At 42.8% G+C, this 105,224-nt stretch carries 81 protein-coding genes and 2 pseudogenes; 44 read left to right on the top strand and 39 right to left on the bottom strand.

Translation table 11 applies throughout. The features are described 5' to 3' along the window. Window positions 1-550: 550 nt before the first annotated feature. Together C7Y69_RS10160 and C7Y69_RS10155 are read right to left on the bottom strand one after the other, a co-directional pair. On the bottom strand, window positions 551-1,150 hold the full coding sequence (locus C7Y69_RS10160) for an EF-hand domain-containing protein (RefSeq protein WP_126872628.1): 600 nt from the start codon (window positions 1,148-1,150) through the stop codon (window positions 551-553). A gap of 240 nt (window positions 1,151-1,390) precedes the next feature. Continuing rightward, complete coding sequence (locus C7Y69_RS10155) at window positions 1,391-3,760, bottom strand: DNA polymerase II (RefSeq protein WP_126872627.1); 2,370 nt, start codon at window positions 3,758-3,760, stop codon at window positions 1,391-1,393. Window positions 3,761-3,991: 231 nt separating this feature from the next. Between C7Y69_RS10155 and C7Y69_RS10150 the strand changes: the two genes are divergently transcribed. Then, window positions 3,992-5,002: an MBL fold metallo-hydrolase gene (locus C7Y69_RS10150; protein ID WP_013782666.1), complete on the top strand. Its 1,011-nt coding sequence runs from the start codon at window positions 3,992-3,994 to the stop codon at window positions 5,000-5,002. Between the two features lie 3 nt (window positions 5,003-5,005). Here C7Y69_RS10150 and C7Y69_RS10145 read toward each other — a convergent pair whose 3' ends face one another. The 6 genes from C7Y69_RS10145 to C7Y69_RS10120 form a co-directional block, all read right to left on the bottom strand. Next, window positions 5,006-6,289, bottom strand: a complete 1,284-nt coding sequence (locus C7Y69_RS10145) for a sensor histidine kinase (protein ID WP_126872626.1) — start codon at window positions 6,287-6,289, stop codon at window positions 5,006-5,008. Continuing rightward, window positions 6,289-6,873: a chemotaxis protein CheX gene (locus C7Y69_RS10140; RefSeq protein WP_126872625.1), complete on the bottom strand. Its 585-nt coding sequence runs from the start codon at window positions 6,871-6,873 to the stop codon at window positions 6,289-6,291. The genes C7Y69_RS10145 and C7Y69_RS10140 overlap by 1 nt, the downstream gene beginning before the upstream one ends. Then, window positions 6,870-7,238 carry a response regulator gene (locus tag C7Y69_RS10135; RefSeq protein WP_126872624.1) on the bottom strand — a complete coding sequence of 123 codons (369 nt, stop codon included), beginning with the start codon at window positions 7,236-7,238 and terminating at the stop codon, window positions 6,870-6,872. Before C7Y69_RS10135 ends, C7Y69_RS10140 begins: the two co-directional genes overlap by 4 nt. A 251-nt stretch (window positions 7,239-7,489) precedes the next feature. Next, a complete protein-coding gene (locus C7Y69_RS10130) occupies window positions 7,490-8,659 on the bottom strand; it encodes a pyridoxal phosphate-dependent aminotransferase (RefSeq protein ID WP_126872623.1) in 1,170 nt (389 codons plus the stop codon). Window positions 8,660-8,691: 32 nt separating this feature from the next. Then, window positions 8,692-9,513 (bottom strand): sulfite exporter TauE/SafE family protein, encoded by an 822-nt coding sequence (locus C7Y69_RS10125; protein ID WP_013782671.1) that lies wholly within the window; start codon window positions 9,511-9,513, stop codon window positions 8,692-8,694. A gap of 118 nt (window positions 9,514-9,631) precedes the next feature. Further along, window positions 9,632-12,232: a TonB-dependent receptor plug domain-containing protein gene (locus C7Y69_RS10120; protein WP_126872622.1), complete on the bottom strand. Its 2,601-nt coding sequence runs from the start codon at window positions 12,230-12,232 to the stop codon at window positions 9,632-9,634. A gap of 421 nt (window positions 12,233-12,653) precedes the next feature. Here C7Y69_RS10120 and C7Y69_RS10115 point away from each other — a divergent pair, with 421 nt between their 5' ends. Then, window positions 12,654-13,658: a LysR family transcriptional regulator gene (locus tag C7Y69_RS10115; RefSeq protein ID WP_126872621.1), complete on the top strand. Its 1,005-nt coding sequence runs from the start codon at window positions 12,654-12,656 to the stop codon at window positions 13,656-13,658. On the opposite strand, the gene C7Y69_RS10110 is transcribed toward C7Y69_RS10115, so the two are convergent. The 5 genes from C7Y69_RS10110 to C7Y69_RS10090 all read right to left on the bottom strand — a co-directional run bounded on the left by C7Y69_RS10110 (window position 13,607) and on the right by C7Y69_RS10090 (window position 20,683). Continuing rightward, window positions 13,607-14,335 (bottom strand): endonuclease/exonuclease/phosphatase family protein, encoded by a 729-nt coding sequence (locus C7Y69_RS10110; protein ID WP_013782674.1) that lies wholly within the window; start codon window positions 14,333-14,335, stop codon window positions 13,607-13,609. The two genes, C7Y69_RS10115 and C7Y69_RS10110, sit on opposite strands and share 52 nt — an antisense overlap. Then, window positions 14,323-16,509 (bottom strand): VTT domain-containing protein, encoded by a 2,187-nt coding sequence (locus C7Y69_RS10105; protein ID WP_126872620.1) that lies wholly within the window; start codon window positions 16,507-16,509, stop codon window positions 14,323-14,325. The genes C7Y69_RS10110 and C7Y69_RS10105 overlap by 13 nt, the downstream gene beginning before the upstream one ends. 242 nt (window positions 16,510-16,751) lie before the next feature. Then, window positions 16,752-17,912 (bottom strand): GGDEF domain-containing protein, encoded by a 1,161-nt coding sequence (locus C7Y69_RS10100; RefSeq protein ID WP_126872619.1) that lies wholly within the window; start codon window positions 17,910-17,912, stop codon window positions 16,752-16,754. A gap of 157 nt (window positions 17,913-18,069) precedes the next feature. Further along, window positions 18,070-19,929, bottom strand: coding sequence for a monovalent cation:proton antiporter-2 (CPA2) family protein (locus C7Y69_RS10095; RefSeq protein ID WP_126872618.1), 1,860 nt, complete (start codon window positions 19,927-19,929; stop codon window positions 18,070-18,072). Between the two features lie 175 nt (window positions 19,930-20,104). Beyond that, on the bottom strand, window positions 20,105-20,683 hold the full coding sequence (locus C7Y69_RS10090; protein ID WP_126872617.1) for a porin family protein: 579 nt from the start codon (window positions 20,681-20,683) through the stop codon (window positions 20,105-20,107). Between the two features lie 500 nt (window positions 20,684-21,183). On the opposite strand from C7Y69_RS10090, the gene katG reads away from it, so the two are divergent. Then, window positions 21,184-23,484, top strand: coding sequence for a catalase/peroxidase HPI (gene katG, locus C7Y69_RS10085; RefSeq protein WP_126872616.1), 2,301 nt, complete (start codon window positions 21,184-21,186; stop codon window positions 23,482-23,484). 397 nt (window positions 23,485-23,881) lie between these two features. Further along, on the top strand, window positions 23,882-24,367 hold the full coding sequence (locus C7Y69_RS10080) for a hypothetical protein (RefSeq protein ID WP_126872615.1): 486 nt from the start codon (window positions 23,882-23,884) through the stop codon (window positions 24,365-24,367). Here C7Y69_RS10080 and C7Y69_RS10075 read toward each other — a convergent pair. After that, window positions 24,364-25,689, bottom strand: a complete 1,326-nt coding sequence (locus C7Y69_RS10075; RefSeq protein WP_126872614.1) for a mechanosensitive ion channel family protein — start codon at window positions 25,687-25,689, stop codon at window positions 24,364-24,366. The genes C7Y69_RS10080 and C7Y69_RS10075 overlap by 4 nt on opposite strands. Before the next feature lie 437 nt (window positions 25,690-26,126). Then, a complete protein-coding gene (locus tag C7Y69_RS10070) occupies window positions 26,127-26,858 on the bottom strand; it encodes a FadR/GntR family transcriptional regulator (protein WP_126872613.1) in 732 nt (243 codons plus the stop codon). Window positions 26,859-27,314: 456 nt separating this feature from the next. Here C7Y69_RS10070 and C7Y69_RS10065 point away from each other — a divergent pair, with 456 nt between their 5' ends. From C7Y69_RS10065 to C7Y69_RS10040, 6 genes are all read left to right on the top strand, one after another. Beyond that, the gene (locus tag C7Y69_RS10065) at window positions 27,315-28,244 is read left to right on the top strand and encodes a sugar kinase (RefSeq protein ID WP_126872612.1); all 930 of its coding nucleotides are present in this window, start codon (window positions 27,315-27,317) and stop codon (window positions 28,242-28,244) included. Between the two features lie 29 nt (window positions 28,245-28,273). Next, a complete protein-coding gene (eda, locus tag C7Y69_RS10060) occupies window positions 28,274-28,888 on the top strand; it encodes a bifunctional 4-hydroxy-2-oxoglutarate aldolase/2-dehydro-3-deoxy-phosphogluconate aldolase (protein WP_013782684.1) in 615 nt (204 codons plus the stop codon). Between the two features lie 195 nt (window positions 28,889-29,083). Then, a complete protein-coding gene (locus C7Y69_RS10055) occupies window positions 29,084-30,280 on the top strand; it encodes a hypothetical protein (RefSeq protein WP_126872611.1) in 1,197 nt (398 codons plus the stop codon). Then, entirely contained in the window at window positions 30,280-30,699 is a 420-nt protein-coding gene (locus C7Y69_RS10050; RefSeq protein WP_013782686.1) for a hypothetical protein, read from the top strand. Before C7Y69_RS10055 ends, C7Y69_RS10050 begins: the two co-directional genes overlap by 1 nt. A gap of 156 nt (window positions 30,700-30,855) precedes the next feature. Further along, the gene (locus C7Y69_RS10045; RefSeq protein ID WP_260563496.1) at window positions 30,856-32,064 is read left to right on the top strand and encodes a hypothetical protein; all 1,209 of its coding nucleotides are present in this window, start codon (window positions 30,856-30,858) and stop codon (window positions 32,062-32,064) included. 11 nt (window positions 32,065-32,075) lie between these two features. Then, window positions 32,076-32,480 carry a hypothetical protein gene (locus C7Y69_RS10040; protein ID WP_260563495.1) on the top strand — a complete coding sequence of 135 codons (405 nt, stop codon included), beginning with the start codon at window positions 32,076-32,078 and terminating at the stop codon, window positions 32,478-32,480. Here C7Y69_RS10040 and C7Y69_RS10035 read toward each other — a convergent pair. After that, window positions 32,477-34,483, bottom strand: coding sequence for an EAL domain-containing protein (locus C7Y69_RS10035; protein ID WP_126872609.1), 2,007 nt, complete (start codon window positions 34,481-34,483; stop codon window positions 32,477-32,479). The genes C7Y69_RS10040 and C7Y69_RS10035 overlap by 4 nt on opposite strands. A 671-nt stretch (window positions 34,484-35,154) precedes the next feature. On the opposite strand from C7Y69_RS10035, the gene C7Y69_RS10030 reads away from it, so the two are divergent. Beyond that, a complete protein-coding gene (locus C7Y69_RS10030) occupies window positions 35,155-36,528 on the top strand; it encodes a DEAD/DEAH box helicase (protein ID WP_126872608.1) in 1,374 nt (457 codons plus the stop codon). A gap of 56 nt (window positions 36,529-36,584) precedes the next feature. On the opposite strand, the gene C7Y69_RS10025 is transcribed toward C7Y69_RS10030, so the two are convergent. The 3 genes from C7Y69_RS10025 to C7Y69_RS10015 are packed head-to-tail and all read right to left on the bottom strand — an operon-like array spanning window position 36,585 to window position 43,168. Continuing rightward, entirely contained in the window at window positions 36,585-39,029 is a 2,445-nt protein-coding gene (locus C7Y69_RS10025) for an ATP-binding cassette domain-containing protein (RefSeq protein WP_126872607.1), read from the bottom strand. 43 nt (window positions 39,030-39,072) lie between these two features. After that, window positions 39,073-41,370 carry a M4 family metallopeptidase gene (locus C7Y69_RS10020; protein WP_185864162.1) on the bottom strand — a complete coding sequence of 766 codons (2,298 nt, stop codon included), beginning with the start codon at window positions 41,368-41,370 and terminating at the stop codon, window positions 39,073-39,075. A 43-nt stretch (window positions 41,371-41,413) separates the two neighbouring features. Beyond that, entirely contained in the window at window positions 41,414-43,168 is a 1,755-nt protein-coding gene (locus tag C7Y69_RS10015) for a PP2C family protein-serine/threonine phosphatase (RefSeq protein WP_126872605.1), read from the bottom strand. A gap of 544 nt (window positions 43,169-43,712) precedes the next feature. On the opposite strand from C7Y69_RS10015, the gene C7Y69_RS10010 reads away from it, so the two are divergent. The 10 genes from C7Y69_RS10010 (at window position 43,713) to C7Y69_RS09965 (ending at window position 53,147) form a co-directional block, all read left to right on the top strand. Continuing rightward, window positions 43,713-45,452, top strand: coding sequence for a serine/threonine protein kinase (locus C7Y69_RS10010; protein ID WP_126872604.1), 1,740 nt, complete (start codon window positions 43,713-43,715; stop codon window positions 45,450-45,452). A 57-nt stretch (window positions 45,453-45,509) separates the two neighbouring features. Beyond that, window positions 45,510-46,319, top strand: coding sequence for a hypothetical protein (locus C7Y69_RS10005; RefSeq protein ID WP_126872603.1), 810 nt, complete (start codon window positions 45,510-45,512; stop codon window positions 46,317-46,319). Window positions 46,320-46,330: 11 nt separating this feature from the next. Further along, window positions 46,331-46,858, top strand: coding sequence for a hypothetical protein (locus C7Y69_RS10000; RefSeq protein WP_126872602.1), 528 nt, complete (start codon window positions 46,331-46,333; stop codon window positions 46,856-46,858). A 1-nt stretch (window position 46,859) separates the two neighbouring features. Beyond that, complete coding sequence (locus tag C7Y69_RS09995; protein WP_013782697.1) at window positions 46,860-47,228, top strand: FHA domain-containing protein; 369 nt, start codon at window positions 46,860-46,862, stop codon at window positions 47,226-47,228. A gap of 33 nt (window positions 47,229-47,261) precedes the next feature. Beyond that, a complete protein-coding gene (locus tag C7Y69_RS09990; protein ID WP_126872601.1) occupies window positions 47,262-48,071 on the top strand; it encodes a MotA/TolQ/ExbB proton channel family protein in 810 nt (269 codons plus the stop codon). A gap of 9 nt (window positions 48,072-48,080) precedes the next feature. After that, window positions 48,081-48,878 (top strand): FHA domain-containing protein, encoded by a 798-nt coding sequence (locus C7Y69_RS21715; protein WP_221885330.1) that lies wholly within the window; start codon window positions 48,081-48,083, stop codon window positions 48,876-48,878. Window positions 48,879-48,880: 2 nt separating this feature from the next. Beyond that, window positions 48,881-49,699 (top strand): PP2C family protein-serine/threonine phosphatase, encoded by an 819-nt coding sequence (locus C7Y69_RS09980; protein ID WP_126872600.1) that lies wholly within the window; start codon window positions 48,881-48,883, stop codon window positions 49,697-49,699. A gap of 51 nt (window positions 49,700-49,750) precedes the next feature. After that, the gene (locus C7Y69_RS09975; protein WP_126872599.1) at window positions 49,751-51,247 is read left to right on the top strand and encodes an FHA domain-containing protein; all 1,497 of its coding nucleotides are present in this window, start codon (window positions 49,751-49,753) and stop codon (window positions 51,245-51,247) included. Window positions 51,248-51,269: 22 nt separating this feature from the next. Then, window positions 51,270-52,127, top strand: coding sequence for a VWA domain-containing protein (locus tag C7Y69_RS09970; RefSeq protein ID WP_126872598.1), 858 nt, complete (start codon window positions 51,270-51,272; stop codon window positions 52,125-52,127). Between the two features lie 90 nt (window positions 52,128-52,217). After that, window positions 52,218-53,147, top strand: coding sequence for a vWA domain-containing protein (locus tag C7Y69_RS09965; protein ID WP_185864161.1), 930 nt, complete (start codon window positions 52,218-52,220; stop codon window positions 53,145-53,147). 72 nt (window positions 53,148-53,219) lie between these two features. Here C7Y69_RS09965 and C7Y69_RS09960 read toward each other — a convergent pair whose 3' ends face one another. Beyond that, window positions 53,220-56,504 carry a DUF748 domain-containing protein gene (locus tag C7Y69_RS09960; protein ID WP_126872596.1) on the bottom strand — a complete coding sequence of 1,095 codons (3,285 nt, stop codon included), beginning with the start codon at window positions 56,502-56,504 and terminating at the stop codon, window positions 53,220-53,222. 90 nt (window positions 56,505-56,594) lie between these two features. Continuing rightward, window positions 56,595-57,152 (bottom strand): DUF2780 domain-containing protein, encoded by a 558-nt coding sequence (locus tag C7Y69_RS09955; protein ID WP_126872595.1) that lies wholly within the window; start codon window positions 57,150-57,152, stop codon window positions 56,595-56,597. Window positions 57,153-57,686: 534 nt separating this feature from the next. On the opposite strand from C7Y69_RS09955, the gene C7Y69_RS21560 reads away from it, so the two are divergent. Continuing rightward, entirely contained in the window at window positions 57,687-57,845 is a 159-nt protein-coding gene (locus tag C7Y69_RS21560; RefSeq protein ID WP_185864160.1) for a hypothetical protein, read from the top strand. A gap of 201 nt (window positions 57,846-58,046) precedes the next feature. Here C7Y69_RS21560 and C7Y69_RS09950 read toward each other — a convergent pair whose 3' ends face one another. Together C7Y69_RS09950 and C7Y69_RS09945 are read right to left on the bottom strand one after the other, a co-directional pair. Then, window positions 58,047-58,649: a hypothetical protein gene (locus tag C7Y69_RS09950; protein ID WP_126872594.1), complete on the bottom strand. Its 603-nt coding sequence runs from the start codon at window positions 58,647-58,649 to the stop codon at window positions 58,047-58,049. A gap of 582 nt (window positions 58,650-59,231) precedes the next feature. After that, window positions 59,232-60,119, bottom strand: a complete 888-nt coding sequence (locus C7Y69_RS09945) for a LysR family transcriptional regulator (RefSeq protein ID WP_013782708.1) — start codon at window positions 60,117-60,119, stop codon at window positions 59,232-59,234. A gap of 115 nt (window positions 60,120-60,234) precedes the next feature. On the opposite strand from C7Y69_RS09945, the gene C7Y69_RS09940 reads away from it, so the two are divergent. The 4 genes and pseudogenes from C7Y69_RS09940 (at window position 60,235) to C7Y69_RS09925 (ending at window position 64,335) form a co-directional block, all read left to right on the top strand. Continuing rightward, a complete protein-coding gene (locus tag C7Y69_RS09940; protein ID WP_013782709.1) occupies window positions 60,235-61,413 on the top strand; it encodes a sterol desaturase family protein in 1,179 nt (392 codons plus the stop codon). A gap of 21 nt (window positions 61,414-61,434) precedes the next feature. Continuing rightward, the gene (locus C7Y69_RS09935; RefSeq protein WP_041452458.1) at window positions 61,435-62,577 is read left to right on the top strand and encodes a carbohydrate porin; all 1,143 of its coding nucleotides are present in this window, start codon (window positions 61,435-61,437) and stop codon (window positions 62,575-62,577) included. A 22-nt stretch (window positions 62,578-62,599) separates the two neighbouring features. Next, window positions 62,600-63,091 (top strand): DUF1993 family protein, encoded by a 492-nt coding sequence (locus C7Y69_RS09930; protein WP_013782711.1) that lies wholly within the window; start codon window positions 62,600-62,602, stop codon window positions 63,089-63,091. A 73-nt stretch (window positions 63,092-63,164) separates the two neighbouring features. After that, window positions 63,165-64,335, top strand: a pseudogene (locus C7Y69_RS09925) (IS3 family transposase). A gap of 261 nt (window positions 64,336-64,596) precedes the next feature. Here C7Y69_RS09925 and C7Y69_RS09920 read toward each other — a convergent pair. Then, the gene (locus C7Y69_RS09920) at window positions 64,597-65,328 is read right to left on the bottom strand and encodes a FadR/GntR family transcriptional regulator (protein ID WP_013782715.1); all 732 of its coding nucleotides are present in this window, start codon (window positions 65,326-65,328) and stop codon (window positions 64,597-64,599) included. A gap of 502 nt (window positions 65,329-65,830) precedes the next feature. Here C7Y69_RS09920 and C7Y69_RS09915 point away from each other — a divergent pair. The 7 genes from C7Y69_RS09915 (at window position 65,831) to C7Y69_RS09885 (ending at window position 75,780) form a co-directional block, all read left to right on the top strand. Continuing rightward, window positions 65,831-66,202, top strand: coding sequence for an alpha/beta fold hydrolase (locus C7Y69_RS09915; protein WP_013782716.1), 372 nt, complete (start codon window positions 65,831-65,833; stop codon window positions 66,200-66,202). Between the two features lie 174 nt (window positions 66,203-66,376). After that, window positions 66,377-67,618 carry a sensor histidine kinase gene (locus C7Y69_RS09910; protein WP_126872593.1) on the top strand — a complete coding sequence of 414 codons (1,242 nt, stop codon included), beginning with the start codon at window positions 66,377-66,379 and terminating at the stop codon, window positions 67,616-67,618. Next, complete coding sequence (locus C7Y69_RS09905; protein WP_126872592.1) at window positions 67,615-68,244, top strand: response regulator transcription factor; 630 nt, start codon at window positions 67,615-67,617, stop codon at window positions 68,242-68,244. Before C7Y69_RS09910 ends, C7Y69_RS09905 begins: the two co-directional genes overlap by 4 nt. Before the next feature lie 143 nt (window positions 68,245-68,387). Further along, entirely contained in the window at window positions 68,388-69,905 is a 1,518-nt protein-coding gene (locus C7Y69_RS09900; protein ID WP_126872591.1) for an aldehyde dehydrogenase family protein, read from the top strand. A 41-nt stretch (window positions 69,906-69,946) separates the two neighbouring features. Next, window positions 69,947-72,049, top strand: coding sequence for a 4Fe-4S binding protein (locus C7Y69_RS09895; protein WP_126872634.1), 2,103 nt, complete (start codon window positions 69,947-69,949; stop codon window positions 72,047-72,049). Then, complete coding sequence (gene nosP, locus C7Y69_RS09890; RefSeq protein ID WP_126872590.1) at window positions 72,015-73,190, top strand: nitric oxide-sensing protein NosP; 1,176 nt, start codon at window positions 72,015-72,017, stop codon at window positions 73,188-73,190. The genes C7Y69_RS09895 and nosP overlap by 35 nt, the downstream gene beginning before the upstream one ends. Further along, on the top strand, window positions 73,177-75,780 hold the full coding sequence (locus C7Y69_RS09885; RefSeq protein WP_260563493.1) for a hybrid sensor histidine kinase/response regulator: 2,604 nt from the start codon (window positions 73,177-73,179) through the stop codon (window positions 75,778-75,780). Before nosP ends, C7Y69_RS09885 begins: the two co-directional genes overlap by 14 nt. A 64-nt stretch (window positions 75,781-75,844) precedes the next feature. On the opposite strand, the gene C7Y69_RS09880 is transcribed toward C7Y69_RS09885, so the two are convergent. The 15 genes from C7Y69_RS09880 to C7Y69_RS09810 all read right to left on the bottom strand — a co-directional run bounded on the left by C7Y69_RS09880 (window position 75,845) and on the right by C7Y69_RS09810 (window position 92,326). Next, window positions 75,845-76,504 carry a response regulator gene (locus C7Y69_RS09880; protein ID WP_126872589.1) on the bottom strand — a complete coding sequence of 220 codons (660 nt, stop codon included), beginning with the start codon at window positions 76,502-76,504 and terminating at the stop codon, window positions 75,845-75,847. A gap of 152 nt (window positions 76,505-76,656) precedes the next feature. Then, window positions 76,657-77,475 (bottom strand): SHOCT domain-containing protein, encoded by an 819-nt coding sequence (locus tag C7Y69_RS09875; RefSeq protein WP_185864159.1) that lies wholly within the window; start codon window positions 77,473-77,475, stop codon window positions 76,657-76,659. 109 nt (window positions 77,476-77,584) lie between these two features. Then, complete coding sequence (locus tag C7Y69_RS09870; RefSeq protein WP_126872587.1) at window positions 77,585-78,814, bottom strand: porin; 1,230 nt, start codon at window positions 78,812-78,814, stop codon at window positions 77,585-77,587. Window positions 78,815-79,040: 226 nt separating this feature from the next. Beyond that, a complete protein-coding gene (locus tag C7Y69_RS09865) occupies window positions 79,041-81,488 on the bottom strand; it encodes a TonB-dependent receptor (RefSeq protein ID WP_126872586.1) in 2,448 nt (815 codons plus the stop codon). Window positions 81,489-81,617: 129 nt separating this feature from the next. Then, entirely contained in the window at window positions 81,618-83,378 is a 1,761-nt protein-coding gene (locus tag C7Y69_RS09860) for an insulinase family protein (RefSeq protein ID WP_126872585.1), read from the bottom strand. A 10-nt stretch (window positions 83,379-83,388) separates the two neighbouring features. Beyond that, window positions 83,389-84,552, bottom strand: coding sequence for a pyrroloquinoline quinone biosynthesis protein PqqE (gene pqqE / locus C7Y69_RS09855; protein WP_221885329.1), 1,164 nt, complete (start codon window positions 84,550-84,552; stop codon window positions 83,389-83,391). Next, window positions 84,545-84,820: a pyrroloquinoline quinone biosynthesis peptide chaperone PqqD gene (gene pqqD / locus C7Y69_RS09850; protein WP_126872584.1), complete on the bottom strand. Its 276-nt coding sequence runs from the start codon at window positions 84,818-84,820 to the stop codon at window positions 84,545-84,547. The genes pqqE and pqqD overlap by 8 nt, the downstream gene beginning before the upstream one ends. Beyond that, complete coding sequence (pqqC, locus tag C7Y69_RS09845) at window positions 84,820-85,575, bottom strand: pyrroloquinoline-quinone synthase PqqC (RefSeq protein WP_013782729.1); 756 nt, start codon at window positions 85,573-85,575, stop codon at window positions 84,820-84,822. Before pqqC ends, pqqD begins: the two co-directional genes overlap by 1 nt. 1 nt (window position 85,576) lies before the next feature. Then, on the bottom strand, window positions 85,577-86,497 hold the full coding sequence (pqqB, locus tag C7Y69_RS09840) for a pyrroloquinoline quinone biosynthesis protein PqqB (protein WP_013782730.1): 921 nt from the start codon (window positions 86,495-86,497) through the stop codon (window positions 85,577-85,579). Window positions 86,498-86,567: 70 nt separating this feature from the next. Then, window positions 86,568-86,639, bottom strand: coding sequence for a pyrroloquinoline quinone precursor peptide PqqA (gene pqqA / locus C7Y69_RS09835; protein ID WP_073324441.1), 72 nt, complete (start codon window positions 86,637-86,639; stop codon window positions 86,568-86,570). A 95-nt stretch (window positions 86,640-86,734) separates the two neighbouring features. Beyond that, window positions 86,735-88,429, bottom strand: coding sequence for a leucyl aminopeptidase (locus C7Y69_RS09830; protein WP_126872583.1), 1,695 nt, complete (start codon window positions 88,427-88,429; stop codon window positions 86,735-86,737). 11 nt (window positions 88,430-88,440) lie between these two features. Beyond that, window positions 88,441-89,289: an ABC transporter permease gene (locus tag C7Y69_RS09825; RefSeq protein ID WP_126872631.1), complete on the bottom strand. Its 849-nt coding sequence runs from the start codon at window positions 89,287-89,289 to the stop codon at window positions 88,441-88,443. Between the two features lie 54 nt (window positions 89,290-89,343). Beyond that, entirely contained in the window at window positions 89,344-90,063 is a 720-nt protein-coding gene (locus C7Y69_RS09820; protein WP_013782733.1) for an ATP-binding cassette domain-containing protein, read from the bottom strand. Next, a complete protein-coding gene (locus tag C7Y69_RS09815) occupies window positions 90,054-90,998 on the bottom strand; it encodes a PQQ-dependent catabolism-associated beta-propeller protein (protein WP_260563497.1) in 945 nt (314 codons plus the stop codon). The genes C7Y69_RS09820 and C7Y69_RS09815 overlap by 10 nt, the downstream gene beginning before the upstream one ends. 47 nt (window positions 90,999-91,045) lie before the next feature. Then, the gene (locus tag C7Y69_RS09810; protein ID WP_260563491.1) at window positions 91,046-92,326 is read right to left on the bottom strand and encodes a hypothetical protein; all 1,281 of its coding nucleotides are present in this window, start codon (window positions 92,324-92,326) and stop codon (window positions 91,046-91,048) included. Between the two features lie 176 nt (window positions 92,327-92,502). Between C7Y69_RS09810 and C7Y69_RS09805 the strand changes: the two genes are divergently transcribed. The 11 genes and pseudogenes from C7Y69_RS09805 to C7Y69_RS09760 form a co-directional block, all read left to right on the top strand. Then, window positions 92,503-93,402 carry a substrate-binding periplasmic protein gene (locus tag C7Y69_RS09805; protein WP_126872582.1) on the top strand — a complete coding sequence of 300 codons (900 nt, stop codon included), beginning with the start codon at window positions 92,503-92,505 and terminating at the stop codon, window positions 93,400-93,402. Window positions 93,403-93,605: 203 nt separating this feature from the next. Then, complete coding sequence (locus C7Y69_RS09800) at window positions 93,606-95,393, top strand: PQQ-dependent methanol/ethanol family dehydrogenase (RefSeq protein ID WP_126872581.1); 1,788 nt, start codon at window positions 93,606-93,608, stop codon at window positions 95,391-95,393. 164 nt (window positions 95,394-95,557) lie between these two features. Beyond that, a complete protein-coding gene (pedF, locus tag C7Y69_RS09795; protein WP_013782738.1) occupies window positions 95,558-96,058 on the top strand; it encodes a cytochrome c-550 PedF in 501 nt (166 codons plus the stop codon). A gap of 207 nt (window positions 96,059-96,265) precedes the next feature. After that, window positions 96,266-96,694, top strand: a complete 429-nt coding sequence (locus C7Y69_RS09790; RefSeq protein WP_013782739.1) for a hypothetical protein — start codon at window positions 96,266-96,268, stop codon at window positions 96,692-96,694. Window positions 96,695-96,748: 54 nt separating this feature from the next. Next, window positions 96,749-98,392: a GGDEF domain-containing protein gene (locus tag C7Y69_RS09785; protein ID WP_126872580.1), complete on the top strand. Its 1,644-nt coding sequence runs from the start codon at window positions 96,749-96,751 to the stop codon at window positions 98,390-98,392. Between the two features lie 231 nt (window positions 98,393-98,623). Next, window positions 98,624-100,372, top strand: a complete 1,749-nt coding sequence (locus tag C7Y69_RS09780; protein ID WP_126872579.1) for a diguanylate cyclase — start codon at window positions 98,624-98,626, stop codon at window positions 100,370-100,372. Window positions 100,373-100,962: 590 nt separating this feature from the next. Continuing rightward, entirely contained in the window at window positions 100,963-101,100 is a 138-nt protein-coding gene (locus C7Y69_RS21555; RefSeq protein WP_013782742.1) for a hypothetical protein, read from the top strand. Window positions 101,101-101,103: 3 nt separating this feature from the next. Continuing rightward, complete coding sequence (locus C7Y69_RS09775; protein WP_126872578.1) at window positions 101,104-102,378, top strand: hypothetical protein; 1,275 nt, start codon at window positions 101,104-101,106, stop codon at window positions 102,376-102,378. Window positions 102,379-102,538: 160 nt separating this feature from the next. After that, a complete protein-coding gene (locus tag C7Y69_RS09770) occupies window positions 102,539-103,846 on the top strand; it encodes an ABC transporter substrate-binding protein (protein ID WP_013782744.1) in 1,308 nt (435 codons plus the stop codon). A gap of 68 nt (window positions 103,847-103,914) precedes the next feature. Next, window positions 103,915-104,787, top strand: coding sequence for a carbohydrate ABC transporter permease (locus C7Y69_RS09765; RefSeq protein ID WP_013782745.1), 873 nt, complete (start codon window positions 103,915-103,917; stop codon window positions 104,785-104,787). Window positions 104,788-104,790: 3 nt separating this feature from the next. Next, a pseudogene (locus C7Y69_RS09760) lies at window positions 104,791-105,204 on the top strand (carbohydrate ABC transporter permease); the annotation flags it as partial. Window positions 105,205-105,224 lie beyond the last annotated feature (20 nt).

The following is a 105,224-nucleotide window of genomic DNA, read 5'->3' as shown; positions in this document are numbered from 1 at the left end:
GGATAGTGTGGGGTTCCGGTGACCGGCCCAGCCAGTGTGGCCCAGCCCCATGTGAGAGTAGCACACTGCCAGGTCCCATTCGAAGAAATTGCTTCACAACGAAGACTATCCTAACGGATAGCCCTTTTTTTATGCGTGATAGAAAGTGAAACGTATTAGCGCATGCCGAGACTCGGCGACCAGTAACTGGCGTGGGGATAGTGTGGGGTTCCGGTGACCGGCCCAGCCAGTGTGGCCCAGCCCCATGTGAGAGTAGCACACTGCCAGGTCCCATTCGAAGAAATTGCTTCACAACGAAGACTATCCTAACGGATAGCCCTTTTTTTATGCGTGATAGAAAGTGAAACGTATTAGCGCATGCCGCAAGCCAAGTCCCATTCGAAGAAATTGCTTCACAACGATTACTTCACAACGATAACTAGCCTAACGGATAGCCCTTTTTTTATGCTTGTAAGAAAGTGAACAGGCAGTAAAAAACCCCGCGAAGACGGGGTTTTTGTTATCTCATACACTAATGTACAAAATAGCTAATTAACCTATTGAGTAACAGCTACTGCGTTAAATGCTGACGAAATTCCATCTTGGTTAGTAACTGGTTGTCGTCTTTATCCATTTCACTAAAATCGCCATCAATGCCAGCCTTTTCAACTTCCTTCATTGAGAGCTTACCGTCATCATTACGATCTGCTTTATTGAATTTCGCAGTAACTTCAGACTTCATTTCACTGGACATCTCTTTTCCCATCATCTCTTCGCCTTTCATCATGGTTGAGCCGCTACTGGTGATCATAGGCTCATTCATGGATTGAGATGTTGATGACGTCATTCTACGAGTTAGCACTGCATCGGTAGTGCCATTTGATTTAACCCGCGTTACGATATCTTCAGAAAACATGCTAGGGTTATTTTTTACATATTTATCAAACTCTAACTGGGACACTTTTTCATTACCGTCTGTGTCCATCTTCTTAAAAAATTTACTAGAGTTTGCTTCTTTTAATTCTGTTTTAGTGATGTGTCCATTTCCATCATGATCCAATGTAGAAAAATCAGCGCTAACCTTAGATTTGTGACCACCTTGGATATCTCCAGCGATTGCGGTCGTTGACATTACTGCGCCTATAACAAGTGATAGTGTAAGCTTTTTCATCACATTCTCCTTTTGTAGTGATAACACTTTGCTCGGTTAGAGCAAGGAATAAAATACTCACTTAATCACATTCATTGTTTATGCCACTGAAATAAGCTACTGATTTTTATTTATTAATTGAATAAACCTAAAAGTTAGATGTTTATCAACCTTGTTAACTTGCAACAGGGGTTTGAAAAATATTCAGGCAAATTACATCTGAGGTGACATTCATGATATGAATGCTCCAACATCATCACCTTAGTTAGAAAACAAGGATAATTGTTCGTTGGTTAATTCAGAAAAAGAAAGATTGATGAGCGGAAGTATACTGTCTGCAATGGGCATTATCTGCTTTTCGATGTAATGGTCGTAATCAAGCGGTGCCATTTGATGTTCAGTAGTTTGTGGGCCTTGTACTGTCATGACATAGCGTATGGTTGTATTGTGTTGGTAACGTAATCGTTGACCTGTTTTACGATTAATATCATCTGCAAGGCGCGCGGCTTTTACATGAGGAGGCAAAGATTTGATGTAGTCGTTTAATGGCTTTCTTAGTCGCTTAGCATATACGAGTCTGGTGTCTTCTTTCCCTTGGCGAATATTATCAACAGTTTGTTTAATAAAATCAGATACAGGTGCTTTTTCGAAAACCCGTCGATACAACTCATACTGAAAGTATTTAGCTAATTCAGTCCAGTCTGAACGTACGTTTTCTAACCCTTTAAAAACCAGCTCTTTTTTATCACCAATTTGCTTTAAACCTGCATACCTTTTCTTGCTGCCTAACGCAGAACCTCTAATTGTGGGCATAAAAAAAGTTTCAAAGTGGGTTTCAAATTCAATATCCAAATGGCAGTCTATATCATAATCTTCACGAAGCTTGCTTTGCCACTTTTGATTGATGGTGTTTGCTAGCGACTGTCCCGTTTCATTAGGCGTGCCCAACGATGTGTTGTTATTTACATGTACAAAGGTAGAGTCTGTATCGCCATAGATAACTGAGAACCCTGCTTCTTCTATCCACTTTGCGGTAGTTTGCATTATTTCATGCCCACGCAGAGTAATAGAGCTTGCTAGTCTTGGGTCGTAAAAAGGGCATCCGCCACTGCCTAATACGCCATAAAATGAATTCATTAAAATCTTTATTGCTTGCGAGCGGGGAGCATCGTTTTGCTTTTTAGCCTCGTCTCTTTGGCGCCATAGATTGTCAATAATATCGGGCAAAAAATGATTGTCACGACTAAACATCGCCCCTTTGAAGCCCTCAATGGCGCGTTCTGGGTATTTAAGGCCCTCAGCAAGTCCCATTGGGTCAATCTTAAACGTGCGAATAATTGACGGGTATAGGCTCTTAAAGTCGAGCACAAGTACATCAGAGTACAGGCCTGGCTGTGAATTCATCACGTAGCCACCAGGGCTAGCTAACCCGCCGTGTTCGGGGCGTACACCACTTACATAACGTTGTCTGTGCAACTTTGGTAAATATACATTTAGAAATGCCGCTACCGACCCACCGGGTCTTCCCAAATCGAGCCCAGTTAAGGTGCCTCTCAAGATAAGAAACTCTATAAATCGAGTTTTTGTAGCAATCTCATTTACCAATACACAGTCTTTGTGGTTATAGCTCGCAAGCGAAGAGGGGTCTTCGTAATACAAGGCCTTTATTGCCCCAAGCTTGTCTTCACTCGGTATGAGCTTTTTATCACCCAGTAACTGCTGTGCAACATTGTCTAAAGAGAAAGAATCAAATTGATAGGTCATCGTCTTTAGTGCTTCAATCCCATCTACAATACTGCGGCCAGGTATATCCACAATAGTTTGACCATCCCAATCCCTTACGAAGGCTTCTCGTTTGTCTCGGCCTATTGTAAATTTCACGCCTTGTTTTTTGGCTCGCCTAGCAAGCACGGCCATATCGAACTGTTTGACATTCCAGCCTAAGATAACGTCTGGATCGATTTCACATATACGCGTTATAAACGCAGTGAGCAGTGCTGATTCAGTAGAAAACTGGCTAAGTGAAAATGTGTCTGGAACATCTAACGTCTTGGGATGAGTGGAAGCAGAAACTAACATCACTTCATTAACGTCGTTAGACGCTAGCGCTATACTGAATAGATTTTCATTTTCATCGCACTCAATATCTATACTAATCGAGTAAAGGCTTGGCGTGTAGATTGCGGGTCTAATTCGCGCCTCAGGTATTAATGTGGCGGTTTCGTCAGCCGCAATAAACTCCAATGAGCCGTAAATAAACCGCTCCATCAAATACCTATCAGCAAGCCGTATATCAGCTTCATACAAAGTGATATGTAAGCTTTTAGCAAGCTGCCTTAATTGATGCATGTGGGAATCAGACGTGGTTTTAAGGGTGTCTACTTCCACTTGCTCTAGGGTAAAGAAGCTGTCAGAGGAAACTTCAACCTCAATACCTTCCCGCTTGGCTTTTTCTATTATGCTTTTTGTGTTTTCAGTAGCAACAAAACATGAGGGTTTCTGCAAAGCGCTTTGAAGACACACAGGACCATCGTCGGTAGATACCCACACTTCAACGCAAGCGCCTTTATGCTTACTGCGCGCTTGTTTAGCAATAGTGTGTTTACTGAGAATGTAACCTTTTCTAATCACGGCAAGTTAATTTTCGTTGGTGAGATAATGAAGGACTCATAGTACAGGGCAATCGATTTTCTTTACTCGAAATGAGAGAGGTCAATGGTTTACCAATGCTCGCTAGGTCTTAATAACTCTCGGTATAGCAGTGCTATTACTTAACGCTATAGTTGATTATCAAACAGATACGTTTGTTTTTGCCTACCTATCGTTATAGAAGTAAGTATACCAGCGAAAAGGTGAAGATGTATGCATTACCCAGCAATTGAGCAACCGTCTCCAGGTCAATGGACAGAGATAGCGAAAGGCGTACTTTGGCTTCGTATGCCACTGCCTTTCGAACTTGACCACATTAATCTTTATCTTGTTGAAGATGATGATGGCTGGGTGGTTATTGATACTGGGCTTGGTACGAATACAACTAAAGCCTTGTGGAATGAAATTTTTGCCGCATTGGATAAACCCGTTTCAGCGGTTTTAGTTACTCATTTGCATCCTGATCACGTTGGTTTAGCCGGATGGATAGCCGACCAATTCAAAGTGCCACTGTACATGTCGCAGGTTGAGTATTTTACTGCGCGCGCGTTCACTGGGGGGAAAAGCGACACCTCTGCTTGGCGGGATGAGCAATACTATCACCGTGCAGGTTTACAATCCGATGACGTGATGTCGCTCATGTCTGGGAATAAAGGTTACAGCAACGTTGTATCGCCAATTCCAATCAGTTATCGACGATTAAAGCAAAGTGATGTGCTTACGTTAAAAGGTAACTCATGGGAAGTGATGATAGGGAGGGGGCATTCACCAGAGCACGTATGTTTATATTCTAAAGAGCTTGGAATACTGCTAGCGGGCGATCATATTTTACCGCAGATCACGCCCAATATAGGGGTATATTCAACGGAGCCTGAGGGCAATACGCTACAAGATTATTTGTCTACGCTACTGCCTTTCACTGACTTACCGGAAAAAACCTTGGTGTTACCCGCACACAGACAACCTTTTATTGGGGTAAAAGACCGAGTGAATGAGCTTATTGAACATCACCATCGCCATTTAAATGCACTCGTAGAGGCTTGTAATAAGCCTCAGACCGTTGTCGAGTTGTTACCTGTTTTATTTAAACGGGAACTGAGTGGTAGAAATATCGTATTTGCCGTAGCCGAGTGTGTGTCCCATTTAAACTACCTCTTGTCTCATGGAAAGATAACACGCCATTTATCTGATGAAGGACTTTATCTGTATGGGGTGCAACAATAGATGTTACTCAGGGGCTGTAGTTGACTCGGCTTCTGAGATGATAGGTAGCGCTATTGTAACCACTGTACCTTTACCCACTTTGCTATTGACTGAAATTTTTCCTTTGTGCTTTTCTACAATGGTATAGGCGGTGGACAAGCCTAACCCTTGGCCTTGACCTTCAGGGCGGGTAGTAAAAAAAGGTTCGAAGACTCTTTTCATATTTTTTTGCTCAATACCTTCACCGCTGTCGAGTACCTTAATTGTGACGTTCTCGTTATTTTTTAATAGTGTTAACTTAACGTAGCCTTTGTCTGGAATAGCCTGGGCGGCATTGAGTAATATGTTCATTAAGGCTTGTTTTATCATCCCTGGGTTTGCCGTTATTTCTATCTTTTCGTCGGGAGATTCCACCTTATAGTGGTGAGAAGCATATTGGGTAGATACCAACTTGATGGTTTGCGTGGCGACGTCGTTTAAATCTACAACCTGACTGCCTTGTGTGCTGTCGAGGGAAAATTGTTTTAGATTATCGACAATATCTTTAACTCGATTTAAGCCAGCTTTTGATTCTTCAAGCAACTCTTCAATGTCGTCTTTTATCAAATCATAGTGTTGTGCTTCGAAAAGGTTTTTGATTTGTTCTTTTAGTTCATCGTTGAAATCAGCAACGTGATTTTCTACCCCATCGCAGATGGATATTAAGTTATTGGCATATTGTGACAAGGTGTATAGGTTTGCGTTGATAAAACCAATAGGGTTATTTATTTCATGCGCAATGCCCGCCGCTAATTGACCCGTTGATGCCATCTTTTCCGCTTGAATGAGTTGAGATTGGGCGGTATCAAGTTTACGAATTAGTTTACGTTGAGCTTCGTGCTCTTCTTTTAGTGCGGCAGATAGCTTTTGTTGGGTACGAAAATAACTGGCCTGCGCGGTAACATCTTGTAAAAAAATGCACGCATATTTTTTCCCAGTACTTTTGTCCTTTACCGGCAATATCTCCATGTTTTGATACATCTGTGTTTCTTCGCCAGTAATCGGCCTACTGCTTTTAAACGGAAATATATGAGGGCGCTGCTCCCAGTAGCTGAAGCTTGGATGCTGCAGAACAAAAACCGATTTTAGTCTTCGCTTTAGAAACTTACCTTGGTCGCTAAAAATTTCGGTAACCGGTGTATCTTTGTACGAAGCGCGATTCTCGTGAGGAAGGCGGTCTTTAAAAAAGTCGTTTAAATAAACCACCAAAAAGTTTTCATCAACGATGCCAATTCCAACCGGAAGTTTTTCAACCAGTTGCTCAAACATTATTCTAGTAGTTCATCTAAGGTATCTTTCATTCTTGTCAGTGAATCGTCATCTAAGCAGAAAACAACGCGCATAGAAAAGGATGAAACAGCGACAGTGAATTGTACTTCCATGACCAAACTATGTTGCCACTTTAGCTCATCGAAGTTTTCTTTGTTAGGGGTAAACAACGTTGGCATATTCAAATTGGTGGTCAGTTCTAATTGGCTTGATAAGCCTGCCAAACACGCGCCGGCGAGAATATTAGACAGCTCAAGTATAATTTCTTCTACATCTTCTTTACTGAGCGGTTCACTGTACTCCATCAGTTTTGCCATCTCGCTCAGTCCAGAACGAGAAAGTACTGACATCACTTCACCTTGAATATCACCTAAAAAAGACTGGCGGGTATGAAAAGTATCGTCAGAACCAAACAGCAAGGTATATAGCTGAGTGGGGGTCACTGAGGTTATTTTAGGGATTGAAATATCAATTTTGGTTTCAATGAGTTGCGCGAGTGAATTTGCTGCTTGGCCCATTGAAATATTAAGCAATTCTTGCAGCGCATCGCGTTGTTCCTCTTCTAATGGTATTACAGCGCTCATAAATACCCCAACTCAAACATAGTCATTGCCAGTTCTTCTTTATCTAACGGTTTTCTAATAAATCGTTTCGCCCCTAAGGACAGTACGATGCGCTGTTTTTCAGGCTGAAAATCTGCACTGATTACAATAACGTTAGGAAAGCATTGTTCACGCTTAGATAAGTATTCCAACACATCCACGCCATCTACGTCTGGCATGGTTAAATCAAGCAACACAAGGTCGAAGGTGTTTTCCGCTAACAAGTCTATGGCTTCTTGGCCATTAGTTGCTTCTGAAATATCGTAGTCTAACTCCGGCGGTAACGACTTTTTTACGCTACGGCGTGACAATTTAGAGTCGTCAGTAACTAAAACAGATAGTGCCATCAACAGCCTCCTTTAACGTCTGTTAATACAGTGTGTGCAATTTCTTAGCGCCTGAAAGAAGCTTAGTAGACATACTGAGATTCTAAAACCTAGGTTGGTGTATTTGCGCAAGATACTTTAAGAGTATATGACAAAGAGGGCATTTATGAGCATTATACTTTACGTGTAAATACTAGTTGATAAGGGGGGGAATAAGAGAGGCGTACAGCCTAACGTGGCTGCACGCATAATATTACGATGTTTTAACTCAGTTAAGCGTTTTGTTTTTTAGTCATCGTTTCAAGTGCTTGTGGAATGGCATCAACATACCGCTGCACATCTGCGATTTTACCCATACTTACTCTCGACCAATTAGTATAGGTACGATAAATACCGCGGATGTGAATATCTTTCTCCGCCATCGCGGCTCTAAATAATTCAGCATCTCCTTTACCAAGGTCCACAAAAATAAAGTTAGTACTAGAAGGAAGTGCGGTTAGGCCATTGGCCTTGAGGCCATCCATCACTAAGCCTTTTGCTTCTATAACTTTATCTTTAACAAACGTTAGAAAAGCTTCATCATTGTAAGACGCAATTGCTGCGGCTAAACCTGCTTGGTTCAGCGTGTAGCCACCCATGCCGTAGCGATTTATCCACTCAGTATTTTCTTCAGAGGCAATCATGTAACCAACACGCATGCCCGCTAACCCGTAAATTTTAGAAAAGGTTCGTGCAACAATAATATTGTGTCCGGCTTTTACTAACGGAATCATTGAGTTTGCGGGCGGATCGTCGGTGAGTTCATTATACGCTTCATCAACAAGTACTAACGTCTTTTTCGAAGCCTTGATACAAAACTCTCGAAGCTTGGCAGGGTCTAGAAGGCGTCCGGTTGGGTTGTTAGGGTTGGTGATATGCACCATACCAACGCTGTCATCAATGGCTGCATACATGGCATCCAAATCGATTGCCAAATCTTTCGTGTTAGGTACCCGAACAATCTCAGGAGCACCTTGTTTCTCTGGTGCTTTTGAGGTGGTATCCCAGAAAAGATCGGGGCCTAATATTTTTCCCTTTTTGCTTGCCGCAAGGGCTGCATAAGAAAGGATTGGGCTAGAGCCTGCACTTAACGAAATATTTTTAGGTGTAATTCCGTGGCGTTCCGCAATCATGTCTAGCAACGTCATTGCAGCGGGGTAGGCATAGTATGCGCCGCCCTCTGCAGAAGCAGTAGCAATCGCTTTCAATGCTGCTTTACTTGGCCCAAATGGGTTTTCATTAGCATTTAGTTTGGCGATACCTGGCTTAGGGCCATAGAGTACTTTGGACATAGCGGGTGTTGCAGCTTGAAGCCCCGCAGACGTAATCAAGCCTGAGGCACCAATGGCAGTAGCGGCAGCACTACCACCCAAAAATAGGCGTCTTGAAACATTATGTGACATTGTTAATTCCTTATCTCAAACATCGTAAGTGTTTATAGGGCCTTGTAAAACATAGCGCTAGAAACAATTACTAAGTAAATACCAAACATTCGTTTTAATTTTTTCTCGCTGAAGTTATGCGCCATTTTTGCTCCCATTGGGGCAGTGATAATGGCACCAATGCTAATGGCAACTAATGCGGGAATGTTGATATAGCCTATAGTTCCTACGGGCAAAATGGCGGTTTCAGGATGTTTCATAAACAGAAAGCCGATAGCGCCTGGAAGACCTATTAGGAAACCAACGCCAGCAGCAGTGGCTACTGCTTGCTGGATTGTGCGTTGACAGATAACCATAGTAATTACCATGGGCGTGCCTCCGCCAATCCCCAGAAGGGCCGAAAAGCCCCCTAGTACAAAAGCGAGTACTGATTTAGCCACACCTTCAGGCATAGACAATGCCACACCAGGGCGAATGACAAATTCTGGGAACAAGAAGTAAATAGAATAAAGTAAAACACCTGCCGCAAAAACGACCGTTAGACCATCGCTACTTGTGCTACTGGCAATATAAATACCGCCTATTACGCCCAATACTATCCAGATGCTCCATGATTTTAGAATATCAAAATCTACAGCGCCTTTTTTATGGTGAGCCATAACTGAGCGGGTACTCGATACCACAATAGAAGCTAAAGAAGTGCCTATTGCAACTTTCACTAGCTCTTGGGATGGGGGCGTAAAAAATGGAAATACGGCTAATAGAGCGGGAACAACAACAAACCCACCGCCATTACCAAAAAGACCAGCAGTAATGCCAGCAATAGCACCTGTAATACAAAGAGTAACAACGAACCAGAGAAGCTCTATTTCCATGAAACTACATCTCCAGCAAATACTTCTAATAACATGAATAGACCTTTAAATTTTACTTATAAAACGAGGGGTGAAAACATAAACACCGGCATTTGCCGGTGTTTAGTATTAGTTGTTTTTAGAACCTTGCCGCTAAGCGGGTGTAGTAGTAACCACCCTGCCAGTCGACGACTGATCCTGAGTCATAGACTTGACCACAGCAGGCGTCACCATTTGTTGAAGGGTCTGGATAGCTATCAAATAGGTTACGTACACCTACTGATAACGTTAGGTTTTCATTGATAAGGTATGACCCTTCAATATCAAACATAAATTCAGAGCCGTAGGTTTGAATTGTTTCGGCATCGATTACGGTACCATCATCGCTGCCTACATTTTCGTATTCACCGTAGTAACTCAATCGTGCTACCGCAGACCACACATCATAACTATGTGTCACAGAGAACACACCGCGCATTTCTGGCGTACCATGTTCAAAATCGTATATGTCCTCGGGGTCCAAGAATTCGCTAGGATCAGAGTCGAACGAGGTATCGTTATAGTTAATAGACCCTGTAATCATAGTTGAACCGTAGGTCGTTTCCATTTTATAAGTGGCAACGAGATCAACACCTTCAGTGACTGTATCGAACGCATTTTGGAAGAAGAACACACCACCAATTGATTCTGCACCAGAAACGCCCGCACCTGATAGCGCCAAGTAGTTCTGGTAGGCATCATAACCATCAGCGTCTGGGTCAGTGACTACCGTAGTAGATACATCTCGTGTAGATACTGAGTACAGTCTGTCTTCTAGTTTAATGTTGTAGTAATCGGCAGTAAGCGTTAAATCACCAAAACTAGCGGTTAAACCAAGTGTAAAGTTAGTTGATTTTTCAGGAAGTAATTCTTCAGCTCCTAATGCTTGGGCTACATCGCCACCAGCAGGGAACAAGCCCGTTGCTACTGGAAAACCATCAGGTAAACGAGTAGATACGTTTGTTGTACCTTGTTGACCTGGCGTCGGTGCTCTAAAGCCCGTACCGTATGAACTTCTTACTGCAATTTCGTCATTAATTTGGTAAATACCCGCAACCTTATAAACCACCTCAGAACCAAAGTCTGAATAGTCTTCATAACGTATAGCGGCTTGTGCGAACAATTCGTCGGTAATGTCACCAGAAATATCAGTATATACCGCATAAGAGTCACGGCTATACGTACCTGAGTAGTCAGGTGAATAACCAGGGAAACCATTTGAGCCTACACCCACCACGGTATAAACCGCATCATCACTGTCAGCACAATTTAGCGTTGAACCGGTACCAATGACGGCTAAACCAGCTGCACTAGCTGCATCTCCGTCACAGAAGCCCCAAGGATCAGAGGTTGCGTAAGGCCCTGCAAAGTAAGAATCTACTCCGCCTTCTGAAATTTCATAAGACTCGTCAAGATAGCTTGCCCCGAAGGCCAAAATATATTCGTTAAAATCGTAAGTGAAATCGGCCTGAATTTGCGTTTCTTCGTTAGTTAGGTCACCGGGCTTAAATGATGTCGGTGACTCATTACCCATAGATGGGTTAATCGTATTGGCAAGCGTATATGAAATATCGTTATATCCGTAACGACCACTTATGTCATAGCCTAAGTCGCCAGACATTCCTTTAATACCACCAACAAAAGAGTAGTCGGTTACATCGCCAGAAAAGCGCGGCGTAAAGCCACCTGGGAAAAATTCAGTAGGGCTCCATATAGAACCATCTTCTAGCCGAATATCTTCAATAGTGCCGTTACCCGGGTAACGATAATAGAAGTTACCGCTACCTTCACTTTCAGAGTAGTTACCAAACGCGTAAAGCTCCATTTCAGCCGTTAATGCATAGCCAGCATTGAAAAAGATACGAGTACCACTAGTATCTGGCTGTCCCCAAGGCTGAACTACATCTGAATCATGCACTGAGCTAGCCATTGCGGCGGCATCTGCAATGTATTGTTCTGATTGTTCATCCACACAGAACCAAGATTCACAGTATTGCTCGCCACGGAAGGTGGCTTCGCTATCTGAGTATTCTGCTGAAATACTTAAAAAACCATCATCACCTAACGCAAAACCTTTGTTACCTGTAATGGTAATTTGGTCGCCGTCACCTTCAAAATAGCTACCGTAGTCAGCGGTGAAAGACCCACCTTCAGTGTTCTCTTTTAGCTGGAAGTTAATAACCCCTGCAATAGCATCGGAGCCATATTGTGCTGCAGCACCATCACGCAGTACTTCTACACTGCCAATCGCAGCGGTAGGAATAGTCGCGATATCAGGCCCTTGTGTACCAGACCCACCGATAGACACTAGTGCAGCTCTGTGACGACGCTTAGAATTAACCAACACTAGAGTTTTGTCTGTAGGCATACCACGTAGCGTTGCAGGACGAATGAAGGTACCACCATCTGAAATAGGTTGGCGACCAACGGAGTAAGATGGCACGAGTGTCATCAGTACGTTGTTCATGTCGGTGAAGGCTACTGCTTCAATATCTTCAGCACTTAATACATCAACAGGTACAGGAGAGCTAGTTACTGAGCGAGGTGCACCACGTGCACCGACAACAGCAATTTTTTCAACATTTTGAGTATCTACTGCGGTTTCTTCAGCTTCTTGCGCTAACGCGAGTGGTGCTGCCAAAGATAGAGAGATTCCAGTGAACGCTAGTGCAATTGCATTATGTATCTTGTTTTTTCTCATGTGTGTTCCCTAAAACGAGCCGTTATGAGTTGTTATTCTTCACTTGGAGCAGGGACTAATGCCGCCCACGTTTGGCATAACAAGCACCACCTTGATGCATACTGCATCTTATAAATGTTTTGTGTGGTTACCTGTATTGACACTCAGGCTAAAAATTCTTTTAAAATCGCGAAAGAAAAAAGAATATTGAGGGGTATAAGAAAAGTATTGAGGCTGTATTTAACTATCTGATTCTAATGTCTTTAATTGTTCTAGCTTAGTATGAAAAAAATAAATGCAACTTTGAGATTAACGTAATTTTTACAAGTGTGAGGGCAGCTTTACTAGTCGATGGCATGTAACTTGCTGATTTTAATCTTAATAAAGCGACCTGTGCTTTATGGCAACGTGTTAAAAACTGTCATATTCGGGAAATTAGACTTTGAACTCTAAGCAACTTCAGTATTTTTTAACCACAGTACACAAAGGCAGTATTGCAGGTGCAGCACGTGAGCTTGATATCGCTCAACCTGCCATTAGTCAGCAATTAGCAAGCCTCGAAAGAGAGATGGGGGCGCAGTTGCTAAGTCGAACCTTCTCTGGGGTAACGTTAACCCCAGCGGGCGATTTGTTTCTCACTCATGCCACTAGGCTCATGGATGATATTAATAACGCTAAATCTGAACTGCGAGAGTTAGTGGGGAAAACGGCGGGTACTGTAAAAGTGGGTATGCTTCCGTCTATCGGTAATGTACTTTCCATGCCGCTTATTGCAGAAGTAAAGCAAAACCATCCAAAACTAAAATTGGAAATAAGTACTGGCCCTTCGTATTCAGTAAAGGGGTGGTTAGAAGGGCGGCAAGTCGATATTGCATTAACCTACGAGCAAGACGTTGACCCAAGGTTTATGACGGTTTCACCGCTTATTCGTGAAAACTTGCACTTGGTAATGGCTAATCAAGCAACATCCAGTGAGTACAGCCACCTTGCGGGCAGAGAAAGTATCCCGTTTTGGGCGTTGAGCCAATTCCCTCTATTATCGCCTGGCAATAAAGACGCATTAGGCAAGCTTATCGAACATTATGAAAAAGCGACGGGTGTCAATTTGCAGCATAATTTAGCCTATTCGGGGCAGTTGATGACAGGGTTGCGACAAGTTATGCAAGGAGAAGGGGTAATGATACTACCAACATCGGCCATTTTTCATCTTGAAGAATCGGGCTTGGTTTCTACGTTAAAAATAGTTGAGCCGGAAATGCAGCGATTGGTGCTAGCTGCGACTAACAAAACGAGCCCTTTAAACGAAGCCGTCTTAAAAATGCTTAAAGTGATAAAACAAGTTGTCGCCAGTGAGCAGGCGCTGCAACACTGGCGAGGCTCCTTAGCGTTTACTGATCAGTCAGAAATGAAAGGCGTATTGGCTTCTGGAAGTCTAATGTCGAGTTGAACTGGCAGGTGGTCAGAAAAGACGCTCGCCTTTTTTGATGTCAGCTTTTTGCATTCTGAAACCGTGATGTCGTCACTTACCCACACACGATCTAAAGAGAAAATTGGAAATTGACTCGGGAAGGTAGCGCCTACCTTATGTTGATTCAAAAGCTTGTTCAACGAGGTGAAAGCCCGTGAAAAGAATTGCCACTCATTGAAGTCTCCCGCCAATACCAATGGCATGGGATGGGCTTGCATCCTTTGCTCAAGATAATCATGCAACAATGCGAATTGCGAGCGGCGCTCTAATCGCTTAAGTCCTTTATGGGTGTTAACGACAGTAAGGGGTCCTTTGTCAGTTTGTAACACTACCACTTGCACATTTCTGGGCTGTCGCCCCTGCTGGCTTACGTCAAAGGTTTCTTGTTCAATAACGTTGAAGCGCGACAATATAGCGTTGCCATACCATCCGCTTGGCTCATGCAGGGCAGGGGCAGACACCAAGTTGTAGACATTTTTAGCACAAATATCTTCAATATCTCGCTCAATCGCACGCTCGGATGGGCGTGTATCCATCTCTTGTAAAAGTACAATATCGGCACCCGATTCAGCTAGAAATTGCCCAATTCGGTGATAATTTTGTAACTTGTCCCTGCCTAGCCCACTATGAATGTTGTAACTAATTATGCGGCACATTCTTTACTTTCCGATGCACGTTTTTGACGAGATTCTTGATAATAGCGAGCGAACTTTTGAGAGCCCCAAATCATTAAGCCCCAAAGCACAATACCGCCTACTAAATAGCTAATGGTTTCAACCGACGGGTTGCGGAAGATTTGAGTTATAGAGTCACCTACCAATCCTTTCGCAATCATTGGGGGGAACATGCCAAAGAAAGTACCGATCAGAAACTGTAATAAACCAATTGATGAAATACCTGCAACTAAGTTTACTAAGCTAAAGGGGGCAATAGGCAACATTCTAATGGCAGCAACACCCACTATTCCACTTTGTTTCAGTTTCTCATCCAATGCTTCTACTTTCGGTCCACCCACCTTCCGAAGGCCAGCGTCACCAGAAAGTTTACCGATAGCAAATAAAATAGCAGAGCTTAGCAGGGCACCCATGATGCCGTATATTGGCCCCCAAATAGGGCCGAAGATAGCGGCAACCGCTAATGACAATACGGTAACGGGGAAGAAGAGTATGCCTCCCACTACATAAACCAATAATACCGTAGGCAGTGCAAAGTAAGTGCCTCTGCTCTTTTCAAGGAACGCATTAATACTCTCACCACTTAACCACGAAATGGATTGGCTCGCCCAGAACATCAGGCCACCGAGCACAGCAATAACGGCTAGCCCCAACATGATCATAATAGTTCTACGTCTTGGGTTACGCGCGGGTAGCGCCCCACCATCAAAAGAAGGCATAGAAATTAAAGGCTCCTCTGGATCTGATAAAGAACGAAATACATTATTCACTGACTGCGTAGTGAAAACTTCATCACGAACTTCGGTTAATACATATCCGTGTGCAATTTGCCCATGGATTAATGCTTCAACAGGATATTCTTCTGCAAACAGTGCAGGCATATCTGAGATATCTCTACCGGTATGCTCAGCAAGTAAATCGTTACGAACATTCAAAATTGCCGCTCGGTTTAGCTCGCTGTTGCCGCTAAGCACAACGTCAATTTCTGTATCTAGTGTCATAGAACGGTTACTTAGGTTAGACGATCCTATCACTAAGTATTTGTCGTCAACGGTCATTACCTTAGAATGTATGCGCTTGTAGGCTTTTCTGCCTTGTAAGTCTTCGCACGACGAGTAAGTCAACTTTACTCTTTTAGGGTCGATGTCTTTTTCAAGAATAGATTTAAATTCTATGCGACTTGCCCAAAAGGCTTCACATTCGAATTTACCTTTAGGCTCGTAAGAACTGACAATAATGACGTGTAAGTCAGGACGTGCCTTCATACGTTTGTTCAACGCTTCGGCAATTTCCTGACGAGTAGTAAATTGATTCTCAATGTAGATAAGCGACTCGGCTTGACCGATTAAATCAAGTAGCATGGTGCGTACTTCTTGCGCTGGCTCAACTTCGTCCATAAACGGAATTGTTCTAGCTAGCGCACAGTCGACTTCTTCAAAGATGGGCGGAAAACCTTCAGGCCACGTGTCGGGAATAGGACCATCTACAGACGTATCGGCTTGGGCGCGAATCTCTACCGGTTCACTTTCGGCAACCCGCAACCACCTCCAACGAACCAGTTTAGAAAAATCAGCCACTACTGGACCGGAAGATACCATTTGCACATCGTGTAGCGGAGGGTACTCACCGTCGGGCCCATCTCGTTCTTCAGATACTACGGGGTGGTCACGGGTGTCCCAGCGATTCGTTGAAATATCCATGCCACCAGAGAAAACCAGCTCATCATCAATCACGATAATTTTTTGGTGCTGACTGCCGCCCATAGGGATGGTGTCATCAAGCTCGGTTTGCACGTTATCTGGGGTTTTTTCTTCCCACACTTCTTTTGCCCACATTTCTCGTTTAGAGAAAAATGCGAGAGAAGAATCCCAGCGTAGCAGGTAAATGTTTAAGTCGGGGTTACTTTCTGCTTTCCATGCAAGTAAATCGCTGACAACACTCGGGGCTGCACTGTTTGCTTCATCATCGCCTCTTAAAAGGCGTATGCGACTATCAATGTCCCATCCTATGATAAAAATACTGTGCTTGGCTTTTACAATAGCGCTGTGTAGCGCTTTGTAATAATTACCACAGTCTATAAGTGGCGCTACAAAATTAGCTTTGCTGCTAACCCAACAATTTTCACCTGGTTTGAATATATTATTGTTATCAACCATGTTGTCTCCCGACATCGCTTCCGTGTAATAAAGTAAATATACGAGAGAAGTTGCAGGAAACGTTCCGGATCACAGCAGTGCTAGGCTAAAATGCTAACTTACTAATATTTCTTGGTTTTAACACTTTGCGAGTGAATATTTTTCAATTAGCTAGAATTGGAGAATGTAACTTTTTCACAGAAATAGAGTAATTGAGGCGTAATGAATAGATGAACTCAAATTGAGGTGTTAACACATTTAACTTACAGTGTGGCCACTATAAGCGATGGCAGCATGTAAACCAAACTGGTTCCATCTTGCCGTACAATGCTGGCTTCATCAAGCGGCGCTCCTTTTTGCCACGCGAATACGATGTCAGAGGAAGGTGCAATACCGATACTGGCAGTAAACATGGGCGCGCTGTCTAGCGTTTGGACATTTTTGGAAAATACTTGTTTTACCAATCTATCAGCAACCACATGAACCGAGTCAATAGTGACACCGCTTAGCATAATCGCAAACTTACTTTCGCTTATTTGCCCCGCTATATCATTTGAACGGGTAAAATGAATAAGAGACTGCCCCACTTGAGAACTGGCGCTTTCACCGGCACTCGCGCCGTAGTTATCTATCACGTCTTGGTAGCCATCTATTTCAACTAGCAACAGTACATTTTCATGTTTGTTAGTTTGTTGAAGCTTTTTAATGGATTGTTGAATAAAGTCGTCACGTTTTAGTAAAACCGCACCAGAGCCTCTAAGCGGACGATGATAAAGTGATTGAGATTTTGGCTCTGTGCTACATCGCGTCAACGATAAAACGATTAATGCAGCGGTTATCACCATCAGCACAGAGGTGAGCTTGTACAGCAACGACAAGTCATCCATACCACCGGTAATTGAATTTACCACCGATACCGTGCCATGTAAGAAAAGTGAAAAAGACGAAATAAGCAGCAAATGGCGGAGCAAGGCACGCTTTTCCTCTTTTACTCTATTATCATTGTAAAGCACGCCCTCACTTAACAGCACAAGTGCAGCACAAAAAAACATAGCCACAGATTCGGCCAGCGCAGGCATTGACCACAATACACAAATTCCACTAACTCCTACCCCTAGGACAGGAAGTGCATGGCGGTTAAGTTTGTAGTCTTTGTGTTTTTGTAGCGATTCCAACCCCAAAAAGACCTGATAGAAACCGACTACAAGAGCTATAAGCCCCAAAATGAAATATGAAGAAGGGAGTGCATATAGGGTATCGCTAAGACGTGAAATTAAACTACCGCAAAGCAAGCCACTGGCAATTGACCAGTAGCGAAATATTGTTTTTTTCTGATAAACCGTTTTTATCGTGAAGTAGCCGCAAAGTGCCGCACATACCGCGATAGAAACAATAATGCAGGTGGCTAGAAAAAAGTACAACACTCAGCCCTTAAGATTAATTCGAGGCAGGATTATACCAAAGTATAAAGAGTGCAATAGGGCACTCATCCTAAGGCTGGTATCGTAAATTAGATAAAGTTATTAAAATATATACTTTATTATGGCTATTCTATCGTTGCAGTTTTGCCTTTATTCACTTTCATCCTTCTTTCGCCTCGTTAGCTTTATTAGGGTCTCGAGTACTATCACAGGTATTAAACATATCTTGTGCTTCAGTATCTTGTGCTAATACTTGGGTGAGGTCATCCATCCGCTGTTTAATTGCGACGCCATAAGAGTGGTCATCACCCCACAATTCGGCAAGTAGGTTCATGGATTCAACATCATGTTCTCTAAATAGCCTTCCTGCGCGTTCGGCATCGATATCATCGTTCCCCAATAATTTTAATGATTCAACCGCGAGTACCAATGCAGAGTCGAAAGTTTCTCGGTTAAAGGTGCCGACTTTCATACGAATAAGTTCATAAGCATGGCGCCTGTCCCTAGCCCGTACCGCTAACTTCAAATTTGGGTAATGCTTACGAGCAATGTCGATAATTTCGATTGTTTTGTGCGGGTCATCTATGGCAATAACAAGCAGGTCGGCAGAATTTGCCCCTGCCGCTTCTAATAATTCTTTTCTGGCGGCGTCGCCGTAGAAGACTTTGTTACCGAAGCGTCTCAACAAGTCGATTTGGCTAGGGCTGTGATCAAGTACGCTTACTTCATAACCTTGGGCCTTTAACAGTCGTCCAATAACTTGCCCAAATCTACCGTAGCCCGCAATAATCACATGTCGAGAAGCCTCTATTTCCTCAGGCTTATCAAATGCAGGTGCTGATGACTTTTGAAATTTCTGTGCACGGTCGTAAACCATTAATAGTAATGGGGTAATAACCATGGAAAGTGCCACGACTAAGGTAACAATATTGGCTTCCTGAGAACTTAAAATACTCAACTCTCGAGATAGTGAAAGTAGCACGAAGGCAAATTCCCCACCTTGTGCTAGGGCTAAAGTGAACAATAGTCGCTGACGAGAATTAATCGAAAAGAGATGGGCTAAGCCATAAAGCACTAAACCTTTAATAGCCACAAGACCAACAACCAGCAGTAATATAAGTAAACTGTTCTCAGCTAATAATCCGAAATCAATCGATGCGCCAACGGTAACGAAAAATAGCCCTAGTAACAGCCCTTTGAAGGGCTCAATATCAGCTTCAAGTTCATGTCTAAATTCACTCTCTGCAAGCACCACGCCCGCCAAGAAGGTGCCTAATGCTGGGGAAAGGCCGACGGTCTGCATCAGTAGTGCTATTGCAATCACTAAGAATAGCGCGAAAACCGTGAATATTTCTCGCATATGAGTTTGGGAGATGTACCTGAATATGGGGGTGGAAATGTATTTGCCCGCCAGAATAATGGTAACAATCACGGCAATAGAAATACCCACTTTACCCATGGCAGACCAATCCGATACCAGTGAGTGGTTAGACCCATCAACGGCACTAGCGGGAAGGAATGAAAGTAGCGGCATAAGTGCCAATATAGGAATAACGGCGATGTCTTGAAATAAAAGAACCGAGAAACTATTTTGGCCGGCGTCTAATTTTAACCAGCCTTTTTCTTCCAGAGATTGGATAACAATAGCGGTTGAAGAGAGCGCTAGCATCAAGCCAATTGCCAATGCGCTTTGCCAAGCAAGCCCCAATCCATAATAGGTGATGGCAAAAATAGCCCCGGTCGAGAGCAACACTTGTAGTCCTCCTAGCCCCACGATTGAATGCCTTAAGGTCCATAATCGGGAAGGTTGCAACTCAAGCCCAATAAGAAACAGCATCATCACTACCCCAAACTCAGCGAAGTGCATCACTTCGGTTTGGTCGCCCACTAGCGATAAAACAAATGGACCAATTAAAATCCCAGCAATGAGATAGCCTAGCACTGAGCCCAAACCCAATCGTTTAGCAATAGGTACAGCGATTAGCGCAGCACCAAGGTAGATAAGAGCAAGTGTTAGCATGAGGTCTACTGCCGTCTTTTCGTTTGTAGGAATGAATTATGCTATCTCAAAAACATGTCGTTAGCTTGACATTCATTAACCTGTTTTGGAGGTAACTGTTTTTAGTAAGGGATGTAAATAAAAATGCGGCGCTGTAAAGCGCCGCATTTAGGGGGAACTCAATTAACTTTGGTATTTAGAATCGATATTCAACACCGATGCTTGCCTGCTTTAAATCTGTCTCAAAGTTAGTATCGTCGATATCATCTACGGCTTCTTCTGCATCTAGCTCGGCGTCATACACTGTGTATTCGGCGTTAACCAAAAAGTTTTTTGTGATGGCATAACTTAAGCCTGCGCCAACGAAAAGACTTTCGTCGTCATAGTCACTAGAAACACCGCCTAGGTTATATTCTGTTTCTGACCACAACTGTCCCGCTTTAGCGTACAGTGAAAAACGGTCTGTTATTGGAAGAATTCCTTTAATCGCCGCCGTGTACCCATCGGTATCTCCGCCAGCAATGTCGTTGCCATAGTCACCGAAGTCGATAAAACTACCTTCTACCGCAACCCATTCGTTGAACTTATAACCGACAAGTCCTTGCCATACATCTTTGTCGTCATCAAAATCGTCTTCACCTTCTACGCGAAGGTATCCGTAGTTACCACCAACATAGAAACCACTTTCGTCGAGAGAGTAGTCGTTTGACTGAGCAAAACTACCGAATGATGTAAGTGCTGCAATACCTGCAAGTGCTGTAAGTGTGTTTTTCATAATGACATCCTCGTTTTAATTTCCAACGTTCCATTAGCTTCCGATAAAGGAAGATCCACGTGAAGATGAAATGCTTCACGTTTGATAACACTGACTATTCAATCGGCGTGCCAGCGTAAAATTGTCTTAAACGAGGGAAATATTGGGAAAGAGTTTCACGGTCTTACTCAGTTTTATGTTCAAGTTGAGTAAGTTTTAGCCGCCGATTAAAAGTTGTACGGCATAACTTTCTTGGGGTATGAAAAGAGTACACGGCTTCTGAAATGCGTAAACACGTTTTTCAGGTTGATTGAGTCAACGTTTTTAAATATCTGTTTTTAGAACGAATGCCTTAATCAGTATTTCCTATCGGGTTAATTCAATTTTTTAACTGTCCTTTAAGCGAACCGATAACTACATTAACTATGTGAATTAATTGTTAACTGCAAATTGTGGCGGGTGGGCGAACTACAAAACGCATACATTTGCAGATGTATACACATAATAAATGGAACAACAATATGAAAATTACCAGGGTACGCAAGGCTACATTAGCAGGCTTGATTTCATTGGCACTAGGTACGTCGCATTCATTTGCTAACAATGAAATTAGCAAACCAGCCGGCGCAAAAGGGTCTGGCATGGTTCAGCCTTTTCAGGCTAGAACGAATAATTTTTGGTGGCCAGAACAATTAAACCTATCTCAACTTCGTGATCACGACAGCCGCTCAAACCCGCTAGGCGATGACTTTGACTACGCAAAAGCATTCTCTTCACTCGATTTAGACCAAGTTAAAGCGGATGTGAATGAATTGCTGACGACCTCTCAAGATTGGTGGCCTGCAGATTATGGAAACTATGGTCCATTCTTTATCCGACTTTCATGGCATAGTGCGGGGACATATCGTACGTTAGATGGTCGAGGCGGGGGCGATGGTGGCCAAATGCGTTTCGACCCGCTCAATAGCTGGCCTGATAATGCAAGCCTAGATAAAGCGCGCCGATTGCTTTGGCCAATAAAGCAAAAGTACGGGAAAGCATTATCTTGGGGTGACCTTATGATACTTGCCGGCACGGTAGGTATGGAAAACATGGGTTTTGATACCTATGGTTATGCGGGTGGTCGTACCGACGACTGGGAACCTGATATGGTTTATTGGGGACCTGAAGTAGAAATGCTGGCTAGCGATCGAGAAGAAAAGGGCGGAGAGTTGCAACGCCCATTAGGCGCGACGCACATGGGTTTAATTTACGTTAATCCGGAAGGGCCTAAAGGTGTGCCTGATCCTTTGGGTTCAGCGAAGAACATTCGCACCGCATTTAATCGCATGGCCATGAATGATGAAGAAACAGTGGCGCTTATCGCTGGCGGTCATACATTTGGCAAAATGCATGGCGCTCACAAGCCTGCAGACTGTTTAGAAGCAGAACCTGGTGGTGCAGGTGTGGAAGAACAAGGCCTTGGTTGGAAGAACAACTGTGGCAAAGGACATTCTGAAGACACAGTGACTAGTGGTTTAGAAGGTGCTTGGACCCAACTTCCTACCCGTTGGACCAGTTTATATCTGCAAAACTTGCTTGGTTTTGAGTGGGAACAAACTCGCAGCCCGGCAGGCGCTATTCAATGGATACCTACTGATGAGTCTGCGCAAACAGCAGTGCCAGACGCTCATGTAGAAGGGAAGCGACATGCTCCGGTTATGACAACGGCCGATCTCGCGCTTAAGTATGACCCAGAATATCGTAAGATAGCAGAACGCTTCCTTGCTGATCCAAAAGAATATCAAACCGCCTTTGCTAAGGCTTGGTTCAAGCTAACCCACCGCGATATGGGCCCTAAAGCACGTTATCTTGGTAACGATATTCCTGAAGAAAATTTTGTATGGCAAGACCCAGTAACCATTACTGATCACAAGCTAGTTAGTGATGGCGACGCGAAAAAGTTAAAAGCAACTATTTTAGATTCGGGGCTTAGCGTACAACAGTTAGTTAAAACAGCCTGGGGCTCGGCGGCAAGTTTTCGAGCATCTGACTACCGAGGTGGCGCAAATGGTGCTCGTATTGCACTTGCACCACAAATGGATTGGTCGGTAAATGAACCTGAAACCGTTAAAGCTGTGATCGCTAAATTAAAAGAAATTCAAAAAGACTATAATGGCGGTAAGTCATCTAGCCCTAAAATTTCGTTGGCTGACCTCATTGTATTAGCAGGTGGGGCGGCTATTGAAAAAGCGGCTGCCGATGCAGGCGTTGAAATTTCGGTACCGTTCGTACCAGGGCGAGGTGATGCAACCCAAGCGCAAACTGATGTGAACTCGTTCTCACTGTTAGAGCCAACGGCTGATGCATTCCGCAACTACTACAATGCAGATACTAGCTATCGTTCACCTGCAGAAATGCTGGTAGATAAAGCAGACCAACTTAACTTAACCGTTCCAGAAATGACGGTACTAATTGGTGGTATGCGTTCGTTAGGTGCGAATAACGGCAATAGCACTCACGGTGTTTTCACTAATAAGGTAGGTACGCTCAACAATGATTTCTTTACCACATTGCTTGATATGAATGTGAAGTGGAGAAAAACAGACGACGCCGCTGTTTATGAGGGCATAAACCGTAAAACGGGTGAGGTACTCTACTCGGCTACACCTGTTGATTTAGTATTTGGTTCAAATAGTGAATTGCGTGCAGTGTCTGAAGTTTACGCTTACGACAACGCGAAAACTAAATTTGTAGAGGATTTTGTAGATGCGTGGACAAAAGTGATGACCCTTGATCGCTTCGATTTACGTCATGACTTAAGCAGCCCTTTAAATCAGTAAAGTTAAAGGCTCATTTACTTAATAGAAACGCGGGCATTATTGAAGTGCCCGCGTTTTTTACATTGAAGAAATAAAAGGAAACACTGAAAGGCGTTAGAAAGATACCCAAGATTAACGCTGCACCTCCCGCAAACTTTCTATACACTGAACAGCTTAGATAAAAATTAATACGCGCTTTAGTCATGTTGCAAATTATCTCGTTTTAAATTATCTCGTTGTAAATGCATAGAAGTGGCGATGAATAAATGACAGTCAAAGCGTAAAGACTGAATGCAGAGTAGCAATGGCAGAAAATACCTGCAAAGTAGTGATGATAAGGCAATGATTGAATGCTAGCGATGCATCAGTCAATAACCCATAAAACCATCTAGCATACCTAAGTATTTAATAACTAATCATGGCAACGATACAGCGACAGCTTGTGAACCTAGAAATACTGGCAGAGGATTTGAATTCACTTTCAAGTGAGCAGTATGAGGGCGAGCAGCATATTAGGCTAATTGAAGAATACAAAGAAGCACTTGAGCACTTATCAGTTAGCGCAAAACCAGAAACGGAGAGTGGCTTTAAAAAAAGGCTGACTACATCTACTTTGGCTCACGTTCTGGAAAGTAAACAGATGATAGGTGTACATCTGAAACTCATTGGCTATGTGCTAACCTTTTGGGATGCAAATAAAAAAGCCAATGAAATTCTAGACACTAACTTTGGTGAAAGTGCCGACAAACGCTTAGAGTTACTACAGGTGAAAGCTATAAGAGCCAAAGCTCAGCTAAAAACGGTGGCCCATGCCATGGGGCAGGCCGATTATCAGAAGTTTATCGACCTGCTAAATCTACGCGATGCCCAATGGCAGTGGAATGTATTACTTTCTCGCTACTAAGGGGTGGTATTTCGAATACCAATACCGTTTTCGTTAACCACGCGTACTTCACGTTGAGGGAAGGGGATTTCAATCTGATGTTCTCTCAGGGTTTCGAACACGGTTAATAAAAGGTCTCCGCCAACACGGTTTTTTCCATCATCAACACCATCCATCCAAAACTCAACAAACATATTCACGCCCGAGTCACCAAAACTGTCTATTTCGCAATCTGGCAGTTCTTCAAAGGGGATGTCTTCACCACTAATAACCTGAGGATGTTGAGCTACTGCATCTTTTATAATTTCTACCATTGCTCGAATATCAGTTTTATAAGCGACTGAAAAATCGATACGGTAGCGCTGTTTAGGATCTTTGTGAGTCCAGTTGATTAATAACGAGCTAATGAACTTTTCGTTAGGCACGAGTATGTCTTTACCGTCGAAGGTTTCGAGAACCGCATAACGCATTTTAAATTCCCGCACGATACCTTTTTGGCCGTCTTCAAGTTCTACGAAATCACCTACGGTTAACGACCTATCAAGCAATATAATAATGCCGGATATAAAGTTTGAAGCGATAGATTGCAGCCCAAGGCCCAACCCTACGCCCAGTGCACCGCCGAATACCGCTAAGGCGGTTAGATTTATTCCCATCACGTTTAGTAGCAGCAGGAATACAATACAAAATAACGCAACTTCAAAGAGTTTTGCGAACACTTCTTTAGTAGACACATCTAGCGTGGTGTGGCTGCGAATAATGTCTTTTCCAAGGGTGTTAGATGCTCGACCTAACCAAAACAACAAGCCGCCAAAAAGAAATACGCGTGTTATTCCATAGGCTGAAATATCGACATTGCCAATCGATAACGACATCGATTCCAGCGCACTAGTAACAACAGGTAATACGCCCACTAAATGTAAGAATAAAATAGGCAAGCCTACCCACCGCATGAAACCGGCGAAAACGGGGTTATCTATAAACCCTCTAATCAAGGAAGCAACAAATAGCATAACTGCCACAACAACCGCTATTTCTAGTACCCAAGCATCGAATTGAAATTGTTCACCTAAAACCGTAGTCAATTTGAGTATGCTAATGGTAATGACGGGGAACAGTGTGCCGCCAAGTTTGAATAGCATGTTGTGTATTGTATGTGCCCCGCTTTGTGGTGCTTCCCGTGTGAACTTGAAAGGCCTTCTAACTTGTCTTGCCAGAATAAAGGCCAGTGCGTATATCACTGCGATGAGCAAAACTTGAATGAGAAACGTCGTGGTATACACCGATGCTTGTATCAGCGTCCATTTTTCTTGTATGAAGTCGAAAAACGTATTTAGGATCATTTGATTGTAATTCGCAAAACCATGACGAGCAGAATACTCGAAATTATAGACTAAACAATAGCGCGCTTTTTAAACTGAATTTTGCATGCCGTAAAGTAATTTTGTACGCAAAATGCGTATTTAAATAAAAGCAGCTAAGTTGAAGAAGGTAACGTTATAGCCTCTCAATGCTCATTGGTAATGGTTATTGGTAATATCTTTTCTTGTTTGTGGTTGACAAAGTGGCGTGATGTTTATATATTTTGAGTTGAAGCTAACGCGACTAATGATGACGCGCTACTTTTAGACACCCGTATTAGTAAAAACAGATTTACTCAAATACAAACTCATACAAGAAAAGCAAAAATACTCTGAGTATCCTACTAAGTAACAGGCTTCGAAAGAAGCCTGTTTTGTTTGTGCTATACGTAAAAACGGTTTTCACCAAGGCAGGTGATTTATTTACTTAGATGAGAAATCGAATATAAGCCTCTTGTCTTATCCGTTTTCCGTTTAATCTCTTCTAACTCTCTCGCTTCACTAGCATCAAATAACGCATTTATTAGACGATTAAAATGGCTGTGCATTGCTTTACGAGCGGCAGCAGTGTCTTTGTTGGCGATGGCGTTGAAAATTTCCGTATGTTCTTTTATTCGTTGTTCAATACCTTGAGAGCAGACATCGTTATAGGCCGCTACTATTTCGGGCGTTGAACGACGAAGTTCCCATAGATTTTCAACCGAAAGTTGCACTGCATGGTTATGTGTAGCCTGGGAAATAATATGGTGAAAACGCTGATCAGCTTCATCCGCAATATCTGGAGAGGCCATATCTGATAGGGCTTTCTTAAGCGCAGAAACCTCTTCATCGCTTATAGTGGATGCAGCCAGCGCGGCGGCTTCCCCTTCAATCAATGCTCTGGCTTGAGTAAGCTCGAAAGCACTAATAGTTTTTGCTGAATGTTGGGCATTCTTTTGCGCTAATACATAGACTCCTGACCCGGTTTTCACTTCCACTCGTTCGCGAACCTCTAATGCGATTATCGCCTCACGAATAGTAGGACGGCTCACATTATAGGTCTGTGCTAGTTCTCGTTCCGCTGGCAGTCGACTCCCAGCTGGGCATATACCTTGATCGATTAAGTCTTCGAGTTTTTCTACAATACTCCAGAAAAGCCGGCGAGATTTCATGTTTTAACCTTATTTACATATATTGGTAACGTCGCTGTTACACAGATTGTAGCCTGAAAATGCGTCTATTCGCAAAGTGCGACAAATATCGTTGTGCTAATCACAGTTAAAAGTACGAATAAATGTCGAGATATTTACGCTTGGTAATAACTGAGTTGCTATCTGGTAAAATAAATTGGTTGTATTTGGTCGTCCGATTGGTTAGATTGTTTTTTTTCGTGTGACATTTCTTTTACACAAAATGAACATCGTAAATGGCTTATATGGCCATAGTTGGCGAGCAAAAAAGTGAAATCAGTATAGGTTCACTGTGATTAGGCTAGATAGCAACGATAATCCCATAAAAAAGGGGATTAGGTAAGCGAAGTCTATCTGGAATCAATATTTAGCTGGCCTTCGGATTAAACGGCTACTACGTTAAGTAGACAGTGCATATTAAATTGGAGTCTGTGTAGCATGAGAGTTGGTTTTATTGGCGAATGTATGTCAGAGCTTAGGGAAGCCGAGAACGGCTTACTCTCTCAAGGTTTCGCAGGTGACACATATAATTCAGCAGTTTATATGAAACGTACGTTTCCCCAACATGATGTTTATTACATCAGTGCAGTCGGCAAAGATGCGCTAAGTGATGAAATGGTCATGCATGCTGTCAATGAGGGGATAAATCCACGATTTATTGGCAGGCATGAAGAGAAGCACCTAGGCCTTTACCGTATATACACAGATGATACGGGTGAACGCTCATTTGTTTATTGGCGTTCGGATTCTGCAGCAAAAAGCATGATGCAAACGCTAGATAGCAACGATATTGCCGCAATGACTGCCTTCGACATGGTGTTGTTTAGTGGTATTAGCCTAGCGATAATAAACGAAGAAGACCTTTCGACGTATTTCTCTTTATTAACCCGATTAAAATCAGCTGGCGTTAAGTTAGTTTTTGATATCAACCACCGCCCTTCGTTGTGGAAAAGTAAAGACGATGCTAAGCGCCTTTACGCAAAAGCTTATGAGCTAGCAGATATTATTCTTCCCGGTATTGAAGATTTTAACTTCTTATATGGCATAGACACTATCGACGAAACACTGAAATTTTTGAGTGATTACACCTTCGACGAAGTGATTATAAAAAATGGCAGTGATGCCGTTACCGTTATTAACCAACAGGGCGATATCTCTCAAGTCCCGCTTACGCCAGTTAAGAATGTGGTAGATACAACCTCTGCAGGCGATGCCTTCAACGGCGTTTACCTTGGGGCACGACTAGATGATTCGTCACAAAAAGAAGCGGTCGAGAAAGCATCAAAAAGTGCGGGCTTTGTCATCCAGCACAAAGGCGCCATTGTGGATGCCACCGCTTATAGCCTCTTTAGTAAAAATTTAACCTGATCCTTACGCAAAATTACACAGAGAAAACTATGAATTCTATATCTTCAATTATGGGAGAGCAGAAGCTTTTACCTATTATCCAAGTCAATAACGCAGACGACGGTGTAGATATCGCAAAAGCGATGTATGAAGCGAACTTGCGCACAGTAGAAGTGGTACTTCGCTCAGAAAAATCTGCCGAAGCTATTACAGCGATAAAAGCCGCTCTACCTGAAATGATTGTCAGCGCGGGAACAATTATCGATGAAGCTTCTTTAAAAATTGCTAAAGACGCGGGCGCTGATTTCATAGTGACGCCAGCCGTCACCGAGCGCTTACTCACAGCTTTAACAGCCTGTGGCTTACCTGTGTTACCTGGCGTTTCCACCGTTGCTGATATTGTATTAGCAAGAGAACATGGCTTTCGTGAAATGAAGTTGTTCCCTGCATCTCTATCTGGCGGCGCAGCGTTTTTAAAAGCGGTAGGTGGACTATTTAAAGATACACGTTTTTGTCCAACCGGGGGTGTGTCAGAAAGTAACTACCAAGATTATTTATCCATGAGCAATATCTTTGCTGTGGGTGGAACTTGGGTGGCAAAACCTGAGTGGGTTGAAGCGAAAAACTGGCAAGCTATTACTGATGCATGCCTAGACGTTAAATAGTAAAAGAAATCATCTATTCTACAAATTGCTACCAGGGTGAGGGGTTCACTTTCACTTCTGGTAGCGCATTTTATCTCCCTGCAAAAAAAATCTCTTAACTTACTGCCTAAACTGGCGAAAAGTGGATTTTAGGTTAATAATCACAAGATGCTTGTGATAGTTAATTTACTACTTATTTGCTTATAAGGTTTCCCATTGGTTAGTCGGTTCACACTACTGCTTATAATCGCGAGTTTCACTTCCTTTGGAACCCTCGCCAAAACTTCAAATGATTTACAATTTTCTGGGTTTGCGCGTTTAGTTGGCGGTTACTTATCTACCGATGAAGCTAAGTACGAGGGCTATGATAATTCGGTAAGCTTTTCTGAAAAATCATTGGCGGCGCTGCAAGCCGATTATATTCTCAATGATCACTTTTCTCTTTCTGGGCAGTTATTATGGCATAGCGATGAGACGAGAAAATCAGGTATTGAATGGTTATATTTAACCTACCAACCTAACGCATCTTGGCAGTTTAATCTTGGACAAATACGCACGCCTTTTTTGAAATATTCTGATGTCATAGATGTTGGTTTCGCTTATCCATGGTTAAATGCGCCGCAGCAACTTTACAGCAGCTATCTGTTTTCTCAGTACAAAGGGGTGAATGCGCGTTATTTAGGTTCTTTTAATGAGATCGCCTATTCCGTAGAGGCTTACTGGGGGAACTACAGCGACGAGATACACTCCAGCGGAACGGCTTTTGATGTTACTGTCGATGGCATGTATGGCGGAGTAGTAGAGCTAAGTTACCGAGGTTTTCAATTTCGAACTGCCACTATATATGCGAACGATACCGACACCGATTTAACCGAGTTGGACCCATTAATTCAAGGCTTAAGAGCAGCAGGCTTTTCCGACACTGCAGATATCTTAGATATTGACGGCGGAGCCACCTCTTATTTATTCGGTATCAGTTACGACTCGCTGAATTGGTTTGCTTCTTCTGAATGGATGTCGGTTAAATCAGACTTAGACATTCTAGGCGGTATCGACAGTTTTTATGTCTCTTTCGGTTATTACTTCGATGAAGTGCTATTACATGCCACGGTGGGCTCATCTCGCCAGTCATTGAACGATATTGAAAACACGATACCTGTTGGTATTGCACCGCAACTTGATGCGCTTCATTTCGCTGTGGAGGAAGTAAAAACGTACTTCCCAACGGATGACTTAGACTCATTAACGTTAGGGGCCCGGTGGGATTTTCGAACCAATCTAGCATTTAAAGCGGAAGTTTCACTTTTGAAAGGAAAAGAAGGTAAAACATCGTTTTTTGAATTAGATGTCATTGATTCTGATTTTGACCGGCGAGCCACACTTTATCAGTTAGGTATGGAGTGGGTATTTTAATGTCGAAATCTGTTTTCGCTGTATTCATTATCTCCTTTATCTTTTGTGCATTTGCCCAAGGGCGCGAGCGAGTGGTAGTGGTCGCGCATTTAGCTGATCAACCGGTTTCTTTGAGTAAGGGGGAAATCCGAAATATCTTCATGGGTGGGGTATCGGAATCTAACCTTGCTCCTGTAGAAATTGGGAGCGGCTCCCATATTCGGGTTATCTTCAATACTCATGTTATAGGGCTACCTGAATCTAGAATTCAGTCTTACTGGGCACAGATGAAGTTCAGCGGCAGGAATAAACCGCCCACCAGTGTGGACAGTGTTGACGAGATGATAAGTTACTTAAATGAAAACGAAGCCAGCATTGGTTATTTACCTGAAGGTGTTGAGCTTCCAGACAGTCTCACCGTTATTTTTACAACAGATTAGTGCTAATCAGCGTCGTATCCAGTAGTTTTATAGGCTACGTAAATATTTCCTACTATCTAGACAGGCTGGTGATTGTTGGCGCCTATTCTATTAATTATATAACTAAAACAGCAGCTAGCTAACGTGCCTTGGTCTGCTATTGATATTTACTGAGTTATGACCTGGATGCTGAAATATATCACTGCTGCTTTGCTCACCTTAGCCCTTTTTACCTCTTTTGCGATTGCAGATACCCATCGCGATCTAACGTTCTCTGGGTTTGCTAGGGTCGTAGGTGGTCAGCTCTCCACAAGCGAAGCGTCTTATGCAAATTACGATAACTCGTGGAGCTTTTCTGAAGATTCACTCATCGCACTGCAAGCCGATTATGCGATTAATAGTCAGTTTTCAATTTCTGCTCAGGGAATACTCCACACAGGGGCAGATAGAGATTCAGGATTAGATTGGCTTTATCTTACCTATCAACCTTCATCATCGTGGCAGTTCAATGTTGGACGACTTCGATTACCTGTACTCAAGTATTCCGATGTTATTGATGTAGGTTTTTCTTACCCTTGGCTTAATGCACCTGAGCAAGTTTATAGTCGACGGCTTTTTTATTCAGGTTACGAAGGCTTGAACGTAAGACACAAAACACAATTTAAAAACGTTGGACTAGAGATTGAGGGGTATTGGGGAGATTTTGATGGCGAACTTTTCTCAGGCCAAGACGCCTTTGATGTTGATATCAACGATATTTATGGTGCGGTGCTTTCACTGACTTATGATGGGTTCCATTTTCGCTCGTCTTTTATGAGAGTAACTGAAGTTGTCGATAATAGCGTGCTAATCGATCAATTAGTGGAGGGGCTCACCTCGGCTGGATTCGAGGAACTTGCTGCAAAATTTAGATTAGACGACGGTGTATCCGTTTATGAGTTTGGTGCAGGCTACACGTCACTGGATTGGTTTGTTAGCGCAGAATTAATGTCGGTAGATTCTGATCTTGATGTTTTATCTGGTATCAAAAGCTATTACCTAACACTAGGGCGTTATTATAACTCGTTGTTATTTCACGCTACGATATCAAGGTCACGTCAGGACGAGAACAGTATTGAAAATACCATCCCGTTAGGGGTGAGCCCGTTACTCGATTTATTATCAACCTCAGTTGATTCCATTAATGCTTTATTTCCTACTGATGACTTAGATTCTTTAACCTTTGGTGTTCGTTGGGATTACAGTACTAGCCTTGCGTTTAAAACTGAAGTTTCGTTTTTGAAGGGGAAAGAGGACAAAACATCGTTGTTTTATGTTCCTCCTACAAATGCTGATTTTGATAGGCGCGCAAGTCTCTATCAAGTGGGCGTAGAGTGGGTATTTTGATGCGTTGCTTAGTGTTAATCGTACTCTTATCTTCGACAGTGCTTGCCCATATAGCGCACGCACGTGAACGTGTGTTGGTGGTGGCTAATTCAGCCGAGTCAACGCTTCAGCTTAGCAAAAGCGAAATACGCAATTTGTTTATGGGAGGCTCTCTCGATGGGTTGTCACCCGTAGAATTTGAATCTGGTACCCATATTCGAAAAGTCTTTAATACTCAAGTTATAGGGTTGCCTGAATCCCGAATTCAGTCATTCTGGGCGCAAATGCGATTCAGTGGGCGCAGTAATCCACCTTCGAATGTTAGCAATATTGAAGAAATGGTCACTTTTCTTATAGAACATGAATCTAGTGTTGGCTATTTACCAGAGGGAACATCAATTCCTAATGGACTAACCGTGGTGTATATATCAATTTAGTTTGCTAGGTTTAATAAAGCCTGTTCTTCTTGCGAAAACAAAGCGTCAAGGGGGATAGGTTTGCTGTATAAGAAACCTTGCAAAATGTTGCAACCATTCTCGGTTAAAAAAGCGGACTGTTCGTGGGTTTCAATACCCTCAGCGCATACATTTAAATTCAGGTTTTTCGCCATTTCGATAATGGTGATAGTGATAAGTTCAGAACGTTTTGATGTGCCAATTTGACTCACAAACTGTCGGTCTATTTTAAGCGTGTCGATGTTAAACTCTGTGATGTAACTTAATGATGAGTAACCCGTTCCAAAGTCGTCTAAGGATATCTTGCAGCCTTCTTTTTTAAGCTCGGCTAAAAAGGCATTTGCGATAGAGAAATTATTCATATAAGCCGATTCGGTGATTTCAAATTCCACATTATTTCTGGGTATCCCACCGGAACGTAACCCCTCTAAAATAAACTCGGTCACATGAACGTTTTTTAAATCGTAAGCGGAAAGGTTGATTGAAACTCTAATATCTTCACCATAGTGCTCCGATATATGGGGTATCTCTAAACAAGCTTGGACTATCACCCAAAGCGTAATTTCTGAAATTCTGTCGCTTTGCTCGGCTATGGGGATAAACTCAGCGGGAGAAATATTACCAAGCTCGTTGTCAAACCAGCGCAATAAGGCCTCAAAACCTACCACTTTCCCCTTACTGTTGACTTTAGCTTGATAAACTAAATGGAATTCATCGTTCTCGATGGCTTGAGGAAGGTGAGTAGCCACCTGAATTTTGCGTCTAGTTTCCTCTTGCATCGACGCAGTAAACCAAACGTAACGACCTTTGCCCTCGTTTTTCGCTTTATACATAGCCACATCAGCGTTTGTGACTAACGTGGACGCGGCGTAATCACTGTCGGTAGCGAGAGCAATACCTATGCTAACGCTAGGGTCTACTCGCCAACCATCAATATGATCCAACTTGGTTATTTTACTGATGAGTCGCTTCGCTATTGCTTCTAGTTGTGAGTTCGTAGGGTTTCCCACTAAGATAATAAGAAATTCATCGCCGCCAAGACGACCCACTACGTCGCCATCGCGCATAGCATCAGATATTTCAGATGAAATGCCGCAAAGTAGTTTGTCACCAGCATCGTGGCCATAAGAGTCGTTGACTTGCTTAAAACCATCTAAGTCGAGAAACATAAGTGCAACTTGGGACTTTTCTCTTTTGGCACGAGCCAATTCAATCGATAAGCTCTTCATTAAATATTGTCTGTTGGGTAACCCTGTTAGCGTATCGAAGTTGGCAAGCTTCTCCATTTGAGACTGCTGTCTTTCGAGCAACAGGGTTTTGCGCTTATTAATGTCTATCTGATTTTTTATGTGCAGCATCATGCTATTGAAGCCGCGGCCAAGTGAGGCAATTTCAAACTTGCCTTCTTCCGACACTTTTACATCGTAGTTAGCTTCTTTTTCGACTTTTTTCATTTTCGCAATTAGCGAAGTCAGCGGGGTAAGCAAACGTCTTTGTAAGCGCACAGTCGTTATGACGGTGATGAGAAGAAGAATAAGGACGACAGGCGAGACGAGCCCAATAAATTTCCAGCGATTTTCGGCAAGTGGATGTTGAATGTCGTAGGATAAAACGAGCTTTCCCATAGGAAGATCCACTTCACCAATCGTTTTAATAACAAAGATGTTGTTATTAATGGTGTGAAAGCCATTGTCTAAATGAAGGTAATTAGCTTCATCAACAACCGGAGTGGAAGATGAACCATTATCGATATTGGGGTTACCAACGTAATGATTGACCAATTCACCGTATTCGTTGTAAATACGAGCAAACTCAACGTATTCGTATTTGTCTAACCTGAGCAGCACTTGGGTTTGGTCAAAGCTTCCTGCGCTGTAATTAATGACTGGCAATAAATCCACCGCCATATTTTCAGCCAGAGCATCAAACTGGTAGGCAACAAAATCTTGATACAAGGTTTCGTAAACACGAATAGACAAAGCCATTATCAAAACACTGATAATCGCAACAGAAGCTATAGATGTAAGTGCAATGTCGGAACGAAGACTTTTCAATCAAGAAACTCAAGTTAATTAATAATGCCAGATGTTGTTTAATGCCTAATTATTTTTTATTAGTAAATGACGACGTTAATGCATATAACGAGACATTTAACGATTAGTATAATACTGGCTAATAGATTTCGCTGGCAAAACGCGTGTTAACAACGTTACTAAACTAATTTACCAGTTAAAAATAGGTTTATTGTGCACAATTATGTCGATTTCTTAAATTAATTCAATTAGACACAAGAGTAGTTTTCAATAGACGCTTCTCGCGGATTTGGCGATTGCATAGCGCTATGAACAATGTAATGCGCGCTATAAAGTGAAAGGTAAAGCCACGGCTACGTTACCCATGCCTTCATTGTATGTGAACTTAACGTCGAGGTTAAAAATTAACCTAGCGAGTAAGGTCAAACAGTGGTAGTATGCGCCCGCATTTTGTAGGTACTATTTTAATTTGATAATTGTTTCTGCTTTTATAATTACTATTGCAAGTCCCTCTCGCGTTTCACATTACGAACTTTACCGTTTTACACCTGCTTCAGACTGATAACCCTTCAGCGCAGACCGGTTACGTTGCGTAACCTAATTTTTATTTCCAGGAGTTATCCATGTCTTTTTCTGAGTTGGGCCTAGCTGCCCCGCTACTACAAGCTGTTGAAAAACAAGGCTATACAACGCCTTCACCCATTCAGCAGCAAGCTATTCCCATTATTCTTGAAGGCAAAGACATACTGGCAGCAGCGCAAACAGGTACAGGTAAAACAGCAGGCTTCTCTTTGCCTTTGCTACATCGTTTACTAGATGGCAGACCCGCTGCATCTAATTGTGTTCGCGCACTTATCTTAACGCCAACCCGTGAACTCGCCGCGCAGGTGGAAGAAAACGTAAAATCGTTTAGCGAATTTTTGCCACTTAAAACTGCAGTGGTTTTCGGTGGTGTGGGTATTAACCCGCAAATGAAAGCCATACGTTCAGGTGTTGATGTACTTATCGCCACCCCAGGTCGCTTGCTTGATCTATACCAACAAAACGCGGTTAAGTTCAGCCAACTCGAAACTTTGGTGTTGGATGAAGCCGATAGAATGCTCGACATGGGCTTCATTCATGACATAAAGCGCATTCTTAAATTGTTGCCGACTAAGCGTCAAACTTTATTGTTCTCAGCGACTTTCTCTTCTGAGATAACCACGCTGGCGCAAACGATTACGAACAATCCCGAGAAAGTGTCTACGGCACCTGCTAATACTACCGTTGAAACAGTTCAACAGCATTTAGTGCCTATCGACAAATCTAAAAAAACAGCGGCCTTAATTAGCCTAATTAAGCAAAATGGTTGGAAACAGGTGTTAGTGTTTAGCAGAACTAAGCATGGCGCTAACCGTATTGCAGACAAGCTGAGTAGAGCGCGTATTCCAAGTGCAGCAATCCATGGCAATAAAAGCCAAGGTGCGCGTACTAAAGCGCTGTCTGAGTTTAAAAGTGGCGAAATTGATGTGCTAGTAGCGACTGATATCGCAGCCCGTGGTATCGATATTAACGAGCTTCCTATCGTTATTAATATCGACTTGCCAAACACGCCTGCTGACTACGTTCACCGTATTGGTAGAACGGGCAGAGCAGGAGCGAGTGGTCAAGCTTGGTCTTTTGTTAGTGTTGATGAACTAGACCAACTTAAAGATATTGAAACCCTTATTCAACAACTGCTTCCTCGTCAAGTTATTGAAGGCTTTGAGCCTCAAGCTAAAGTACCTGAAACCACATTGTCAGCGCCTAAGAAGCCAAACAAGCCTAAGCGCCCACGTCAATCTCAAGGTGGCAACGGTAACGGGAATAGTCAAGGCGACAGACCCGCTCGTCGTTCTGGTAGCCGAAACGGACCTCGAGGGCAGGGTAGACCGGGTGGTTCTGGCAAGCCGGGAGGCTCAGGTCGCTCTAACGCTGGTAAACCTAGCTCACGCAGAGCGCCAACCAGCAAAGCATAGTGACTTTGTAGCAGCAGGTAACATTACCTGCTGCTAGTTAGCGGTACACACACGGTTCAAATAAATCGTTTGTCTTTACTACGAAGTGCGAGTAACAACCCGCCAAACGCGAGCACGTTTATTAGCGTAATAGCGATAAGTACACCAGTAAAACTCTCTGGAAACAAGCTCACCATTTCAGTATTGTCATTGTATAAATTAAGTTGCTGCATTGCGCCTTGGGTGGCAAATTCTGTTGCATCACCTTTGTTTGTGGCTGCGGGTGGATTGAATACCCGCACCATAACGGAAGCGGGTATGTCCGCTTTTTCATTCGTCCACTTTTCCAGCTCTCTGGCTGCACCATCCTGAATATGCGCAAACCCTTCAGTTCCCCACCTACCTAACGTAAGGTAACTGAGCAGAACTTTTATATTATTGTCTAGCGGCGCAATAATTCCCGCCAGCATGATTTGCGGCATAAGGGCAATAGGTACAAAAGTCATGACCTTTTCAGTGGTGGTAAATACTGCGGATAGATAGAGGCCAAATAAGGTGGCTGAAACCGACAACAACAGCATAAACAGCGCTGTTGCGCTAACACTCCAAAGTTGTACTTCATTGGCATCCCCATTTACGCTGCGATACGCAAGATGCGTTATAGCGATAAATATAGCCACTTGTATACAAGCGATAATCGACAGTACCGTTAGCTTAGACGCAATATAATTGAAGATATTTAGGTTATACATGCGCTCCCGTTCGTAGATGGGGAGCTCAGAGACTATTTCTTTAGCTGCATTACTTACCCCAAACCAAACCGCAGATACTGCCATCATAAACATCACGCTCACTTGAAGTTTACTAAATATAAAAACAAGTAACCCACCAATAATGAGTGGTTGCGCGAGTAACAAAAGCAAATTTGCGTGGTCATTAATCTTGATATTGAAATAACGCACTGAGAGCCAAAAAAACTGACCAATCAGAGCAGTGTTTGATTTCTTCGCGAGTACTTCTTGCTTTACTTCGAGGGCAGACGCAGGATTTTGGCTAACCCAATGTTGATACCACTGTTGGCCTTCTTCTGGGTTTTTCATCATGGAATACACTTCAATAATATTGTCTTTTTCGAAATGGTTTAGAAGCTGCTTCTTATCACCATAATAGGTTTGATACCCTCCCTTGGATAAAAAGATAACTTGATCAACATAGTCTAAATCGGAGGGTTTATGGGTGACCATGATAACGGTTTGCCCCTTGCTCACTAACCGTCTAATACAGGATAGGAAATCTTCAATGGTCTCTGGATCTAAAGGAGAGGTGGGCTCATCCAAAAATAATATTTTAGGGTCATTGAGCAGTTCTACCGCAATAGATACCCGTTTTCTCTGTCCCCCGGATAGATCACAGACCTTACTTTTTCTTATAGCGTCGGTATCCAGATTTAGACTTGCCAGCACTGTGCTTATTTTATCTTTAATTTCCCGCTTCGTAACATCGTCGGAAATACGCAATTTGGCGGCGTAAAAGAGGGTTCTTTCGACGCTTAATTCCCCATGAACAATATCGTCTTGGGGCACATAGCCAATATACTTTTTGAGCGTGTTGTAATTACTATTATTTAGTTTTAACCCCTGTACGGTAATAGCCCCAGAGGTTACAGGGTTGGCACCGTTTAAGCCTTTCAGTAAGGTTGATTTTCCACAGCCAGAAGGCCCCATTAAGGCAATAAATTGCTTACTCGGAATTTTTAAGCTCATGGTATTTAGGCCAACAACGCCACGGGCGTACACTTTTTCTATGTTATCTGCCACGATAGCGTATTCAAGTTCAACTCTACCGCTTTCAATAGCAAACGTCGTGGTTCCAATGGTGATTTCATCAGTAGTGGAGATACTCACTGAGCCACTAATTTTTTCACCATTTACGAACGTACCGTTGGTGGTATCAAGGTCTTTTAATGTTATCTGGCCATCAGCTAACGCGAGTAAAGCGTGCTTTCGTGATGCCTGAAGGGAGTCGATAACGTAATTGCAGTCGAAAGAGCGACCAATGAGTACTTGCCCACGGGTTAATAGTAATTGATGAAGTTCGTTATTTTCAGAGCCACTATGAGTGACAGGCCCAAGTTGGGGCTGGGAAGTTGTTGGTGAAACCTGTGGTGCTGAAGAATTAGTATGTGAGGTTGTAGAGGCTAAAGTTGAAGAGCATAGCTCGACATGGATGCTGCCATTCGCTAATAAAATCGTACTAGGAAGCTGCACTTCATAAGGTTGACCGCCTACTAGTTTTAAGTCGCCGATGATGCTGCCGTTGGAACTATTATTATCGGTAACAAAAACGCGCCCATCGAGGTAGCGAATAACTAAATGCTGACGGGAGAGTAGTTCGGCATTAACGCTGGCGAAGCAAGTGTCGGAACGACCTATATCGTAGTCCCCATTTTGAGATAAGACAAATTCTGATTCTATGCCTCTAAAAGACACTATTTTAACGCTGACTGCTTGTGATCCTGCCATTTTATTCTCTTTTTAAAATATAGTGACGCTCGCAGTATTACGATTAACTGACTTTAAATACGTAGCTAAAGTCAGCAATACGAAGGAGCTGTCCGTGCTTAATAGGTGCTGGTAAAAAGGCTTTAAGTCGTTCTCCGTCCAGCATGGTACCGTGGGTTGAGTTTAAATCTTCAACCGTAAAGTAGTCGCTATGAGACTTAATTCTTAGGTGACGTCTGGAAATTCGCTCATCTCGAAGTTGCAAGTGCACAAGTTCTAGTGATCTACCAATAACAAACCCTTCACCTTTCGATGCAGTATAAGAAGAAATATTGAGTTTTTGGTTACCCTCAAGGGATTGTAAGTAATAAGGCGAAGCCTGCTGATGCACCTCACTTCCGCTATTGTTAACATTTCCCTTTTGCTGTTTAGATGGCCTGGGAGCAAGGTTGTCCGGCGTAGCATTGAGGGAAGCTGCTGAGTTACCCATTGACGTATTTATTTGCGTATTTTCAGCTGAATAACCTTTGGGGCTTTCGCTTCTGCTATACGCCGGCTTTAATTTAAAAAGCGCTAGCAAAGCAATACAAAGACCTACGCTCCCTAGAATCAAAATTATAACGAGCTGGTCGTTATCGGCTTCGTTATTAGACGTATGGACTCTGTCATTTGTTTCCAAAGGTTCCTCTGCTTTTGGTGGGGGCGTTGTTGGCTGAGGCACAGGTTGTGACTCTTGCTCTGGCTCCGGCGTGGGCTCTGGCGAAGGCTCAGACTCGGATTCGGGAGTGGGTACTGGCTGGGGCTCTGGAACTTCTTGAGGCGGGCTCCATGTTCCCGTCACACCAACTGCATCCATCGCTTGATGTACCGCTACCCACTCTTTTGAGCCTTTACCGTGCAAAGCTTCGGCGGCTAAAGCATACGCAAAGCGAGCATCTTCAAAGTTAGCATTTTGAACAAGTAATTTTGAAGCCGCTTGCGCAACAATGTGTACTGCTGGGTATAATCCTATGCCGGTTACGGTACTTGTACTGGGATGGCGTGGGTGCTGGCCCCCGTTAGCCATTAAAAAGAATGCCATATTCATTATGGAGGAGTTTATATGAACACCGCCTCTGTCTTTCTTTATCGGCCAATTCAGAAAGTCATTCATATGGTCTGGGTAGGCACCCTCTCCAAAACTCAGCGAACTAGGATCGGCTAAGTCCCTTTCTGGGCCTGAAGGCATTCGTAATAACCAATACTCCCTAGGAATTTTAGTTGAATTTGTCTGCTTGTTAGCATGCTCTAACCAAATGCGAAAGGCGATGCCGATTGAGTCGGCTATAGATTCATTCAGCGCGCCTGATTGAAAGGAGTATTCCAGATTACTGCCATTTGAAACAATGCCGTGTGCCAATTCATGCATGGTAATTTCAATGTAGTTAAGGCCCTCTTGCGGCACATATAGCGACTGTTTTCTCGACATCCACATGGCATTGAATACATCTCCATAACACTGAATAGTAGGCATGCCCTTTAAAAAGTGAACGTTGATAAACATATTTAAGCGCAAGCCATTTCCATCAATACTATCCATACCGAGCACGGTATCCATAAACTCATAGGCATTACCTAGTAATGCAAATGCGGTTTCTACAGAATCATCATTACTAGGCGCGCTGCCTTCTGTTCGCGCATGGGTTTTCATTGCTCGCGCTTCAACTCTATCGGTTAACGGTGGGATAAGCGGAAATTTAACTTTGAATTCTTCACAAGCTGCGGAAAAGTTGTTGATTTGGCGGTTCATGACAGTGTGAAATAAAGGCTCCCGGTCCAATTCTCTACCTGTGGTAGCGTTGACAAATACACGTTGAGAAAGAGCGTAACCAAACGTGGTGGTAAACTCTCCTTCAAATTCATAAGCCAAAATATGGTGGCCCTGCGGCGAAGGCCAATATACGAGCCTCGATGTTACATCAGCCCCATTTGCAATGCTTAGTGTTGATAACGCTTGTTCAATATTGAGTGTGGGGGTCGCTGGTTCTGTGGACTTAATATTTCTATGTGACCCCAAGACATAAATAGGTTGATGTCGTGCATTTAAAACCAAACGAGATGCTGAATTAACTACGGGAACATTTTTATGCGTTTGGTTTACTGCAACTATTTTAAAGGAATGTAGTTGCTGCTCTGAAGTGGTGTGAAGTGCGCTCTCTTTACTTAAATTAAATCGCTCTGATAAGACAGTTTTTACCCACTCTTGTCTTTCTGCTTGCGTACTAAGCGTTGATTGCTCTTCCAGTGATTGAGGCGCGCGGTTAATGCCAATTTTCTCCGCGCCTACCGCAGGTGCTATTAGATAGAAGCTAATAAATGCCAAACATATACTACTAGTTTTGGTTCCTATGTACCTTGACTGGCGTTCACTTTGTTTCATCTACAAGGCCTTCAGAAATATGTAGGCTAATTTCTTCAACAATTAAGGCATTACTGCTGTCTAGGAATAGCATTACCTGTTCACCGGTTGCTTTTTCAACTTCAGCGCGCCATACAAGTAAGTAGTTGTCTCCTTTTTTGAAAATGATGAGTTGGGCTTGCTGAAGCATTCTTAATGTCGATTTAACCTCGTCTTGCGCTAACGTAAATGCTTCGTCAGCTGACAGTGCCGGAGAGGTGTCTATATTAATATCGTTAAGCGTTTTGCTATCTATGCTGGCTATCTTGTTTTCACGAACAAGGGTAATTGTTTCGGCCCCATAAACAGGTAAGCCTTTGTAGAACTGCTGGAGTTTAATTACTTGGCTATTACCTATCTCACGCCCGCGGTTGGCTACTTTAAGTTCATCGTCTTCACCTAAGCCGCCTTCTTCTCGAAGGGTTTCCTCCGTTTTCTCGATAGCATCATCTATACTTGATACAGGAATATCTGGAGTACTTCTTCGGGTTTGGATATTACCTGAGTCAGCAGAAGATGTGTCGGTTCCTATGACTTCTTTTGACGACTTTTCACTAGACTCAAGTGGTAAGTTATCCTGTTGCTTAGTCTGACTATTTGAGTCTGAGCGGGGTAGAGGTATAGGCTGATCAGATTCTGTAGGCGGGTTAGCTTCGGAACTGTTAGCATTGCTTGTCTTTTGATGTGGTAGTGACGCACTATCGATGCTGTTAGGTCGACTCAGGAAGTAATATCCTAATGCAATTAGGATGATGAGCACCCCCAGCCCTAGCAGTAATTTGTACTGACTATGTGAAGATTGCTCTACCGTGTTTTTTACCGTGCTGCTCTCTAAGTCACTGTGAAATTGTGTTGAATCAATATTCTCTTCTGTAGAAACTTCAACGCTATTTGATTCATTCTCTGCGGATTCCGGTTTTAGTAGTTCATGCTCGGGCGATTTAAAGTCATATTGTTCCTGGGGCGTTAGCCCTGAACCTGAAGTTTCTTCAGTCCACAGTTTTACTAATATGGCGGTGGTATTGTCATGTTGATTTTTGTTGGCTAATTGCTGCTGTATTAGGGTATCTAAATCCTTGTCGCTTCCAATGTTTTCAATTACTCCCCCTAATGATTGTTGAGTGAATAGCTCCCAAAAACCATCAGAGCAAACCAAAAACACATTACCGCTTGTCTCGTAACGTTCAATTAGGGGGGAAGGGGGCTCACTGCCGCCTAAACTTGAATAAATTTTGTTTTGATCTGGATGCGATGCAATTTCATCATCTGAAATGTCGCCTTTTAATGCATGAAGTTGAGCGAGAGATTGATCTACGGTTCGTTTAACGAAGCTTTCGTTTTCAAACTGGAACGTTCGACAATCGCCCACATGCATCGACATGAAGATACTTTGTGCTAGGTTGACATAGAGCACGCAGACGAGGGATTGAGCTTGTGCGAATTCTTCAATTTGTGAATCTAGAATTGCACTATGTGCGGAAAATGCCAATTCGGTAAGAAAATTTTCGGGTTCTTCAATACTGTCATTTTCATTCCACTTTTGTGTGCAGACGTCGACCACTTTTTGTGCTGCAAACGCCCCCCCTTTATGGCCGCCCATGCCGTCTGCAACCACACACAGAAACTCGCCGTATTGTGATTTTGTTAATACCGCATGAGCATCTTGATTCTCGTCGCGATGACCAATATGACTAGCAGAATAAACGCGAAACTTGTTGTACATATTCTCTTCCTTAAGAAAAGCCGCTATTGAAAAGTCACCGTCGAATCAAGCAACTCAGTAGATTCACTGCAGGCTTTATCTGTTTAAAAGAAAGCAAGAGAAGGTTTGATAACTGGGAGAATTGCTTATGTTTCCCTAAAGAAAAATGAGGAAAAGACAAAAAAGAGGGAGCTGAAAGTAGCATATTTGTACCTGTCCTTGGTGCCGTTGAAGTCGCAATTCATTATTTTTGTAAGTGCGTAGAACAACGAAAAGGCCTAAATACTTTTCACTAGCGCTGCGTAGTATTGATCGTTTTCCATACAAATGCTACTGATCAAAAAATAAACACACTGTGTTTATTTAAAAGATTGATTCGTTATTTTCTTTGGTGTATATCTTTTATTGTTGTTTAAATTTTGATCAGATGATGTGTTTTTAGTGACATCAAAAGATGTTGACAACTGCGCCATTAATTAGAAAGAAAGTTGCACACTAAGGGCAGTATAAAGTGCGACACACAATGCAAATATACAGGTAAGTATTTACCACTGCAGAGGGAAGAATGAGCAGTCAGGTGCACAAGCTCGCGTTACCAGCTGGTACGCAACTTCAACAGTATCAAATAGAGTCAGTCCTTGGGGTTGGTGGGTTTGGTATTGTCTATCAAGCGCGCCACACGCATCTTGATTCCTTGGTGGCCATTAAAGAATTTATGCCGCAGCACTGTGCTACTCGTGATGGTCAGACCGTGTACCCTCTAAGCCAGTCAGACGAACTAGAATTTGAAACCGGTATTCAAAAATTTCTCGATGAAGCAAAGCAGCTCGTCCAGTTTGATGACCATCCCAACATTATTCGCTGCAAAGACTTCTTCAAATACAATGGAACGGCGTATCTAGTAATGAATTTAGAGCGAGGAAAAGAACTCGCTCAGATTCTTAAAGCCCACACAGCACAAGAATGTCCACTCACTGAAGCGCAAATAATAAAACTAATGATACCTGTGCTAGAAGGCTTGCAGTATATACACGACCAAGGTGTATTACATAGAGATATTAAGCCCGCTAATATCTTTGTTCGCTCAAGTGACGAGCGCCCATTGTTGATTGACTTTGGAGCTGCAAAACAAAACTTTGGCCACACGCAGAAGTCTGAAAATCAAATGCAAACTTATGGGTATGCTCCGTTAGAGCAGGTAGGTTCAGAGGGTGATCTAGGCCCTTGGACGGATATTCACGCAGTTGGTGCGATGATGTGGCGAATTGTTCTTAATGCCAACCCTCCCCGGGTTGAAGACCGTACCGCTAAAGTATTGCAAGGCCAAGCAGATCCTGCCCTAACCCGACTAGATGAAGTTAAAGAGCAATTCTCTGAAAATTTTATTAATACAATTAAAAAAGCAATATCAATTCGTATTAGTGAGCGTTTTCAAACTGCTAATGAACTTATAGCTGCGTTACAAGGTGTACCCGTAACACCACAGGTTGGGCTAGACGAACAACAAACTACTCGGTTAGATTCATCGGCCTCAGCGTCTCAGTTTCCACCAAGCTATCCATTGCATGTTGCACATCCGCAGGCCACCGATCCCAATCCTAGTTCACCCAAGTCACATAGCGCATCGGGGCCAAACACGGCAGGGTTTTCTACGTCTCAACCTATATCTGCTAATGGTAACTCGGGGTACAGTCCGGGGCCCGTTCCCAACAATCTTGGGGCGAACGCGAATCAACATCAATCGACAACTCCCCCCACTAAAAATAACTTCAAAATGTGGGTCGGCGCGCTATGTGCGGCGGTTGTCGTTCTGCTAGGCGGCTTTTATGGCTTACAGGCAACCAAAAGTAGCACTGCTTCTAATCAGATTTTGGTAAACGAAGAAATCGATATTATTTACTCTTTGGTCACCAAAGCAGAGATGGATAACGACAGCAATACTATTGAAAACCGCATGCTATGTGCAATGGAAGAAATCGATGATATGGATGATGCTGGAACGAGAAATATTGAGCTACTTCGTTCTGGCATTGAAAACCGAACACTAAATATTGAAAAGAATTTAGCGAAAGCCAGAGAACGGGCTGCCGATTTAGTATCTCGTCATCAATCAAACTCACAACATATTAATAATGTCTTCGACGAAGTCATAAAGTCGAGTAAACAAAAAGGGAAGTACGATAAAGCAGAATACCTAGCGTCGTTAAAGTTACTTGTCCAAGAAGCTTCTAAATTAAATGAAAAGAGCGAAGTCATTGAGTTACTAGAAAAACGAATAACCGTTGCTCCTAAAGCTTGCGGTTAAAGCCAGCCTAGAAATACGAACTTGAAAGACGTTTGTCAATTTAATAGGGATTTAAAAATGAATACGTTAAACAAAGTAGTACCAGTGACCATTGCATGCTTACTCATGACAGGGTGTGCAAATACAGCAGAAAGCTTGATGGGGGCTTTAACACCAGAAAGTAATCAAAGTAACACTAGCGAAGGCGGCATGGACTTCAGCTCGTTTGACGTAAGTTCGCCCGTTGAAGAGTTGGGTAAAAAAGATATTAGTACTTCACGAACGGTGGGCCAAATCATCGGTGCGATTGTGGGCGGCTATGCGTGTTATAAGAAATTTGGCGGAAATAAATTGCTTATGGCTGGTTGTGCTGGCATTGGCGGTATTGCCGGAGATCAGTTAGGGAAATATATAGGTGAAGCGATTGCAGTTAGACGTATGAATTATGCCAGTAACTATGAGTTTCTAGAGTCAGAAATAGAAGCGTCTGAAAATGCGATTCAAACCCGAGAAGAAGAGTTAGCAAAAACTAAGCAAAACATTTCAACGATGGAAGAAAGAATTGATTTACTTAAAAGTAAAGCATCACTCACTGAAGCAGAAATAGCAGAGGCACAAGCATTGCTTGCGGAAGGTAAAGCTTTACGGGCTGAAAATCAACTACTCGAAGACCGCTATACCGATACGCTTTCATATTTGAACAGTGCACTTGAAGACAGTGAAGAAGAAATTGCGTCACTCACCGAAGATAAAGCCAAGACACAAGAGGCCCATGAGGAGTTACTTGCCAAGCGAGATCAACTTTCCATGCAACTGGCTGCCATCCAAACTCAATCTTCCCAATTAGATGAGCAAAACACTGCACTTAACAGCTTAATTGTAGGTTAAGGAGCCACGAAATGAACAAGTTATATAAATTAGGTGTGGTGCTACTTAGCATAGTAGTAGTGGGGTGTGCGGTTTCGGCAGATCCCACAGAACAAAGTACTAGTGATCGTATCTGGGCGAGTGTAAGTGGCTTAGATGAAAAAACTATTGCGAGTATGCAAGAGAAGCTCGATGGGTTAAATAGCCGGGTGAAGGGAATCGATGAAGAAGTTGATTACTATATGAGCCAGCTTTACTTGGTCAAAAAAGAGCTGTCTAGCTACGAACTTACCGAGCAACAACTCACCGATTTACAGTTGGAAATTGAGGAAGTTGAAAAGCAAACCTTAGCATTGAATCAGAAGAATAAAGACAGTGCACTACTCATTGAGCAAAAGAATGCACAACTACAGGAGAAAGAGGGGAGTAAGGATGAACTGGTTGAAGACCTAAGGCATTTAGATTCGCAAATTAATAGTGTTGAAAGTCAAGTCGGCATTGTTTCTACCGGTATAAAAGACATTGTTGCCATGCGAACCCGATATGCGTTGGAAGAGTGATATGGCGTTTGCAACTTACACAGTAGGTAGGTCGAGCCAAGCTGATATCTGTATTGCCGACCCGAGTATTTCTCGCATTCACATGGAAATAACTGTCACCAATGACGGGCGCTACTTTTGCGCAGATCGTATGTCGACTCACGGCACTTTTTTAAAAAAAAACGGCGAATGGAAGCCGCTTAAGCAAGGCTACATAGACGGAGCCGATTCCCTCGTGTTGGGAACGAAAAAAATTAAGCTCAGTAGCATTATAAATTCGCCCGCAGTGGCTGGCTTTTTAAAGCAAAAAGAAGTGAATGAAGATGTCGAGCCTATGTCATTTAAGCCTATTCGCAACACTGCTACGGGTGAAATTGAATCGTCCTCGTAAATAGCTAACATGAAACATGGATTGGTAAACGTTATGAATTTATTGGAATCAGACGAGCAGAAATATCGGGTTATTGTGGCTTTAGTCGCCATATTTATCACCATATTTGTGGTTGGCGTATTTGCATTAATACTTCCTGTCAGCGAAGCCAAAACCGGTCAAATAAACGTGGGCGACGTATTGTTCGATCGCAGCAGTGGTATGTTTCCCGCTACCTTACAAAACCTAATGTGGCTCATGTTCTTTATCGGGCTAGGCGAAATGTGGGTTAGGCACAATCGTTCAGCCAAAGAGTTAGAGCAGCTTAAGCTTTATATTTTGCCTGAAGAAGACGACGTTATGCTGAGGGCGAAAGATCTGGTACCTATTTATACCGGTATATGCGAGCGCAAAGTTGCTCAACACTTCTTTGTTCAACGGCTCACCAAACGGGTGATCCTGCAATTCCAAGGCAGTAATTCAGCCGACCAAGCCAACTCCTTAATGAATTCTAGCCTTGAGTTAATGCAGCATGAAATAGAGCTCAAATTTAATATGTTGCGATACCTTGTGTGGTTAATACCTACGCTGGGGTTTATCGGTACTGTGGTGGGTATTGCTTTAGCTTTATCGTCGGCGGCAGACATGCCCGATGTATCAGACACAGACGCGATTCGTGAATGGTTAGGGTTGTTGACCACAGATTTAGGCTTAGCGTTTAACACCACGTTAGTGGCGCTGATCATGTCTGCGGTATTGGTTTTCTTACTGCATATAGTGCAGGCCAGAGAAGAAATGGCACTTAATAGTGCCGGTCAATATTGTATGGATAATTTAATTAATAGACTTTACGAAAACAAATAGAGGTGCACCATGGCGATTAAACGAGGCCCAGATGGCGTTCCAGTTGATATGCCTTCAGTCATAGCTCCTGGAGGTACAGCTCCTAAAGGTACGGCTCCAACCGAACCTGAAACGCGCGCGAGTGGTATAGGTAGCAATACCGCTAATGATGGGCCAACGGTTACCACACCTTCTCCCACCAATACTATGCCATCAAGTACAAGGCCTTCAAGGCCTGCAACGTCTGGTTTAATATTTGATGAACCTTCAACAACTCCAGCCAACCGCCAGCATACGACATCACCTGCTGAGACCGTTGATATTCGAGAAAACGCTGAAATATCAGAACACGATGACATTGATGCACTACCCACTGTGGTAGGGGGAAACAGAAGACCTAGTGCGCCGCCAGTCAGTACGACTGAAACCGCCGCGCAGTCACCACATTCTATGCCTGACCCTATGCAAGACCCCATCTCTGGTTGGCTTGTGGTGGTAAAAGGGCCAGGTAAAGGGCACTTTTTAAAATTGGGCTTTGGTCAAAATAGTATTGGGCGAAGTGCATCTGAAAGAGTCAGTGTTGATTTTGGTGATGGGCAAGTATCAAGGGCTAATCATGCCACTATCTCTTACGATCCTAGGGGTAACCAGTTCTATATTCAGCCGGGCTCAGGTACCAATATGACCTATTTAGATAACCAGCCTTCGCCCGTACTGCAGCCCATGATATTACCTGCTTTTAGTCATATTTCTATTGGTGAAACCACATTGAGGTTTGTGCCTTTGTGTGGCGAAAACTTCACTTGGGAAAGTATGGAAGAGGATTAATCATGTATTCGGTTCAGGTGGCGTGGTCTCAAATAATTGGTGCTCGAAAAAGCCAACAAGACAGTGCCTCAGTAGTAACTTGGCCTAACGGTTTCCGGTTGTTGCTGTTAGCTGATGGGATGGGGGGGCATGTTGGAGGAGATATCGCCAGTAGCTTGGTTATCGATACATTCAAACAGCAATTTATTGAAAGCGATGAACAGGATATTAAGCAGCGTTTAATTAACGCGTTAGATGCGGCCAACCTTGCTATTTATCATCAGGTAAAAGAAAACCCTGAGTTATCAGGTATGGGGACCACGTTAATAGCGGCAGTTTTTGATGGCTTACATCTACAGTGGTTAAGTGTAGGAGACAGCCCAATGTGGTTACTGCGTAACAAAACGTTGGTGCGACTTAACGAAAACCATTCTATGTCGGAAGTCTTGGCTAGAAAAGTGGAGTTAGGCGAAATATCAAGCGAGGAAGCAAGGACATCACCGGTTCGCTCTCAATTACTCGAAGCAGTAATGGGCGGAAATATTGAACGGGTTGATGCGCCGGACGATTCTAGAGAGCTTAAACCAAATGATTTGCTTATTTTGGCTAGTGATGGGGTGGAAAGTTGTAGTGATGAAACCATTATCGGGGTATGCCAACAGTCTTCAAATGATAGTGCTGAGCTAACAATGGCACTGTTAAATGCGGTTAAAGCACAAGAACGACCCAAGCAAGACAACGCGACGCTTATTGTCATGCAGGTAAAAGAACCTGTTGTAAATGAGCCCGCTACGGTGCAGCCGGAAGCGGGTGAAACATTAGAAGAGCCATCTACCCATTAACTAAATCAACTGATAGATAAATTGAGGAATACGCTTGTGTATAGAGTAGGGATGTTTATTACACTTTGGGTAATTTTTACTTTGCCATCCTATGCCTTTACTACCGTTCCTATAGAGGTGCTTGATGATGGAAAAGTAGAGCAAACAGGCATTGCTACGCTGGTTGCAAACGAAACCATCATCATCAACCAAAAACTGCTGGCGCAAGGCAATCAGTATGTCGTCACCGACCCTACCAGTAAGGCAAAGTTGATAGCTGACCTATCAGCAAAAGATGAAAGCTTAGACTTAGCTATTCTACATGTGAATGGACTATCGGGTACCCCTGTGGTGGTGGCGAAAGAGAATACTGCCATTGGTAGCAAAATCTATTTGGTGAAGCTAAATGGACTCTCTACGGCAGGCACTCTTCACTCCATACTTCCTGTAAATAAAAGCCACCCTGAACAGCGCTGGCAGCATACGGCATTATTAACTGAAGGGGAGTTTGGTGCGCCGCTAGTGAACAACTGCCAAGAGCTATTAGGCGTGAGTGTTAGCGATACCAAAGGGGTATTCGACAAGCGCCTTAAACTGTCTTCATCATTTTCAGCCGCAACCAACTTAAGAACGCTAACAGCGTTCCTTACTAAGCACAACATAGATTTCACAGAATCAGAAAATAGCTGTTTGTCTGAAGCTGACCAACTGGCTGCGTTAGAAGAAGAGAAGAAAAAGCAGCAAGCAACACTTGAGAAGCAAGAAGCGGAACGCAAAGCGGTGGAAGAAGAGCTTGAAAAGTTAAAGAAGGAAGCGGAAGCAAAGAAAAAAGCGCTAGAAGAAGCTAAAGCTGATACGACCCGGCAAGATGCAGAACGTCAAAAGGCCGAAGAGGCACTAGAAGAAGCCAGGCAGCAAACTATTGAGCAACAGAAAAAGCTGGAAGATGCTGAAAAAGCGATTAAAGAACAAGAAGAAAAAGTAAAAGAAACCGAAGCGAAGAGTAAACAAAAAGAGCAGGAATTCGAAGAAGAAAAGAAAAGTGAGCAACAAAAACTTATTTACTATGCAATTCCAATCATTCTAGTGCTGATTGTGGTGCTTATTGTTTTAAGCCGCCGTAGAAAAAAACTGCTTGAAGTAGAGCAAGAGGCCTCGGAAAACAAGCAACAACTCTCGGCAGAGAAAGCCAAAGTGGCATCGGCACAAGAAGCGCTCAGTATGGCGTCGGCAACGTTCGACGACATTATTCTAGATGGCAAAGATGAAGCAGGTGGTGAGCATCGTATTAAAGTTATTGGGTCTACTTTAGCCAGAACCGAAGGCGGCATATTAATAGGCCGTTCAGCACAAAAAGCAAACTACGTTATTAATGTGCCGGGTGTTTCAAGAGAGCATTTAAACGTTATCTTGATAGACAATAAGGTAATGATTGAAGATTTAAGCAGCGTAAATGGGACTGCCATAAATGATAAAGACTTAGCGCCAAACACGAAGGCCGAACTAAAAAATGGCGATACCCTTCGAATAGGAACGGTGACTTTTTCTGTCCATTTTTTACCGTCTTAGCTGAAAGAACAGGTGAAACCAAATGAAAGTGCGTAGCAGGGAAGTAAACGTATTTAGTATGTCGGCATTAGACTTATTTGCGTCTGCCATGGGCGCTTTTATGTTTTTAGCCATCATCGCACTGCCGTTTTTCCCCAATACGGGAGATTCAGCTGAGCGAGTGGCCGACATTAAAAGCGAGCTTAAAAAAGCGGAAGCGCAAATTGCCGAAGAACAAAAACAAAAAGCGGAGATAGCAAAGCAAAGGGATGAAGTTCAAAAGAAACTAGACGAAGAGCAAAGCACATCTAAGATATCTTTTCCTACCATGGATATGGTAATTGCGCTTGATACAACCGCTAGCATGGATAAACAAGTTAAGGGGCTGAGGGCTGAAATTGTCGACATCGCCAATTTGTTGATGAAGTTATCCCCTGATGCGGCACTTGGCGTCATTGATTTTAAAGACAGATGTGAGCCAAGAGGGGCAATAAAAAGTCACGATATCATTAAGCTAAATACGAGTTCAGTTAATCAGTTACAACGTTTTGTGAATACCATGCGCGCTGGTAGTCATAACTGTAACCAAGACGGCGAAGAAGCGATAAATCTTGCAATGAACAAAGCATCAGCATTGAAGTGGCGCGCCTCATCTAAATCAAAAACCATTATTTTTATTAGCGATAACGGTGCCTACGCTAGCGTTTCTTCACAAGTATTAGGTCAGGCGAGTCGGTTTAATCAAAGTGGTGAGAAAAGCCAAGTTTCAACGGTTTTCGTGCCAACTCAGAATGCCCTCGGACGTGCCTACTTAAAACAACTAGCAGAGACTGGGGGCGGTAAGTTTGTCACTGGTGGCGGATCTTTTGTAGGGACCGTGCTGTTGGCGCTAGCTGAATGATTGCCTTACTGTGTTGGCAAACGATTTTTAGCGCTGCATTAATGTCGAGGCTTTATGAAATTACGTAACAGGGAAGTCAACGTATTCAGCATGTCTGCACTTGATCTGTTTGCCTCGGCAATGGGGGCATTCATGTTTTTAGCCATTATTGCACTGCCTTTTTTCCCCAATACGGGTTCTTCTCCCGAATCTATAAGTGAAATTAAAAAAGAACTTGATGCGGCTAAAGCCGAGTCCACGCAGACCAAAAAAGAGTTAGCTTCAGCGCAAAAAAGCTTAGAAGAAGCCAAGCAAGAACTTGCAGAAGGCATAAATAAATACCCGATAGAGTTAGTGATTACCATTGATATCAGCGGCTCGATGGCAGTGCCTTTGCAGAGATTAAAAGATGCCATTAAGCGGCTCACCATTGAAGTGCCCAAAGTTACCCGTGAATTTAAGATTGGTGTGGTGGCCTATGGTGGAGATGGAAAATTTATCACTGTCCCAAGTGTTGTTATCACAAAGACGTCAAGAGAGAGGTTTATTCAACAGATAGATGCCCTTGAGCTCTTGCCTGGCGAAACCGATGTGCCAGAGGCGGTATCGAATGCCATGGCGATGTTCTCACCACCCAATGACAAAGTGCGCAAAGCTTACGTACTTATCGGTGATGTAGGTCCCTATGAAATGATTGGCTCTCGAAGCTTTGATATTTATGCAATATCTGAGGCTCAGGCAAACAGGTTAATTAATGCAGGAAGAGGCGTTCAGGTGAGTAAAAACTATGAGACTGAAATTTTAAATAGTATTGGCAGTTTTATATCGAGCAATAAATTACGTAGTGTAATGGCCATGTACACAGGTAACGCAACCCGCCGTGGGGATGCGTCGTATAACGTTATCGCACTCACTAAACCCCATAGCATCCCGTTCTTCAAAGCTGTGGCAAATGAAGGTGGCGAAGACAACGGGCATTATTCAGAAGAGCCTTCAGAGATGCTTTCTATGCTGCTTATTGCAGTATTAGCCGCGTCCTAATAACGCGGCTAGCACGCAATAACAAAATTGTAATAAGTAGCATTGAGAAATATGAATGAGCTGGCTGAAGAGTTAGTTAGCCTCAAGCGTTAAGGCGACTCCGCTCTTTTTAAGCTGTAAATGTTGTCGACTATTCAGTAAAAACAGACGATTCGCGTCTACCGCAAGTTCATTTGCCAAGAAGTTTTTCACCGTTTTGGCGCGGGCATCAGCTAAATGGGCAAGTTCCCGCTTCGGTATGTCCATGGCACTTCTTACTTGATTGTACATGGCGATATAGAGTGCTTGTTCGACTTGCGCGGCATCAGGTGCTACTTGAACAGGTGTTGTTTCGCTATCTGCAGTATCTTTACCTGTATCTTCACCGCTTTGCTGCAATTTAGCTATTACCACTACGCGTTCTTCTTCTACTGTTTTGCCGGTGCTGCTAACGAATAACTCACTTAATGCGTCAGCGAGAGGGCCGCTTATCGGCATAGTACTTGGCGACAAGCTTTCTGGTAGCGCCTGTTGGCCAGAAAAGGCCAACAGCTGTTGTTGCAGTTTCTGTTCCGCTAGTTCATAAGCGTCAGGTACTTCATCTACAGTGCCTTCAATATTCACGCGAAGTCCAGGGCGTTTTGCTAGCGCATCGGCAAGGGTAGCGAGTTTGCTTGATGCAGCATCACTTAGCTGTGATGAGCCATGTGCAAAGTCGATTTCGTTAAGCTTATCGTCATCGCTGCCGACTAAGTTCGCCAACAACGAAAATGGCGCAGTCACCGCTTTCGTGATTAAGTTACCAATTGCTTTTAATATAATAGAGCCGAACCCAAAGGTTGGGCTATCTAAATCACCCGACACTTCAAGACCTAGATCGATAACACCGTTTGAGTCTTCTAATAAAGCTATGGCCAGCCCAAGCGGTAAGCTAAGCGCTTGGTCAGAGTCTGTTTTCCTACCTAAGGTAAGTTGGTCAATGACTACATGGTTATTGCCCGCTAATTGGTTATCCTCCAATAAATACTGAATATCGAGGGACAATAAACCTTTATCAATAAAGTGCCCCATATAAGTACCTGAATAAGGGTTTACTGACGTAAGTTCCGCGCCTTCTACGGTGAAAGTGAGGTCTAAAAAGATATCTTTTATTAGCGGGTTAATCGCGCCGTACAAAGCAACTGGCGCGTAGCCATCTATTTTACCCTTTACGTCTACATTTGCGGCGGTGTCGGCATTTGATGAGAGTTTAGTAATGCTGCCGTTTAAGCTTTCAATTCCAGAAGCAAAGCGAGGGCGCAAAGAATTATCAGCAAAGTAGGCGCTACCATCATTAAAGACAATTTCACCAATGCGAATAACAAGCTCAGAGACTTCTTCGTCAGCGCTGGGGTGAGCTCCCTGTTTAGATTCAGGTTGGGTTTTGGTTTCTGGTGTCGAAATAGAGGGGGAGGCAGTTTGTTCTACTACAATATTACTGAAGTTAGTTTGCTTGTCTTCAGCGATTAATAGCTTAGCGTAGGGTTTATCCAGCGTGATTTTTTCTAAAGAAAGGGTGCTGTCAGTAGAATTATACTTAATACCTTTAATTTGAAGGTCGGCCCATTGCAGCAAAGGCTCTTGCTTTAAATCATCGATAACCGTGAGTGACGCTATGCTCGCCTGCCCATTAAATACTACTTTACTGTCACTATTGGCTTCAAAACTACCTGAAAGATCTGCACTGCCATCTTCAAGAGCAAGATTTAAATACTGCGCCACATAAGGCTGAAGTTGGGAAAGGCCGAATTGGCTGATATCAATAGTCCCCGACACGGCTTGTTCATTTGCCGAAATAGCGCCTTTACTGCTTATTGATGAAGCGGGTGTAGTTATCGATGAAGTGGCTGATAGGCTTGAAGTGGAAGACTGCGCTAGGCTGCCACCGAGCTTCATATCAATAGTGTAATCGATTGGGGTTGTAAGGGTAGAATCTATAACGCCCGTGCTTAAATTTAGCGGAAATACTCGCCAATTAACCCCGTTAGAAACCATATTTTCTCTTACGAGTATATCGGCGTCGTTTAACGCGAACGTTTGCAGTACTACCCGCCATGCCGCTTTATCGCTTTGTTTGGCATCGACGGAAGCTGAGTTCTCTGTGTTTGGTGCTGTGGCCGGCGTGCTCGAGGCCGCTTGCGAAACTTTTTCATCAAACCCTTTTGGGGTAAATATTGATACTAAATCTACGCCCGATTCGTCGATTTGAGCACTTATCCAAGGCTGCTCTAGGCTAATATTAGCAACATTAACCTGCTGCGTTTTGGTATCTAGGTTTATATCACCAACGCGTAATTCAGCAAGCTTAACTCTAGGGCTTTCTTTGTCAGAAATTACTAATTGAGACAAAGATAAGTCGGCATTATTTGCTTGAAAGCGAAAATCATTATTGTCTTGTGATAGATGATAATTGAGGGAAAAACTTAGGGCGCCGTTTGTTATTTTCGCATCAAGTATGTCATCAGATAATGGCCAAAGCGGGGCTAATGCAATTTGGCTAACCTCAAAACTACCCGCTATATCTATGGGAGACAGCTGAAACTGCCCATCGAATTGAACGCTGCCGCCTTCGGTGGTCGCTAGGGTAAACGAATAGTAGTTGGCTGATTCATCGTTGCTGCTATTTTCAGAGCTGTTCTTTGCACTAATAGCGCTATTACCAGCGGCACTAACCTGACTTTGGCCTGCATCTACATTTAAGGAAGTGGCTAGGGTATCAAGATTATTTAGCGTAAAAGACAACTCTGGGTAATCAAGCTGTGTGTCGGTGACATAATCGGCCACGGAGATGTGGCCATTGCTCAGGCGAAATTTCCCCAAGCGAATATGAGGTATTTCGCTTTGCTCTTGCGCTTCATGCTCGGTTGTATCGTGATTAGCTTTAGCGAGCGTATCTATAATGTCAGAAAAATTAAATACGGTGGTATCTTGATGAGACGCTAGTGAAGTATCACCTTCCGATACCCGAGCAAAGCGTGCATAAGGGGCATTTAGATAAATGTGCTCTAGGGTAGGGGTAAAGCTGAATAGGGTGTGCCAAAAGCCCACATCAAGCTCAAGCAGTGTAAACGCAATAAATTCATCGTCGCTACTCGCTTCTTCAATAGAAAATCCAGACACCCTAGCGCGCAGCAAGAAAGGGTTAATGCGAATATTGTCGATACTGACATTTCGGCCTAACTGTTCACTCAATATTCTTGGTGCTTTGGATTCAAGAAACATAGGCGCAACAAGACCCAGTATTAACGCGTAGAATAAGTATGCCAACAGAAAGTAGGTAGCAATACGCCGCCATTTAGGTTGCTGCTTAAATGAAGTGGTTAAGTTTTTTATGGGCATAATTATTCTAGACGTATTAAAAAGAAGAGGAAAAAGCGGCGAATAAATGATGGCATAGGTCAATCACTCACTCAGCCGCCAAAATAAATATTAAAGCATTGAGGCTAAATTACCTAAACCAGACTGAAGTAAAGATTGTGTTTCTTCATTGCTGTTTAGGTAAGTGTTAATTTGTGTGATAAAGCTGCTTATCATATCTGCATCTAAACCCAGTGCATCGAATTGTTGCTTCAATTCGTTTATAGAACCTAGAGAGCTACTATATTCAGAGGCTTTGCTTAGCAAGCCTGACATAGTTGAACCGCCATTAGTAGAATCTGCCGCAACAGAAGGTACGTTTTCTAACAAAGAGTCTAACCCAGGGATGGCTCTGGCAAGTTCTGAATAATCAGCAGTAGTGAGGTTGCCTTTAGCATAATCAAAAATAGAGGCTAAACCACCTTCAGATTGCGTTTCACTTACGCCTAAATTTTCTGACACCATACTTACCAAACTAGACACATCTAACGAGCTAGCCTCAGCCGCTTCTGTGGTTTGTGAAGTGGATGTACTGGCATCACCCAACATACCTTTTAGTTTGTTAAGCGTGTCGTTGGCAGAAGCGTGTGCCGAAAATGATAATATAACGAATAAAGATAAGACTTTCATAAGATTTTCCTTTGAAGTAGAAATATACCGGGCTGTAGCTAGTATGTCAGCAAACTAAGAAGCAAGGTTAGCGCTAGTCTAGCTCGATAGCGCAGTAGATAGTGTTTTACATAGTGAAATGGGTGAAATTTAGGCGGTATTCTGAAGCGCTATCCTAACGTAAATTTAGTGCTATTGCCTGAAATAAAGTGTAAAGCCGCTTTACATTCGTGTGGGGAAATACGAAGCGTGCAGTAAGTCATGTGGCCATTATCTTTTATAGAATGTGCGGATATTATTTTATATGAGACTAGGGCTTTCTATTAGGCTAAGGGCTTTGCGTCGACAGCATCGAGTAAAAGCACTGGGGGAAATATCGTGTACACACATCGTGTAGGGAAGTACTGCTTTAGGTTGTTACTTCATAAAGTAAAATTTCACAATAAATGATAACAAATCAAATAAAATGATAACAATGTTGAGGCTATGCAGTGGCTTTTGAATTAGTAGGAATCGGTCTTGGTGTGAGAATTTATCTTGTTGTCGGAGAAGAGCATGACAAGCATCAGCGGTATCGAGTTCGTTTCATGGGCTCTACCTATAACAGGTTTTGTATTGGTTATCGGTGTGTTTGTCATCAATCATTTTGGGCCGAAAATAGAAAGTTGGGGTGAAAAACATATCAAGAGGCAAGGTAATAATCATAAAATTTGAAGAATGTACTTTTTAGATGCATGTGGGCTTGAAATCTTTATCACGAAAGCAACCGTTACGATTTTTGTAGATCCATAACTCTCTTCGCGCTAATTAATGCTCTATTCAACTCCTAAAGCAACTAATCTAATTTCAAATTGTCAGTCAGACTCTAAAAATCCTCATTGTCAGACATGACATGTTCTTCTAGCAACGCCTCTTCTATTGCTGATAACAGTGAAGTTTCGTCATCGATTGACTAGCTCTGATATGGTTGAGAATTCCAAAAGCCGCTCGTTTATGCTTAGTATGCAACGTCGAAAATAGCACTTTTTGTTCGCTAGCGTCCCTATCATTAATAAACTTATCGGACTCTTCTTTTAACAGCTTGGCCTTTTCTGAACTGTTTGCTACAACATCAAAAATGTTATCAAATTCAAGATTACTTTCTGTCTCTGACTGCCTTTCCCCTTCCACTCGCTCAGCATCTTCTTGTTCGATAGTATAGGAAATATGCTCATTGTATTCGCAATCCACTGAGCCAAACTCTCGACCTACTGGACCACCGAGCGCTCCATGAAGTCCACGTTTTTTGCACCACGCGATAGCCATCTTATCCATGCCATCTGATGGAATATCAACAGACAATTGAGAAAAAGATTCATCATCAGTGTGCCCTCTGGTGATGTTAAATGAAGCCGGGTTATCAATAACAAGTTCTGCTGGATTTGAATTGTCAATTGTGTTGATAAGACTATCTTGAGCAGAAAATTCTTGGTGTAAACTGTGATCCGCTTCACTAAAAATCCGGTCAGTTTTCATCATCATAAATCCTATGTTTGCTTTAACACGGCCTGCGCTCTTTTTAACAATAAATCAGTTGAGAATTGTAAGATTTGGTTTAATTCAAAATCCGAACCGAACCTAGCAAATTATGTGTGAGTCAGTACAGTTAAAAGTGTACATTTTTAATAACACTACCACTCCTCATTTCATGTTGCAGGCATGAAATATTTCTGGCTTTTTGTATTCCTTGTTGAGGCCAACGTTCGCAACAGCCTGACCAAGCGGCGGCAGTGTGTCCGCTGAAGTCACAGCGATAGTTAATCATTCTAACGCCAAACTTGCTGCTTCTTAAATTTTAGACTTAATACTCTGGCACGAATCCAATACAGTAAGGTGGACCGCAATTTTAGCGCTCAAGCGTCTCCTGACTATCTTAGAAATATGAAATGACCAACTGCATATACGCGTCGTAGTTCAACAAAAAATAACGGTGTCCCACATAAATGGAATTAGTGGCGTGATTAATCTTAAACATGGTCCACGTAAGATGTAATTAGCAGTCAGACAGGAGAAGAAGTCAGGACGCTACAGTTATGAACTATCAAATCAAAGCGTAAACCTTCACCACTGGAATTCAATTAGGCAATCTATTAAGTATTTAACTCTTAGTGGCTGATACCGAGCAGAGGGATAGATCACATTTAATGCGGACTCTTGGCCTACAAATTGATTTAGTGCTGTCACCAATCGACCTTTCTTAATATCCTCATGTACGTCCACGCTAGATTTATATACTATTCCTTTTCCTCTTACGGCCCACTCTCTGGCAATGGAGCTGTTGTCAGTACAAAATTGGGAATTTACCTTCACTTGGATTCGTTGGCCCGACCGATTATAGAAAACCCATTCGTTATCTATCTTGTCTCGAACTTTATAACAGATGCAAGGTAGGTGAGATAGTTCTGAGGGGTGTTGTATATGGCCATGCTTGAGTATAAAGTCGGGAGAAACACATAAGACTCTTCTCTTATCGGATAGAGGACGCGCAACGAGTCTTGAATCACTGGGAATACCATACCTTATTGCTATATCAATATCGCCGGAATATAAATCTTCCACGAAGTCAGATGTGTTTACCCGAAAACGAACCTCGGGATAGATGGACAAAAAGGAGTCAAGAACCCCGAGAAGTCTCGTCTTGGCTAAGTCAGTAGGTGCAGCAATTACTATTTCACCGGCGAGTATTTCCGATTTATCTTTGACTTCTTCAAAGGACTCTTCAAGCTTTGCAAACGCCAAACGACTTTGTTGATAAAAAGATCTACCCTCGTGGGTTTCTCTAACTACTCTCGTAGATCGTTCAAGAAGTCTCACATTCAACCGAGCCTCAAGCTTTTTCACTGAGTTGCTCACAGCAGTACTGCTCACTCCTAGTTTTTTAGCAGCGCCTATGAAGCTCCCTTGCTCCACAACAGCATGAAAAGCCCCTACTTCACTATAAATACTCATTTAACGCTTTAGATTATAAACCACAGGTTGATAGTAAAATAATAAATACACTGATTATTTTCAATAGAATTCGACATATTCTACAGCTCGGTCTAACAAAACAAGGAAAGTTGCTATGTCTGAGCGAATCCTCAATAGTGCAAAAACCTTTAAATCAGGTAAACAGCTGCTTAAAAAAATGTGGCACTACAATATCGAAGTACCGAGAACAAAGTTATTGTTTTTAATTACTATAGCAATAGGTGTAATAGGTTGGAGCATTTGGCAACCTCAGGTACTGCGAATGATAGACGTTTATCATTCTGGCACTGTTGAAGTATTTTATATGGTAGAAAGTATTCAGCAGGACTGGATTTCGCCAGAGCTATATTCTCTACTAATATGTATCGCAGTCGCAAAAATCGTTTGGGGTCTAGCTGTCGGACTAGCAGATTTGGTTTTCTTCAAACGCCTCACTGGCCGCTCTTTCGATTATGCGAATATGCTAAATATGGTTGTCGTTAACTCTCTTATTCTGTTTTTGGGTGTCTTCAGCTTTAGTCTTTTACCAGTAGAGAACTTAATTGATAGTTACGATTCATTTATTGTTTCAATTCCTACACTCGTTCATCTTGACGGTGTATCTGCTTTTTTAATCGCCATGTTACTTGGAGATTTCTGTTTTTATTGGTCACATAGGATGATCCACAATGTTAGGGTATTTTGGAACTTAGGTCATATATACCATCACAGAAATGAAAATCTGACTCAGCTTACTCACGGTGTAGAGCCACGATTTTTTCTGTTAAATGCGCATGGTATCGCTTCGTTGATGTTGCTCCCTCTTGTTGCAAAATTATTTACCAATGATTTTTCTAATGCAGGTTACTTCCTAATACCAATGGCTTTAATCAATCTTTGGATTGATCCCTCTCATTCAGTTGCGCTTTATGCGCTTGAAAATCGTTACAGACCGCTTAAATGGTTGCGCTTATTTTTCATGACGACATGTGTGCACTATACGCATCACTCTCGAGATCCAATTCACAACAAAAGAACCGGGTGCAACTTTGGAGCACGTTTGACGCTGTGGGATAGACTGTTTGGAACATATGTAGAGCCAGTAAATTATATTCCCGAGTCCGGATTATTTAGTAAACATACTGACTATTGCGTGAATCCAATGAGGTATATTCTGCTGCCATATATCAGGTTTATAGACGAGTTCAAAAAAAATAAGCTTCGATATTGGCCGAAAATTCTATTCGGATCGGTATTCTGGTCTCCACCAAACAAGTCTAAACTTAGCCACTAACAGTGCTACATGGCTTTAAGCATGAAGAATAAAAGGTTTATTTTTGCTCTTTTCGTGGCGCTCACACTGACTTGCAGTAGCTGGTCAGCCATTGCATCCTTTGAGCTTGATACAACAGGCTATTTTCGGCATGGATTTTTAATTGGAGTCGATAACGGGAATACAATGAACTGCAACAGTATGTTGAACGCTTTCGCAAAATCCAGATACGGAAACGAATGCGAAGGCTTTTTGGAATTCCAATTACATCCCTCCTATGAAACTGACGAGTTCACACTGTTAGGTGTCATAGGCTGGGATTTCTTGGATTTGCCTGGACAAGATCCATACTTACTCAGCGCCGACGAGCAGTTCTTACAAGTTAGATTTGCTTCTGGGTGGGGACTTTGGACGGGAAAAAGAAGTTATCAACGCCGGGAAGCGCATATTTATGATTATAAATATTATCACTACAGGGGAGAAGGTGTCGGTGGCTACTATGATGTAACTGAGGATATTCGAGTTACAGGTTCACATTTTTTTAGTGATACTCAGGGATCGAAGATAAATTCGACAGATTTACGTGTGTTGATTTCTGATCTTTTTGAGTATCTGGATAGCTCGTCATTAGAAATTATTACTACCTATGGAAACGATACTGATCATGGCATACATAGAGCATTTGGCATAGTCTTCACAACACGGGTGGATAGTGAACTGACTTACTTATTTGCAATAAAAAAAGCGAGCGGCCCGCTCGCACACCATGAATTTTCGCAACCTAGAGGAGTTAATCCCACTACTAATGGAATTCAAGTAGTAAATGAGTTGGTATACGACGCCAATTTATGGAGTCTGGGAGTGACCAATATATACGAAAAAAGAGAAAGCGGAACGCTGGTCTCAGAAACGCAACAGTGGTTTGGGACCGCATTAAGAATTATGAATTACCTGTCATCAGAAATTACGTTGGTTCAAGAGATCAGTTTTGACACATTGGAGCTCAAAGACAAGTACACGGCAAGACATAGAAAGTATTCTTTAGGCTTACAATATTCAAAAAACAAGACTTTTTATGATCGACCAGTATATCGGTTTTTCATCACGGTCTTTGATGTCGATGACCCATACGAGGTTTCCACCGCTGGCATGAATGTGGGATTTCAATATGAAACGTGGTGGTAAGTGAAATAAGGAAACACTGTTTATGAACAATCCAAAAAAAGTATTTCTATATTATTTATCAAATGTTAAAAGAATTCTTGAAGAAAATGACAATGTAGATTCTCACTTAAAGCACCAACTCACAGATACCATGTTCCCGGCACATCAGCATATTAGCACCGCCGTGTCATTTACATTACGTTGTTGCTGTCAACTGGCCTCTAGAGAAATCCTCACGTTTTACAGAGGGACTGACCGAGCAGCACTAATTGATGAGCTGAAGAGTACGATGAGTTATCTTGATTCCATACCAGACAAGGAATTGGAGAGCCAAACGTCTATGCAGTTTGGAATCACAGCAGGGTTTGCTGAACGATCCTTTGAACGTGATACGTTTATTAATATCTATGCCATTCCAAATTTTTTGTTTCATATAAGTATGGCTTATGCCTCACTCAAGGTAAGTGGCCTCTCACTAGGTAAAGCTGATTTTGATCAAATACACCAGTATCCAGATGGATTTTGTTTTGAATAAAACAAAGAAGTGAATCGACCAGACTTCTCTAGACACTTAATTGCTTTATAATTGTGTGTACTAAGGAGAAAAGATGTCTCAGCGATTTACAGAAGAATTTAAAATACAAGCCGTCAAACAAGTTACCGACCAAGGTTATTCGGTGGCAAGCGTTTCTGAGAGACTGGGAGTGACTAGCAGTTCGCTGTATAACTGGATAAAAGCCTACGGCCCAGAGAGTGAAGAACATAGGCAGTCTCAAGAACAATCCGACCGAATTAAGCAGCTAGAGAAAGAGCTTGAAATTCAAAACTCCATCACACAAAATCGAAAAGAGCGTTGCAGTGATCACTTGAACTTACAACCGTATTTTTCGCGGGCGAGTCAAAGAAAAATACGCGTTCATAAAAGCTAGGCTCAAGAATTACCCAATAAAACTCATGTGTGAAGCACTTTTAATACAACGAAGTGGCTTCTACGCATGGGTGGATAAACCGAAATCAAAGCGACAGTTAGAAGATGAGCGCCTGATGGGGTTAATTAAGCATTCTTGGCTAGAAAGTGGCTGTGTCTATGGGTATAGAAAAGTCACGAGTGACCTTAAGGATTTAGGCGAAGCTTGCAGCAAACATCGCGTAGCTAAATTGATGAAGCTAGAAGGTATAAAGGCACAAGTCGGTTATAAAAAGCATAAAGGACACTTCAGCGGCAAGCCTGCGGTTGTTGCCGATAATGTGCTTGATAGGCAATTCACGGTTGCCACACCGAACAGATACTGGGTCACTGATATTACCTACATCCGAACTCACGAAGGCTGGCTCTACCTTGCCGTCGTTTTAGACTTATACTCTCGCGCTGTTGTTGGCTGGTCGATGAGTTCTCGCATGGAGTCTGAGCTTGTTACTCAAGCCCTGCTAGCTGCGGTGTGACAACGAAAGCCTAAAAAGCAGGTACTTATACACTCAGATCAAGGGAGTCAATTTACAGGTTATGAATGGAGTGACTTCTTAACTGAACATAATCTCAAAGCCAGCATGAGCCGTCGAGGGAACTGCCATGATAATGCCGTCGCAGAGAGCTTCTTCCAACTACTTAAGCGAGAACGAATAAAGAGAAAAATTTATACAACACGTGAACATGCAAGAGCCGACATATTCGATTACATCGAAATGTTTTATAACTCTAGACGCAAGCATGGTGACGCGAATAATATGCCTCCACTGGCTTATGAAAAGCTAGAAGAATTCAAAAGAAAATCTGTCTAGTAAAGTCTGGTCGATTCAGGCAGCGCCCCCTTAATGTAAACGCAATGTAATTAATAATTTTCAAATATAAGGGCGTGGATAGTTTTATCCAACACTCATATCATACCAAAATTATTTATTATTCTTACACTTTGGTAAGTCTGTTGTGGTGGGAGTTTTCGTTGATGAGTATCTTCTAAAAATAGGGGTGTAGAGACATAAAAAAACCGCTTAAGGTGAATTAAGCGGCTTAATATTAAGTGATAGGTTTGAGCTGTCGACTTAACCGACTAAATGAGTAATAGAGTATCGGTCTCGGGTTTCGCTTGATTTCTTTTTAATTTCTTCCAAGGCTTTGGCCTCTGATGCTTCAAATAAAGCATTAATCAATCGATTAAAATGTCCATGCATGGCGGTTCGCGCGCTTTGTGAATCACGTGATTTTAACGCCATAAATATACGCTTGTGCTCTTCTAGCCGGTATTGACTACTGGTACCGCAAACGCTTTTGTACGACGATATGATTTGAGGTTGAGATTCTCTTAACTTCCAATAATGTTGAATAGATAACAACAGCGCGTTATTACGAGTAGCCTTGGCGATAATAGAGTGGAATTCTCTATCGGCTTTTTCCGGCTCGTCGTCATTTTCCATTGCAATAAGGGTGTCGTTAAGACTATTAAGCTCTTCATCGGTTATCGAAAGCGCCGCCAGTGCTGCCGCTTCGCCTTCTACCAGCGCGCGGGCTTGAGTAAGCTCAAAAGCACTAATGCGTTGTACTTCACTTTGTTGAGGCTGATTGTCTAGCACATACACACCAGAACTTACTTTAACTTCCACGCGGCCTCGCACCTCAAGTGCAATAATGGCTTCTCTGATGGTTGGTCTGCTGACGTCAAAATTTTCAGCAAGTTCTCTTTCGGGCGGCAAGCGACTTCCAGGGGGATATCGGCCAGCGTCAATTTGCGCTTCTATTTTTTCAACGATATGCCAGAACATGCGACGATTTTTCATCAACTAAACCTTATAACTGCAATAATTAGGTACAAACAGATACAACTTAATCGGTTAAATTGTACTTATTGTTCAACACAATTCAATTGCTTTAAAAGGTTCAAGCATACCGGTGCCTAGCTGCGTTTGTTCTGCTAAATCCGCTAACAAAACCTACCATTTAAAACAATCAATTCAGGATATCTACGTCTTATTCTACAAATACAGAAGTATTTGTTAAAAGAGGCTTATCAAATCATATATTTATATGCACCAAAGAGATTAAAATTATGCTGTTTACAGTCGAAGGCGCTCAAAAACTAAGGGTTTGAAGGATTTTACTTATTATTAGTTATAGCATACAGGGGTTATTGGTCAACAATTTGAGGTGGATTTCTGCGCTTTTAATTGTCAATTGGTTAACATTTTGTGTTCGTTTTTTTACTGGTTTCATCTGTTCAGCATTAACATAATTGATTACTCATAACAAAGTTTCGAAAACGGTTTCGAAGAAAGCACTAGTGTGGAAAAGTTTAGCGGTATTCTTGAAGATTTCATTCCTAACGGCGTATACGGAGACAAGGTGCCGGTTGAAGAGATGATAGATTTATATATTACCCCGTGGAGTAATGAAAAGGGGAAAGCTGCCTTCTTCCGCAATATGCGTAGACTGAATAAAGAATACACCCAAGCCATTGCGGGAAGCCTTCCTACTCTTACTCATGAAACATTGATACTGTGGGGAGATAAAGACGAGTTCCAAAAGCCGAAATATGCACCAATGTTAGCGGATGCTATTCCCGATTCTTCTATCAAGTGGATAGAGGGCGCTGCACATTGGGTTACTGATGAGCAACCTGAATCTGTGTCGGAGTCACTCGTAGCGTTTTTATAATTTCACCAACGTACTTCTGGCGGCTGAACACGGGTAAAATTGACGACTGCCTTGCTAGCCGCCTCCATCTTCTTCTCCTCCTTTTGAATGATTAAAACAGGGCTATTGCAGGATGTGTTTGTTAGCGAAGACTGTTTAGCATAAACACGTCTATTTTGTGTTTATGGTATTGCCATGTCGGGGTTTAAGAAAATATCCAGTGCCATCGTGGCCGTCTTTATCGTGTGTTTTATTGTCTTTTCCTGCGCGGTCTATTTCCAAATTCGCCAAAATATAAACGATGAAACATCCAGTGCGCTAAACCAAGTGCAAGAGATGCTTAAAGCGAATATGAATGCTAACGATATCAAGGCAGTTGCAGAGCAAAGCCCACACCTATCGGTATCAGGCTTTACTGGTCGGTTATCAATGCCTACTAATTATCATTCTGACAACCAACCTATCTATATTCCCATCCATGAAAATCAATATTTGGTAGTAAGAGCGCACAATACTGCCGAATTGGTGCAGAACATGAACCTTTTTTGGCTAGTGGCCGCGTTGTTTTTTACCACGTTAAGCGTGTTGCTATTTACGCTTAAGGTTGCCGTAACGCAGCGGTTGAAGCCCTTAAATCAATTAGGCGATGCTTTGCAACAACTTGTAGATGGCAAAGCAACGAATGATTTTGAAGACAGTGATATTAAAGAAGTTAAGCGTGTTATTGGGCAGTTTCAGCGCTTACAAGATTCACTCCAAAGCAAAGAAAGGCAGTTGGTTAAAATAGATAAAAAACTCGCGCTGTTACAGGAGCAAGAAAGGAGCTATCTTGCTAGAGAGTTACACGATAATGTAGGGCAACTACTTACTACCATTAAAGCTCACGCCTATATTTTAGTGAATTCAAATGAGCCCAGTGTGCTTGAGTTGTCTGCCCATAAAGTGCAGGCCATGAGTCAGCAAATTAGTGACGCCATTCGCCACTTAACGGTCCACCTTCATCCGTTAGTGTTAGACAGAGTATCGTTACAGCAATCCCTTGAAAAACTGGTATTCGAACAAGAATTAGCGCTACCTCAAACCCAGTGGCAAGTTTCTATCAATTTAAACAAATTTGCCCAAGAGCATGAGCGAGATATTCATATTTATCGCTTTGTTCAGGAGGCGATTAACAATGTGGTAAAACATGCTGATGCGTCAAAAGTATGGGTGAATATTGCTGGAGACCAGCAAGGACTTACTATCAATATTCGAGACAACGGCAAAGGGCTTGACGGAAACGCTGTTGAAAGTATTGGTATGTTATCTATGCACAGTAGAGCCAGATGTATTGGCGCTAGCTGCGTCGTAAAATCACACAAAGAGGGCGGTGTAAGGGTTCAGTTGTCGCTCAGATTACAGGGCACTGAAGATTTGCGCCAGGTTAACGTTGCATGAATATCTTGCTAGTGGATGACCATGCTGTAGTAAGAGAAGGTTATAAAGCTTTGCTAAATGCCATGTTGCCTGAATATACGGTTTTAGAAGCCGCTGATGGCCAGCAAACTCATCATTTACTTAGAATGCATACTGTCGACACCTTGGTTTTGGATATTAATCTTGCAAAAGAGAGTGGCTTATTGCTCGCCGCTGACTTTTTAGCCACGCAGCCTAATTTGAAAATCATATTTTTTAGTATGTTTGAGGATTGCGCCATATTACAGCGGGCAATGCAAACCGGCGCTATGGGGTATATCAGTAAAAGTAGCCCGCCAGATACACTTATATCAGCCATAAAAGTGGTGGCCAAAGGGCAAAAATACATAGAACGTTCATTGGCGGTTAATTTGGCTAATCAGCTGTTAAACGCTGATGTCGATATTGCTGCAAAATTAACGAAGCGTGAATTTGAAATCTTCATCGCAACGGCGATGGGTAAAACCCGATTTGATATTGCCAATGAATTAGCCCTGTCTGCGAAAACAGTGTCAAACGCGCTAACAGTGATAAAGCGAAAGTTAAATACCATTCCTGCAGAATTTACCGAGCTGGCAACAAAACATGGTTATATTGGCAAGGCATAAACTTCTTTTCCCCTCCTAAAGTAGGAGCCAAATCGGCCTATCGCATTATGGTGGATTGGCTGCAAAAGTACGATTATCAAATGACACAGTAAGCGATAACTAGCAGCGTGTTGACGCGCTAAGCATTCAAAAAAGGTGTCATTATGATTTACGCAAATCCAGGAAGTGAAGGTTCAGTAGTCAGTTTCAAAGAAAGTTATGGTAATTTTATCGGTGGTGAGTGGGTTGCGCCAGTTAAGGGCGAATACTTTGTCACTACGTCTCCTGTAGATGGCAGTGATATAGCCCAAATTCCTCGTTCTACTGCAGAAGATATTGAGCTGGCTATTGATGCTGCTCATGCTGCCAAAAAAGGGTGGGCGGATACATCAGTCGCTGAACGCTCGAACATTCTGTTAAAAATAGCCGATCGTATTGAAGCTAACCTTGAAATGCTCGCGGTTGCAGAAACATGGGATAACGGTAAGGCCGTGCGTGAAACACTTAACGCCGACGTCCCATTAGCTGCCGATCACTTCCGTTATTATGCTGGCTGTATACGTAGCCAAGAAGGTACTATCGGCGAAATTGATAAGAACACAGTGGCTTATCACTTCCACGAACCATACGGTGTAGTAGGGCAAATCATTCCATGGAACTTCCCACTACTTATGGCGGCATGGAAACTCGCACCGGCTATCGTCACCGGCAACGTAGTGGTGTTAAAACCTGCAGAACAAACGCCAGTGTCTATTTTGGTTTTTGCTGAACTTATTCAAGACTTGCTGCCACCAGGTGTGCTCAATATTGTTAATGGTTTTGGTGCAGAAGCGGGGCAAGCGCTTGCTACAAGTACCCGAATTGCGAAAATCGCCTTTACTGGCTCTACGCCAGTAGGCGAGCATATTCTTCGTTGCGCGGCTGAAAATCTTATTCCATCTACGGTTGAACTAGGCGGTAAGTCGCCGAACCTCTTCTTTCCCGATATTATGGATCACGAGCCGGAATTTATTGATAAATGTGCCGAAGGTTTAGTACTTGGTTACTTTAACCAAGGTGAAGTATGTACTTGCCCATCTCGTGCGGTTATTCATGAAGATATCTACGATGCCTTCATGGATAAAGTGATTGAAAAAATTCACAAAATTAAGCGTGGCAACCCGCTTGATACCGAGACCATGGTAGGTGCGCAAGCGTCTAGTGAACAATTTGATAAAATCCTTAAGTACATTGATATCGGCAAATCAGAAGGCGCTGAAGTTGTCACCGGTGGTGAAAAAGAACAGTTACCAGGTTTAGATAAAGGCTATTACATTCAGCCCACCATATTGAAAGGGCACAACCAAATGCGTGTGTTCCAAGAAGAAATTTTTGGCCCAGTAATCGCGGTGCAAACCTTTAAAACCGAAGAAGAAGCGATTGAAATTGCAAACAACACCAGCTTTGGTTTAGGCGCAGGGTTATGGAGCAGAGATGCAAATATCGCCTTTAGAGTAGGCCGAGCTATTGAAGCTGGACGCGTGTGGACTAACTGTTATCACCTATATCCTGCCCATGCTGCATTTGGTGGTTATAAAAAATCGGGCATAGGCCGTGAAACTCATAAGATGATGATGGACCACTATCAACAGACTAAAAACTTGTTGGTGAGCTACGACATCAATCCACTTGGTTTCTTTTAATTAAGTGGGAAGGCAGCACCTAGGTGCTGCCTTATTTTGTTATGCTAAAAGCGTATCTACTACTTTGTATTTTGCTCTGTTTATCAGTAACCGCTGTAACGCCGGTTTTCGCACAATCCGACGCCACTGACATTCCCGAAGACGTACGCCAATTATTCCCTACCGCTACTCGTGTAGGCAATGCGCACACTGACATTAACGTAATACCGGTTTATCAATTGCAGCAATTGCTGGGTTACGTGTTTGAATCGAAAGACTTTGTCGACTTTATTGGTTTCTCAGGTAAACCAGTCAATGTGTTAATTGGACTGGACACCCACGGTAATTTTGCCGATCTGGCTATAAAAAAACACAGCGAACCCATTTTTTTGCATGGATTAGGTGAGCAGTCGCTAAGAGATTTTATCGCGCAATATAAAAGCCACAATGTGAAAGAACGTTTCGTGGTGGGTGGAAAAAGCCATGTGGGCAAAAATGCGACCTACTTTGATGGTGTGACAAAAGCCACAGTGTCGGTACTGGTGATAAACGATACTATTGTTACCTCTGCATTGGCGGTAGCACGGGCTAAGTTAGATGGTTTTGTATTGCCCAGCACACGCATTATTAATCCTGATTATTTTGAAACTCTCACCTTTGAACAACTAGTAGCGGCCGGTTATATCCAAAAACAAACCATTTACCGTAGTGAAATAGATGACCTTCCTACCGAAGTTATCGACGCGGCGAATGCTTTTACCGACCCTCAAGAGTCATTATTTTCCGAGCACTTTTTCGGCTTTCTCAGTTTACCTATTGTGGGGAAAAACCTATTACGGGAAGAGGAATATCTTAGGCTTCAAGAAAGCTTAAAACCTGGCGAAGTAGCCTTGTTGGTAATGAATACCCAAGGCTTTAGTTTCGTGAGTGATGAGTTTATTCCTCAAACTGCGCCAGAGTTTTTTCGCCTCTCGCAATCCGCATTTACTATTGATGCTAGAGACTTAGATTTTTATAGCTTTTACGACCCTAGTTTTAAGCAACCGATGCCAGAGTTTGAAACCATAAAGGTACTTAGGATTAAATCACAAGGTGGGCTGTCCCTCGACCAAGAAATGACGGTCTCGATTAGTTTGCCCTTTAGCCCTCGGTTTATGGAGCAAGATGAGCACCTGTTTAACCACACGTTTTTATTACCTGACGCGCTATTCATGGAAAACCCCGAAGCGCAACAACGTGCTAGCGTGCCGCTTTGGCAGCAGTTGTGGCAAAGCAGGTGGTTGGAACTCAGTATTACGCTTGTTTACTTAGTTGCGCTGTCGTTGTTCTTTGGTTTCCAACGAAAGCTAATGAAATATTCGCGCATGGTGCATGTTGTTAGAGGGGCATCATTGCTCTTTGTCTTGTTTTTTATAGGCTTCTACGCGCAAGGGCAATTGTCGGTCGTTAATATTTATACATTGCTACTAGATTTAGCCGATGGTTTTTCTATTGAAGTCTATTTGCTCGACCCTGTTATTTTTGTGTTGTGGTGCTTTGTGTTTGTGTCGCTATTTATTGTAGGGCGAGGGCTTTATTGCGGCTGGTTATGCCCTTTTGGCGCGCTTCAGGAAATTATGGCAATTGTTGCACAAAAGTTAAAAATAAGGCAGATTCGAATAAAGCCAAAGCATCATATATATGCGCAAAAGCTTAAGTATGTCGTGCTGGTTGGCTTAGTTGCAACGTCGTTTTACTCATTAACATTGGCCGAAAAATTAGCGGAAGTTGAGCCCTTTAAAACCTCGATCACGCTCCATTTTGTACGCTATTGGCCGTTCGTACTCTATGCGCTTTTACTATTAGGATTAAGTTTAAAAATTCACAAGGTATATTGTCGCTACCTTTGCCCGTTGGGTGCTGGATTAGCTGTTTTAGGCCGCTTCCCTTTTGTTAAGCTCTTAGAGCGTCGTAAAGAATGTGGTAGTCCATGCCAACTCTGTAAGCAGAAAAAATGCGGTATAGATGCCATCGAACAAGATGGCAGTATTGATTATGCTGAATGTGTGCAGTGCTTTGAATGCGTAGTGACGTTAGATAATCCTAACCTATGCAAAATTGATAAATATAAGAAAAATAAGGTGCCAACACGTGTCAAAAACTTCCATCCTGTCCGCGCTGAGTAAGCCTGCCAGTCAGTCAGTGTCTGCGGTATATGCGGCGGCAGACGCGTGTCATGACGTTGCCAGTGAAATTCTATCTAAAACGACTTTAGATGAAATAGAGCTGGTACTTTTTCATACTTCAACGTCGTTCGATTTAGATGAAGTCGCGCATTATATGACATCGCTGTTTGTCAATGTGCCCACGGTCGGTTGCACTAGTGCTGGAGAGTTCAATAAAAACGGGTATTGTACCGAAAGCTTAGTTGTTGTTGCTTTCTTAAAGCATGATTTTTCCATAGCTACCGCGTTAGTTTCAAACGTAGATAAAATTAATTTTGACGAAGCCCATGACATTGCAAGTGGATTGCGCCATACCTTGCAGGCACGAGATAAACGGTACGATACCAATCAGCACTTTGTCATTTCTGTGCTAGACGGGCTAACCCGACACGAAGAACATTTTTTAGAGACCTTTGCCACAGCGTTCGGCAATATTCCTCATTTAGGCGGCAGTGCTGGTGACGATTTAAAACTTGAAGCCACCTATGTTTTTTATCAGGGGAAATTTCATCAAAACGCAGCAGTGTTAATGTTGATAGGAACCGGTAAAGCGTTCTCTGTTTTTTCTGTCGATCATATCGACTCGCCAGTGTCTAAGTTGGTGGTAACCAAAGCTGATCCAGAGTCTCGTACGGTTTACGAGATTAACGGCGAACCCGCTGCGCAATACTATGCAAGTTTGCTTGGGTTAAAGGCTTCTGATCTAACCCCAGATGTGTTTTCAGTATTCCCATTGGCGGTACTAGTAGGGGATAGGTATTTTATCCGCTCAATACAAAAAGTAGATTTGGCCACCAACGCTATAACGTTTTACTGTGCGGTTGATATCGGCATTATTCTTACCTTTGTGCAACTTGGTGATTGTATCGATGTTCTAGAGAACAAGTTAGAAACGCTAACTCAGGAGTTAGGAGAGGCCGAATTTGTGTATACCTGTGATTGCTTTTTGCGGCGTTTAGAAATTGAACAAAACAAAAAAGAATCTGAAATTCAGCGATTGCAGCAAAAATATCATGTAGGCGGGTTTAATGCTTATGGCGAACATATTCATTCGGTGCATTTAAACCAGACCTTCACGGGGGTGTACTTTGCTAAAAACTGAGCAGCACCAAACCATTGACTCTCAAAGTAATGAAGAGAACCTAGCGCGTAATAAGAATGAAGCGTTCCCAGAGATTGAAGAGGATAAAGCGCACGAGGAAACTGAACTAGAGAAGCTACGTCGCGAACTCACACGCCAAATCGATGAAAATGAAAAGCTTGAAAAGATTAACGCTGCGCTTATGTATCGTATCGAAGAAGGTGGATTCAATCACCATAGTTACCGGGCCTTTGAACATGCCGTGCAGTTATCTGAAAAAGTAAACGAGAAAACCGAAGCATTGCAAATCGTGCTGCAGAAGTTAGAAAAGTCGAATACTGAAATTGCACGCGCTAATCAAGAAACTAATCAACTCAAGCAGCGCCTAAATGACGCTATCGAAAGTATCAACCAAGCGATGGTATTGCTCGATAGTAGAGGGGCAGTGGTTTATTTCAATCGGCATTTTGTAACTGTTTGGGACAACTATTCAGTTACGCCAAAGATTGGTGATCATTATTATGATATTACTCAACTTGCCAAGCATTTAGGGATTATCCGCCGTGTGCTTCCCCCTGACTCCGAAGGCCGAGTTATCTATCAACTGTCTAATAGCCGGTGGTATCAACTCACTATTCGTCGCACACAAGAGGGCGGGAAAGTTATCTTGTTTAACGATATCACTGAAGTGAAGTTAAATGAGTCAAACCGATATGAGCAGGTAATTAAAGAGAAAAACAAACTGCTGCAAAGTCTTATTGATAATGTTGATGTTGGTATCTTGCTTATTAACCAAGAGGGCGGCGTTGCCTTTTGGAACGATACGTTTATAACCCAATCTAATTTGTCGAAGCAGGCAATGTTTGATTGTAAGAATATTTATTCTCTGCAAATGCATTCTGACTGGAGCGGTTTAAACCTTGAGAACGGGGGTGATACCACCCAAATTATCAACGAGAACTTGGTAGTCGATAGGCGAATTACTCTGCTATCTGACGGAAACACCCTGTGTACTTTTACCAATGTGACGTCTCAGCATCAGTATGCGGAAACCTTGAAGCAGAACGAAAGTTGGATCCGCATGATCACCGATAATGTGCCCGCACTTATCGCCTATATCGGCACAGATAAAAACTTCTTATACACCAACAAGGGTTATCGAGATTGGTATGGGCTAGGAGAAGAACCCTTGTACGGCGTAGCGATGGAACAAAGCCACCTCAAACACGTCTATCCTCGTCTTATTCATTATGTAGAGCGAGTAAATAAAGGAGAAGTGGTTAGTTTTCAAAGTGAAGAAACTAACGCAAAAGGTGATATTGGGTTCTTACAAAAAGTCTATCTACCCCATTTCAATGATAAGAATGAAATAGAAGGGCATTTTGTTCTTGCTACTGATGTGTCACACCAAGTAAGAAGTAAACAACAGCTACAAGCAGCGAAAGACCAGCTAGAGTCAAATGTAGAAAAGCGTACTCGAGAACTCAATCACGCAAATATTGCGCTGCAAGAAGCGATGAATTCAAAGAGCAAATTCTTAGCGGCCATTAGTCATGACTTAATGCAGCCTTTAAGTGCGGCTATTTTATTTAATGAGTCTTTAAGAGACCAAGTACAAGCATCTGCTGAACCAATAGTAAGTGCCTTAGATAACTCACTATCCGACTTAAACAGCCTAATCCGTACTCTGATTGAGACATCGAAATTAGACGCGGGTGTGGTGCAACCTGACAAAAAGCGAGAGGATGCAGTCCCATTGCTAACGCAGTTAGCTGAGGAGTTCAGCCACATCAGTCACGACTATGAAGTAAATTTTCGTTATAAATTCCAAGACGCTATTGTGCATACCGATTTAAGTTTGCTGTCACGAATTCTTCGTAATTTACTAAGTAATGCCATGAAATACGGTGCAAAAGGGAAAGTGCTTTTTGTGGCAAGGACGAAAGGCAACCATCTTCGCATCAGTATATTCGACCAAGGGGTTGGAATAAGCCAAGCCGATCAAGCTGTAATCTTCAAAGAATTTAGTCGATTGGAAAATGACTTTAACTATTCTTACAGTTTAGGACTTGGGCTTTATATCGTTGATAAAATGAGTCGTCTACTAGAGCATGATATCAACGTTATATCTACGCAAGGGGTAGGATCTTGTTTTACTTTAACGGTGCCCCTTGCATCTATTCAAGCAATTGAGCACGAGGCTTCATTTGATGCGGTATCTCACGATAGCTTGCCTGATAACCTTTTAGATAAACAAATTTGGCATATCGACAACGACGCCAATATGCGGATAGCCATGCAGACGCTATTCGAAAATTGGGGTGTGGAAGTCGTTACATTTTCAGGTTTTGCACAATGCATGGCAGTGATGGACAACTGCTTTGACGAGTGTGATTTACTGATTGTCGATTATCATTTAGATGACGGAGAGAACGGGTTAGAAATTGCGAAGCATATTAAGCAAACCATGCCGGCTATGCCCATTATGCTGTGTACGGCCAATCATTCTAAAGCGCTAGAAAATGAATTAGAAGGGACAACTATACAGTTGTTGCACAAGCCGATTAATTCACTACGCTTGAAACAAGCACTTAAATCGGCTGTTTCTTAAGTGCTATTCGCATAAACCCATAGGTGGCGGACGCTAGGCACAACACATATATGCTGTGTACGTATTAGTTAAATACGTACTGATTAAAATCGATATTGGCAGCGCTAGCTACCACTTTGACTCGATTGCTTGCCCCTAATTTCTTCAAAATAGATGAGACGTGTGATTTCACTGTTGTTTCTGAAATATTGAGCTCATAAGCGATAACTTTATTAGCTAAACCCTGGGTTAAATATTTCAAAACCGCTAATTCTTTTCTGGTTAACGAGCGAATTTGATCAAGAGAAATAGCGTCTTCTTTTTTCACTCGGTTTCTTGTCGATGATGTACGTAAAATTTCAGAAGGAAGGCATACGTTACCCTCAAAAATAGACTCCACTGACGTGGCAATTTCTTCTATTTTACTACTCTTTGATATGAATCCTACTGCACCATAAGAAATGGTTTGCAGAATGTTGTGCTTTTCCGTTTCCGCCGAGATGATAACGACAGGAAGGTTAGGGTGCTGATTCCGAATTTCAAGTAAGCCATTGAGCCCGCAGGTTTCTGGCATATTTAAATCTAGCATCACAAGATCGAAAGCAGAATCAGCTTCGAGTACCTCAAGCGCTTCAGAGAGTGAATTAGCTTCAATGGTTTGAGAGTCGGGAAATTTTTTGCCTAATATCGTCACCATGGCGTGACGAAAAATAGGGTGATCGTCAATGATAAGAATTCTTTGCATACTATTACTACCCTCGGCTTAGCAAGTACCCAAATGCACTCACACAATACGTAATCTACCGCTATGTTTGTTAAAATGATTTTAACAAAATAGTTACAATGTGAGCAAGCAAATACGACCGAAGTCTTATAACAAAAAAGCCTTAAAATTCATCATAAATTGCTTAAAAGCACTTTACGCTTTTGTTCATATTCTTCTTGAGTTATTAATCCCTCTTTTCTAAGCTTTTCAAGGGTTTTGAATCTTTTTATTAGCGTATTTTCATGCGGTTTTAATGCTTCCTTAATAATGTCGGGCGACACTGGCGTTTTATGTAACTCTGCTACGTTTACGGTGACCCAATCAGTTCTAGTAGACTTCATGGTTACACTCGATAAAGTGAACGCTAGCTTTTCATTGAAAGGGAATTTTGATACTACTCTTTCACCATAATTAAAGTCGTATTCAACAAGTCCTTGGTTAGTGGGGTCGTAGGCCATTTCGTAGGCGCTGTTTGCTATTCGATTGTATTCACCAATGATGAGATTAAGTAGGCCATCGTTGAAAAATACTCTACCTGCAATAAAGTAAGTTTGTTTTTTTAGTCCTCCTAGGGTTCTTTTTTCTTTCGCCAAGGAAAATAATATATCTTGATGAGGCTTTGCTTTTTTTAGGCCTATGCTTAAATATTTCGCGAGGTTGTTTTGTTGTGTCTCTGTAAATAGAGGCTCAGTTGTACTTTTATTTTTTATTATTTTTATACTAGATAAAAATTTTAATATGTCTTGTTCATCTATCTCGACTGGTTGAGAATTTAGTTTTTCGGTTAATTCACTCTCTGCGATGTCGCCCTTTTTTAATTTCGTTCCATCAATGTTGTTGTCTTGTATTTTGATAAAAGAATTTTCACTTTCACGCCATAAAATAGTATCTGATGAAAATGATGGCGTGGAGAAAAATACCACGATAATAGTTACTTGAATTCTTAACATTAATCTCGTCATAACTTAGTACCAAGTAAATATAAGCTTCGTTTAAAATTACTTACTCTTAAAAAACATCTAAATAAGGAGCAGAATTGCTCCCTATTTGAGTTGAGAGTTAGAAGAAAATGGTGCCACCTAACTGAATAAGCGTAAGATCTTCTGCATTATCATAAAGTGACTGTGCTGCTTCAGAGCCACTGACGCTGAGACTTAAATTTTCATACTTTGCATAAATTAGAAAACGAGAGCCAAAATACTGCTCTGCCGCAATCCCCCATTGATTAAGTTCAGAGCCCACTACACCGTCTAGATGGGCCATACCGTATTGGTCGTTATAGCTTGCGTATTCTGCGTAAAAAGCGGAGTCGCCAAAGGCGTTATATTGCTTGCGAACACCAGCTTTAAAGTAATAGGCATCTGTGTCATCCCCTGAGCCGATGATCGCATCATCAGTTTCTTCCATTTGATAGGTAGCTACACCGAAAATACCAGATTCAAGGTGCATTACGCCGGTTTGAAATTGTAAGGTTGATGAGCCGTCGCCGCCTACATTAGTGCCGCCGTCTTTATTCACTGAATAGCCACCATGTAGGTTTGTTTTAAACCCGCCATGTTCGGCTGAGTACTTAACCGCGATGTCGTATATTTCATCATTGGCATAGCCAACTGCCACGCTAAAATTACCCATTTTAGGCAAGTCATAACGTACGCCGTTCCGGTAAATCCCATTACAGTCAAGGCCGATACCGAGCCCAGGTGTGGCTAAGCATTGTGCAAACTGACCCCAGGCAACATTAGTCGTACCTTCGTCAATGCCGCGAATGAAGAATCCATTAGCGCGGAATAATGGCGAAATGCCAGACCAAATAGTGCCAGAGGGATCGGCAAGTACAGCAATATTATCGGTCGGTAAGCTTTGTAAGCCGATGGTGACTTTCCCCCAATCCCCACCAATGTGAAGGCTACTACCTAGAAGCCCAATATCGCCGCCATTGAAGGTATCTAAATTATCTTGGTTTGCGAACAGAAGGGGAGTTTGGTGGCCACCGCCTGAATAGTTAGGTGTACCTGAAAGCGGCTCAATAATGACTTCGAAACCCACATCTAATCCGTGCTCTTCTAATTTGTAATCACCAGAAAGGGTAATGCGGCTGCCAAGTGTGGTGCCATTATCTGAAAGTTGAGCGACATCACTTCCAATGCCATCATCGTAATACGTTAATCCTTCATTAATCCAGCCAGAGATATTCCAAGAGTAGTTTTCTTCTTCTGCGTAGCTGTTCAAACTTAACGTACTTAAAATAGCGATAGATAAATATGATTTAACAAGCAATTTATTTTTCATTTTACTGTCCCAGTGTGAGTGGTGTTTTTTAATAATGAGAATTTATTTTTCTCATGTGCCCTAATTTAAGTTTCGGGTGTCAGTAAAATTGATAATAGATTTATATAGCTTTTGAACCATTGGACGTAAGGCTTGTTAGCCTCGTTCTTTAGGACTAAGAAAAATTAGGCGCATGGCGCCTAATTTATATTTTTGGTTTATATTTTTAATTTAAAGCTGCGCCAAATTAAAATTTAGCTTTCACATTTAAACTTACCATTCTAGGTTGCGCTGGACCTACAAATAGGGGGCTTTCCACATCGGGATAGATATCTTCTAATACTTCATCAGCTTCGCCGTAAGTGCCGAAGGTTTCATACTCTTTATCGAATACATTGTTCACCCGTAATTGGGCACTAAATGTGTGATTAAACTGATGGTTTAAATAAAGATTAGTAACAACATAGCTATCTAAGGTGTCATTTTCATTGGCTTCATCACCACGGAAGTATTGGCTAGAGGCTGAAATGATTTCTGCACCCAAGGTGGTTTGTTGGCTAAACGCGTAGTCTAGGTAAAATTTGATATTGTGCTTTGGTTGCCCAGGAATGGTATCACCTGCCTCAACTTGTCTATTTGCTCCTAACGGATTGAATGGGCTGAAAGAAGTAAAGGAAGACTCAAAAGTCGCGTCTAAATAATTATAATTAAATCGATAATTCAGCTTTTTCCAAAATGAGCTAATGCTGAACTCAACGCCCTGTCTACGGGTGGCATCAATGTTAATAAAGTAGCCTCTGGATGCCACCGAGCCTGCCTGCTGAAAAATGATGTCATCTTCACTCTCACTACGGTAAACATTTAGCATCATGTCGATGTTGTTAAAGGTCGCGGCATAGTTTGCTTCAATGGTTTGTGTGACGACTTGATCTAACGGCGGATCTGCAACAAAACCATTAGGTAGGCGGCATGGATCATCTTCGTCTGCACAGCTTAATTCCGCAGGGCTTGGTGTTCTAGATGACTGGCTAAACGCTAGGTTTAACTGCGACGTATCACTAAGCGCAATATCTAGCCCTATGGCAGGGTTGAACTGGGTAAATCTATGATCGCCATCAAGAGAGTCATCACCGTCTTCGCTTAAATCTTCCATTAGTACATGGTCGCGATTGAACCGGCCCCCTATGTTGAGTGATACTTTGTCTGTAAGCTGGGTAGTATTAACAAAGAGTAAGGACCACGCCGAGGTGTCTACATCAAGCCTAACTCGTGCTTCAGCAGATTGGAGCCCTTGAAGTGGAATGACAGTTCGGGAGTCGCTTGCCGTGTCATTTTCTAATATGCCAAAGGTGGTATCGGCAGAATAGTTGATATCACCTTTATTGTAGGTAGCGCCAATTACCAGTACCGATGGTTTGCCTAATAATTCATAATTGCTGGCAAGCTGGGAAGAAACCCCAAAGGCTTCTGAACTTGATAATCCAGTGTTGTAAGTGCCGTCTATCTCATCAGGAGATACATCTGAAATGTCAGATAGCGCAGTATCTTCATCGTATCCAATGAAAGTAACGGCTTCTACATCAACGCCAACGGTGGCTAGTTCGTCATCATCCTCTTCAAAATCGTCGTCATCATCGTCATCAAGGCCATCATCATCGTCATCATCTTCCAGTTCACACAAGGTGATGCGGCCATCTGTAAATTGACAGGCGCCAAAGTCGCTGTCATCTCCGTTTATGGTGGTGGTTTCATTGTCGCGATAAAAAGCGTTGAACGAGAGTAGGTGATTGGCACTTAGCTGCAATTCGCCTGAAAGGCTAAAGTGATGTAGCTCATTATTGGTTTGATCCGGGTGGGTATAAACCGCTTCACGACCTTCAATTTCTAACAACTCAATCGGTGAAGCCCCATTGCCCAATAGCTCACTATCGGCATACAAGTAGTTAAAATCTATTCGTCGTTTACTGTCTTGATAAGACACTGCACTGAATACTTGGTTTACCTCTGAAGGCGAGTAATCACGCCATCCATCTTCTTCATAATGATTGGCATTAATGTAATAGCCCCAGTTACCATTGTTCCCACCTGATTCTATCGACAGCGCAGACTGGCCATATTGCCCTACGGTGGCATCTACCTCGTTGGCATCGAAGGAAAAGCCTGTTTTCGTATTTAATGCCAGTGCGCCCCCAAGTGTATTTTGACCGAATAACGGGTTCGAGCCGGAATAAAGTGACACTGTATCGATAGCATCAAGGGGCATTAGATCCCAATTTACAGTATCGCCAAACGCCTCGTTAATTCTGCCACCATTTAGGTATACCGAAATTCCCTGAGGCAAGCCTAACAATGGCGACGCGGTGAAACCTCGGTATTGTAAATCGGGTTGAAAGGGGTTGTTTTGTGCATCATTTAAATTCACGCTGGCAAGTTGTGCTTTCAAGAGTTCTGGCAAAGAGCGACTTACACTTGCTTCTATCTCCTCTTGAGACAGCGATTGAACGGTTCCAAAAATTGGCGCTGCATCACTCCCGGTTTGTAGTGTGGTTGCTCCATGGATTTCTATTACTTCTACATCGTTGTTTGCTAGCAGACTGTCTGTTTTAGTATTGGCGGAGGCGTTACTGCAAAGCGCTAGAGACACGCTTGAAGCGATGAGTGCGTAAGCTAAAGGCGTTGTGTGTTTTATTAGCATGTTCCTGATTCTTCTATGAACGAGTATGCAATCAGTATCGTGTAGGTGGGTCCCGAAAAATATCCTCCTAAAGAGGGAGGAAAGCTCGTAAATTGGTACTACATGAAAATCCCAAGTAACGAATTTTTATTAAGTAGGGCTTTTACTTATACCAGTATTAAGGTCATTTTGGGTGAGCGTGTTTTTACACCAAACTTCGCGGAGCGACGCCTGCCTATCTTGCGCCCCATAAATAAAGATATGCTCATGAAAACGCGCTACCCCTAGTGCATAACATTCTCCGTTAGTACGAGGTTGCCAAAATGAGGCGCTAGTCATGATTACTATAAGATGGCGATGGAATTGGGCATCAACCCTGTATACCCAGTTATTGCCAATACTTTGAAACCGTTCCTCAGAATTTTGTGCCGCCTTAACAGGCGTTTCGGCGATCTTATGCAGTAATTTAGGTAATGCTGGTAAGTTTTCTAGTGATAATAGCGAGGAATAGTCGGCCGCAAGTTGCGCGCTTTTTTTGCCTTTTAACTCAACGGCAACCTCTGTTGTAGAAACCCAATTATTTTTTATGGGTCTGTCTGCGCGCTTACTTTTGTCATACGTCTCATGCTTACCTGTTCGGCAGACATGCACATTATCAAGGTAATCGGCAAACGGTCTTGTTTTTAAAGGCGAGTGTGGTTCGCTATACCGAGAATTCGCTTGCTGTTGATAATCTCGAATAAGTTGCTGTACTGCTTGGGGTAATTTATTGTCTGTAAATAAACGAGGTTTGGCTTCTACGTTGAACTCAGTTAATACCGACACCACTTTTTTATGCGTATCTGTACGCGCTTGAGTACTGGTCTTGGTATTATGCACAAATCGAAGAGCAATCATGCCTGCATGGTTTACTTCATCATCAATAAAGAAGTGGCCTAAAGCAATAAACCTGCTTTTAATCTGGTGTTCGACATCAAGTAAGTCGTAAGTAAATTCCTGTGGCACCCACCACGTAGACACATCGTTTTCGATAGGCTTCACTTGATGATTATTCGTAAGGTGACGTCTCATGTGGCAAACAGGAACTGAGGTATTTCGTTTCAAAGTACTTGCGGGCACTTCAGCGGCCTCATTAAGAGGCATAGCATCACATAACTTTGTATTACAGCCTTTGGCATTAATTTCTGCTATAGCCTGTCTACTTAATGAGATGATTTCATCGCCGTCAGTATCTGCACCACTGACTAAAAGGGTGATGTGTTCACCGTCATACCATCTCTTCTTATAATCAATGAGGTCGTCAAAACCAATTTTTAATACCGAATCAGAAAACCCTCCGGCATGTTTGTAAGCCATGGTACTGGTATCACATCGGCGTATGGCCATGTTATTCAAATAATCGATATTGCGTTCAAGCAGCGTGAGTTCATTAACGAGAACGCCACTTCGCTCTGCTTCAAATTTACTCTTTTCGTAATGGGTATTCACTAGGCCGCTATACAGGTATTGAATCGCACTGATAAAAAGCGCTTGATTATAAGATTGCACATAAAAATACGTACAGCCTGAGTAGGTCGTCGCGTTTATCGACAAGGGTAGCAAAGCATTTGCTACAAAAAGCTCATGGTCGGCAGGGTAGTAAGGCGACCCACGAAAACACATGTGTTCAGCCAGATGAGATACGCCTGAGTGATCATGTGCTGGCGTATCGACAACAAATACACCCGTGAATGGTGATTTTCTGCATTCTAGATTGCCCATCTTATTTGGATTCGCCGCAATGCCTGTATTAGTGCCATTGCCAGAACTGTCATGAAACCGAGTACTACCTGCGCTGATTATGTGACTTGAGCTACTTGAGCCACCTTCAGGCCTTTGAGCATTGCGTGACACATACCGGATGTTAATCATCAAAAAGCGCTCAAGCGGTCACGTCTTGTATCATCTTTACAGGGATAGCATTTTTCACTGTGCGAAATTTTAAGGTAGAGCTTGCCGGTTGCCCGGCTTTATCGGTAATAGTTTTCATCAAATGGTGATCGGGTGACTTATCGCAAACCGGATCGGTTTTGTGCATATCCCCGGTCAGCAAAAAGGCTTGGCAACGACAACCGCCAAAATCCTTGTCTTTTTCATCACAGGTCTTGCATGGCGAGGGCATCCAGTCATCGCCTCTAAAGTGATTAAAACTAAAATCATGTTCCCAGATATGCTGTACCGATGAGTCTTTCACGTTAGGAAAGGTAAGAGGTAGAATTTTGGCACTGTGACAAGGAAGCGCACTGCCATCTGGGGTTACCGTTAAAAAAGTAGTTCCCCATCCATTCATACACGCCTTTGGCCTATTCTCGTAGTAATCGGGTGTGACAAACATAAATTTAGGGCCGCCACATTGCTGGTCTCTATACCGGTTAATGGCCTGCTCAGCTTCTTCTAGCTGGCTTTGTGTAGGTAGTAAGTGCTCACGGTTTTCATACGCCCAACCATAATATTGAACCGTCGCAAGTTCTACAAAATCGGCCTTAAGTTCAGTGCTAAGCGCCATGACTTCTTCAATTTCATGAATGTTTTGGGCGGTAATACAAAAATTCAGCACCATAGGGTAGTTGTAGGCTTTAACTAACTTGGCAATATTCAGTTTTTGTTTGAACGAGTGGCGCTTATGACCAATAAGGTCGTTAACTTCAGCATTGGCTGATTGAAAGCTAAGCTGTATATGATCAAGCCCTGCGTCTTTTAATCTGGCAATGCGCTTTTCCGTCATGCCAATGCCGGAGGTGATCAAGTTGGTGTAAAAGCCAAGTTCGCGGGCATAGGCGACTAACTCTTCTAAATCTTTGCGCAACAAGGGTTCACCACCGGAAAAGCCTAACTGAACCGCACCCATTTCCCTGGCTTCCTTAAACACCTTCTTCCACTGAGACGTAGTGAGCTCGTTAAAGGTTTCTTCCATATTCACGGGGTTAGAACAATAGGGGCAATGGAGCGGGCATTGGTAGGTTAACTCAGCGAGTAGCCATAAAGGTGGAGTAGTGGCTTTGGTAGGTTGTGAAGCCATGGTAGCGTGCGTTGCGTGGTTAGTCATACACCACCCACTTTTTTTCTTCAGCGTGTTGCAAAAATACGGTTACGTCTTCTTCTAAATCCTCAGGTGCATCGGGAAAGGCCTTTCTAAGCGCTGCTGCAATGTCATCTGTAGAGCGCACACCATCAACAAGGGTTAAGATTTCTGACGCCGAAGGGTTTAGCTTAATCATGCCCTCAGGAAATAGAAGCACATACCCATCTTGTACTTTTTCGTATTGTAAGCGAAACAAAGGGTTCATAGACGGCGTGTTAGATTTGTTTGTCATTAGAATCTCCCTGTATGGCAAACCTGTTGATTGGCAATGCCATCGAAAGGTTTTCTGCCATATTCATAAGCGAAACAAATAGCATCGGCAATGCTCCACAGAATATCTATTTTAAATTGAAGAATGTTCAAAGCACGCTCTTGTTGATTGCGGGTAACAAAGTGGTCGAGCGTTATTTGAAGGCCGTGTTCTACATCGCGCCTTGCTTGCCCTAAACGCATTTGAAAATAGGTAAACCCTTCTTGGTTTATCCACGTGTAGTGAGTGGGCCAGGTATCAAGACGGCTTTGGTGTATTTCAGGCGCAAACATTTCGGTAAGTGATGAACAAGCGGCTTCTTGCCACGATGCGCGGCGTGCAAAATTTACATAGGCATTTACCGCGAATTTTACGCCGGGCAATATGTGAAATTCATTAAGTAATTCATCGCGGTTAAGCCCTACCGCTTCCCCTAGACGGAGCCATGCTTCAATACCGCCTAAACTGGTATCACCTTCCCGGCCATCATGGTCGATAAGCCTCTGAATCCAGGTGCGTCTTACTTCTTGATCTTCACAGTTTGCTAATATGGCGGCATCTTTAACTGGAATAGCCATTTGATAATACAGCCTGTTTGCCACCCAGCCTTGTATTTCTTCTTTACTGCAATGCCCTGCATTCATACGTTTATGGAAGGGATGATGGATATGGTAATACGCACCTTTTGCGCGTAATTGCTGTTCGAATTCTTCTTTTGTCCATGCAGGTTTCAACATGTTACACCTCTATTTGCATGCCATCGTAAGCCAGCTCAATATTCTGCTCTTGCAATGCATGAAAGGCTGATGAATCTTCATTCAGCACGGGGTTAGTGTTATTAATGTGAATAAGGACTTTGCGCTTAACATTAAAGCGGTTAAGCAGCGCAATGGCACCATTTTCGCCATTTACTGGCATGTGCCCCATCTGCGTACCGAGCTTTTGGCTAAAGCCATGGTCAATCATTTCTTCATTCACCCATAAGGTGCCATCGAAAAGCACGCATTCAGCGTCGGCCATAACCTGCTTCACGGTGTCGTTGGCTTGCATACACCCTGGCGCATAAAAAAGTACGTGACCTGTTTGAGTATCGGTAATTTTAAGGCCAATATTATTGCCCGGAACAATGTTATCGCGATAAGTAGAATAGGGCGGCGCGTTCGACTCTAATACTACAGGTTGGAATAAAAGCCCATCTGCGCCTTCGGGCACAAACGTATGGTGAAAGTCAGTACTAATGGAGCGTTGCTGAAGGCCGCCGTGCCAGTGTTTAAGCACGGTAAATAAGGGAAAGCTGGTGGTTAAATCTTCGTTTACTACATCGGTACAGTACACAGGAAGCGGTAACCCTTCTCTTAGTGTAAGTAAGCCGGTGGTATGGTCTATTTGGCTATCGGTGAGCACTATAGATGAAATACGTGTGCCACGGGCAACGTGCTCTTCAGGCCAAAGCTGAGGATGACTATTTATTTGTTCCCGTAAATCGGGAGAGGCATTAATTAATACCCATTTACTCCCGTCGACACTAACCGCAATGCTCGATTGGGTGCGGGGGGTTGTTTTAATAGTGTGCTGACGTGCGCCTTTGCAATTTTCGCAATGACAATTCCATTGAGGGAACCCGCCGCCTGCGCCTGCGCCAAGAATCAATACCTGCATAACTACTCCTTGGGTATTTGAAAAAGGCTGCAATAGCAGCCTTTTGATTACTTATCACGATGGCTTAGGTCTAACGGTTGCTGATATATAGCGTTACTTCAAAACCTAGGCGCATTTCAGTGTATTGAGGTTTAGTCCACATCGTCATTTCCTCTGTCTTTTTGGGTGAGTTCAATATGAGTATATGTTGATTATCTGTTAACAGATATCCTTCTAAAGGAGGAGAATTACCATGAATCATGATGATTTTTGGGCAGTGGCCAGGCGTTGCAAATAGCCCACCAGTAAGGGAATAGGGCGGCCGGTAGCCGAATTGGCAGTACCATATTTAAATGCGGTACCAGCCACATCCATATGAGCCCAAGGAAAACGCTTAGCGAAGCGGGACAAAAAGCAGCCTGCGGTAATCATACCTGGTGAGTTTTTCCCTGCGTTTGTCATATCGGCATGAGAAGAGGCTATAGCGTCTTGATATTCGGGCCATAATGGAAATGGCCAAATTGGATCTTGGGCGTGTTCACCAGCCTTAATTAGTGCTTGTTCTAGTGGGCGGGAATTACTCATTACGCAGCTGCACTTGTGCCCTAACGCCGTTATAGCAGCACCGGTTAGGGTTGCTATATCTATGACAGAGTGGGGGGCGAAACGCTCACTGTAACTTAGTGCATCGCACATTAGCATGCGCCCTTCAGCATCTGTGCTTATAACTTCAACAGTTTGTTTTGAGTGGGTAGTAATAATATCGCCGGGCCGGTATGCATTACCGCCAATACTGTTTTCAGCGGTAGCCAATATTCCAATAATGTTAATGTTTAAGCCGAGTTCTGCAACCGCTTTTATTACTCCAAGTACGCACGCTGCACCTGCCATGTCGTAAATCATGTGGTGCATATCTCCTCCTCTTTTTAAGGTAGTGCCGCCCGAATCAAATGTTACACCTTTCCCTATTAAGACTACCGGCTTGGTATTTTTGGCGTCATTGCTTTGCGTAGCGCCATTTCCTGAATAACGAATTACCGGCATAGAAGCAGGAAATGCCGATGCGCGATTTACCGCCAAATAGGCATTCATACCTAGTGCTTCCAATGTATCTTGGTTAATAATCTCGGTAGTAATTTTAGAATACGCATCTGCGAGTATTGTCGCTTGGTCGGCCAAATAAACTGGGGTACATAAATTCGCTGGCATGTGAGACAAATCTCGCGCTAAGCCCATACCATTTGCTAGTGCGGCCTCATAATTAACGCAGGCCAGTAGTGCATCTGAGGTATTGTCCGATGCTAGCGCAGAGTCTCCATTAAGTGCTTCGACTGAAGCTTCATTTAACGCCTTATCTAAAACTAGGTTAGCTGCCACGTCTGTTGACGATACTTGTATGTTTAAGCTAGGCATTACGTTAGATAACAAGTGAGGGGAAGATTTATATCCTTTAAATTGATAGCAACAAAAATGAAAAGCTCGCAATAGCTGGCGAACCAGCGCTATACCCAGTTCTCTCTGTTTGCTTGCGCTTTGCATAGTGAGGGAAGTAGTGTGGCTGATAGCACTGTAAGTCGTTCTCCAAGGCAGTACCAAAGTGATTGTTGCCGCCTTTAACGACAGCGCGTGCTTAAACATATCAACAAATAGCTTACGTGTGCCGTGAGAAGCTGAAGGATGATCAAAACTAAGGCTGATATTTTCTTCTAAATTACCCACTCCCCATATAAGCCATCGTTTTGCCGCGGTCTCTACAGGCCGGTGAAGTAACACTTTTTGGCCTTGCGAGCCTACAAACTCTTCATCGTTAAATATCTGCTGAATGAATACTTGAGTGCTATGTGGCATGTTTTCAATGGTGGGGTGTATATCGGTGGGTGAGCAAAGCCATATTACGCAATCGGCGACTACTTCGTGTAAGTTGCGGTGAGGTGCTAATGTTACGTTTGTCATGGGCGCCCTTGTTAGTTTGCTTTTATGCGCTGTTTTTTCCCATGGCTCTTATTTCCAGCCCCCTTGTTTCCAGCGCTGTTAATTGAAAAGCTAGCAGCAGGTTTTGGCCTAAAGCTTCTTACGGCGAAGGTAAAGGTAATTAGAGTGAGCACAAGTACAATCACTAGCTCTTTTGCTGCAAGCTTTTCATACAACCCAAAGCGGAGTAGCTCAACGCCACTGGTAAAAGGATTAAAGGCGCACACTTGATACAGCCATTCGCTTGCTTCTTGCATTTTCCACAATGGATAAAGCGCACTTGAAAGGAAAAACATTGGAAAGATAACGAAGTTCATCACACCAGCAAAGTTCTCTAATTGTTTAATGGAATTCGCCAGCAATAAGCCCAGCGAGCCAAGAAAAATAGACAGTAATGCAATGATAGGAAGCGCGTAGATATAACCCATTAAGGGTAATTGCACGTCAACAAGTAAAGCAAAGCAAAAGAATAAATAAACCTGTATTGCTGAAACCAGTGTGTTGGCCACCAATTTACTACAAAGCAGAAATGAACGGGGGACTGGGCTCATTAGTAGTACCTTCATACTGCCCATTTCTCGGTCGTAAACCATAGATAGCGAGCTTTGCATACTGTTAAACAACACAATCATGGCGGCTAACCCTGGTACAATGTATTCCTCATACAAAATGTAAGTTTCGTAAGGCGGTATCATAGAAAGCCCTAATGCCGAACGAAACCCCGCGGCAAACACAAATAGCCATAACAAGGGGCGAACTAAGGCACTTAACAGCCGAGAACGTTGCTGCCAAAATTTCAGCATTTCTCGGTTTAATACACCCATAAAACAGCGCCAGTACATCATGCCGGAACCTTAGTCTGTGTAATTTGCTTGCACTTATAGAGGGTATTGATATTAGTTTGCACGAGTTAATACATCCCAAAGCTGATGAATATCCGAGACCTGATGTTTAGTAAGCAGCGCCGAGCAAATATCTCGTTCTACTAATTGCCCATTTAGTAATATGGCGAGGGGATCCGTCGGCGATACTTCTTCAAATAGGTGAGTAGCCCACAGCACAGTCACGCCTTGTTTCACTGCTAAGTCATGAACCACCGAATGAATTAACCGCCGAGAAGCAATATCTAACCCTACGGTGGGTTCATCGAGTAATAAGGTACTAGGTTGGTGAATAAGGCATCTTGCCAGCTCAACACGACGGCGGTGGCCACCATTTAAATAACGGATTTTAGTGTTCAGGCGGTCGCTAAGATCAAGTTTCGTCAATAAATCAGTAATACGTGAAATTGATTTGTCTGGGGCGAGTCCGTGAAGCGAGGCAAAATAGGCTAAGTTTTGCTTTACGGTAAGGTCGATATCTAGCGTACTTTGCTGAAACACCACGCCGAGATTTTTCATAATCGAAGCGCGGTTTTTTGTTATCGGCTTGCCATTAAATAAAATATTTCCTTGGCCAATTCGTTGTAACCCTGTGAGCAACCCAAATAGGCTACTTTTACCTGCGCCATTAGGGCCAAGTAAAATATTAAAGCCCGGTTTAAGGGTCAGTGAAATTTCATCAAGGGCTGCTACTTTGCCGTAAGTGTGGGTAACCCCTTGGATATCTATTTCCATTTAACGGCAATTCCCCATGGGTAACGTCCCACCTTAATCGTTTTTTCAACATCGAGAGTTTCAGTATTAATAACCGACACGTCGCCGCTTACCCCGTTTGTGGTGAGTAATAGTGACTGGTCTTGGTTAAAGGCTAATTGCCACACGCGCCGTCCTACAACTATGTATTTCTCTATTTCAAACGTACTAGTGTTTACCACAGCAACGCGATTTGCTGGGCCTAGGGCGACAAACGCGTAAGGGGAGTCTTTCATCAGCAATATACCAACGGGTTGTATTTTGTCGCGGTACACGCCTTTAACTGCAAAAGACAAGGTCTGTACTTTTTGCTTGGTTTGAGTATCAAATATGGTGACTGTGCCGCCAATTTCAGAACTTACCCAAAGGTACTTATCGTCAGCAGTAAAGTGAGCGTCTCGCGGGCGAGCATCTACTAAGCTATTAGCAATGTTCTCGTGGGTGTTGGTGTCTATCCAGTGCACCATGTTTGTTGTTTCTGAAGTAACCACCATCATGCGGCCGTCATGGCTTACCGCTAACCCTTCAGGTTCAACCCCTACATCTATTTGTGCAATTACCTGGCTGGTGGGAATATCAATAACGGTGAGCAGGGCATCGTCTTCATTGGCGGTGTAAATGGTAGTGCCATTGGGGTGAAGGGCAATGGTTTCAGGATCCTCACCTGACGGTAAATCACCGACAATAGTATGGGTGTCTAAATCGATAATTTGAATGCGATCGGAATCCGAGGCGCAAATGTAAGCATGGGCTTGGTCAGCGCTTAATATAAAGCCCCTTGGACGCTCACCAATGTCTAATGTATCGGTGACTTCAAACGTATTCATATCAATGACTGATAGGGTATTGTCTTTTTCATTGGTTACATATGCCTGTGGCAATGCACTGGCACTATAACTACTTGCCCAAAAGCTCATTATCAAAAAGCTGTTTGCCATAAAGCGGTTTTTCGTGAAGCGAGAAATCATAGTGGGTCCTTACAGGTTTTATTCGTTTCACCCAGGGTGTCTAACTCGTCAGATTGATGTAAAAAGCCGGGCAGCGGGGCATGAATAACTAGGGCTTCTTCGTGGGCTAGCGCAATGAGTTGTCGAAGTTGGCGTGTGCCTTTTCTGAAAGTTAATTGTCTGCCTTTGTAGGCTGCAATACTAAGCTGCTCCTCTACCAAAGCGTTAAATAATTGCGTGCCGATTAAGCTATCGTTAGCACTGCTACCAGTGCCACTCAGTTTACTTTGCTGTATGGCGGTGGAAACGGCGATAATGGCTGCATAAGCAGCAAAGTCTACGTCATTCATATTGCGCGAAAACTTTTCCTTAAAACGATTTTGCAGCTGCCTTGCGCCCCATTGCTCATGAGTAAAATGCCACCCTAAGGGTTTCAAACCTGCCGACCCTATAATGGGCACAATAAGGTGGGTATTAAAGGGTAAGCTGTAGGCATACTGACCTTGGGTGTCGGCAGCAAAAATAGCGTCGTAAGGTTTCTTAGTTCGAGTAAAAAGGGGAATTTCAGAAAATGCAGAGCGTCGTAAGTCAAAACTTGCCTGCCATATCTTCTCTTCAACAATATTTAACTTAAATTTCTTCGCGGTACGTAAAAACGCGTCTAAGTAAGCCTGATCACTTTCATGGGAGCCGCGCAAGGTAAGCACAGAGCTCAAACGCTTAGTTCTAAGCCACTGACCAAGCGCATCGGTTTTCATTTGGTAGCTAGGGTAGGTGTGCAGTACGTTAAGTTCGCAGTGCTGTTGACGAAAAGCATCCTTGCCACTGGCTACATTCACCACTAATGCGCTGGGGTTAATAGACACTACCGAACGAACGGCTTTTTCATATTGAGCGTCTGGGCTATCGATAAGCACCACAGAGGTATTGGCAATCACATCGGTAGCCGCTGAGTCAAAAGCGTCAAGGCGGGCAAGCGACAGCGAATAGCCCAAAAATTTTCCTGTAATATTGGCATCTTCAATGCCAATTTCGGCACCCGCAATTCCTTCGTCATTAGGACGGGTTAAATACGAAGGCGTTCCTGCGGGGGGAGGGCGCTCCACGTTAATATAGACAATGTTCGTAGTGCTAGGTTGGGCTTCAGCTTGCCCTACATATTTATTTTCTGGCTGACTCCCCGATTGGGCATGAACATTGGCATGCAAGGCCGATACGCTTATCAATAGGATTGATACTCCTATCCATATTTTTACTTTTTCCATGAACCAGCGAAGGGCTTTTCTCACACTTCTCATCACACTGCTTTTCACAAGAAGGCCTTTTTATAAATCGCGATACAAAAAGGGTATATGGCATTATTCCCGAATAACATCCTCCTAAAGGAGGAATGCTATGGCGCTAAAGTAGCATTCGTGAATGCCTGTCTGCGCATTAGTATTGAAAGTACTTAGCGTCAAGAGAGTTTCTCGTAGTGACTTGTTTGCGAACCTTTTATTTTATTCCCTTCATACTTTTAAGTTTTTTAAGCTTGAGTGTATTAAGCACCAGTGTTTTTGCTCGATCTTTTGATGACATTATCGAAAGTAAGAAGATTAATATTGCGGTTTATAATGACTACCCACCTTACTCATACATGGAAGCGGGTTCAGCGAAAGGAATAGATGTTGATATAGCTAAAGAAATTGCTGCTAAATTCAATGTGGAATTAGTGTTAACTTGGATGACCCCAGGGGAAACGACGGAAGACGATTTTCGTAATTTTTTATGGAAGGGGCACATTATTCACAAAGTAAAAGCTGACTTAATGATGCGTGCTCCATACGACCGTTCTTTTTCCCAAAAACGGGACGATATTGGCTTATTAGCGAATGAGTTAGTTCACATGTTCGCACCGTATCAACAAGAAAGCTGGCAGATAATTCACAACACAGAGCAATTGCCAGAGGTAGAGACCATGGCGATGTTTCAATACCATACCATTGGTGCAGAAATAGACAGTATTCCTCATTTTTACCTCACCTCGGCCTTTGGCGGAAGGTTACGAGATAACACCTCTCAGTATGCCAGCAATGAACTTGCCATCGATGCTATGAAAAAAGGTAATGTTGATGCGGTAATGGGCCTTCGAACACAAATTAGCTACTTGTCTCAATTCGTCGATAGCTCCAAATTTAAACTTGCTAGCAACGCGTTTCCTCTTATAGGAAAACAGAAGTGGGACTTAGGTATAGCCGCGCACAACGACTACCGAACCCTAGCGTATGAAGTTGGTGATGTAATTACCGAGATGGTACTGACCGAAAAAATGGCGCACATTTTTAGTCAGTATCACGCCGCCTATGAAATGCCTGATTATTATGCTGTTGAGTAATGCCGTTAAGTCATGTTGGCGAGCAATGCTATTGCAATAGCTCCACTCTTATTAGGCATATTTCCTGTTAATTCCTCCTCCTAAAGGAGGGGACAATTCACTCAGCCGTTCCATAGGCACGCCCATCGGGCACCGCTATTCTAATTCTATCGAATAGTCTGAAAATCAGACACATTCATGGCCAATACGCATTAGGAAACGTTATGAATAAACAACTACCACTAAAAAGAATTGCCTTAGCTTTATTGGTTTGTGCGGGGGCAATTTCCCCCGTTCAAGCTAACGTGACCGACAAAGATATACAAAACGACCAAGCCACTACTGACGATATCGTATCGTATGGCATGGGATTACGCGCGCAGCGCTATAGCCCACTATCTGCAATTAACAAAGACACCATTGAAGAAATTCGCCCAGTTTGGGCATTTTCGCTTGGTGGCGAAAAACAGCGGGGCCAAGAGTCTCAGCCTATGGTAAAAGATGGCGTTATGTATGTGACGGGTTCTTACTCTCGCGTATGGGCCATTAATGCGATGACTGGCGAAGAACTCTGGCAGTACGAAGCTCGTTTGCCCGATGGTATTATGCCTTGTTGTGATGTGATTAATCGCGGCGTAGCCTTGTACGATAATTTGGTCATATTCGGCACCCTTGATGCCAAACTGGTAGCCCTTGATAAAGATACGGGCAAAACCGTATGGAAGAAAAAAGTAGAAGACTACAAGGCTGGTTACTCCATTACTGCCGCGCCTATTATTATTGATGGTATGGTGATAACGGGTAACTCGGGTGGTGAATTTGGTGTAGTAGGAAAGGTATACGCCTTTGATGCTAAAACTGGCAAACAGATTTGGGTTAGACCTACTGTTGAAGGCCACATGGGTTATATGTGGAAAGACGGTAAAAAAACCGAGAATGGTATTTCTGGCGGCGGGGCGGGTAAAACTTGGCCTGCAGATTTATGGAAAACTGGCGGTGCTGCAACCTGGCTAGGCGGCACTTATGATGCTGATACAGGGCTGTTATTCTTTGGTACAGGTAACCCATCACCTTGGAACTCTCACCTTCGCCCTGGCGATAACTACTTCTCTTCATCTCGTTTAGCGATTAACCCTAAAACGGGAAAAATTGTATGGCACTTTCAAACTACGCCACACGATGGCTGGGATTTCGATGGTGTAAACGAGCTTATATCGTTTGATTATGAAGAGGCAGGTAAAACGGTGAAGGCCGCTGCCACTGCAGATAGAAACGGCTTCTTTTATGTATTGAACCGTGAAGATGGTGATTTCATTCGAGGCTTCCCGTTTGTAGATAAGCTAACGTGGGCCAAAGGCCTAGATGAGAATGGCCGCCCACTTTACATTGACGAAACGCGTCCTGGTAATCCGTCACTTTCAGACGATGGTAAAAAAGGCGCACAGGTTGTCGCTCGTCCTGCTTTCTTAGGTGGAAAAAACTGGATGCCTATGGCGTATTCACCTGATACGGGTTTGTTCTATGTACCTTCCAACGAATGGGAAATGGATATTTGGAACGAAACCACCTCATATAAAAAGGGCGCTGCTTACTTAGGTGCTGGCTTTACTATCAAATCTGTCAATGAAGACTTTATAGGTGTACTTCGCGCCATTGACCCTAAAACCGGTAAAGAAGTATGGCGTTATAACAACTATGCGCCACTATGGGGTGGGGTAATGACTACAGGCGGCGGTCTAGTATGGACAGGCAACCCAGAAGGTTACCTAATGGCCTTTGACGATAAAACCGGAAAGATGGTTTATAAGTTCCAAACCGGCTCAGGCATTGTAGGGTCGCCAGTAACTTGGGAGATGGAAGGCGAGCAATATGTGTCTGTGTTGTCTGGCTGGGGCGGTGCAGTGCCTTTATGGGGCGGCGAAGTTGCTAAGCGGGTTAAGCACCTAAACCAAGGTGGTACGGTGTGGACGTTTAAATTACCAAAGCGTTATGAACAAGTGGCTAAGAACTAATTTGTTTTAAATACGATAGAAGCCGATACCTTTGTAGGTATCGGCTTTTTTATATCTGAAATAGCCTTTATCCTCCCAAAGGAGGAGCCTTTCAAAACCAAAGTAGAGTTACCCCAATTATCACATTCAGTATAATTTTTTCATCAGCTTGAGAGGATGTATGAATGATGAAAGTAAAAGTATCTCTTTTAATTACAACGCTTTTTCTGGCCTTAACGGCGCACAAGTTAGCAGCACATGGCAACGTGACGCCACAAGGCGCTGACAGCTCTGAAATGCAAAAAATTACCGATGGTGATGAGTCTGAAGATGGCTGGGTGTTTGAAAACCCTTATCGTAATTTAGATGAAGAAACTCACAAGAAGGTGTATGAATTTGGCGAGTCAGCCTACTCAAATAACTGTGCCGTTTGTCATGGTCTTCATGCGCAGTCAGGTGGCATAAACCCAGATTTACGTTTGCTCGACCCCGAAAGTATGGAAGACGATGAATGGTATGTAGAGCGCCTTCGTTTTGGATCATCAAAAGGCATGCCTGCGTTAGGCGGAATTCCAGAAGGGCAGTCTGAACCCATTTTAGATCAAGAGACACTATGGGCCATAAAAACCTATGTAGAGGCTCGTAGAATAGTAGCAATTGAAGAAGGTGAAATTGAAGTAGACTAACTATATTCCCGTTTTGTCGGCCGGGTCGAGAAATCGCCCGGCTTTTTTATAGGCCAACTATTTTTCAAAAAGTGAAAGTAGACAAATCACACCCACTTATCAAAATAAACGCCTTACATTATTTCAAATAAATCTGTGCAGAATTAGGTGTTTGCAGCTATTCTTTGGGTAGTTCATTGGACGAAACGACTTATTTTTAGGCCCTAAATGCACATCCTGCGATTCCTTTTCTTTTTAGTTTTTATCACGAGTATGCATGTTGAGGCCCAGCACGCTGACGCCCAACATACTGGTACCGGCAAGAAAGGGGATGTCGATGCGTTAAAAGCATCTATTCGTAATGAAAGGGAATTAGGAGACATTGAGAAAGCAGAGTTGTTAACGCAAGATCTGCAACGCATAGTAGACCATTCACAAACGCCCGAATTACAAGCTGATCTAGCCACTATTACAGCCGAGAATGAGATCAGCCGAACTCGATACTCACACGCTATCGAATTATTGAAGTCAGCTGAGTTAATGTATTCTCGTTTGTCTAACGATTTTGCATTAGCTCATGTCTATACCATGCTTGGTTACGCCTACTACAGCATGTCTGAATATCCCTTGTCCCTTGATTATTACCATCGCGCGTAGCGGATTTACAAGGCCTTAGATGATAAAAAAAGCCTAAGTATTGTCGGCAGTTATATGGGCATGGCGTTGGGCGCTATCGGTGATTATGAAGGGGCTATTATGGCGTACCAAACCGCGCTCGCTCATGCTGTAGAACAAGGCAGTGATGCTGAAAAGTCACAGGTGCTGTATAGCTTAGGGGGTCTAAATGCCAAGATGGGGGCTCACCGCAGTGCATTAGCGTATTTCTATAGCTCTCTGGAGATAGATACCAAGCGTGGCATGATTCAAAATATTGCATTCAACAATGCCTTAATTGCTGAGTCATTATTAGCGCTGTCAGATTTTGAAGCTGCCGAATCACATGCTAGTGAAGCCATTCGTCTTTTTAATGAAGTTAAGTCGACTGAATATGCTGATATGTATAAGTTAACGCTGGCTAAAATATATATCGCTAGAGGTGGTTACGACAAAGCCAACGAGGTTATCCAAAACGTATTACGTACCGCCAATGGTCGATTCCCAGCACTTACATTGAATGCTCTGGTAGTTGCTGCGCAGCATGCATTTATTACCAATAAATATGAAATTTCTATCGACTATGCTAATCAGGGAATAGAAAAAGCGAAGCAGGCAGAGCGGCTACCCATTGAAGTCCAGTTCCATGAGGCCAAAGTAAATTCACTAGAAGCAATGAGTCGCTACGATGCTGCTTTTCTTGCGCTTAAAACACTGATGCGAGTCAAAGAACAACTTAACGATGAAAATAAAGTGGAAGCGATAGCAAATGTGCAAGCGCAAACTGAGTCTGTACGTAAAGAGCTAGAGCTAAATTTGAAAGTAAAAGAGCAGGCTCTTGAGCAAGCCGCGCTAAACGAAAAGTTGCTTTTGAAAAACGTGTTTATTGGGCTCATTGTCATCCTATTTTCTCTTCTGTTTGTATTATACCGGCGTTACACATTGCGCAAAGCAAACGAACGCCTAGAGTGGAAAGTTAGAATTCAAACCCGAGAGCTAAGCGAAAAGAATGAACAGCTCATTCAGTCACTTAAGCTAATAGAGTCTGAAAGTATCACCGATACACTAACAGGTTTGAAGAATCGCCGTTATTTACAAAAATTTATTAAAACAGATATCGCACTGTGCAACCGAGAGTTTTCCGACTGGCATCAAGGCAAAGGCCGTAAACCCATTGGCTCAGATTTGCTGGTTTTCATTCTAGATATTGATGACTTCAAACAAGTGAATGACAGATTTGGTCACCAAATAGGTGATGAAGTCTTAATAGAGTTTTCTAAGCGATTAGAACATGTATTCAGGCAATCTGATTATATTGTTCGGTGGGGCGGGGAAGAGTTTGTTGCGGTAGCAAGGTTTGTTGATCGTAAAAGTGCCATGGTGTTAGCGCAGCGCCTAGTAAAAGCGATTAATGACACAAAATTTGAAATGCACGACAACACGGCCCTACCGATAACTTGCTCGGTAGGTTACGTATGTTATCCACTTATTCCAACCAAGGTTATTTCATGTCATTTGGAAAAATTGATTGAGATGTCAGACGCGTGTTTATATCTCGCCAAAGCATCGGGTAAAAATACCTGGGTAGGCTTAGAGTCAGTTCATGATGAAGAAGCATTTGTTGGAGATTTCAATAAGACTTCGTTAGAGACGCTCATTCAACAAAAAAGGGTGACGATAAGGCGAGAACCAGGGTCGTAAGTTTGGCGGTAACTTTAGGATTAGATGATGCTGTTTTTTGTACCTTCTATTACGATCATACATTTCAATGTGTGAAATCAACGTTTGAAAACAAACCGTTAGTGATATACTTTTAATGACTCAGAAATAGATGCATTTCATGACGAATGTGATGATTATTGATGTACCTGAGGTATTAAACACACCTATATTATTATTTTAAAGTGTGTGTTGTTTGTATAAGGATCTTACATGGTTAGGCTTCTGCCTATGCTTTTCGCACTGTTTTTTATTGTGCAAAGTACAGCTTGCTATAGCACGGCTTTATTTGAAGATAAGGCATTAGAGTACGATTTAACTGGTCACATGGAATTTGCAGTTGCTGATGGTGATACTCTAGTAGGAGACGAATTATGGGTAGATGATCAGAGTAAAATAAGCCGCGCACCCCACCAATATTTGCATTTTCGGGTGACCATTGAAAATGCACGTAATGAGCCTGTTCCCCTTTGGTTTTCTATTGCTTTTCCTTCGATTGAGCATCTGTACGTGTCAGATGGCACCCACACGTGGATAACCGGCGATGCGCTGCCATTTTCAAGCCGAGAAGTGCTAGTACCTAACTACCATTTCCCGTTCATTCTTCCCGCTCAAGATAAAATGCAAATCTATGGTCACATGGAAGGAAAAATACTGCGCTACAACTTTTTTGTTGCCACCCCTGAAAAGGTGAACAAAATGTATGTCGATTCGCTGCAGCGTGATATGACATTTTTCGGGGCTATGTCGATACTAACCATTCTTAGTTTGGTTGTTTTTACTATCACAAGAAAGATGGCGTTTTTGAGTTTCGCCGCTTTTATCTTTGCCACATCATTTTGGTTTTTCAGGGTATTTGGTTACGCCTTTGAAATTTTATGGCCAACCATCCCCCAGTTAAATGACATCACTTACGCCGCTAGTATTTACGCCGTATTGCTCACGGCAGGATGGACCGTGTTTTCTAGTTTGAAGCGCCCCAATAGGACTATTTATGGATTGAAATTTGCTATATTTTGCGGATCAATCTTGCCTTTTCTCGGCTTGCTGGTATGGCGTTACGTAGGGTTAGATGAAGCGTTACGTTTGCCCGTTATTCTACTGTTTCCCTTTGTTATTTTCGCAAGCATTGTGATTTACAAAGAACACAAAAATGGCTCTGACAGGGCAAAGTGGCTGGCGGTGACGATTTTCCCTGTAGTGTTAAGTACCCTTTCGCTCGTGCTTATTGCTCTTTTTGGTATTGACCTTCAATTAGATCCTATCACCATGTTCATGGTTGGCGTATTGATTACATGTATGTTCATGGTGATATTAGCGTCTCGGCTTTTCGTCAAAATAGTCCAAAAAGAGCGTGATACCGAGAAGGCCAATGCCGTATTAAAAAGCGAGCAAGCGTCGAAGCTTGAGGCGCTAATTCAAGAGCGTACAAAAGCATTACGCGCATCAAATGAAATGCTCAAAAAGCTAGCTGCTAACGATGGGTTAACGAACTTACCGAATCGAAGAAGTATCGATTTATTCGTAGACGCTAGCTTTTCATCAGAGGCGGATAATCATCATCACATTGCAGTGGCGTTGATAGACCTAGATCATTTTAAGAATATTAACGACACTTTCGGGCATGAAGCAGGCGATACGGTGTTGATTGAAATTGCCAAAATACTGCAGCCCTTAAATAGCAAGGAATGTATGGCGGGAAGATTTGGTGGTGAAGAGTTTGCTATTATTCAACAAAACGTAAGTGAACAGCATTTTAGCGATACGCTAGCCGATATTCACAAGCAAATTAATACACTGAGCCTTCAGCAGCTTAGCGGTTTAAAAATTGGCGCGTGTATAGGTTGGACAATATGTACAGACGCTGCTGATATCGTTTATGCATTTAGACGTGCAGATAAAGCCTTATACAAAGCAAAAGATGCGGGGCGCAATAGAATTATTGCGGCAGTTCCACGTTGATTCGAGTAGTTGTCACATAGGCAGGAGCCAAACAGAACGCCTGCCGGAAAGCCCGTTACAAAACCTAGTTCAATTTCAAAATAGCATGGTGTCGTTCATGGTCTAAATCATGATGTCGTTCTTCACCCTAGTCCTACCATAATATTATGCGCCTAAAAAAACCTTTCGAAAATACACTCTATTTCGGTCAAAAGTTTAAGAACTGGTGTGGTTTATTGCCATGGTTGTTATCTTTTGCTCTTTGCTTTCCTTTCTCGAGTTGCACTTCCAATAACAAAGTTTAATCGTTTTTCATTCTGGATTAATTGTTATCGTTTACATTAAATGTAAATGTAATCTTGATGTTATTTTGTTATGTAATTGAATTTATTTGGTTAATTTTAATTTGAAATATAAATGAAAACTATTTGTTAAAAAAGTTGTTGACGTTAAAATATAAAAATGGTCATATGCCCAAATGTTGAGCATGTGACCGATTTGGTTTATCCCAAAGGTTTTGCTCATAGCGAACAGAGAATATGCGCAGACACGAGTCTGACGAAAATTCCAATCACTTTATAAAACCGAACATAGAAACTTGAGGGTTCACCATGTTAGAAAATAACCAGCTTCAACAAGCGACTTCTCGATCTAATTTTAAAACTGCAGGGTTAAGCGTACTGGCATCAGCGATTATGGCTGCTATGGCGCCGTCACTCGTAGTGGCTCAGGAACTAAGCGAAACCTAGCCAATGTATGTGCCGCCGAGTGAACCTAATGAGTTTCTAGATGGTCGTGTTCAAGTTAATTTTCTAGCTATGCAGAACTATCAGGCTATTCAAGCAAAAGACGGCGCGTTTCGCCCTGAAGATGAAACACAATCAGATGGTTTTGGCCGTTTGCGCGTTAACTTGATGTTCAAGTTTAAAATTACCGACAACATCACAGCCGATATCGATATTGCTGAAGAACCTAATGACTTTGGTAATAATGGCGACAGAGACTTCTCATTCCACCAAGATTTCGCCGGCATAGAGTTTGATATGTTTGGCCTTACTGGTTATGAAAAAGAGAATTCAAGCCTTATCTTGCGAGTAGGTAATATTGGCGCATCTCCTTTCCAGTTTAAAGGATTCCAAGATGGCGCTGACAACCAAGGTAATGCGTTAATTGGTAATGGTATCAACGACTACGCTACAGCTGAGAACGGTATTCAACTAAGCTACACCGAAACCTTCGATAGCGGCATTCTTCGTTCCTACAATGTGGCGGGTCACATGACTACGTCTAGCTTCGGCGAAGCGTTCCAAGAAGACCGAGGCTACAACTATCGATTGCAAGGTACCCTTGAATTTAAAGGTGGTTTCAAAGCCGGCTTGAATATGTTTCAAGCTAATCAAGGCGACCAGCTAGTATTCACAGATGGTGTAGCAAGCCTTGATGGCGTAACCACCACCAACTATCGTTTCGGCGATGGTGAGAACTATAACTTTTCGGCCTCTGCATCTAGTGAGCGTGATACCCATGTTGGCGCACTGCCAGGCTTGAACCAGTCAATTATGCAATTGAACTTGGCTTACCAACCATCTGATCAAACGAGTGTTATTGTGATGTTAGGTAAAGCGTCTGACGACTACACCTTTGCCGATTCCGATGGAAACGCGGTGGCGGGTATTACTTACTTTGGTACCGATGGCGTGTTAGACCCAGCGGGTACAACCTTTGATTCAAACCAAGTGATTGAAGGCGATTCATCGGTGCAGTACTGGGCGCTAGAAGCCCAACAATATATTCTTCCTGAGAAGCTTTACGTAGCGGCACGTTACGCAGAGTCAGAAAATACCTCTGACCTAATTGAACAAACTGACAACGAAGTCACGCGTTTACAAGTATCTGCAGGTTACTGGATAAACGACAGAACCTTGTGGAAAGTGGAATACGTTAACCAAGACGAAGGCGTGAACTCTGGTGGCCAGATTGGTACAGGTTTCGATGGCATAACGTCTGAAATTTCAGTGAAGTTCTAATTCAATAAACGCTCAGCAGCGTCAGCGGTTTTATCTAAAACGCTGACGCTTTCAAACCAACCAAAACATTAAGTAATGAAACGAGTATGACTTTTATCCCCATCGAAAATGAAGGGGAGGGGGAAGTCATACCCTTCAAAACCTAAAGGGGAACTACCCGATGTTGAAAAAATTATCTTTAGTGATTGCCAGTGCATTGGCGATAACCACGGCGGCGCAAGCTGAAACCATTACCATCGCAACAGTAAACAATGGCGACATGATTGCCATGAAAGAACTGAGTAGCGACTTTGAAGAGAAAAACCCAGGTATTGATTTAAAGTGGGTAACGCTTGAAGAAAACATTCTACGCCAACGTGTCACTACCGACGTAGCCACTGGCGGCGGCCAGTACGATGTGATGACAATTGGTACTTATGAAGTGCCAATTTGGGGTAACCAAGGCTGGTTGGAAGAGCTTGATGGCCTTGGCGCTGATTATGACGTAGAAGATTTACTGCCTGCTATTCGTAGCGGCCTGTCAGTAGATAACAAACTCTATGCTGCACCGTTTTACGGCGAAAGTTCAATGGTGATGTACCGCACTGACTTAATGGTCAAAGCCGGTCTTGAAATGCCAAAAGCACCTACATGGAAATTTATCCGTGAAGCAGCCGAAGCAATGACAGACAAAGAAGCAGGTGTTTACGGTATTTGTCTTCGTGGTAAAGCGGGCTGGGGCGAAAATATTGCATTGCTAACGTCTATGTCTAACTCGTTTGGCGCACGCTGGTTCGATGAAAACTGGAAGCCTCAGTTTGACTCCAAAGCATGGAAAGACACCTTAGAATACTATGTTGATGTAATGGACAAGTATGGCCCTCCAGGTTCATCAGCGAACGGCTTTAATGAAAACTTAGCGCTGTTTCAAACCGGTAAATGCGGTATTTGGATTGATGCAACGGTTGCAGGCGGTTTTGTGACAAACGAGAAAGATTCTGAAGTTGCAGACAAAGTAGGTTTCGCTCTAGCGCCAGATAACGGCCTAGGTAAACGCGGAAACTGGTTGTGGGCATGGACATTAGCTATTCCTTCCAGCAGTAAGAAAAGCGATGCAGCGATGAAGTTCATCAGCTGGGCTACCTCAAAAGAATACTCTGTATTAGTGGCTGAAAAGAAAGGCTGGGCAAATGTACCTCCTGGTACGCGAGCTTCGCTTTACGAAAACCCTGAGTACATGAATGCGGCACCTTTTGCGCAAATTACTCTTGATTCTATCAACTCTGCAGACCCTAAAAATCCAACGGTAGAACCAGTGCCTTATGTGGGTGTCCAGTTTGTTGCTATTCCTGAGTTTCAAGGCATAGGAACAGCAGTTGGTCAGCAGTTTAGTGCAGCACTAACGGGCCGCATGACGGTAGACCAAGCACTTCAAAGCTCTCAGCGACTAGTTGAAAGAGCCATGCGCAAAGCGCGTTACCCAAAATAATAAAACGTTAACCACGGGTAGGTGCAAGGTGCACTTACCCACTTTTTTCACTTGTAAGGGGCTTAGCAATGGCGACTACCCAATCTCGTACCTTAGCCAAAATGATGCTGTTTCCTTCGGTCACCTTGCTGTTAGCTTGGATGATTGTTCCGCTTTGCATGACGTTATATTTCTCGTTTTTAGATTATAACTTGCTCATGCCTGGCGATAATGAATACATAGGCTTTTTGAACTACGAGTTTTTTCTCACCGATCCTGCTTTTATAGAGTCATTTTTTAATACCTTATTGCTAGTTGGCGGTGTGCTGTTTATTACCATCTGCGGCGGTATTGGTTTAGCCATATTGCTCGACCAAGCCATATGGGGCAGAAACTATGTCCGCATCATGGTATTGGCACCGTTTTTTGTTATGCCAACGGTTTCCGCATTGGTGTGGAAAAACATGTTCATGAACCCGGTAAACGGGCTGTTTGCTCATCTTGCCGAATTCTTTGGTGCAACCCCTATCGATTTCTTTGCAGAAATTCCGTTGCTATCCATTATCATTATTGTGTCGTGGCAGTGGCTGCCGTTTGCGGCGCTAATTTTACTTACCGCTATTCAATCGTTAGATAGAGAGCAACTAGAAGCGGCGGATTTAGATGGTGCAGGCCCGTTCAGTAAATTTATTTACATTGTGTTGCCGCATTTATCCCGAGCAGTCACCGCAGTTATTCTTATTGAGACCATTTTCTTGCTGTCTATTTTTGCAGAAATATTGGTAACTACGAGTGGTGGCCCAGGTTATTCCTCTACCAATATTACGTACTTAATTTACACCCAATCGCTACTTCAGTTTGATGTGGGCGGCGGTTCAGCAGGTGGAATTGTGGCAGTCATTATTGCCAACATTGTTGCCATCTTCTTAATGCGCCTTATCGGCAAGAATTTGGAGGGCTAGGTAATGAACAGCACGAATAAATCAAAAGTTATTTACACCATTTTAGCGTGGACCATCAGTGGGATGATTTTCTTTCCTATTCTTTGGACCATGATCACCAGCTTTAAAACGGAATCTGAAGCGATTTCAGCCACGCCAAGCTTATTTATGTTTGAGTGGACGCTAGAGAACTACAAAGATGTGTTAGCTCGCTCACCTTATTTCGATCACTTTATGAACTCTGTGATCATCTCATTAGGAGCAAGTTTGCTTGGACTGCTGATTGCTATTCCGGCTGCATGGTCGATGGCCTTTGTGCAAACTAAGCGAACTAAAAACCTATTGATGTGGATGCTATCAACCAAAATGCTTCCACCGGTTGGGGTGCTAATTCCTATCTATCTGTTGTTCCGTGATTTCGGTCTGTTAGATACACGCTGACGTGGTCAACCAAAATC

Origin of the sequence: Alteromonas sp. KS69 (assembly GCF_003989595.1) — a bacterium.
Taxonomy (GTDB): domain Bacteria; phylum Pseudomonadota; class Gammaproteobacteria; order Enterobacterales; family Alteromonadaceae; genus Alteromonas; species Alteromonas naphthalenivorans.
This window is presented reverse-complemented; position numbering and strand designations above follow the sequence as displayed.

What these genes read in the sequence shown, in the direction of transcription:
- C7Y69_RS10050 (WP_013782686.1), top strand. Translation starts at nt 30,280, where the DNA reads ATGTCGAAATCTGTTTTCGCTGTATTCATTATCTCCTTTATCTTTTGT.
- C7Y69_RS09975 (WP_126872599.1), top strand. Translation starts at nt 49,751, where the DNA reads ATGTTTATTACACTTTGGGTAATTTTTACTTTGCCATCCTATGCCTTT.
- C7Y69_RS09785 (WP_126872580.1), top strand. Translation starts at nt 96,749, where the DNA reads ATGGGCATGGCGTTGGGCGCTATCGGTGATTATGAAGGGGCTATTATG.
- C7Y69_RS10125 (WP_013782671.1), bottom strand. Translation starts at nt 9,513, where the DNA reads ATGGAAATAGAGCTTCTCTGGTTCGTTGTTACTCTTTGTATTACAGGT.
- C7Y69_RS10065 (WP_126872612.1), top strand. Translation starts at nt 27,315, where the DNA reads ATGAGAGTTGGTTTTATTGGCGAATGTATGTCAGAGCTTAGGGAAGCC.
- C7Y69_RS09895 (WP_126872634.1), top strand. Translation starts at nt 69,947, where the DNA reads ATGCTAAAAGCGTATCTACTACTTTGTATTTTGCTCTGTTTATCAGTA.
- C7Y69_RS09940 (WP_013782709.1), top strand. Translation starts at nt 60,235, where the DNA reads ATGTCTGAGCGAATCCTCAATAGTGCAAAAACCTTTAAATCAGGTAAA.
- C7Y69_RS09910 (WP_126872593.1), top strand. Translation starts at nt 66,377, where the DNA reads ATGTCGGGGTTTAAGAAAATATCCAGTGCCATCGTGGCCGTCTTTATC.
- C7Y69_RS09810 (WP_260563491.1), bottom strand. Translation starts at nt 92,326, where the DNA reads ATGAGAAGTGTGAGAAAAGCCCTTCGCTGGTTCATGGAAAAAGTAAAA.
- C7Y69_RS10120 (WP_126872622.1), bottom strand. Translation starts at nt 12,232, where the DNA reads ATGAGAAAAAACAAGATACATAATGCAATTGCACTAGCGTTCACTGGA.
- C7Y69_RS10130 (WP_126872623.1), bottom strand. Translation starts at nt 8,659, where the DNA reads ATGTCACATAATGTTTCAAGACGCCTATTTTTGGGTGGTAGTGCTGCC.
- C7Y69_RS10005 (WP_126872603.1), top strand. Translation starts at nt 45,510, where the DNA reads ATGAATACGTTAAACAAAGTAGTACCAGTGACCATTGCATGCTTACTC.
- C7Y69_RS10140 (WP_126872625.1), bottom strand. Translation starts at nt 6,873, where the DNA reads ATGAGCGCTGTAATACCATTAGAAGAGGAACAACGCGATGCGCTGCAA.
- pqqE (WP_221885329.1), bottom strand. Translation starts at nt 84,552, where the DNA reads ATGACTAACCACGCAACGCACGCTACCATGGCTTCACAACCTACCAAA.
- C7Y69_RS09905 (WP_126872592.1), top strand. Translation starts at nt 67,615, where the DNA reads ATGAATATCTTGCTAGTGGATGACCATGCTGTAGTAAGAGAAGGTTAT.
- C7Y69_RS10025 (WP_126872607.1), bottom strand. Translation starts at nt 39,029, where the DNA reads ATGGCAGGATCACAAGCAGTCAGCGTTAAAATAGTGTCTTTTAGAGGC.
- C7Y69_RS10010 (WP_126872604.1), top strand. Translation starts at nt 43,713, where the DNA reads ATGAGCAGTCAGGTGCACAAGCTCGCGTTACCAGCTGGTACGCAACTT.
- C7Y69_RS09800 (WP_126872581.1), top strand. Translation starts at nt 93,606, where the DNA reads ATGAATAAACAACTACCACTAAAAAGAATTGCCTTAGCTTTATTGGTT.
- C7Y69_RS09765 (WP_013782745.1), top strand. Translation starts at nt 103,915, where the DNA reads ATGGCGACTACCCAATCTCGTACCTTAGCCAAAATGATGCTGTTTCCT.
- C7Y69_RS09955 (WP_126872595.1), bottom strand. Translation starts at nt 57,152, where the DNA reads ATGAAAGTCTTATCTTTATTCGTTATATTATCATTTTCGGCACACGCT.
- C7Y69_RS10160 (WP_126872628.1), bottom strand. Translation starts at nt 1,150, where the DNA reads ATGAAAAAGCTTACACTATCACTTGTTATAGGCGCAGTAATGTCAACG.
- C7Y69_RS09900 (WP_126872591.1), top strand. Translation starts at nt 68,388, where the DNA reads ATGATTTACGCAAATCCAGGAAGTGAAGGTTCAGTAGTCAGTTTCAAA.
- C7Y69_RS09830 (WP_126872583.1), bottom strand. Translation starts at nt 88,429, where the DNA reads ATGACAAACGTAACATTAGCACCTCACCGCAACTTACACGAAGTAGTC.
- C7Y69_RS10030 (WP_126872608.1), top strand. Translation starts at nt 35,155, where the DNA reads ATGTCTTTTTCTGAGTTGGGCCTAGCTGCCCCGCTACTACAAGCTGTT.
- C7Y69_RS09980 (WP_126872600.1), top strand. Translation starts at nt 48,881, where the DNA reads ATGTATTCGGTTCAGGTGGCGTGGTCTCAAATAATTGGTGCTCGAAAA.
- C7Y69_RS09870 (WP_126872587.1), bottom strand. Translation starts at nt 78,814, where the DNA reads ATGAAAAATAAATTGCTTGTTAAATCATATTTATCTATCGCTATTTTA.
- C7Y69_RS09790 (WP_013782739.1), top strand. Translation starts at nt 96,266, where the DNA reads ATGCACATCCTGCGATTCCTTTTCTTTTTAGTTTTTATCACGAGTATG.
- C7Y69_RS09930 (WP_013782711.1), top strand. Translation starts at nt 62,600, where the DNA reads ATGAACAATCCAAAAAAAGTATTTCTATATTATTTATCAAATGTTAAA.
- C7Y69_RS09775 (WP_126872578.1), top strand. Translation starts at nt 101,104, where the DNA reads ATGTATGTGCCGCCGAGTGAACCTAATGAGTTTCTAGATGGTCGTGTT.
- C7Y69_RS09970 (WP_126872598.1), top strand. Translation starts at nt 51,270, where the DNA reads ATGAAAGTGCGTAGCAGGGAAGTAAACGTATTTAGTATGTCGGCATTA.
- C7Y69_RS21555 (WP_013782742.1), top strand. Translation starts at nt 100,963, where the DNA reads ATGTTAGAAAATAACCAGCTTCAACAAGCGACTTCTCGATCTAATTTT.
- pqqD (WP_126872584.1), bottom strand. Translation starts at nt 84,820, where the DNA reads ATGACAAACAAATCTAACACGCCGTCTATGAACCCTTTGTTTCGCTTA.
- C7Y69_RS09965 (WP_185864161.1), top strand. Translation starts at nt 52,218, where the DNA reads ATGTCTGCACTTGATCTGTTTGCCTCGGCAATGGGGGCATTCATGTTT.
- C7Y69_RS10080 (WP_126872615.1), top strand. Translation starts at nt 23,882, where the DNA reads ATGGCAACGATACAGCGACAGCTTGTGAACCTAGAAATACTGGCAGAG.
- pqqC (WP_013782729.1), bottom strand. Translation starts at nt 85,575, where the DNA reads ATGTTGAAACCTGCATGGACAAAAGAAGAATTCGAACAGCAATTACGC.
- C7Y69_RS10000 (WP_126872602.1), top strand. Translation starts at nt 46,331, where the DNA reads ATGAACAAGTTATATAAATTAGGTGTGGTGCTACTTAGCATAGTAGTA.
- C7Y69_RS10150 (WP_013782666.1), top strand. Translation starts at nt 3,992, where the DNA reads ATGCATTACCCAGCAATTGAGCAACCGTCTCCAGGTCAATGGACAGAG.
- C7Y69_RS10045 (WP_260563496.1), top strand. Translation starts at nt 30,856, where the DNA reads ATGACCTGGATGCTGAAATATATCACTGCTGCTTTGCTCACCTTAGCC.
- C7Y69_RS09950 (WP_126872594.1), bottom strand. Translation starts at nt 58,649, where the DNA reads ATGATGAAAACTGACCGGATTTTTAGTGAAGCGGATCACAGTTTACAC.
- C7Y69_RS09770 (WP_013782744.1), top strand. Translation starts at nt 102,539, where the DNA reads ATGTTGAAAAAATTATCTTTAGTGATTGCCAGTGCATTGGCGATAACC.
- C7Y69_RS09780 (WP_126872579.1), top strand. Translation starts at nt 98,624, where the DNA reads ATGGTTAGGCTTCTGCCTATGCTTTTCGCACTGTTTTTTATTGTGCAA.
- C7Y69_RS10070 (WP_126872613.1), bottom strand. Translation starts at nt 26,858, where the DNA reads ATGAAATCTCGCCGGCTTTTCTGGAGTATTGTAGAAAAACTCGAAGAC.
- C7Y69_RS09860 (WP_126872585.1), bottom strand. Translation starts at nt 83,378, where the DNA reads ATGATTAACATCCGGTATGTGTCACGCAATGCTCAAAGGCCTGAAGGT.
- katG (WP_126872616.1), top strand. Translation starts at nt 21,184, where the DNA reads ATGAAAATTACCAGGGTACGCAAGGCTACATTAGCAGGCTTGATTTCA.
- C7Y69_RS10145 (WP_126872626.1), bottom strand. Translation starts at nt 6,289, where the DNA reads ATGTTTGAGCAACTGGTTGAAAAACTTCCGGTTGGAATTGGCATCGTT.
- C7Y69_RS10135 (WP_126872624.1), bottom strand. Translation starts at nt 7,238, where the DNA reads ATGGCACTATCTGTTTTAGTTACTGACGACTCTAAATTGTCACGCCGT.
- C7Y69_RS21715 (WP_221885330.1), top strand. Translation starts at nt 48,081, where the DNA reads ATGGCGATTAAACGAGGCCCAGATGGCGTTCCAGTTGATATGCCTTCA.
- C7Y69_RS10035 (WP_126872609.1), bottom strand. Translation starts at nt 34,483, where the DNA reads ATGGCTTTGTCTATTCGTGTTTACGAAACCTTGTATCAAGATTTTGTT.
- C7Y69_RS09935 (WP_041452458.1), top strand. Translation starts at nt 61,435, where the DNA reads ATGAAGAATAAAAGGTTTATTTTTGCTCTTTTCGTGGCGCTCACACTG.
- C7Y69_RS09880 (WP_126872589.1), bottom strand. Translation starts at nt 76,504, where the DNA reads ATGCAAAGAATTCTTATCATTGACGATCACCCTATTTTTCGTCACGCC.
- C7Y69_RS09990 (WP_126872601.1), top strand. Translation starts at nt 47,262, where the DNA reads ATGAATTTATTGGAATCAGACGAGCAGAAATATCGGGTTATTGTGGCT.
- C7Y69_RS10095 (WP_126872618.1), bottom strand. Translation starts at nt 19,929, where the DNA reads ATGCTAACACTTGCTCTTATCTACCTTGGTGCTGCGCTAATCGCTGTA.
- pedF (WP_013782738.1), top strand. Translation starts at nt 95,558, where the DNA reads ATGATGAAAGTAAAAGTATCTCTTTTAATTACAACGCTTTTTCTGGCC.
- C7Y69_RS09815 (WP_260563497.1), bottom strand. Translation starts at nt 90,998, where the DNA reads ATGAGCTTTTGGGCAAGTAGTTATAGTGCCAGTGCATTGCCACAGGCA.
- C7Y69_RS10090 (WP_126872617.1), bottom strand. Translation starts at nt 20,683, where the DNA reads ATGAAAAACACACTTACAGCACTTGCAGGTATTGCAGCACTTACATCA.
- C7Y69_RS09865 (WP_126872586.1), bottom strand. Translation starts at nt 81,488, where the DNA reads ATGCTAATAAAACACACAACGCCTTTAGCTTACGCACTCATCGCTTCA.
- pqqB (WP_013782730.1), bottom strand. Translation starts at nt 86,497, where the DNA reads ATGCAGGTATTGATTCTTGGCGCAGGCGCAGGCGGCGGGTTCCCTCAA.
- C7Y69_RS10110 (WP_013782674.1), bottom strand. Translation starts at nt 14,335, where the DNA reads ATGTGCCGCATAATTAGTTACAACATTCATAGTGGGCTAGGCAGGGAC.
- C7Y69_RS09960 (WP_126872596.1), bottom strand. Translation starts at nt 56,504, where the DNA reads ATGCCCATAAAAAACTTAACCACTTCATTTAAGCAGCAACCTAAATGG.
- C7Y69_RS09820 (WP_013782733.1), bottom strand. Translation starts at nt 90,063, where the DNA reads ATGGAAATAGATATCCAAGGGGTTACCCACACTTACGGCAAAGTAGCA.
- C7Y69_RS10015 (WP_126872605.1), bottom strand. Translation starts at nt 43,168, where the DNA reads ATGTACAACAAGTTTCGCGTTTATTCTGCTAGTCATATTGGTCATCGC.
- C7Y69_RS09875 (WP_185864159.1), bottom strand. Translation starts at nt 77,475, where the DNA reads ATGTTAAGAATTCAAGTAACTATTATCGTGGTATTTTTCTCCACGCCA.
- C7Y69_RS10105 (WP_126872620.1), bottom strand. Translation starts at nt 16,509, where the DNA reads ATGGTTGATAACAATAATATATTCAAACCAGGTGAAAATTGTTGGGTT.
- C7Y69_RS09825 (WP_126872631.1), bottom strand. Translation starts at nt 89,289, where the DNA reads ATGTACTGGCGCTGTTTTATGGGTGTATTAAACCGAGAAATGCTGAAA.
- eda (WP_013782684.1), top strand. Translation starts at nt 28,274, where the DNA reads ATGAATTCTATATCTTCAATTATGGGAGAGCAGAAGCTTTTACCTATT.
- C7Y69_RS21560 (WP_185864160.1), top strand. Translation starts at nt 57,687, where the DNA reads ATGACAAGCATCAGCGGTATCGAGTTCGTTTCATGGGCTCTACCTATA.
- C7Y69_RS10075 (WP_126872614.1), bottom strand. Translation starts at nt 25,689, where the DNA reads ATGATCCTAAATACGTTTTTCGACTTCATACAAGAAAAATGGACGCTG.
- C7Y69_RS09945 (WP_013782708.1), bottom strand. Translation starts at nt 60,119, where the DNA reads ATGAGTATTTATAGTGAAGTAGGGGCTTTTCATGCTGTTGTGGAGCAA.
- C7Y69_RS09920 (WP_013782715.1), bottom strand. Translation starts at nt 65,328, where the DNA reads ATGAAAAATCGTCGCATGTTCTGGCATATCGTTGAAAAAATAGAAGCG.
- C7Y69_RS09995 (WP_013782697.1), top strand. Translation starts at nt 46,860, where the DNA reads ATGGCGTTTGCAACTTACACAGTAGGTAGGTCGAGCCAAGCTGATATC.